Here is a 115,343-nt window from a genome sequence, read left to right as displayed (position 1 = left end):
CCGATTATTCAGATCTTTAAGAGACTCCTGGCTCCTGATCTGACACCCTGAAAAATTGGCGCTATTGTCGGAGATTTGGGAATAAAAAGCAACGGACGTCTAGCATGCTAAAAAATATTTATTGATCTTTAACATGCCAAACACAAGAAAGGTGAAACTTACGTGATTAATCGCGGAAGTTTTTAAACTGGAAAGGCTGACCAAGCTCGGCGCCTCGGATCAACTGCATGGTTTCTTGCAAATCATCACGCTTTTTACCAGTCACACGTACCGTTTCGCCTTGAATTGAAGCCTGCACTTTGATCTTCGAGTCTTTGATGGCCTTAACCACTTTCTTTGCCATATCTTTGTCGATACCTTGCTTCAGCATCACTTTACGTGACACGTACTTACCCGACTTTTCAACCGCTTTTAGCTCGAAGCTGGCAACGTCCAGACCACGTTTTGCTGCTTTCCCAACCAGCATATCGAACAATTGCATCACCTGCTGTTCTGACTCACTTTTCAGCGTGATCACTTCGTCGTTCAGCTCAAATGAGGCTTCTACACCACGGAAATCAAAACGCGTGCTCAGTTCACGATCAGCGTTGTCAACAGTGTTTCTCGCCTCAGTCATATCAATTTCAGACACAATGTCAAAAGAAGGCATATCTAGCTCCTGGATAATGTTTTTTCGGATTATAGCAACCCAAGGGCCACGGCGCGACTACCCTCTGAACACACGTTTTATAATTCGGAACGGAATTACGTAGCTTCATCCCATTTTCAGATTTCAATGATATACTGGATTTTTCACCCCTAATGATTTGGAAGTATTTGTGGCGCGTCGACTTTATCAATGCCTGTTGTTACTCTCTTTGGCCGTGTGCACCTTTTTGTTTGCCAAAGAGATCCAAACCAATCAAATTGTTAGATTTGAACACGCCGATAAAGTCGCCCACTTTGGGGTGTTTTTCATCCTGGCGTTTTTCTCTCACCATGCGTTTCGCTTTAAGATCTGGTTTCATCTCGTGCTGTTAACACTTTACGGTGCTGGCATTGAGTGGATGCAAGATTCACTCCCCTATCGCCAAGCCTCCTGGGGAGACTTTATTGCCGATCTTGCGGGCGCTGTCAGCTACTTTGTTGCCTATTGGATTTATTGTCGCAAAACAGGCAAACCCTATGGCTGAGCTATTTATTGTCGGCAAAGGGGCTGTAGGCCTGTTGCTGGCCGAAAAACTGGCGAATACCCATCAGGTTACCCTAATCACCCGAACACCTACTGAGGCGGTATTTTTCCAAACGCATCTAAAGCGCCAGCAGCTGGCCGTGAAGTGCGTGACCTGGCAAGTTCTGGCGCAACAACAACAGCCTGTTTCACTGTGTATTATTCCGGTTAAATCCTATCAGCTTACTGATGCCTTTATGTCTTTGAAGCCTCACCTTACTCAGAATGCCAATGTCATTTTGAGCCACAACGGGATCCAGGCGTTGACGCCCATTACCGAGACGCTTGACGCCCAGCAGGGATTGTTTTTTCTATCTACCAGCATGGGTGGGTGGAAGCCTGACAGTACAACCGTTGAATATACCGGCCCCGGCAAAAGCCTATTCGGTCCCTGTAATCCCGTGGCGCAGCAGCGCGCACAAAGGGTGTTTAAGCATCTCATTGAACCTACATTGCAAGGCGCAGAGCTGGCCTATGATATTCAGCTGTTGCGATGGCAAAAGCTGTGTGTCAACCTGGCCATCAATCCACTCAGTGCCCTTACCGGACTCAAAAATGGTCGCTTACGTGCGCCTTGCTATGCCAGCCTGGTATTATCGGTGTTAAATGAGGCCTGCACGATTGCCAATCTTATTGGCGTACCTCTAAAACTCAACGAAGAGCTGACGCGCGCTTACCAGGTCATGACCCTGACGGCTGACAACTTTTCTTCGATGGCTCAGGATGTCAGCAACCACAGACGCACAGAAATAGATGCTATGTGTGGTTATGTCAACGAGCTGGCAATACAATTAGGGATCACAGCCCCATACAATGCTCGCCTGCTCAAGCAGGTACAGTCACTGCACCCCATCAATAAGTCGTATTAAGCTCGTTTAAAGGGCACTATTTTCACGACTTTATTCTGTAAAAAGTAACCTGAGTGCCCCAACAGTCCCCCGGACTCATAAAATTCAAATTTTTAGATAATGATTTTTATTTAGATTATCTGCAGTTTTTACAACAATCGTCTTTCATGATGCAGTGTCACTTTATGCACACCCAGACCAACAGCGCACGTTAAGCGATAAAATGACACATTTGTCACGCTAAAGACCATGCATGAATTATTCATTGTCAAATGATGCGCGTGAATAAAAAGCATGTAAATGGTTCGATAATGGAGACTAATTTAGTATCCAGTCCAACTATAGATACGGTAAACATGAAATATTTTTTCTTATCGATTAGACAAAAGTCTATTTTGTAACGCCTGAACCTCACTGAATAATTACCCACAACAAAAGCAATATTTATTCACTAATCCAATCAACATTCGAAACAGAATGTGCAATTTAAAGGTTTATTAAATGTAAACAACAAGAAAACACGGTATAAACCGTACTTAATATTGGGAAATTTTTTTGCTACCATGCCCGCGATTTCAACAGCCTTTACTTTAATCAAGAAGGATTTAATATGAACTCAAAGGTTTGGTTGCCGCTGTGTTGTGCTGTTATTTTGAGTGGCTGTAATAGCATTTCTCAACAAGCACCTGTGCAATCTCTTGCTCAAGAGACAGGCGCTCTAAAAAAATCAGTCATATTTATTCATGGTGCGCATTCGAAAGGAACCGCCTGGTCAACAGTACAATCTCAACTGACGAAACAGGGGATCAGCAACTACGTCGTTGACTTACCTGGGCGCAAAACAACCATAGATCCTAAATCCATCACCTTGGATCACGCAGCGCAAAGTTTATGTACACATTTACGGTCGTATCCTCAACCACAGGCACTGGTCGCACATAGCCAGGGCGGTGCTATTGTCCACAAAGCCATCACGCTATGCAGTGATGTCAACATTAGCGACATCATCTACGTCAGCGCCGTTGCACCAATAGAAGGCGCAAAGCCTTTTGCCTTACTAAGCAAACAAGACGAAGAGCATTATTTTTCCGGCATCACGTATGAAGATGGCTGGATGAAGATTTCCGACAAGTCTGCCTATTTATCTGCGTTCACTGAAGCGCACAGCAAAACCCAGCAACAGTTTGTACTGGACAATTCAGTCGATGAACCAGCCATCACCGGAGATGGCAAAGTGATGCTGAGCAAAACCACTTTGGCACCCATTAACAAAGCCTATGTTTTTGCCACTCAGGACAAAATTATTTCCCTGTCCTCGCAAAAGAAAATTGCTGAATCCATCGGTATTACTCAAACCTATAGCCTGGATTCCGGCCATTTGCCGATGCTCACCAAACCACTTGAACTGGCAGAGGTCATCACTCAGGCCTTGCAACTTTAAACACACAAACAAGGATTGAAAAGTATGCAAAAAGGTATTTCAAACAGTATTCCCGATCCAATGGTTGTGCACAATAGCGTGCGGGCATTGCAAGACAATAGCCTTGCCTCGCAACCGACGGTGACTATCATTGGTGCCGGTGTCGCAGGCCTCAGCGCGGCCTATGAGCTGCTCAGACTGGGGGCCAAAGTGACCCTTTTGGAAGCCGACCCCAGTCACATTGGCGGACGTGTCAGAACACTGCGAGAGTCTGACAAATTATACGCGGAGCTGGGGGCAATGCGGATCCCGACAGAGCATCACCTGACGCGTCATTACATCCGCGAAATGGGACTGAAAATGCGCCATTTCGTGCAGGAAAATGACAAGACCTTTGCCATGATCCGAGGTCAAAAAGTCCGCCGTAGTGAAGCCGGGTTCGAGCAGTTAAAACAGCATTTTACCCTCAGTCCGGCGGAGCAAAAAATGTCTGCTGACAACATGTGGGAAATTGCGGTCACTGAGGTCCTCAATTCACTCAGCAGCGATGAAAAAAAAGCGCTTTATAACAGAACATTAGACAGTGAAAAGCTCAAAGCACTGGATGACATGTCGTTAAAAGATGCGTTCGTTGCGGCCGGGTTAAGTCTCGATGCACTGGAATACGTCAGTGCCATTTATGGCGTATCCACACTGATGCAAACGTCCTTTTCCGAGCATCTCAGAGAAGAGCTGGAGCGTGTCTGGTTTGATGGTTTCGACGAAGTCGTTGGGGGCACCGATTTACTGCCTCGCAAACTGTTCGAAAAAATCCAGCATGGCGTGCAGTTTAAAGCGGGGGCGCGGGTAATCGCCATAGACAACCAGGCCAGTGGCGTTGCTGTCACTTACCAACTCAGAGATCGCTCTAAGCACACACTGCATTCAGACTTTGCAATTTGTACATTGCCCTTTGGTGTACTCGGCAAGGTAGACTTTAAGCAGTCCATCAACCCGCTCAAGTCCCGGGCATTTGCACAGGTCAATTATGACTCGGCGACCAAAGTGCTGATCCGAACGAAAAACCGTTTCTGGGAACTCAACGAAGGCATTTATGGCGGCAGCACCATCTACGATGTGGGCCTGGGCCATACCTGGTTCCCGGCAGACAACGCGCAACGCAAAGATCCACAGGTATCGCGCTCTCCCAGTTACTTGCTGGCATCTTACACCTGGGGCCAGCATGCGCGCCGGGTCGATACACTTAATAACTTCGAGCTTAAAGAGTTTATTTACACTGAGCTGAAGAAAGTGCATCCCTATATCGAACGCGACGATATTTTGAGTGTGCTGCGCTGGAGCTGGACGAATCACACCCATTCAGCAGGCGCTTACGCCTTTTTTAACCCCAGAGATCATCAGGATTATTACGCACTGATGAGTGAGCCTGAACAGCGCTTGTGTTTCGCCGGAGAACATTGCTCCCTTTACCACTCATGGATCCAGGGTGCCCTGGTATCGGCGCTGGAAGCCGTCCAGTACATAAGTCAAAAAGCATAACTATTTAAGGAAAAAACATGTCTTATACTGTCGCTGAGTTTATTACGCTCAGACTAAAGCAACTTGGTTGTTATCACGTATTTGGGGTGCCCGGCACCTCATGCTCAGATTTTATTGATAGCCTGGTAGCCGACCCGGATATGCAGTTTGTGAATACAGTCAACGAGCTGGAAGCCGGCTATGCTGCTGATGGTTATGGCAGACAAGGGGCAATCGGTGCGGTATCGGTCGCGTATGGTGTTGGTACGCTCAGTATGGCAAACGGTATTGCCAGTGCCCTCACTGAACGCGTACCACTGGCCGTGATCAATGGCGGTCCGACAGACAAGGATTTACGCCTGGAAGCCGAATATGACGTCCTCTTCTCTCACTCAACCGGGTTTGGCAAAACAGACCTGAAAGTGTTTCGTAAGCTAACTCTGGGAGCAGCGGAGATCCGCACTCTGGAAGGCGCAGCAGACCGCATCGATCGTTTGTTGATCATGGCCATTGAACGCTCAGGTCCGGTTTACATCGAGATCCCACAAGATCTATGGAAACAACCGATTGGTCATTTTTCTCCTAATCTGGCTTACAGTCCGAAGCGCTTTAAGCGAGGAGCAAGACCCTTCACGCAGGCCGTCGCCGACAAACTTGCTCAGGCCAGTAACCCGGTCGTCCTGTTAGGTGCTGAGCTGGTGCGCTTCGGTCTGATCGATGAAGCCATGCGTTTTGTTGAAGCCCAAAACTTGCCGTTTTATACCACCTTGCTGTCCAAGTCGCTGGTCAGTGAATCCCACCCGCTGTTCTGCGGCGTTTATGATAGCGATCTGGCACCGTCCACTGTGACTCAGGGCGTTGAATCGTCAGATTGCGTCATTGCGCTTGGGTGTTTATTCGGTATTGACCATCGCTACATGGTCACCTCTCTGGGCGACAAACTGCTTCGTGTCGCATTCAATAAAGCCATGATAGGGACCGAGGTGCTGCCTAAACTGTCACTGGGCGCCTCTTTAGAGTCACTGAATCAGTTACCTGAGTTGACCCGCACAGATCGCCAAATCCCTACCGTAGCGGGACAAACGTATCAGGATCGCCGTGCGCAATGGCAATCCAAACTAGGTGATGACCCGTATAACGGCACGCTCGGTCACGACGGCATCTTTGCTGCGATTGGTGACTTCCTGACGGAGCAGCCCGACCCTTATTACATCAGCCTGGATACCTGTCTGGCCAGTTTCCCGGGAGCAGATATTCCGGTACTAGATACCCAATGCTTCCTTTCAAACCCCATCTGGTTGTCAATCGGTCAGGGCACACCCGCCGCAATCGGCGCTTACTTTGCAACTGGCAAACGGCCACTGATAGTCACAGGTGATGGCGGTTTCCAAATGGTGTCGCAAGCCTTCTCGTCATTCGTCCAGAATCAGATACCTGGCATCATAGTGATCATCGACAACGGTTCGTATGCCATTGAACAGTTCCTGATCGACGGTACTTTTTTTACTGAACCGAACAAAGCACCACTGGACTACGTGATGCTTAACGGCTGGAAGTACGAAAACATGCCCCATGTCTACAACGGCGGAATTGGCCTCAGGGTCACCAGTTATGATGATCTGCTAGGCGCGCTGCATCACGCACATGCTCGTCCGGATCAACCCTGCGTTATTGCAGCACAGATCCCAATGAAAGATCTGCCGGCCGAGAACCGCGCTTTCTTGGGTATTTAAGCCAATCAGGTATTTATTCTTTTAATCGTTTCAAGAGGCGTTTGCGCCTCTTCAGCACAAGGGTATAAGGATGACATTGTCGCGGCGTACGTTTTTAAAAAGCAGTTTAGCACTCGCAGGACTGACTGGTTGTCAGGTGGCAGCCTCTCCGTTAGTCAGGGCTTTGTTAAATCAGGAAAATAGCTATCATGCACTCTACCTGGACAAAAACCGACTGACTGAATTGCTGCCTATTCTGGCTCAGCAATTACACCTTTATCAGGATGCCGAGATCCATACACAGGCGATCCAATGTATCGCGCAACTAGAGAGTGAGCACGCCATCTACACGCGCCTTAACGAACTGGTGGCGCAGGACTCAATGAACCTGAACCTGATCAACATGCATCGCTATCAGGATCGTCAAATCCAGTGTATTGAGTCATTACAGGATCTCATCACTGCAGCCCCGGTAGATGGTTACATCAGTTTTGGCTTACCCAACAGCAGCTTTGATCCCATTGCTCAGTTGCCACAGGTGAGTGGTCGCAAATTGACTGTTACCCGGCCTATGCCGGCAAGTTATAGTCCCATCGCGCGATCTGATGTGATCAGTATTGCCACAACCACTGAAGTAGATCAACACGCACTGGCGCTGAACAAAGACACCCATTTGCAACTGGCTGCCATTTATGACGGCCCACACTGTTACAGTCAAGAGGTGTTTACCGGAATGATGTCAGGGCTGAGTCGACAAATGACCTCCGGCGGTCACCTTGCCATGCGCCTTTATGACGTACAAAAGCCAGTGCAACAACACTTTGCGGCAGTGCTGAATGACTGGACCAATCTGTTTGAAGGGCAATCCTGGCAGCAAGCTGCGGCACAACGCACACGACTACGCTCCGCAACAACATGGCACCGGGAAATGGCGCAATATGGGTTCAAACTGGTCGATATGCACACGCTGAACTCACACCAGGCGCTTCCTGAATACCTGGCTCTCTATCAAAAGGTTTCTTAATCTATGAAAAATCAGCAACACACCACTGTGTCCAGGCGTTCCTTTTTAAAAGGGACCGGACTGGGACTGGGCGCGCTGGCAACCAGCACTCCTACTTTTGCCTGGCAAAACACCATTGATGTGCATCAGGGCGTCGTCGCCACAGCCACACTGAAAAATGCTGGCTTGCAAGAACAAGCGCACATGCAGGATCAATACATGGCACTGGCAGACACGCTGGATTTGCCGATCCGGACAGGGCATCAAGTTTTGATAATCCTGGGCGTCGTGTCGGATAAACCATTTCCTTATAGTGTTGACAGTAAACTCCTGCATGCAAGCCTGATGCATCTGCTGGCACAAGGGGTGAAAGCGCAGCAAATCACCATTGCTTATCGCAGTGAACACGACCTCCAACCGACCTCGTCACTGGTGGTCTCGGCAAGCAAGGCGCTGGGCAAGGCATTTAAACCAGAGCATTTTGTTAATACCCTGGGTAATACACACTGGGAGACATTGACGCTCCCCCAGGGGTTACCGGGGTTACACGTCTTGAGCAGTGCTAAGCATGCAGATCATATTGTGTATCTGGGTCAGCTGACCGATCAACATGGTCAGCCTGTCATACCTGAGCATGCCATTGCACAAACCCTGTTGGCTGCTGATGGGCTGGCTCAGTATGCCGGGCAACTGGATGATGTCACCAAAATCTCCGTGCTCAACCGTGCGGTGTTTGCCAAAGTCAGGTTAGTGGCAAACAACGCAACGCGATTTGTCGCAACCACAGATACTGCGCAGTGCGAGGAAAAATGTGTCCATCCGGGGATCCTGAATATCTCTAATGATATGACCAGCCAGGCGGTGTTCGCGCGTCATTACCTCAGTGCGCTGCACAATAATACACAGGTCACAGCGCGCACTGCTCAATCATTAGTCTGGATGCAACATGGCAGCAGCCGCGATCCGCTGACTATCCGGCTGGTTGAATCAGCCCTGAGCCGTTCCGGTGTGGCATTAAAAAAAGTAACGCTGGGGTAAAATGTGGTGTGGCTGAGCGCCGTTGCTCAGCCACAATTTAGAGGGTAACCCTTATGGGCGGTATACTCTGACGTTGGCAAAGCCATTTTCGTGCAGGATCAGGGCCTGCAGCTGGCTCATCACGCCTTTGTTACAATAGAGGTAGTAATCTTTGTCCTGTGGTAAATCGCCAAACTTCGTCGCTAGGCGGAAAAACGGTAGGTGGATCACTTCAACTCCCTCCAGTTCAAGCGGATCGGCATCTTCCTCTTCCGGGGAACGAATATCAACCACCACGGCACCGGCAGGCAGATCGCTGACATTTTCCGCTTCTTTAACTTCTTCTTTTGCCTCTGCTTCAATCTCGCGAATGTCTTTCACGATGGCATTTTCCACCACCGTATCCAGCACATCAAAGTCAAACTTGCCTTCTTCAGCTTCGATTTTTTCCAGCTTCGCTTTAACCGTCGGCTTTTTCGAGATCACACCACAGTACTCAGGCATTGACTCCGCCATTTCACAGGTGCCAATCTGGCGTGCAATGCGAATGATCTCTTCTTTGTCATATTGGATCAGAGGGCGTAAGATCAGGGTTTCGGTGACACGATCAATCACGTTCAGGTTTGCCAGCGTTTGACTCGACACCTGACCAATACACTCACCGGTTACCAGCGCCTGAATACCAAAGCGCTCAGCAACGGCGGAACCGGCTCGCATCATCATACGTTTGAGCACGACGCCCATCTGGCTGCTTTCGATATTCTCAAGGATCTCTGCCACCACCGGCTCAAAGTCCACCGTGATAAAGCGAACCTTGTGGGTTGAGCTATATTGCTTCCACAAGTAGTGGCTCACCTGTTTTACACCGATCTCATGCGCCGCGCCACCCAGGTTGAAGAACAGGAAATGGGTTCTCGCCCCTTTACGGATCATCTGATAACTGGCCACACCGGAGTCAAAGCCACCTGACATCAGGGACAATACATCTTCTTGTGTTGGCAGTGGGAAACCACCCATGCCCAGGTGTTTAGTCGTTACGATATAAGCGCGATCGCCTTTTACTTCGATTTTAACCGTCACATCAGGTTTGCGCAGCTGCACCCGTGCGCCCGGCACATGCTGGTTCAAACCGCCGCCGACATATCTTTCTACATCACTGGAGGTAAAGTCATGATCCCCCTGACGTTTCACCCGCACACAAAACGTCTTATTCTCGATTTGCGGGCCCACCAAAGGCAGTGCGGTTTGATAAATGTCGTCCAGCGTTTCAAAAGTGGTTTCCTGCACTTCAAGAAACTGCACTATGCCAGGAATACGGCCCAAACCACTGATAAACGCTTTGCGGATCTTAGGATCGTCGCTGTGCGTTACCACTGTGATGTTGTCCCAGTTATTTTTTACCGTCACTTTTTCGTCAAAGCGGCTCAGCACCAGTTTGATGTTTCGTTCGAGTACCATAGTAAAGCGTTTGCGAACCGATTTACTTTTGATCACGATTTCGGGGTGCAATTTGACGATAAATTTAAACATAGAAGTCACTCTTGGTTTGGACATGAATGCGCAATTGGCGCGCCGACAACGGGCGCGCGATTATAGCAGACTTATTAAAGACTAGGAAATATACAGAGGATAACCAGCTTTTCTGGTCTGTGGGATCAAGCTATGCTGGGCAAAGACGCATCCGCCATTGTCTGATAATGCTGCTGCAAGTGTTGAATTTTGTCCCGGCTCAGTGAAGTCGCGTAGGGTTTAAACAGCATCAGAACCTTAACAATACCATTATAGATATCCTGCTGCTCCAGCACTCCGGTCATTCTGCGTGCTTTAACATACGGCGTCCAAAAGCTCACCACCATTTTCAGCATGTGGGCCAGCTCATTAGCATCTTCATTGCTGATCGCGATGACTTCAGCCGCTCGCAGGCCAATAACGACCGCTTTTACCTGTTCAAACAATCGCGCCTGAAACGCAATGTAGTCCTTCTTAAGGACATCGTCGCGGACCAAAATATCATTGAGGTTATCGTAGAAGAAATGGTAGCGCCACATTAGCTCAAACAGCGAGTCAAGATACTGAGTCAACTGCTCAACGGGCTCATCATGAGCTTCTAATGGTTTAAAGTGGGTACTTAGGTGCTCACTATACAGCGCAAAAATATTACGAATAATGTCTTCTTTATTTTTAAAGTGGTAATACAAATTACCAGGACTGATCCCCATATTAGAAGCGATGTGGTTAGTGGTGATTGTTCGCTCGCCATGTAAATTAAACAAGGCGATACTAGTACGAATAATTTTTTCCTTGGTATTCATATTCGGTTCTCTGATAACACGTAATTAATGAAGCGATATGACCTTTCGGTTATAACGCCCAGTGAAAATAGCACTAAATGGGAATAACATTAAATTTTCATTTTGAAATCAGACCAGTGATATTGTGCCGTAAGCTTGATAATATAGAGCGAATTTGAACTTTTATGATCCAGACATGCAAGTAACCGCTTTATATCCGGGCACCTTTGATCCGCTTACCAACGGACACGCCGATTTAATCAAACGCGCGGCCAAAATGTTCGACACTGTCATTTTAGCCATTGCACATAACCCAAACAAAAAACCCTGTTTTACGTTGGATGAACGTGTTGATCTAGCTAAAGAGGTACTAGCGGAACATGACAACGTCAAAGTCATTGGCTTTACCGGACTGTTAGTCGACCTCGCCCGTCAGCAACAAGCCAATGTGCTGATCCGTGGGATCAGAGCGGTTTCTGATTTTGATTATGAGTTTCAGCTGGCAAACATGAACCGCCGTTTGTTTCCTGAACTGGAAAGTGTATTTCTGACGCCCTCTGAGAAAAACTCTTTTATCTCTTCCACTTTGGTCAAAGAAGTGGCTTTACATCATGGTGATGTCAGTGAATTTGTCAGCCCATTAGTGGCTAAAGCTTTAGAGGAAAAGTTACACGGATGAAGCGTTCCTGTTTTATATTAAGCGGCCTGGCACTGGCCTCAGCGTCTGCATTCTCTTCACCCTGGATTGATGCCGGGGAAAGCCACCTTAAACACTCAATTGACCTGCTCGTCAGCGCTGGTGTCATTCAACGTCCAGTTAACCAATACCCCTTAATGTGGAATGGCCTGGTGGACGATCTGATTAAAGCCGACTCAGCTCAGTTACCCGAAGATGCTCAGTTTGCGCTGCAACATGTAAAGCATGCTCTGGAACAGGCAAAGCGAGACACCCACTCGGGTATCATCACACATTATAGTGATGAGCAGACCATGCCGGCAGGATTTGGTCAGCAAACCCGATCTCGCAGCGGAATTAGCAGTTATGGTCAGATCACTGGCAGTAATGTCAGTGCCCGGGTACAAGTTAACTATGCCGATAACCCGCAAGACGGTAAACAGGTCAACCATCATGGCAGCCACCTGGCAGTGTTGCTGGGTGACTGGGCGTTTAGCGCAGAACGACTTGATTACTGGTGGGGTCCGGGCAATGAAAACGCCTTATTACTCTCTAACAACGCAGCACCGATGAAAGCACTCCGCATCAGCCGCGCCAATACCAATTACAGCGGCCCACGCTTTTTATCTTTTATCGGTCCCTGGCAGATCACTGCTATCGCAGCAAAGCAACGTCCGCAGCTGGCTGTCGACAACGAAAAAGACTTTTGGGGCATCAGAGTATCAGCCTTTCCCTTACCGGGGTTGGAAGTTTCCTATGCCACCACTGCCAGTGACTTCGTATATCGGACAGATCCACAAGATGAAACTCAGCATCAACAGCGCCTGAGCAGCATCGACGTCAAATACGCCTCTCGCATTGCGGGCATGCCCGTGGCTTTTTATGGTGAAGTGAGTGGCGACAATGACCAAGGCGCATTACCAGACAATGGCGCTTTCACCTTAGGGGCTGAAACCTTCTGGGGGACATCGGAATATCGCATAAAATCTTACCTTGAATACAGTGATACTGAAACGAATTGCCAGGCACAGCAAGCCAGTTTTCAGTGTCACTTTGCGACGGCAGGCGAAGGGGCAGATTACCGTGAACGTGACCGCTGGCTGGGTGCACACATGGGCCCACAAGCAACCTCCGTTAGCTTAGGCGCAAACTACTATGGTATGGGCGGTTACGGCGGTTATGCCAAGGTAAAACGGCTACAATTTGACACCCTCAATATCGATCGGGATTTGCTTCAGGTTGGCTATCAGCAAGGCCTGTTTAACGGTTTGCTAAAACTGGATCTGGCGCACTGGCGTGATAAAGGCGCCACAGATTCAAACAATGAAACATCAGCATCCGTCAGCTGGGAGTACCGATTCTAATCCCTTACCGCCCGATCTATTCGGGCGGTACCCACTCTACCCAAATCGCTCATATTGCCTTTTGTGCCGTATACGGTTGCGGATAAAACAAACGATACAGGGCTAAAAAATCACGATTCGTTATCAGGGCCCCCACCATCACAAAGTCTGCACTGATCACTGTCCAGGAATAAATGTACCATAACAACCAAGGGTCCCTGGTACCAAGTAGATAGGAGTCCACGTACATCATGAAAAACATCGAGGCATTGATGCTTAGCGCCAGCACACAATAGAAGAAAGCAGGTTGCTGCGGTGCATGCCTGAACCATTTGTACCGGGCAATAAACAAGGCCACCACGGTCAGGACGTCATAACTCGCCCAATAAATAAAGTCGCTGGCGACCATATCGATAGACATAAAAAGATCGCTCAGGCTATAGGACAGCGACAGGATCAAAGAGGCGGACAAAACTTGCTTGTTCGTGTTTATACCCAGCATCGCCAGCCCGGCACTGAGCAAAAAAGCCATATAAAAGCCCCAGAGCACCATGGCACCAGTACTTAAGCCAAAATAGTCAAATAACATAAATATCGCTGTTTTGTGGTTTGTTCGAACATAGACCAAGCCATTTAATACCTATTTGCTTAATTTAGTGAGCTATTTTGAAGCGAGAAAATAGGGTCGATAACAAGGCAAAAATTTGTGAACCTATGTCTAAGGTATAAGGTTCTAAATGAGAAATTTTTAACGCTGTTAGCGTCCTAGTTGCTCCTTCAAATAGACTAGGTACTAAGTGAAATTGGTATAAGACTTCGTTATGTATTCAAACTCTTATTATGTGGCATTACTCTAGCAAACACTGCCACACTTTGACCAGCCTTGTGCAAATACTTTGTGCGTCATGATTAGCATGGGTCCAGAAATGACAAAAGTGCCCGACAGGGCACTTTCATTGAAGCAGGCACCAAACACCTAGGCCACAAACTGACAAGGGATGCGCGCAGGTTCCGCAGCCTGTAACATGTATTCCATGGCGACTTCATCGCAGTTGTTTTTGCGCAAGCACAACTCGCAATCTTTCATGACCTTTTCGGGCAGGCTGTCTTTGTTACACCCACTGAACCCTTGCTTGTCAAAAAAGCCTGGCACCCGAGTCAGCACAATCACCCTCTTTAACGCCAGGCGTTTGGCTTTAGCCAGCAGGTGCGCAACGAGCTGCTGTCCCTGGCCTTTCACAGGGATCGTCGGATCAACGCCCAGTGAGCGGATCTCAGCCAACCCTGTATCGTAAATATAAAGCGATGCGCAACCGGTGACCTTGCCATCGACCTCAGTCACAGCAAATTCATTGATACTGTGGATCATATCACTTTTGGCACGAGGCAGGTTTTCACCCACTTTCGCCCAGTACTGGATCAACCCCGCGATGGCCTCTACATCATTCAAAGAGGCATCACGTACCGTGATTTGCTGTTTTTTTTTCGCCGCGCCGATAGCCGCAGAAACCTGAGTGACTGACGTCCCCCCTTTCGCGCTGCGCGCTGCAATACAGGCATCGAGTTGCAATACCGGGTAAACATCCTGTTCGATGTGGGTACACACAGACTGAAATTGTGCCAGACTAAGATCTTCAAGGTTTTTTTGTTCACTCAGCGCCAGCTGTACCAGTTGCCCCACGATGTGATGGCCTTCACGGAACGGGATCCCTTTCGCAACCAGATAATCGGCCAGCTCAGTGGCATTGGCATGCCCTCCCTGTGCCGCCTGCTTGGTTTTATCAGCATTCACTTTCACACTTTCAATGCAAGACTGAGCCATATGAAGTGCTGCCAGCCAGGTTGGCATAGCGTCAAACACCCCTTCTTTGTCTTCCTGCATATCCTTGTTATAGGCCAGAGGCAGCGCTTTCAAGGTCATCATCATGGCACTGAAGGCACCAAACACGCGCCCCGTTTTGCCTCGGATAAGCTCTAGCGCATCAGGGTTTTTCTTCTGAGGCATTAAAGAAGAGCCGGATGTCACATTGTCGCCCAAATCAATAAAGCCTGCCTCGCCGGAGTTATAAAAAATCATATCCTCGGCCAGACGTGACAGGTGCAGCATGGAGATGGAGGCACAACTCAACAGCTCCAGGACAAAGTCCCTGTCTGACACGGCATCTAAGCTATTGCGGGTGGCACAGTTGAACTCCAACTCAGCAGCCAGCCGCTCTCTGTCAATAGCATAGGCTGTGCCTGCCAGCGCACCACTGCCAAGCGGACATTCATTCAGCCGTGTTATGGCATCTTGCAGACGCGACGCATCACGCTCCAGCATTTCCACGTAAGCCATGCACCAGTGACTGAACAATACGGGTTGTGCCCGTTGCAAATGAGTATAACCAGGCAGAATAGTGCCCAGCTCACGCTCTGCCAATGCAACGAAAGCCGTTTTTAACATCGTCAGTGCATCCAGTATTTTGTAGCCACTCTCTCGGCACCACAAGCGAAAGTCGGTGGCCACCTGATCATTACGGCTGCGACCCGTGTGCAACTTTTTGCCCAGGTCGCCGACTTTTTCAATCAGGCGCGCCTCTACATAAGAATGAATGTCTTCATACCCGGCCGTAGCAATGGCATGCGGATCAGCACAGGCTTCCTCGAGCAGCACCTGCAGCGCCGCAACCAGTTGGGCATGCTCGTCGTCGGTCAGGACCTGAACCTGTTTGAGTGCCCCTGCCCAGGCAATCGAGCCAACAATATCCTGCTCAGCCAGCTGATAATCGAACGGCAAGGAATCATTAAATTGTTTGAAGGCCTCATCCGGCCCAGACGAAAAGCGCCCACCCCACAATGCCATGTTACTTTACTCCTCTGATAACCTTTACTTGACCGACTTTTGTTTGTTCAGTGCCGAAATACGGCTGGACAAAGAGAACAGGCGTATAAAGCCTTCGGCATGAGACTGGTCGTACACATCATCCTCTCCAAAGGTCGCAAAGTCCTCACTGTATAAACTGTTCTCAGAACGTTTTTGCACTGCACTGACTTGCCCTTTGTATAGCTTCAGTACTACTTCACCCGTCGCCACCTGGGCCAGAGATTGTGCAGCGGCCAGCAAAGAGTCTTTCAATGGCGTAAACCAACGCCCGTCATACACCAGGTGGGCAAATTCACTGGCAACGGTTTCTTTCCACTTTCGGCTCGCCTTATCCAGCACCAGCTCATCAATGGCCTGTAATGCGGCCACCATCACTGTGCCTCCCGGCGTTTCATAACACCCGCGAGACTTCATGCCCACCAGGCGGTTTTCGACAATATCAATACGACCCACGCCATGTTTAGCGGCAATTTCATTGAGTGTGAGCAAACAGTGATAGGGGGTCAGGGCTTGACCATTCACCGCCACCACCTGTCCAGACTCAATTTGCACACTCACCAGCTCGGCTTCATTAGGTGCCTGCTCTGGCGAGGCAGTCCAGGTCCAGACCTGATCGCTCGGTTGATTCCAGGGGTCTTCCAGTTCGCCGCCTTCATGAGAAATATGCCAGGCATTGGCATCACGGCTATAAATTTTGGTTGCTGAAGCTGCACACGGTATGTTGCGTTCAGCCAGATAATCCAGCAAAGACTCACGACTAGACAAAGACCACTCACGCCATGGTGCGATCACTGCCAGATCGGGTGCCAACGCAGCAAAGCAGGACTCAAACCGCACCTGATCATTGCCTTTACCCGTGCAGCCATGAGACAGTGCATCTGCGCCCACTTTACGGGCAATTTCTACCTGCGCCTTAGCAATGATAGGTCGAGCCATCGAAGTGCCCAGTAAATAGGTGCCTTCGTACACCGCACCACTTTGCAAAGTCGGATAAATATACTCGCTGACCAGTTCAGCTTTCAGATCAACGATATGACATTCACTGGCGCCCGATGCCAGGGCTTTCTCTTCTACGCCCTGAAGCTCCTCGTCACCCTGGCCCACATCGGCCACAAACGCGACCACTTCGCAGCCATAGTTTTCTTTTAACCAGGGCACAATTGCTGAAGTATCCAAACCACCGGAGTAAGCCAGCACTACTTTTTTAATGTTTTTCATAATATTTACCTTAATACTTAATTCGATTGGTTCAGACGATCTGTTTGTTCATGAGCGCGAGTAACAGGGCGTTTTGTGCGTGCATACGGTTTTCGGCCTGTTGCAGGATCCGTGCTTTAGGCCCGTCCATCACCTCAGATGTGATCTCATAACCACGATGAGCAGGCTGACAGTGTAGTACCGTGCTAGCCCCGGTCTGATCGAGCAATGTTTGATTAAGCTGATACGGCATAAAAGTCGCTTTCGCCTGCTCCAGTGAGGTGTCACTACCCATAGATACCCAGGTATCTGTGTACAAAGCATTGGCACCTGCTGCGGCTTCGATACGATCGCTGATCAGCACTGATGCCCCGTTTACGGCCGCAATTTGCTCTGCCTGTTTAACAATCTGGGCATCAGGAGAATGTCCTTTAGGACAAACCGCAACAAAGTCGGCTCCCAGAGTCGCGGCCAGCAATAATAAAGACTGACAGACATTATTGCCTTCGCCCAGGTAGGCCAATTTGATCTGACTGACATCGCCAAATACCTCCTGCAACGTCAAAAAGTCGGCCAATGCCTGACAAGGGTGATATAAATCACAGAGGCTGTTCACCACCGGAATATCAGAATATTCAGCCAGCACCTCTAAAGTGTGGTGTGAAGAAACCCGAGCGACCAACGCATCTGCCCAGGTGGCGATATTCAATGCAAAATCCTGCACCGATTCACGGCTGCCCATGGCACCGTTTTGCTGATCCAAATAAACCGCGTGCCCTCCGAGTTTGTTGATCCCAATATCAAATGACAAACGGGTTCTGAGGCTGGGTTTTTCAAATAGCGTGACCACAGATTTACCCGCCAGTGCGTGGGCAAATTCCTGCGGTTGTTGTTTGATGTCACTTGCAAGCGCAAGCAGTTTCAGGATCTGGCTTTTATCAAACTCCAGACCAGTAATAAAGTGACTCGACATAAGGCTTCCTACGGTAGAATATGGGTTCCGACGTGCTGCCCTTCAATCAGGGCAAGCAGGTTATCTGGCTTCTGCCAGCTTGAGATATACACCCCACGTCGTAAATGTCGGGCAGCGTGAAGACTGGTCTTAACTTTGACCTCCATCCCGCCCACAATCACCTTCTGTGCAATCAGTTGTTCTATCTGGTCACTATTGAGTTGCGCTAATGGCTGACCGGCACCATCCAGCACAGCTTCGACATCCGTCATAAATATCAGCTCACCACAGAGCTGATGTGCCAGCGCGGCAGCGGCTTCGTCCGCATTAACATTAAACAGCGCACCATCTGCACCAATGCCAATCGAGCTGACTAAGGGAATTCTTCCGGCTGCCAGCAGCTCAGGGATCAGACTTTCGTGATCCGCTTCACAGGTGCCAACCTGCCCCAACGCTTTGAGTTTCTGCGTGGTTATCAGGCCTGCTTCGTATAAACTGAGCCCTACCGGCATCAGACCTGCTGTGATTGCCTGTGCCATGAGCTGTTTGTTTGCGCACCCAGCCAGCGCACCGACTATATATGGCATTTGCTCTTTAGGGCTGATCCGCAGCCCCTGATGTTTAGCGGTCGCAAACCCGGCATCACTGAGCCAACTATCCACTAGCGCCCCACCGCCATGTACCACCACAAAGTTATCTGGACGACCTTGCTGAGCCAGTGATTTAAGCGCAATAAATAAATCATGCGCGGCGTGCTCTGAATTCAGCACAGCACCACCGAGTTTGATCACCCAGGTTTTTTTATTTGTCATGAATTACCCCATCAACCCTTGTTCATGCGGATACTGACTGGCCAGATTCATACATTGCAGCGCCTGTCCTGCCGCACCTTTCAATAAATTATCAATGGCCACTGTGACAATCAGTTGTTGCCCCTGTTGCTGCCAGCCAATATCGACAAAAGCCCGGTTTGCCACGCCTTTAATTGACGGCAGTGCAGCCCCCTTAAGCCGGATCAGTGGCTCATCTGCCAGCACCTGATAAGCCTGAGCCACCTGATGGTCAGAGACTCCCGGTTTAAGCGAAACATAAATGGTTTCGAGGATCCCACGGGGGAAGTTTCCCAGGTGTGGCGTAAACAACACCGGGTGCGCAAGGTAGCGCTCGATTTCAGGCGTATGTCTGTGATTAAACAACCCATAAGGCGTCAGCGAAACTTCACAAAAATGTGTTGTGAGGCTGGCTTTACGCCCGGCACCCGTGACGCCTGACACCGCATTAATGATGATGGCGTCATCGCTCAGTAAGTCTGCCTGTTTGAGGGGTTTCAGCGCATTCAATGCAGCGGTTGGATAACAGCCGGGCACCGCCACCAGCTGTGCCTCGCTCAAAGCGTCACCGTACCACTCCACCAGACCATACTGTGCTTTATCGAGCCACTGCGAATAAGGGTGGCTAAAGCCATAATATTGTTCGTAATCAGCGCTGCTTTTAAGTCGGTAAGCCCCGGAGAGGTCAAAGACCTTTTTACCCATGGCCAGGAAAGTCTGGGCAAGCTCAACGCTCACCTTGTGATCGGTACAAAGGCAGACATAGTCGACATCGCTGTCGGCTATGTCTGCAAACGTCTCATCCGTCAAAGGGAGCAGGGAGACATCAAGTAAACCTGTGTGTTCAGGATATAACTCACTCAGATACTTCCCTTTATCCAAACTCTGTGCGGACACATAACAGCCACTGAGGTGCAAACCCGGATGACGGGCCACCAAACTGGCCAACTCTGCGCCGCTATATCCGCTGGCGCCAACAATTGCTACGTTAAACATCGATAACTCTTATAAATTAGTAAACACAAAGACCATATAAATCTGCTATTGATGATGTTATCGTCGCATTGTTGCACCCTCTATATTTATGCTAAAAAAATGAATTGATATTCACCTTACATACATATAGATTTTTATGCAACAGGTTTGAATAAATATTTTAGGATAAATAAATGCCACTTCCCGACTTTAAAACCATGTACAGCGAGCTCATCGCCCGCCCCTCTGTCAGTGCGCTCGATCCCAGTCTCAATCAAAGTAACCGCGCAGTCATTGAACTACTTGCACACTGGTGTGAACAACTGGGCTTTAGTACCGAAATCACGGAGCTACACAGCGCACCGGGTAAATTCAATCTGCTCGCCCGTAAGTGCCCACCCGGTATGGCAGAGCAATCTGGGGGTCTGATGCTGGCCGGACACACAGATACGGTGCCCTTTGACAACAGTCGCTGGAATTTTGATCCTTTCCAGCTCAGTGAAAAAGACAACCGCTTCTATGGCTTAGGCAGCATCGATATGAAGGGCTTTTTTGCTTTTGTGTTGAAAGCACTGGAGGAATTGCAAGAAGCACAACAAAGTGCCCCGGTGATGATCCTGGCCACCGCAGATGAAGAGATCACCATGGCAGGTGCACAAGAAATCGCGCGCCACAGCAACCTCAAACCTGCACGCTGTATCATTGGCGAACCAACCGATATGGTGCCGGTTTATACGCACAAAGGACACATGTCTTCAGCCATTCGGATCACTGGCCGCTCAGGTCATAGTTCCGATCCGGATCGTGGTCTCAATGCCATTGAAGTCATGCAGCAAGTAATTGCTAATCTGTTACAGTTAAAAGAAGATTTAAAGAATAAATATTCACTCTCTGATTTCGTCATTCCCTACCCGACCTTGAATTTAGGTCATATTCATGGGGGTGACAATGCCAACCGCATTTGCGGCTGTTGCGAGCTACATATCGACCTGCGTCCACTGCCCGGACTCAGCATTACCGAGCTACAGGCCTTGTTAATGCAGGCTGTTGCGCCCATCAATGAGCGCTATCCAGACAGCGTATCTGTCATAGATCTGCATGATCCCATTCCCGCGTTTCATGGCACCCGGGATTGCGCACTGGTGAAACTGGCTGAAAAAATTTCAGGTCAACAGGCCGTTGCCGTGAACTATTGTACGGAAGCCCCGTTCTTACAGCAGCTAGGATGCGAAACCATTGTTATGGGGCCTGGCTCCATTGCTCAAGCACATCAGCCAGATGAATATCTCGCGATGGAAAAAATCGAACCCAGTCAGCAGATCCTGACTGAGTTAATCCGTCAACAGTGCTTTAGCTAAGCCAATCATTGCCCGTGTAATAAGGTGTAATTTGCACAAAACTCAACCACCCACTATACCTGAACAGATGTAACACATGATCGGTAACGGCCTGTCAGTATGCGCCCCGTCAAGCGCAGCAGGTCGCCATCCGTGAAAGGTGTGCCCATTGCGCGGTGTGGTCCGCCATGGGTCGCACCAGGGCCGTTCGGGGCCATCGACTGTCAGCACAGGACGCCGCAGTATCGGTCTACTGACAAGGAAGGGGCAAAAGATGTGTGATCTACTCTCTTATTATCACCACCCAGATAGCATCTGCTGTGTGCTTAGCCGTGTTCAACTCGGCCGGCATATGGCTGCCAGTTGTGTTTGTTTCCTTCCTCTGATGCGTGCCGCTCGCAGATTTTTCTCATTACACTATCAGGGGCAAACTTATGTACAGACTGAGCGACTTTTATCGCCTCAGTGCCACACTGACTGGCTACGAAGAAGTCGAGTTACAAGGCACGGGCGTCGGTCCGGTTTACTGTCAGACACTCAGTAAATGGGTCCGCCAGGACGTCATTGAGGCACTTTACGCTCAGGCAGAGCAGATTGGTGCACTCGACAATGACGCCAGTCAGGCGCGCTTTTACGACCAGATCTGGAATTGCGCCAAACTCGGGCCTGTTGCCAGAAACATCATCAAAATGTGGTACCTCTCCATCTGGTATCAGCTGCCAGCTGATTGGAATGCCCTCTATGGGGTCGACGATTTCAGCGCCGATAAACAACCCGTTGAAGACTATGTGATCTCAAGCAATGCCTATATTCAGGGCCTGGTCTGGAATGCACTGGGCAGTCACCCTATGGGTGCTAAACAGCCTGGATATGGTACCTGGGCCTTCCCCGGTCACACAGCAAAAACACACAACCTGGATTAAGGAGCCACACATGACACATCATCATAACGACTACGACGTTGTCATCGTCGGTGCCGGTATTGCAGGTGCCATTATGGCTAAACAGCTGGGTGAACAAGGCAAACACGTGTTGGTCCTGGAAGCCGGTACAGGCACTGACGGACGTTTCTTCGATCAGGGTAAAGAGCAGGGCTATGAGTCCTACATGGAGCGCTTTTTTACTGCCATGGCTAAGATCCCCAATGCGCCCTATCCCAATAACCCCAATGCCCCGCAACCCTTAGTGACAGATATTCAGAAGCCACCGCTCGATAAACCCGTTAGCGATCATGGGTATTTTGTCCAGTATGGTCCGGATCCCTTTGCCAGCACCTATACCCGTAGCGAAGGTGGTACAACTTTGCACTGGCTTGGCACCTGTTTGCGTATGCTGCCTGAAGACTTTGAACTACAAAGCCGGTTCGGTCGGGGCCGGGATTGGCCAATCAGCTATCAGGAATTACAACCCTGGTACGAAATAGCAGAGCAGCATATCGGGGTCTCGGCGAATGCCGATGTACAAAACTACCATCAAATTGACAATCCCAGTGTGCAGCTACCATTTGAGGAAAATTACAACTACCCGATGGAGCAAATACCACAGAGTTTTCTCGATCAGTACCTCGCCAAAGGGCTGCAAGGTATGCAGGTTAACATTGAGAATCAAACCTACCCCATTGATGTGGTCGCAACACCACAAGGGCGCAACGGCATGCCACGCGGTGATTATCGCCCGGTGGGGGCTGTCGGCAATCCAGACCTTGGCCAGCGCTGCGCAGGTAATTCAAACTGTGTGCCCATTTGTCCTATTCAAGCCAAATATTCTGCCCTAAAAACACTGGAGCAAGCCAAACAGACTGGCCATGTAACCATAGAAACACAGGCAGTGGCCTATCATCTGGCCGTAGATGACAACACCCAGAACATCTCCAAAGTGCACTACAAGCGCTACCACTCTACTGATTCTGCCGCTTTCGAAGATAAAGCCGTGACAGGCAAAATCGTGGTCCTTGCCGCCCATGCCGTCGAAAATGCCAAGCTCTTATTGGCCTCCAATGTCGCTAACTCCAGTGATCAGGTCGGCCGCAATCTGATGGACCATCCGACTATGCTGACCTGGGGTCTGATGCCGTGCAAAATTGGCGCATTCAGAGGGCCTGGCTCAACATCCGGGATCCCGTCTCTGCGCGGTGGCGCATTTCGTGCCGAGCAAGCCGCATTTCGCATTGAGATAGGCAACTGGGGCTGGAGCTGGCCGGAAGGCGCCCCCATTGCCACAGTGCCTGATCTGATCGACAAACAAGGGTTGTTCGGCCCGGCACTACGTCACAAAATAGCAGAGGAATACCCGCGCATGTTCCGCTTTGGTTTTTTGGTCGAGCAGTTACCGGACCCTGATAACCGCATCACTATAGACGATCAATACCGGGATCAGCTGGGCAACTACCGACCCGTTATCCATTACAAAGTGACAGACTATACGCGCGCCGGGATGGCACAGGCAAAAGAAGTGTCAGATGCCATTTTCCAGCGGCTTGGTGTGGAACCCTTCACCCAATACAAAACCAGCGATCCGGGCTATGTGCAATATCAGGGCAAGGGCTATGTCTACAACGGTGCCGGACATCTGGTTGGCACACACCTGATGGGCGATAACCCGAAAGATTCAGTGGTTAATCGCGACCAGCGCAGCTGGGATCACCCCAACCTCTACCTGGTTGGCTGCGGCAATATGCCCACCATTGCGACCAGTAACCCGACTTTAACCATGGCAGCACTGACCTTCTGGGCTGCTGACAACGTGTTAAACGCACTCGACCAGTATTGATGAGGGACCAGTCATGTATCACAAACTGCAAAAACGCCCAATAGAAACGCTCGAACAGCTGCATCATGATCTGCAACTGGCCATTGAACTGGAGTTCTCCACACTACCGGTCTACCTCACCGCCTTATATTCCATAAAAGAAGGCACTAATCAGTGCGCCTACACAGTGATCCGCTCAGTCGTGATGGAGGAGATGTTTCACCTAACCAATGCCGCAAATCTATTGATCGCCACCGGAGGCAGCCCCGCGATTAACAGTCCGGAGTTTCTACCCACCTTTCCGACGAGACTGCCTGACGGTGAGACCTGGTTTGAAGCAGACCTGCAAAAGTTCAGCCCGGCGGCACTGCGAAACTTCCTCAAAATTGAAATGCCCGCCGATCTGGCAAAAGCGGGGGATATCACCATAGGCGAATTCTATGTCGGCATTGAAAAAGGCTTAGAAACTCTGCATAACCGCTATGGCCCAGCGCTGTTCCCCGCAGATTGCCATGACAAGCAAATCGCGCATAAGTATTACTATGGCGGCGGCGGAGAGATCACGCCGATCACCGATCTGAATTCGGCCAATTTTGCACTCAATGCCATCGTTGCCCAGGGTGAAGGTGTACCGGAAAAACACTGGAACCCAGAGCAACCTTTCCCGCTTGGTGAAACCACAGGCATAGACAGCGGCGACCATCAGCTCTTCATGCAACCCCGCGAGCTGTCTCACTATTATCGCTTTAATGAATTGCTGCTGGGTTATCGCTATGTACAAGGCAATACGCCCGACTCGGGACCAACTGGTCCCGCTATTCCCATTGACTATCGGCAGGTTTATCCGGTTCTGAAAAACCCTCAGCCAGAAAACTATCAGTCCTTCGAAGCCATCGCCCGGCTGGATACAGAATTTAACCTGACCCTGAGCCTGCTGCTGGATCAACTTCACCTCGCCTTCAATGGCCAGCCCGACATATTGGTTGCTGCGGTAGGCACTATGTTTGGACTCAAAGAAAAAGCCCAGAGTATGATGCGCGTACCACTGCCTGATGGCAGCGGTCATCACGCAGCCCCGACCTGGCGCTACATCCCCATCGATAAACGCCCGGGAGCATGCTGATATGACCACAAGACGCTTCGATCACATTATTGTGATCATGTTTGAGAACCAGTATCGCGGTTATGTGATGAATAACCCTTATATGCGCAACCTCGCCGCACAGGGCATTGAGCTGACCAACAGTTTTGGCGTGATGCATCCATCGCAAACCAATTATATCGCCTCACTCGCGGGTGAGCTGTGCAATGTGACCGACGATGAAGTGCCACCCAGATTGCCGCAACGCACCCTGGTTGACCTGATAGAAGACTCAGCGCAAAACCTCGACTGGCGTGCCTACATGGAAAGCTATGTGGCGGGCTGGACGCCCTGGAAAGCAAACAACTTCACACCCATAGACAGCTATCCGTATGTACTCAAGCACGACCCCTTTTCGTCATTTGCCCGTATTCTCGACAGCGAAGCGCGCTGGCAGAAAATTGGCAATGAGGCACAGTTCTACCAGGATTTACTCAACGATCACTTGCCCGAGTTTGCCTGGTTTACACCCAACATGTGGCACGATGGGCATTATTTGCTTGGCACCAAAGACAACGACCTCAAAGGCGAGCGTGCGCCAGTGCTGGTGGATCAGCAGGCAGACTGGCTGAAGTCATTTTTTGCCTCGATTAATTTTCCCGGCCCGGAAAGTAAGCTCCCTGACAACACCCTGGTGGTCGTCACCTACGACGAAGCCGATTTTGAGTCGGATTATGACACCAGCCAGAAATACAAATATTACTACGACGGGCCAAATCAGATTTATACGGTGTTACTGGGCGATACTCTGACGCCCTCACAGCAACACGAAGGGTACAACCATTACTCTTTGTTGCGGACCATTGAAGAGAACTTTTCACTCGGTACACTGGGCAAGAACGACCGCCATGCGAACTATTTCCGCTTTTTGTGGGATGAATCGCTGCACTGGCAACGAGCTCAGTCCGTGCCGCACCTGGAACAGATCTGCGATTTGCAAGCCGCCAGTCTGGGTACGCAACTTTACCTCTTCTATACTCGACATGATCAGCCCGGTCAGTTGCACTGTACCAGCTTTGACGGCCATAGCTGGTCAGCGCCATTACAGCTTCAGACGGACTGCAAAGATCAACTTCAGCTCAGTGCGCAGGGCAATACACTGGTGCTGGGATACCGTGATATGGACTTGCGTGTGACCCTGCACACCCTCACAACTAATCAGGGCTGGCAAACCTTGCCTGCTCCCAGCAATGAAAGCATATCAGCCCTGGCATTACAGGTGTTGCCAGAGAGTCACGATCTGTTACTGGTGTATCGCGATCAGCAGGACTGCATGCAAGCACAGCGTTATGCCCAGCAAAAGTGGCAACCTAAGCCGCAACCGCTGGTGTGCAAACCCACAGGCCCATTCACTTTAGCTTCTTTGGGCAGCAATACCCTGCTGATATATCGCGAAGGCAATGGTCAGGCGCTGGCCTGTCTGAGCTATAACAGTGCAGAATTTAATGTCACCGATGTGAGTAACAGCACCTATGCCGGACCACAAGACAATGCCGTGAGTCACCAGTGGTCGACCAATGGGTTTGGCATTGGCCATTTCTCCCAGGCACCCAGCAAACTGACGCCCGATGAGCCAGAGCCGCAGGAACACAGCTATCAAAGTGAAGGCAACCTCGCCGCAGCGACGCTCGATGGTGTGCTCCACTTGTTTCACAATGCCCCCAACAGTCAGCAGCTACTGAGCGCCTGCTTTTCTATTCCAGGCGTGCTCACCAGTCAGCAGGCTGTCTCCTATGACCCAGCCAAAGCCGATACCACCAGCAACGGCTATGGCACCATGGCCGAAGCAGGCTGGAGTGAGCAACAGATGCTCAACAACGCCCATCGCGACTCGGGCACCTCGCTGTGCGCTACGCGCTATCAAGACCAGCTTTGGTGCTTCTATCTGAGTAGTCATGACCAGCAGTTGCGGGCCCATGTAGCCGCTTACTTATCGACAGATTATCGCGCTACATAAAGGTCATGCAGCGGCACACTGACAATGACGATCGATTTAAGATGAATCAGTAAGTACAGACGAAGGCAGCCAGGGATCCCGCCGCCTTCGAGCAGTCACTGTAGGGATCAAGCCTATGGCACTTTGGGATAACCCATGGAATGCCAGTAGCAATTAATGAGGAAACCATCATGACTGACGTAACGCCCCCTGATCTTTCAAAACCTTTGCTGATCGACCCGGCACAGGAAAACCCGCCAGCGCCGACAACAGAGCTGGGCCCGCTACAACACCTGGTCGGTACCTGGACCAATCAACCTTTGGGTAACTCCGGCATGGGGGGAACGGACAAACCGTTTTCTTACTGCCTGATGCCACTACCTCAGGAAACCAGCTATATCCTGAAAAACTTTGCTTACTATGAAGAATTAACCTTTTCAGCCATTCACGGCACAGCGCCCAACCGCGGTGGCTTAGGCACGCAAGTTGCCAACACCCTGTTTTACGAGCAGCGCGTTTACTTTGCCGATGGCCCGGCAAAAGATCAGCTGGTGCATGCCGAAAATGGCTCACTGCTGTTCCTGACCGATCAGAAACAACTGCTGGGGCCCTATGGCAACGGAGAAAAGCCGGGGATCGGAACTGAAACGGTCCCAAACAGTGTGCCACCGACGCAAAACTATGACTTTATCAAGCAAATGTCGGTACCACATGGTAACTCTATTCTGGCCAGCGGGCATTTTCAGTCAGGCACAGGGGTGCCCACGATTCCGATGCTGAGCAAGAGCGACGTCTTGCCCATGGGCCTGCCCCATGATGTCAGCACCGATCAGTACAGCACCAAAAGCGTCGGTAACCTGAATCCGGATTTTACCCTGAACCCCAATCAGCCACTGAATAATGCACTGGAAGTCTCACCGCCTAAGAAGTTTATTCTGCTGGAAGTCGATACCGCGCACTCCGGCATTCCGGTCACCAACATTGGCTTTGAGCAACAACACGCCAACGTCAGCCGTTACGCCATCAGCTATTGGCTGGAATCACTCGATGGCAGTGACAACTTTACCCAGTTGCAGTACTCGCAAAATATCACCATGGAGATCCCCATTCAGAGCCAGCTCGTCACCTTCCCACACATCACGACCAACACCTTAGTCAAAAAGGCCTAAGTGTAGTGGGCATAAAAAAACCGGACTGATGTCAGTCCGGTTTTCTTTTTTGCAAGATTAGATAGGCGAGCCTGGCGGCATCGGCAGGGCTTTAAAACCTTGCGGCCATTGACCACTTTCCAGATACTGCGCCACTAAGTCTGCCAGGTAGGTGTCGAATGCATCGGCCTTGCTGCTGCCACCAAACAGAGAGTCGTCACTGTACTGTTCTACCAGCTGACTCAGATAGTAACGCAACTGGGCCTGGACTTCTGGTGCCAGCTTATCGCTGCTACCCAGCTCTGCCAGGCGGTAGGCTGTTAAAAACTGCACACGTTGCGCCAGTTTCGTCGCCATGCCCGACTCTGCTTTCGGCTGAAAAACATGCTGATACACCGTATTCAGCAGATCGTCGCTGTTCAGGTTGGCATGATTACGCGCCCCCTGCTGCGCCAATCGATTCAGCCGCTGCGGGTTCAGCAATAAGCTCAGGGTATGCTGAGCCGCCACTTCTGGCAACGCCATCGCATCCAGTGTCAGACCAGTTCGGCCTTTGATACTTTCACGGGTTTTATACTCGCCATAGGCTTTGGGCGGGATCAATGCCAGTACTGATTCCGGGATCATCAGTTGTTCAGGAGACAAGGTATCCAGCAGGGCCGAGAGCGCTGCCTGCTGCTGCGCCTTGCCTACCACTTGTGCGCCTTTGACAGTCTGCGCGCCACGCACTTCATAGTCGTAGTCTACGCCACCGATCAGTTTCACTGCCGATTCCACCTGATAACGGTGGAACAAGTACAACGGCACCAGCTTTTCTTCCAGCTGAGATAACGCCTCACCGGTTTTGATGTTATTCAGGCCAAAACGGGCCAGCGCTTTACGACGAATATCCAGCACCCGCGTCAATTCAGCAGCCGGGTCTTGCCCGTTATCCCACAAGTGGGCAGTTGGGTGTGCACCGCCTTTCGGACGGGCATCAGCATCCGAGATAAACTCCAGCCCTTTACTCTTATTCTCTGCCAGAATAGCAGCCAGCCCTTGAGCTTCATCCACTGCGGTAAAGTCACTGTAGCCATACTTGATCACTTGGGTATCCCACTCCCCCATGCCAGATGCGTAGCCTTTGCTGATGTCCAGCTCACCCTGATCGTTCATGCCCACCAGCGGATGCGGGTAGTCCATCACGGAGGCACGGTCTTTTACAGACGCCGAGAAGTTATGGGCAATCCCCAGCGTGTGACCAATCTCGTGGGCACTGAGCTGACGAATACGGTCCAGCGCCATGGCATGCAGATGCGCGGTCACTTCATCACCTTTTACAAATGGCGCAGCTAACGCTTCGGCAATCAGAATATCCTGGCGCACACGCAACGAGCCCAGGGTGACGTGACCTTTAATGATTTCACCAGTACGCGGGTCTATCACCGATGCCCCATATGACCAGCCACGGGTCGCGCGGTGGACCCACTGGATCACGTTGTAACGAATGTCCATCGGATCAGCATTTTCCGGCAGTACTTTGACCTGAAAGGCATTTTTGTAACCCGCCGCAGCAAAGGCCTGATCCCACCAGCGCGCACCATCCAGTAATGCGGTCTTCACCGGCTCCGGCACACCCGGGTCCAGGTAATACACAATCGGCTCGACCGGCTCAGAGACTTTTGCTGTCGGGTCTTTCTTATTCAAACGGTGACGCGGAATATAACGCACATACATAGACTCGCTCAGCGGCGCTGAGTAATCCTTATGCTCAATGCTCCAGTAACCCGATTGCGGATGGAATGCGCGGGGTTGATAATTGTCATCCGGCAGCTCAATCAGCGAGTGGTGCTGATGGACTGTCACCGCATAGGGGTTGGCCGTCGCCTGCTTCACATACTCACCAGGCTTGCTGCCCTTAAAGGTCAGTACTGCTTCCAGCTCGGTATTTTTCATAAAGGCCTTGGAGCGTGGCATATAAGTCGCGCTGCGGCTGGTATCGAGGCTGTAACTACCCTGCTTGCGCGCTGCCAGCGTTCGTGACACGCCGTGGACATCCGACAGCAGATAAGGGGTGTAATCGATCAAGACACTGTCATCATCTTCGGCGACCACTTTAAAGCCATTTAAAATGCTGGAGGCAAACGCCTCTTTGACGCTTTGCTGCTCCGCCGGATTATCGGCACTGGCACGAAAATAGGTATTCAGTGCGCGCAGCATCACCTTGTCACCAAAGCGCTCGAACTGCACCAGGTAAGTGCTACCCAGCTGGCCGCGATCTAAGCCAATGTCGTTGGATCCGACACCATACGGCAGACTATGCTGGAGTAAGAACGGCTGCGAAAGTTTATCCACATCCAGGTAAATTTTGCCACTGGCAGGGTCGCTGTAGAACGCATAAAACCCGGGGAAATGGTTGAGTTTGTCAGTAAATTCATCAATTGACTTAATTGCAGCGTGCGCTTGGGGTATCATAGCCAGTAGCAAAGCCGAGAGCATGTGAGGTGCAAAGCGTGTTTTTCGCATTTTCTTATCTTTGTTGTGTTAGGTTAGATGACTGGTACCTCATTTGTATATTAAATCGTATACAAAATACAGTTATTTAGGACAAAATTCAGCGCTGTTTGTGGCCTGCTCTCTCACTCTATCAGGGCTGCAACATAACCGTTATCAGGACTAAAATTTATGCGTAGACTTCCACCGGTGTTAATTGAAGACGGCTGTTCCCGTGAACTGGTTTCTCTGATCCGAACCATTCTGGCTGCCTGTAAAGAAATCTCTTTCCGCGTAGGTCAGGGCGCGCTGTCAGGCGTGCTGGGCTCAACGCTGGATGAAAACATTCAGGGCGAAACTCAGAAGAAACTCGACGTACTGTCTAACCAGCTACTCAAAGACATTCTGCTGGAATCTGGCTATGTGAAAGCCATTGCGTCAGAAGAAGAAGAAGGCACGGTTGCGGGCAGCCCGGATGCCAAATTTATTGTCGCATTCGATCCGCTGGATGGTTCGTCCAATACCGACATCAATTCTCTGGTAGGCACCATCTTCTCTATCATGGAAGCCCCGGAAGACGCGGATCCGGCTGATCCGACTATCTTTATGCAGCCGGGCCACAAGCAAATTGCCGCAGGCTACGTTCTGTATGGCCCGTGCACCACACTGGCACTGACCACAGGTAAAGGCACGCGTATCTTCACGCTGGATAAAACCCACGGCAGTTTCCTGCTGACCGAAGAGTTTGCCAAAATCCCGGAAGACACTAAAGAATTTGCCATCAACGCATCAAACCAGCGTCACTGGCAACCGGCCATGCAAAACTACATCAACGACCTGTTAGCAGGCGACACCGGCCCGCGCGGTAAAAACTTCAACATGCGTTGGATTGCTGCCATGGTAGGTGATGTACACCGCGTACTATGTCGCGGCGGCCTGTTTACTTACCCGGCCGACACCAAAAACCCGGAAAAGCCATACAAGCTGCGTCTGATGTACGAAGCCAACCCGATGGCGATGCTGGTAGAGCAAGCCGGCGGCCTGGCCCACACCGGCGAGCAACGCATTCTGGATATCGACCCGGAGCATATCCACCAGCGCGTGGCGGTGATCTTAGGCTCGAAAAACGAAGTCGAAGCGTGTCTTGGGTATCATAAGTAAGCGTTAGGATTGGTAGGCGCAATTTGTTTGCGCCTACAAGTCTACCATCTCAGTAATGACCTGTATGCCACTCTTCTCTAATCTGCGTAATACTCTTTTTGGGGGCATACAATCATTGTAAAGAGATTGAATTTCAATTTTTTTGAGTTTTTTTAATTCTAGCAATTCAAGCCAATTTGCCCCACTGCCAACTGTGCAAAAAGTAAGCCACAAAGATTGCAATTCGGGGATCTTTTTCAAGCAACTAAAGTCATTTACGACAGATAAACCTATCTCCATACTTTCTACATATTGAAATATAGGTATCCTTTTTAAATCAGCCACTTGAAATCTCAACTGCTTTAAATTTGGCAACGTAGTTAATGACTCCAATATTGCTGAACTCCCATCATACACTTCTGCATGGCTCACTTGCCTTAACGAGGATAAATCCTTTCGCTCACAGACGTTTAAACATTTTAGAGACAGGCTGTTGATTTCTGAAAATTGAGATAATGATGGCAGAGCAGTCACCTTATCAGAGCATAAAGACAGACTTTTTGTTTTATAAGCAGGTAAACGCTCAACAAAGGAAATCGTTTCATAGTTTACATACACTTCGTCGTAAAATTTGTTTGATTCAGGCCAATGCCCACTCAACATCTGTTCATCTATCAACACCTTATCCAGTCGCGTTAACAGCATCGATAATTTATGTGAATCTTTAATGTAACTACGAGTAATATTATAAAAAACAGGGCTGTGCCGAATGGAGTAGCTCAATACCTTGCCCGCTACTTCACTTTGACTACACTGTTTAACTTTGTCAGAGAGTTTAATTGCACGATTGCTAGAAATCAGTGCCTTTACCTCCGGAACGTTAAACGACTCAAATTCAGCCTCTGAAAATAACATATTAAAAAGTCTATCCAATTGCTTCCTGCTTTTCCCTTGCAGAGTAAGCTCCTCAAACACAAGTTGCCAAATTTCCTCCCATTCCTCATTACTAGCACTACTGAGTAAAGAGTTAAAAACCTCCATATACTTTTCATTTGATCCGGCTTCTTCCTTTACAAGCTCGAAATTCAAACTAATAAAGTAGGCCGAAAAATACTCCTGAAAAGACAAATGGCTAAAACCATAAAGCTCTTGGTCTGCCTCTTTTCCCTTTGGAATAATGAAACCAGTTCGATATTTCAGGTAATCTATTAGCTTCTTACATTGCTGCTCAGCGTCGTACACAGACATGACTTCGGTAAGCTGCAGTACAAGGAACTTTTCTAGTTGAGCTTGCGTTATTTGAAGAATCAAATCTTGCGAACCAATTACCGGAAGTTGTTCGCGGTATTCTTCAAGGATGCTGTCATCCTCCGAGACTATATTCAGTGGCTGCGTTGGCAAACATAAATCACCTGCCTGCATACAAAATGCAAGTTTGCCAAGCCAGTTACAAATGTCTTTATAATCATAGTGACCATTAAAGTCAGGTGTCATGTTCCGTACCTTATCCATAGATTCCAGATACGTACCGACAATACGTTTATACAACTCAGCCCGACCATCTGGCAATTGGCCACTGCGCCATTGAACAAAACAGATTAAATTCAGAAGAACAGGAATACGTGACAGTAAATTAATTTGCTTTAGGTTAATAGATACTTCTTCTAACTTTTCCTGAAACTGTATTTGCCTTTCCTGCTGAGGAGGCAGATATTTTCTGGACCAGTTCTTTAAAAAAGTGCGCCTTTGTTCAGGCAGAAACGGGACCAAATAAGAGATTGCTAGTAAACCTGTAGCAGTTACTTGACCCGCACGTCTTCTCTTAAAAAGCTCGCCTATCTTAGATTTTAAAGCTGGTTCAAGGTCTTGGACCGCTGACCTACTATGCCACAATTCACTTTGTTCAAACCCCACCACACGGCTGGTCATCAGCAGGCGCATTTTTGGATAGTCGCTCAGAAGTTGTTTTATTTGCTCAGCCAGCCAGGCTTTTACTCTGTCGGAGACCTCATCCAGGCCATCCACCATCAATAACACCTGGCCACAGGCCAGCCTGTCTTGCAGTACCTGATAAGCTTCACTGTCCTGTGCAATGCATTGAGATAAAGACTTGCCCTGCAAGCGCAGGATCAGTTGGATAAAGTCATCGTTGTCACAGGGCACAATGGTATCGGCGGTTAAATTGCGGGCCCGTAACAGCAGGGGAAATAACGGCCCAATACGACGCCGGGCATAGTTATCACTCCAGTGACTGAGTGAGCACAATAACCATTTTAACAAGGTGCTTTTGCCTACCCCGGGGTCACCGAGGATCACCGCTCTGGGATGAGTACTAAGCATCTCGGCCACACTGCGCAGGGGCAGTTTGTCCACTGCTTGCTGGTCCTCCCCCGCTTCCACCAGCTCTTCTGGTGAAATACGCTGTTCGCTGAGGTGTGGCACTACATAGAGCTCATCAATATGCACCAACACTCTATCGCCATCGCTGTCGTCCAGCTCCAGCCCCTGATTATCCAAATAAACTTCCTGATTGGTGATTTCATCCAGGTAGCGATACAAAGCCGACTTATGCAAATCTATAAATTGTTCAGTCTCTGGCGGCTGATACGCCGGCAGCGATGCATGTAAGGCGGTCGGTTTATAGGGCATAATCGTTCTCACCATGGTTATAGTGCTGAATTAACTGATGCATCATATCACTTAGCATTGCCGGTGTTATACCTGCTCTGTGGTGCAATCCATAATTTGTATCAAACAGGCAGCGAAGTTTAAAAACGCTTAAATCGCTGGGGTGCTCATAATTGGCATTGATACTGGTATCATGATGATCTTTGTTCAGCTCTTTAAATACGGAACTGTTGCTATTAAATTGCTCGTTCTTAGTTTCCTTACAGAAATTATAGATATCCATGCCCGCTTTCTCGCTGATTTCTATGCTTTCATAAATGCGCCGGTAGCTGACACTGAGGCTGGCCACAATTAACACCAGGGCAGACAACACAAATTCCCGTTTAGGCGCCTCAATGGGCTTAAATTCCCGATAAAAGTCATTGGCATCTGCCAGCTCTCCCGCCAGACCGTTATAATTACATTTACGAAAATAGGCCGCGACCCGATTAGCCAGCATTTTTAAACGCCGGGGGTTAGCTGGCAAACAATCAAACTGCGCCAATACTTTTTGCAGTTCAGCCACTAACTGAGGTGCGCCATTATCCCGATACAGCGCCTCTAAATGATGTACAAAGAAGGCTTCTTTCTGATCTTGCCTGGGGACCGGCAAACGATGGGCCTCCTGACATAACTTTTCCAGGTACTCCACGCCAAGGTAGCTGTACTGGCTTTGTGCCTCAGCCTGCTGCTCGGGCACAAGCGTCATAAACTGGCGCTGTAAAAAGCGCTCAACCTGTTGCTGATCGATGGCCATTACCACAGTGCAATTGGGGATATTCAGATAGAGTTTCAGGCCTTCCAGTAATTTGTACGCCACGTCGGGCTCACAGCGATCCAAATCGTCAATAAAGATCACCAGCTTTTTGCGCTTTTTGCCTACTAAAGTTTCTACTGCCTGAGTCAGTGCATCATTGATCTGATCGGCAGCCAGCCTGCTCAGCAGGTTATCTTTTTCGTACTTTTCACCCATTTTCTGTATTTTATCGAAACCAGACGCCCCCATAGACGCAGTTTTAATCACGCCGTCAAATACCGTCAGGGCACCCAGTACACTGATGTTTGTCAGTTTACCGACACTGTTAATGAATTTGGAGCTGGTCGAAAAATGGTTTTTAATGCAATGCAGCAAAGCAACAATAGGAGAAGCTTCATGCTGATAACGCCAGGCTTCAAACCAGATCCCAACACAGTCTGAGCCCTTTTGCTGATTTTGCCTGCCAGTTTGTAGCTCATTTGGCGCAATACCCGTCAGCTCATTAAAAATGGCCGCCAGACACGAGGTTTTACCACTGCCCCAGTAGCCCGTGATAGCAATGGTTTTAGGACTTTCTGAGTGCTTAATATCGTAGGTGACATTTTTTACAAACCCGGTCGTTCCCAGGTTGTCGCAAGGGATATGGGTAGGTTGATCGTTGTGGCTGTGGCGGGTGTTAGTCACTCAGTTTTCCTTACTAGTGGAATAGATAAAAGCTATCTTACTGAATTACCAAAATTAAAACTATAGATTAACTCAGCCTGACGCCTAGCCCGGTACATGACACAAAAAAGCCATGGCCGCTTGCGCGTGCCATGGCTTGCTCTTAATCAAACCGTACTAACGTGTCATTACTGACAATTGGCAATTTCTTTCCATGGGCCCAGTGAGGCCGGGTTGTTGCCCTGAGTCCACCACTTCGCTTCATAGGTTTTACCGCCAAAGGTCACCTGATCACCGCCGGTGTATACCTGAGTTTCATTCCATGGTGCCGGGCAAGAATTGCCAGGTTCAAAGGTCACCTGTACGCTGTGCGTCGCAGACAATGCCGGGAAAGTGTAGCTTGACTGCGCTGTCACGCTCACGCCATCAACTTTCAGTGTGGCGACACGATAACCGCTATCTGGTACAAAGGTCAGCGTAAAGTCGGTGTTGCCTTTCGCGCTGATCACACCGCTTGCATCCGGCGCTGGTGAAATGCTACCACCCGTGCCCACAACCGTTGCCGTAATATCGTAGAATACCGGCACGTCAATCACGGCATCAACAAAGTTACCCGATACGTAATCGAAGTTTGCAGCGCTGAGGCTGTTCACATCGGTGTTTTTCAGTACCAGACGTTTCTGATCGCCTTTTGATGCGGTCTCATCCAGCGTGATCACCGTATCAGCACCTTCCTGCGTTAGCACCAGCATAGAGAAGGTATAGTTGAACAGTGGCATGCTGATCACGGTTTTTGCCGGGTCAAAGCTGTTCACTGTCAGCGCCATATTCCAGCCCCAGTTCTGGCTGTTCAGAGGCACGATGAAGCCCAGGCGGTCATAACCACCAGTGACGTTATCAAACATCTCAGGCGTCAGATCAGCCACTGTCAGACCGACCAGCTCAACCGAGCTGTAAATACCGCCATCTTTAGCCTGTACGCCGACGACCAAAGCTGTGTCTGTTTCGTAGGCTTTCAGGTGCTTAAAGCCAATTCCTGCGGTGCCACGGATCTTATCCAGCTGAGGATTGAAGCCCGTCACAGTTTGCTTACCTGACCACGCAATTTCATAGATATCCGACTGGGCGATCACCGCTTCGGTATTAACGTTCACAGCCGCAGCCGATACGCCTTCGAGCACCACACGCTGACCAGCAAACGCTAACTCAACACCTGCAGGTACGTCTGACACAGACAGGTTACTCAGTGGCGCAGCAGCCTGCCAGTCACGCAGGATGATACGATCTTCGCCAACAGTGAAGTCACGAACTGTGGTCACTGAGCCGCTTTGCTCGTGCAGTTCAATGGTGTCTGCACCACCGCCTGGCAGTACTAAGTCGTTACCCCAACCAGCGGAGAGCTTTTCATCGTATTTAGAGCCTTCGATAACGTCATCTGCTGGCGTGTCGAAGATAGTGTTGTAGCCACCAAACTTATGTACATATTTGGTGATACAGGTACCCAGTTCATCACAGGTGATTTCATCCTTGGTCAGCAGGCGTGCTGTACCCCAGGCACCACGTAAGTGGGCCGCAGCCAGCAGGCCAGACATGGTTGCTTGTACTGTGATGGCGTTACCATTGTCGTCTGTGCCAGGCCAGCTCTTCGCCAGTGCCTGCTCCCAGGTCATGTTGGCATCGGTCAGCAATTGCGTCATTACGCCATAGTTAAACCGCATAGCATCACGCATCACCAGTTCCTGATTATCCGGGATCAGCAGATCTGCAAACGAGTTGACGCCATTCTTACCAACAAAGGTCCCTTCCCAGCGGTTTACATCTGTTGCCTGGATTTGGTTACCACCTGAGCCGACGATCTCAACCAGGGCTTCCGTTTTACAGCCAATCCAGGTGCTGTCTTCCACAAACACATAGAAACTGTCGTATTCCTTACCATCCACAGTCACTACTTTCGGGCTATAGTAACCGGCATCGATCAGTACCGCTTCACCCAGCTGATAACCCACGAAACCCCAGGCATTCATCGAGTTATACTGCATGGTTTTGAACATCTCAGCGCTATACGGCGTTTGTGAGTTATAGATGCCGTCAATGCCCAGCTTAGTGAAGAACTGATTAATGGTAGTATCTTCCGGGATCATGCTGCCTGTTGAGCAGTCACGTACCATACGACCAGGCGCTGACACTTTGGCATACTTGTAAACCGGGTTATTCAGGTTCTCAAGGTAAAAATCTGCCAGAGCAGGATTAATACCTGATTCGAAGTTTCTTAAGCTATCCAAAAAGTCCTGTACGCCTGTTCCCGCTGACGCAGAACAACTTAAGATTACGGCTACTGCACATCCTGTCATTTTCAATTTCATTAGGTGTTTCCTCATTATTTTTTTAATCGAAACAAATCCAGCAATATCAACCCGATCAGAGCAACAATTTTAATGAACATCCGCGACCCAACCCTAAGCCGCCTACCAATAAACCCGCATTAATTATCCACACCGGGTTTATATCGCTGAAGCAGTGAGCTAACCTATCTTGCTGAATCTACAAAACAGGCATTTCTATTTGCTCAACTAATATACAAGCTAGCGTTCGCAAAATAATAAGTCAATCGTTTTTACAAAATTTATTGCAATAAAGTTTCATGCGTAAGATCAGGTAACAACAGGTGAAATAAGGCAAGCCGGGCAAACTTGCCTTAACCGAGTAGAAGTGTGGGCACATCGCACCAGTCCGGCAAACAGTGCCAGAACATTGAGTGTATGTCCCCTTATCCGCACACCTGGGCAATCTTCCTTGCCAGGTGATGTGCGAATTGACCAGTTAAAACCGAACTGGTCTAAAGGAAGCGGGAACTTCCCTTATACTGAGGCCGCACGGCATGGGATACCGTGCACAAAGTCAGTGTTAGAAGCGAACACTGGCACCCACAAAGTAACGCGTACCAAACTCATCGACAGCATGGACGATATTGCCTGCTGTTGGCTGTCTTAGCACCAGCGCCTCATTGAGCAGGTTAATCGCTTCAAATGACACATCAACGTTGTCGGTCACATGCCACACCACCGAGGCATCAACCTGGTCGTATGCATCGTTCAGGCTATCCAGGCTGCTGCCGTTATACTGGCGTACCCAGTCATCACGGTAGTTGTAAGCGAGGCGCACACTGAACAGGTCGTTTTCGTAATAACCCGACAGGTTATATGAGTTTTGTGATACTTCTTCGATGGGCATTTCCTTACCCGTCGAGTCAGTGCGGCTGCTATCGGTATAGGTGTAGTTTGCCTGTATACCAAAGCCGTTTTCAAACGCATGCTGATACTGCAATTCAATACCACGTACATCGGCTGTACCGACGTTACGCGAACGCGTCACCAGACACCCTTCACCACATCCTGGGTAGAACTCAGCAGCAGTCGTTTGCTCAATGTAGTCACTGATGTTCTTCACAAACAAGGTCGCACCTAGCACAGAAGACGGATTAAAGTACCATTCAACACCCATGTCGTATTGGTCTGACTTATACGGGTCCAGGTCCGGGCTACCGACATTCGCTGTTTTAAAGCTCTCTGAAATAATGTCCGCGACTTTCATGTCGTCATAGTCTGGTCGTGATACCGTTGATCCCGCCGCAAATCGGAAGATCATGTCTTCGCTCAGATCGATCGCCAGGTTCAGGCTGGGAAGATAATTCGTATAACTTTTATCGACTTCTCCCTTCACCCCATTGATTTCACCTTTGGAGAGAATATCGGTTTCGACTATACGCAAGCCTAAGTTACCGCGGAAGCCTTCTCCTGAAAAGTTGGCTTTTACGTACGCAGCGGCAATGTCCTCTTCAATAGAGAAGGCATCTTTCACTGTGACAGTGCCCGGTGCATTGCTTCGCGCATAATCCCACAACCCGCGAGTACCGATTGGAAAACCTGACAAGCTACCCGCGCGCCCTTCGGCACTATGCAGACCCGACACAAAACCACCGTTAAAGTCACCAAGAGTCAGTCGTTCACCCCCTTCACGGATAGCGTCAACATTCAGATCCTGGTTATTTTCCTGGTATGAAAACACTTGTTCCTGGAACTTAATGCCTGCCTGAATTGAGGTCATCACAGGTGAATCCAGCTCAAAGGTAAAATCGGCCTGAATGTAATCTATCTCATTATCGCGTTCATAATTGATATAGGTATATTCATGGAACAGTTCAAAATTATCATGACTACTCATATAGTCCGGGTTGACCGGAATAAGCTCTAGCGGGCCGCTCACATCATAAGAAAAACCTGAATTGGCACGCTCACTGATATCACCCCACCAGGTACTTGTCTGGCCAATTCGGCCTTCAGCGGTTGACTGACCAAGAACAAAGTCGGCAGACCAGTCCTCTGCCTGATAATTTGCAGTAAAGTTAATGACATCCGTTTGCATATCTGGTGTACGCAATACCGTGTTGTTGAACAAAGGGGCGCGACCTGGACCAGAGGCAGTGACCGTCGCTGCGGTAACAATCCCTTGCTCATTCACTCTGACCGAATCACCCTGCAAGGTGCCATAATCCATAATGGTGAATAAGGCCGAGTTAATGTGGTCGTTTTCCAGTTCGAATAAATTGTAATCCAGGCCAAGTGTCAGCGCATCGCTCGGCGCATACTGAACACTGATCTGGCTACTGCTGCGTTCTCTGTCTTCATCGAACAGAATAGATGCCGCACAACAAGACGTTTTTCTGAGTACACCATTGCTGTCTTCGAGTGTCGTTGCACCAGGAGGGCCGAATGTAGATAACGTCTCGCGATATACTTTCGACTCTTCATTTGAATAGGCAACCAGGATACCAAAGTTTTCCTGCTCGTTTTTCCAGCTTGCCAGACCTGAGTAGGCTGGCGACCACTCTTTGGCGTTACCATGATAGGCATTTTCTACGGACGCAAATACAGTACCTGAGTCCATATCCAGGGGCTTACGGGTTTTAAGGTTAACCGTACCACCCATAGCGCCCTCGTTGATATCCGACTCAACCGACTTATACACATCCATACCGGAGATTTGTTCTGACGCAAGCATTTCAAAGTTAAAGCTACGGTTCACACCACCCAGGTCAAACCAACCAACACTGGCAACGTTCTGGCCATTCAGCAACACCATACTGTGCTCAGGTGCAGTACCACGCACCGTCACACCGCTGACCTCACCAAAGGTTCTGACCACAGTCACACCCGGAATACGCTGCATCGCATCACCGATGTTCTTGTCCGGGAATTTACCTATGTCTTCAGCCGAAATCGAGTCAACAACAGAGTTGGCGAAACGCTTGGTGTTCAGCGCCTCCGTGAGGCTGCGTCTGATCCCTCTTACTTCAATGGTTTCGATTGCCTGATTCGCACCACTCTGTTCCTCAGCCGCAGCACCAAACGACATACCCGACAACGCTGTTGCTACACATACTGCCACGTAACTGGATTTCAAATAGTTATTCAGATACTTGGTTTTTACCTTTGAGCCCTGATTTTTCATGCTCTTCTCCCCTTTGCCTTTTCCCAAGCCGTTCATTCCCAGTGAGTCGACTGGCTTGTGTTATTATCAAACTGTCATTTTTTATTAGTAAAATTGATATACTAAGTATTTATTAAATCATTTTGACTAATTGTCAAGCACTTATTATTTCGTTTTGCTGATCTTTTTAAAGTTGCTCTGCGATAACCCGGGCACTCACGGCCCTGCTCGAGTAAGCACAAACATAAGTTGATAAATCAGCATATTGCGATAATTCGTAGTCGGAACGCATGGCGATCACTATGACCCTGCCAGGCCACTTTTGTAGTGCCTGCTGCACACGTTGCTGCTGGTCTGCCACATCGAAGCTTTCTCCCGGTAAGGGGTAATCTTCAGTGATCAACACTAAAGGCTCAGCCAGCGGTTCGGTGGGTGCTTGCAGCGCAGCCATAAATTGCTCATGCTGCCAGAGTCGATATTCCCGCCCGCGCTCTGCAAGCGTCTCAAGGATCACATCCCGGGCTGAGTTCGGATCGTTAGGACCGATCCCCCGGCTATTAACAATGTTGTCGTACCCTTTGGGATCAGCGGCAAATGCCAGCGTAAATGCGCGGTCTTCGAGTGGCCACTGCTGGTCGTCATTGCGTAATACCCGAATGGCCGAACTTGCCGCATCGCGCGCCAGCTCATTCGCGCTTTCCAGCACACTGGCGGTTGTTTGCGATGAAGTGGCAAAGTGCTGATATTTAAATGCCAGTACCTGCTGCAAGCGGGCGTCGATAACCGATTCACTTAAACTGCCCTGTTTAACCGCAGCAATTACGCCATCAATGGTTTGTGCCTGGATCGCTTTGTAAGGGGTCGTGCTGTTTTCGTAGTGTTCTTCACTGAGCATCACCAGGTTGGCACCTGCCTGTAATGCCAGGATGGCCGCTTCTTCTGGCGCATAGTTCTTACGCATGGACCACATATTCATGCTGTCGGTGATGATAATGCCGCTAAACCCTAACTGCTGGCGCAATACGCCCTGCAAAATGGTCGACGATAAGGTCGCCGGATAGTCGGCATCGATTTGCGGGTAGCTGATATGACTGGTCATGATCAGCGGCACCCCAGACTCAATTGCCGCCTTAAAAGGCAGCAGATCCTCGCGCATCAATTGCTGCAAAGACTTATCAACCACGGGCAGTGTCTGGTGCGAGTCATTGTGGGTATCTCCGTGACCCGGGAAATGTTTGGCACAACTCAGGCTGCCACTACGCTGCACGCCACGCACCGCAGCAGCAACATGACGAGCAACATGGTGAGTCTGCTCACCAAAGGCACGCAGACCAATGATCGGGTTATCTGGGTTGGCATTCACATCCGCACAGGGTGACAGCAGAGTGTTGTAGCCAACTTCCTGCATCTGCTCGGCAAAGACCTGATACATGTCTGCCGTCAGCGCCGTGTTGTCCGCTTTACCCAGACCCAGGTTACCCGGTCCCAGATCGGTATACTGAGTCAGGATCCCCCAGGAACCTTCCTGATCAACGGCCAGTAGTAAAGGCGCATCGCAGGCTCTCAATGCCGCCTCATGCTGTAACTCACGGGCTAACTGCGCTGCACTGGTCGGGTTAGCGGCATTGTCATCGGTGATGTAAAAGCCCCCAATATGCCGTTCCTTGACCAGCGTCTTTGCGTAATCACGATCTTCTCCGGCAAATGCCAGAACAAACAGCTGTCCAACCTTTTCTTCGATAGAAAGTGTGTCGATAAGCTGTGCTACTTTCTTTTCAATATCCATACTGCCCTCTGATTTTTGGCAAAACAAAGCCCTCAGCGCCGCGGCACCGATTTATTATTCGTTCAGATAAGGAAGCGCCTGTCTGGCACCTCGCGGGTGAAACTGATCCGTTTATATACCTAGCCTGGGCAGAAGGCGGAGCAATACGCTTCCACCTTCAGCTTGTTGGCCAGGCATGAGCCCGGACAGACACTGTGTTAGGCGGCAGATTTAGCGCCCGTGATCAGCCCGACCAAGTCTTCTTTGGTCACATCGCTAACCGACACATCTGCCACTGACTGCCCCTGATACAACACCACTGCACGATCACAGGTTTCGACCACATGCTGCATGTTGTGACTGATCAGCAGGACGGCAACCCCCTGAGAGCTGATCACATTGATCAGTTCATTGACCTGCGCACTCTGCTCAACCCCCAGCGCTGCCGTCGGCTCATCCATGATCACAATGTCAGCTCCCCAGTTCACCGCACGAGCAATGGCAACAGCCTGACGCTGACCACCAGACAGACGATGGATCTGTTCCTGATAACTGGGGATACGACTGTTCAGTCGATTCAGGGCTTTCTTCGCACGCTTCTCCATGGCTTTTTTATCCAGCCAGCCAAGTCGGCGTAAGATTGGATTCTTATGACGGATCTCTCGGTTAAGAAACAGGTTTTCTGTGATATCGAACTCCGGCACCATGGCCAGATCCTGAAACACCGTCTCTATTCCCGCTTCACGTGATGCCAAAGGAGAGTCAATATGTACCGGCTGACCATTGACCAGAATGGCCCCTTCATCGGGTGGATGGATCCCAGAGATACAGCGCACCAGAGTTGATTTACCAGCACCATTGTCGCCGAGCAATCCCACAACTTCGCCTTTGTTGATGGTAAAGCTCACGCCTTTAAGCGCATGTACACCACCAAAACGCTTATGTACGTCCCTCACTTCGAGGGCGATTTGATCCAATGCACTTCTAACCATTTTTCAACTCCTTGACACCAATTGCCACAGCCACAATCAAGATGGCACCGCGCGCTATCATTTGTTCGTTTGTGGAAAAACCAGACAAGATCAGACCGTTGTTGATCATGCCCATTAACCAGGACCCCAGAATGGCGCCGATAATACACGCGCGGCCACCAAACAAGCTGGTGCCACCAATCGCAACGGCTGCAATGACGGTCAGCAGATCTGCCTCACCCAGGGTATAACGCGCGCCGTGCAAACGACCGGCATACAAGAGTCCGGCCAGCGCAGCCGCCATAGAAGAAATAACCAGGGCATAAATGCGCACCTGAGTCACTTTAATCCCCATCGCCAGGGCCGCTTTAGGGCTACCGCCCACTGCAAGTAAGTGCTTACCAAATGCAAGCTTAGTCAGGACCACATAGCCCAGTGCCGCTATCACCAGGGTCCAGATAAATAAGGAAGGAACGCCAAACACTTCACCAGCACCAAAAAACGCGGTGAAAGTTTGATCTATGATTGGCACCGACTCCAGGTTCGTCAGCTGGCGCGACAGACCGGTGATCACGCCCATAGTGCCCAGAGTGATCAACAGAGATGACACCTGCAAACGCTCAATCAGCAAACCGTTGATCAGGCCGACAATCAAACCGACACTGAGTGCCCCCAGCACGGCCAGAGGAATGCCCACATGTTGCAACAGCAGGGCGCCCACCAGGGCAGATAAAGCCACCACAGAGCCTATCGATAAGTCAATATGGCCGACTGCCAGCGCAAAGGTCAGCCCCACCGCCATCACAGTGATCGGTGCCGTTTGACGCACGATGTTCATAAAGTTAGTCAGACTAAAAAAGCCCGTATCATGCAGTGCGACTGCAAAAATCAGCATCACTGCAAGGAATATATAGTAGATAAAAAACTCTCGTTTCACAGCCAGCAACTTGAGTTGCTGCATAGGTAGTTGATTAACGCTCATGGTATTCCTTATTGTTTTAACGCTAAATTCAGGAGTCTTGGCAGGGGCGACTGAAAGGCGCGCTGCCAGATCTCAGCAATATTGTCTCGCTTGACGGTATCAAACGGCACTAAGGTAAAGTGTGGCGCCGGTAAACCCAGGGTAGAGGCAGCGCCGAGCCGGGCCATGGTTTGCCCGATGTCGAATGGCCTGTCTGCAATGGTGCCATGCACATTGCCATCCATCGCCATATCCAGCAGGTTGTTCACACCCAGGTCATGGGTGATCACTTTAATATCGCGTCGACCTAAAGAACGTAGTGCTTCCACCACCCCTTCCGCAGCGGCATCCCAGGATACATATATGGCTTCCAGCTCCGGGTGCTGCAATACCATCGCTGCTGCGACATTGCTGGTCTCATGCTCTTTGATGAACCCCCGTTCAATGACCACATTTAATCCGGGGTAAGCTTTCAGACCCTTGCGATAAGCATTATCACGATTATTGGTGATAAAGTAGCTGGCATCGTGGTAAATCATGCCGATCTTACCTTTATCACCCAACGCATCGGCCGTCAGATCAGCCGCCGCTTTACCCATCCCAAACATGTCATCCGTCACAATACCGACAAAGTCTTTGCCTTGCTCAAACCCCGGGATGGGGTTACTCAGCAATACCAGTTTGGCACCACGCTCAATGGCTTTGGCATAGCTTTGTTTGGTACTGACCCCATCGACGCTGAGTGAAAGAATAATATCGGGCTTCAATGCAGCAATGTTCTCCAGATCGGCCACTTGCTTCGCAGGGTCAAACTGCGCGTCAGTCGCAGCCACCACTTTAATGCCTAACTTTTCAAATTCGGCGCGTGCACCGCGCGATACCGCTGCCACCCAGGGGCTGGCCCCATGCCAAACAAGCGCTGCAGTCAAATCTTTTGATTTAATTTGCTCACTCTGCTGCTCTGTCAGGTGGATATCACTGGATTTTGCCGCTTTGCTCCAGTCAATACTTTGTGCCGCCCAGCTCATCGACGTTGCGCAGAGCGCAGCAGCGGCAAACATCCCGCTAAACCACGTCCGACGGCGGTGGCCATTCATCTGAGTTCCTGTAGACATAGGTAGATCCTGCTGTTGATTATTAAAATTCGCGCTTGCGAACGTCCTAACTGCCATTTTTATACTGGCATTTAGGATCAGTTTTGTTGTATTTATAGTCATATTCAGCCAACAAACCGTTTATGTCAATTAGTTTGACTAATTATTTTTTATTCGGTTTAGCCTCATGATCGAGTAAGATGATCGGCTTAGTTCAGGGAGAATGTGTTGTGTAAGCAGGTACATACGGCACATTGACTGGGGCAATATCATGATAAAGCCCCCAAATTAGATTCAAATAGTAAGGCGAACACATTGAAAGGCTCCAACGCAAAACAGAATAAATCGATAAATTTGCGTCTTGTACTCTCTCAGATTGTCACTCAGGGGCCAATCTCCCGTGTTGAGATTGCCCGCAATACCCAATTGACCAAGCAAACCATTACCAACATGGTGGAAGAACTGCTGAGCGTTCAACTTGTTGAAGAAACCGGTATAAAAAAGTCAGAAGGGGCAGGTAAACCCTCAAAGATGCTGGTTCTGAATAAAAAGGCCGCATACACACTGGCAATACGCATCGTTGACCGCGAGCTGGAAGTCGGCCTGTTTTATCTCAACGGTGAACTGCTCAACCGACTGCACACCCACCTTGACGCGGGTAATACCCTACTCGACAAGGTCAAATACCTGATTGACACCCTATTGACCGTCGCCAACCTGAGCGTCTCTCAGGTACTAGGCTGCGGCTTGTCGGTTCAACTGAGCCATCTAAAGGGCGTCGAGATTTTTGCTCACAACCGGGAACTTCAGCAACAACTGGCCGATACGCTGGGCGTACCCGTGGCACTGGAAACAACGGCCTCTGCCTGCGCCAGTTTTCAGATGCTGTTTGGCGAAGCCAGGCTGCTGGACAGCTTTGTCTATGTACACCTGGGCAATCAGGTAGAGTCAGCGGTGGTATACGATCGACGGATCCTGCTCGGTCAGAATGGTCTGACCGGCGCATTGGGTGAGCTGTTTGTGACCCCTGAAACAGATGATGACACCGCTGAGCTGGGTCGATTGAACGACTTCGCCTCGTTAAGTGCCCTAAAAAATAGCCTCGGACGCCCTGGTTGCAGCACCGAAGAGCTGCATCACCAGCTACAGGAACATCCGGTGATAGAGCGCTGGCTAGAACAGGCTGCGGAGCCGATGCGGATAGCGATCCACAGCATTGAGTCCCTGCTGAATACACAGACCATCATTTTGGGCGGTGACATCAATGACTGGCTGCTTGATAAACTCACGTCTGAGTTGCGTCCATTCATTCCATCCATTGCGCAGTTTGGTGAACGCCAGGTGGTGCGGCTAGTCAAAACTCCGGACGTTGCCAACATTGCCCTCAAGGGCATTGCGACTTTGCCGCTGCACAGTGCGCTCAGCGCCAAGAACATGCAGACTTTGTACTTTCCTGCCATTAACCAGCCCAGTGAACTTCAGGAGCTGGTTTACTAGATTAGTAAAGTCTTATGCGGGGCAAGTGGCAACAGGCAGACTTGCGTCTTGCCCCCATTCACTCCAGGATCCGTCATAGACGGATAAAGGGTAAAACCCACATTCATCCGCAATCATAGCCAAAATACAGGCTGTCACCCCGGAGCCACAGCTAAATTGTAAGGCCTGATTAGTGACCCCGGCGTCCGTTAATAATGCCCGTAACTGTGCTTTAGGTTTAATTAATCCGCTGTCATCCAGTACGCTCGCATAATGGACATTCGCACTGCCCGGAATATGGCCACTGCGCATCCCAACTCTGGGTTCTCGTTCCTGACCGCTAAACCGCGCCGGGCTGCGGGCATCCAGAAGTAACACTTCAGCGCTCTCTATCCCCGCCAGCACAGCATGCTTATCAATGAAGTAACCGCTTTGGGGGTCAACAACGAAATCTCCAGGCTCGCAGCTGTGCGCATACTCAGTCGCAACGGGGAGACCCAGCTCTAGCCACTTGACTAAGCCCCCATCCAGCACATAAACCTGCTCAAACCCCATGGCTTTAAACATCCACCAGGCCCGGGCAGCACTGAACAAAGCAAAATTGTCGTAAACTACCACAGTATCCTGCTGGTTAATTCCCAACGCCCTGACGCCATGCTGAAATTGCGCTGCACTGCACATTGTATTGGGGCACGCGCCATTGGCATCGCTAAAGGCGTGGCTGATATCAAAACGTTTTGCCCCGGCAATGATCCCCGATGGCACATAATTTCCTTTTGTTCCTGGTTTGAGCATGCCACAATCAAGCACAGTGACGCGATTGAGGTTTTTCAGTAACCAGTGACAACTTTTGATGTTTTTCATTTGTTAACACAGTGTCTTGAGTGATTCAAATTGCCATTAATACTAGATGGGAAATATCTCAGAAACAATGCAAGATTGAACAGAACCAGCCGGACTCTGGCTCTGAGACATCGGCCCTGCATACGCCTGTTGATTAGAAAGCGAACCTCAGACTCACCGTGGTCAACGTATAGTCACCTGCGTCGCGATAAACCATATTCGTCACCAGGTGACGATTAAAGCGGTCCCCTAAGCTAACCAAAAAAACGCGTTATCGTCAGCACCTTCTCCCGAAACATGCTCAAAGCCAATGCCCAGTTTAGCGTCCCGTTTTCCAACAAACACACGCTGATACTGAACGCGTGCACCCTAAATATCGGCATGCTCATGCCAAACATTGCTTGCGCTTCCCAGTAAACACTGCCTGAACTACCAATAGCAGCAAACGAGAAACCTGATGAGTCATCTGAAAAATCAAAGGTCTAATGACCAAGCGCGAGGTAGTTGTAGTCTGTCTGCTGGGTCAACACGGCAGTATTGCAGAGCAATCATGAAGCGCAACCGAGCAAGTACTTGCTCATAAATAAATCTCCCTTTCCTTATAAAAATCAAAATCCTAAATGTACCCAATTGCCATCCTGGTCGCGACTTTTTTTGCCAGCGCACCCGCTATCGCTCTGAACACTCCCCGTTGAAAACACACACACAGCTTAGCGAAGCACGGCGCATAGCTTCACTCAGAAACACACAGTGGTGATATCCCTTTTTAGACAGGTTATACTCGAAAAAATCCGTTGATTATTTATAACGTTATGTCCTCGAAAACAATCACACAAGACAAAGTACGTGGCCCGATACTGGTGGTTTTACCTAAATTTATCGGTGATGCCATCAATACTTTGCCAGCAATTGCTATGCTCAGGTCGCTATATCCGGAGCATTCGATACATCTACTGGCGCGTCCTTATATGCTTGAAGTCCTTGAACGCGCAGCACATTACAATATTGAGCTAATTGCAGATAATCGCTATTGCAAAGAACACAAGCAGGGTATGTTTTCTTTTGCACGTACGCTGAGAAAGACGAAGTATGCTATGGCGGTGTTGTTCAGAGGATCAATACGTGAAGCATTACTTGCGAAACTGGCTCACATACCGCTCATTATTGGATATGCACAGAATGGCCGTAAGCCGCTGCTCAGCCATGCTCTAAAGCTCAACGAGTGTCATCATTATATTCATCGGTACTGCCGACTAGTGAATGACGTTCATAATCGTCCTTTTTCTCACTTTGAGTTACCCTCTTTGTCACCACGCACCATAGCGCTACCGAAGCACATTCACAAAACAGCGGTCTACGTTGGTGGTAAGAACAAAGGAACCCGACACTATGACGTCGCCAAAAGTGTCGATGCCCTCACATGCATAGCAAAATCTACAGAAACTCACTTTTACATTCTGGGGGATCCATCCGAATCAGAAGACGCAGCCCGTTTATCTCAAGCGTTAACAAAGAATAAGGTGCCTGCCACGAATCTGGCCGGCAAAACTACGCTTGGGGAATTGGTTGATACGATCGCCGCGATGGATACCATGATCTCCATAGACTCAGGTCCTATGCATATTGCAGCTGCCTGTAACGTACCTTGTCTGGCCCTGGTCGGGTTAGGGACTTCTCCCTGGTCTATTGTAAGGCCATTACAAAACAACCTGATAGCTTTGGAAAGTCCATCAACCAGCATGGTCGAGCATGAGATCATCAATGATATCAGCCCCGAAATGATTGCACGTCAGTATATTGCACTGCTCGACACTCCAAAAAGTTAACAAACACACTCCGCCTTCATTGCCCATTTCAAGGGTGATGGAGGACACGCCCAAGATAAAAGATAAAAGATAAAAAACTTAAACAGCTCATTCCGAATCAAAATGAGCAATCAACGCGCTCCCCCGACACACCGAAACAAATAATTAAAATAATTCAAACATAGGTAAACTTTCATATAAAAATGTTTTTCTAAAGCAGAAGATAAAGTCGAGTACGTACTAATAAATTGCTGGAATGTCTGCATGAAAATCAAAAAGCAAGAACTTCACCCTAAACACAGCGCGGATCTTATCCGCATGGGTAACCAATTTGACGGGGGCTATGTCATCCCCAAAACTCATATCCAAGACACCGACGTGTTACTCTCACTGGGCATTAATGATGACTGGCGGTTTGACAAAGAGTTCCAGGCGCTTAACCCGGACTGCCGGGTGGTTGGCGTGGATTATACCGTTGGGCTTAGCTTCATTGTACGCAAAATCCTGCAAAATAGCGTCAAATCGCTGATTAATACGCTGCTGTTTCGCAATGACAAACGCCAGAAGTACTGGACGCGTTTATTAAACTGTGTGTTCTTTTACAGCTTCTTCCGTGGCCAGAATCGTCATTTACAACGCCGTGTCAGCGAAACATCAGGTCAGCTGGATATCAGCCTGGATGAGTTAATCGAGCACCATTGCGGCGATCACCAAGACACCGTTTTCCTGAAGATGGATATTGAGGGGGCTGAATATCAGATTATCAATGACCTGTGTAAGCATGCCAACAGGATCAATGTGGTGGCGGCAGAGTTTCATCACCTGGATACAAAAACGACGCAGTTCAATGATTTTATTACAGCGATGTCTGAGTATTTCCATGTCGTACATATTCATGGTAACAACTACGGTAAATACGTAGACGCGATTGATTTTCCTGAGACGGTGGAAATCACCTTTATCAATAAAAGTCTGATGTCAGATCCAGCGCCTTCTCAACACAGCTACCCGGTAGAGGGGCTGGACTTCCCAAACAACCCAAAAAAACCGGATTATAACATTGCCTTTGAATAGAAAATCAAAAAACACAACAATTAAAAAAGCTCAACAATAATTTATAATATTATTGTTGAGCTAATATTATCTACTTTTAAATACTCAGATCTAGCGCACTTCCAGATTTACTTCAAAACCATCAAAATCATAAGCATCGTTGTCCGTGGCCAGGCCAGTCCAGCCACCACCATACGAAGCCCAAGGTGTGTAAGTCGCATTACCCACTTCACGACCTCCACGGTCAGATACTCTCAGACCGATACGAAAATCACTGAATGAGTGGCTACCACTCCAGGTACGCGTTTCGATTCGAATACGGAATGCATCCGGGTCAAATCGGTCAGTATCAAATGCCATGCCTGACCAGCCGCCACCTTCACTCGCCCAGGGCGTATATTGCCAGTAACCAAAATCTCCACGGCCACCGCGGTCTGCAGCCTGAATAGCAATACGGAAATCTCGATCCGAGGGAAGATGATTCAGTATGGAAAGGTGAAGTTTTAACGCATCAGGATCATAGGCGTCTCTGTCAACTGCCCACTCAGATTGTACATTTGAACCAGCAGATAAATACTTGGTATATTCAACCCTGCCCGGATCTCTGCCAGCATCATCCAGTGCCTGTAAACCAATTCTAAAATTATATTTTGAGCCGTTGCTTACAGTCACAAATTCTTCAGCAGGTTGTGCTGTGGCAGTCATTGCAAATCCACATCCAATCAACAAAGACACCGCTACTTTTTTAAGATTCATATTAATATCCTTTTATTTCGTTAATGCACTAAATAGTGCAGGCCAACTCTACAAATCACAATTTACAAAGTAAAGACAATTTTAAAACAAAAATAAAACAATAAAAACACAAATAACAATAGTAGAAAAATCAAAATAAAAATAAATAAACAACAATAAAAGCCGAAACAATAACAAAAATAAAACAATTAAAATATAAGAATAAAAATCAGAAACAAGCTATCCTTTATTATTTCAAAAATCGTCATTTTCAGCTTAGTTTATTGCTTCAAACAAAAATTAAAAAATCAGTTTAAACGTCGAAACAAAGATGGAGAAAGGTGCGGTGTAAAAGCTAAAATCCACAACACACTCACGGCATACAGTTCTTAAATGGATGATGAACAGCTTTTATCTACGCTGTGCGTGTTGTAACAACGAAGTAAGACAGGGTTTGGCATAACACTTTTAGCGCAATTTTACGGAGACCCCAGATTCTGGTAAGCACAAAGAGAGGTACACTCAAATCTTTATCACCTCACCACGTAGCGGTGCCAGCCTGGCCAGGATCTGGTTTTGTGTGGTATGCGCAATGTCTGCTTCGGTCATGGCATTGATCAGCAACTCAACCACACGGTTAAAATCAGCTTCAGTGATCTGCATGCCGGTATGGATCTGTACCATAGAGTCCCCCTGATAGTCACAGGGCCCATCTAGGGTGTCGCACAAATGCGTGATAAAACCTTGGCGAAAATGGCTCACATTGGCTTTGGCAAAATAAGGCAGAATGGCTTTATCACGCCCTATCTGCTGAATGAACAAATCGACCAGGCGTTCAAGCCCGGCTTGACCGCCAATCTGCTGATACAGGGTTGGCTTTACGCTGGTCTGACAGCCCATCAGAGATAGACTGGCCAATATGATCACGAGTCCGGACAGAGAGTGACGAACGTTGCGCTTTACCCCATTCAACATCACGCCTCCTTAAAAATATCCGGTGACAGAGACATACCAGCCGGTCTGATCCGGCTGACCGGCAATGCTGCCCAGATCCAACCAGGCCGCGGTGATATTGATCTGTTTATTGATAAACCAGGCGACAAACACATCCCGCCACGCCTGCTCGCCGAGCCTCAGGTTGTCGGGCTTTTCTCGGTATTCGTAGCCAAGCGCCAGGTTTTGGCTGAGAAAAATGGCCGCACTGGCTTCGAGGTAAATACGTTCACTGCCTTGCTGAGAACCATAGCCCAGCAGACCAAGTTGGTTGGCCTCGGTATGGCGCGCCGTGATATTCCAAAATGCGTTCAAGCCACCCAGAGCCCCCAAGTGTAGCTTGCTGGCAGCCAGATAGATATCGGTGCCGCTATCGTCCTCAGCGCCCAGCAATACGGCAACAGCATCGTCTTTGAGAGATTTGTGCTGCATGCCCAGGCTCAACTGAGGCCAGACACTGTAGACGATATCCCCATACAGACGCACTTTAACGCCGCTGACCGACTGCTCGATCTCTGTATTGAGTGCTGGTACAGCAAAAGTGTGCTCGGCATAACTCAGCTCGACACGGTCAAACAGGTTGGCTTGGATACCGCACACATCCAGTCGATAATCATCGACGCTGGCGCGGCTGCAAAAGCCGCCAAGACTCCATTGCTCGTCACTGGCATACCCTGCCAGCTGTGCCCAGGGCACAATACCCCCACCTGCGCTGCCTTCTACCTGAGAAACACCGGGTGTGGCCAGTAACTTACCGGAGCCTGCCATGCAGGTGGCAGTTATTCCTAATGCGCAACCTGACAAAACCACTAAACACGGATTAACCCGCTTCATGATACTGGCCAAGCCATTGTGTCAACAGCTCCGCCTTCAGTGGTTTACTCAGATAATATCCCTGAGCATAATCACAGCCCATTTCTTTGAGCAGCTCCAAAGACGCTTTATCTTCGACCCCTTCAGCAACCACAGAGAAACCAAGTTGATGACCCAGGCTGATGGTGGAACGCACAATACACTGATCCTGATGCGTTTCGGCCAGCTTCAGAATAAACACTTTATCCAGCTTGAGTTCATCAATTGGCAGCATTTTTAAGCGACCCAGTGAGGTCTGTCCGACACCGTAATCGTCCAGAGAAATATGTACGCCAATCTCCTTGAGCACTTTAAGCGCGGCAATCCCTTTCTCTTCGTTCTCGATCATATCCCGCTCGGTCAGCTCTATGGTGATCAAAGAAGGTGATATCTGATAGCGATCCAGCATGGCTTCCAGGTGGGGCACAAAATCAGGATCCGCAATATCCTGTGCCGACACATTGATGGCCGCTTTCATGGTGATCCCCTGCTCGACCCAGTTGGCAACCTGCGCCACCACCGTTTTAAGCACCCACTGAGTCAGCTCGACGATCAGGCCAGACTGCTCTGCCAGGTCAATAAAAAATTCAGGCGAGACCCACTCGCCATTGCGCCGCTGCCAGCGGATCAATGATTCCACCTTATCTACCTGCTGACTGTGCATATTGAGCTTAGGCTGATAGGTCATAAACAGCTGGCCGTCGTCACTTTGCAGCGCGGCTTTGAGCTCATCAATGATCAACAAGCGCTCCAGGTAGGCTTCGTCTTCACCGGTTTGGTAAAAATACACCGAATTACTGCCCTGCTGCGCCGCATTATCTGCGGCAATCAAAGCACGGCGTACCAGATCTTCCGGATCGTCTGCCTGCTCGGGATAATGGACCACCCCCACACTAAAACGCAGATTGATCTCCAGTTTCTGTACCTGGTAAGGCTGATTCAACGCACTCAGAAACCCAGCGACACAGCCTTCCATTGAACTGTCTTCTTTAGCCGCCAGCACAGTTAAAAACTCATCTCCGCCGAGCCGGGCATTCAGCCCTTCAAAACTGGCACCGATTTGTTCAATCCGCTGTGCAACGGCCTGAATACAGCTGTCACCCACACGAGGGCCCAGCTTATCGTTAATGTGTCTGAGGCCTTTAATATCCACAACCAGCAGGTAATAAACACGGCCATCTTGCAACAGGCGGGTAAGCTTCTCCATGGCGGCTGCCCGATTGTAAAAGCGTGTCAGACCATCGTGGCTGGCCTGATAGCGAATTTGTTTTTCCCGCGCCTGGATGTCATCACCCATTTCATGAAAGGCATCGACCAGCTGGCAGATCTCTTTTGTCGGTCGTGACTCGTGTACGGTGGCTTCGTAGTCACCCAGGGCAAATCGACGTGCCATCACCGTTAGCTGCTGTAACGGGGTAGCCAGGTTCCGTGCTAAAAAGCCACTGGCCACAAAGCCAAACAACATAGTCACACAGGACGATAAAATAATGGTTAACACCAGCTGATCGAACTCCTGATAGTCTTTGGTCATATCAGCACTTAATACCAGACTAACCGGAGAAGAGTTTAACGCGGGCAAAGCAACCTCAGCATTAATATAAACCGGAAACTCGCTCAGCCAACGGGTAATTTTTTGCTCATGCAGATAGGCGAACAGATCCTGGGATTCGGGCAAACGCAACGAACTGGCCTTGATCTGCTCACCATGGCCAATAAAGCTCATTTCCATCCCGGTCAGTTCACGCAGCTGACCTGCCACTTCCGTATCAACGGCAAAGCCAACAATCGCGAAAGCAATGGTACGCGGTGCCTTCACGGGCAAAATAATGGCCTGATACAACTGCTTGTCCAGACTGACAAAAGCAGACTGTTCGGTATGATTTAACAACTCTCTGAGCAACGGGCGCAGATCTTCAGCCAGCTCAATTTCGGCCTGATTGGCAGAGATCAGCTGACCGCGCACGTCCAGCAGCAACATCAGATCAGCATCGATACGCTGACTGTGATTAAACAGCACGCTTTCAATGGTCGGTGCATCGCGCGTTGCAACCGCTTGTTTAAAGCCAAAGTCTTGCGTCAGTACCGTAGCGGCAGTCACCAGCAAACGCTCTTTGGCACTGAGATATTGCTGATAGACATTTTGCGCCGTCTGAATATCCTGCTGCACCTTGCGCTCATTGAACTGGCTGGTAGACCACCAGAAGCTGGCTAAGCTGGCAACCGCTGTCAGCAGCACCAACCCGACGCACAAGGCGATAATACGATTTTTAAAACTAGTGCCCATGATGATCCTTAAACATCTCCGAGAATGTGTTTCTGGGTGCCGGTGTCTGTGTTTCTACAATAACAGACCCGGATTGTTGTAATTCTGTCACCGTCACTATCCTGCGAGTGTCGATATCCTGTGTTTGTAGTGCATGCCAGATAGCCACTTGCTGCGCATAAGCAGGTAACTGCACTGTGCCCGATTGATCGCTGGTGAGCACGTCTTTTGATTGAGAAACATAGATATAGCCCACCATTGAATCATGAATATTACATCCTAGAACAACGACACCCGGTTGTTCAAATCGTATCGGTTGAATAGGTGTACCCGCATATAACTTAAGCTCAAAACGCTTGGTCTCAGAAAAAGAATAAACATGATGACGAATATCATCACTATTAGGAAAGCTCACCGCCTGACCCTGCATTATGGTCAGTAGTCTGGGGTGGAATTGTTTATTGACCTGATCCATCACAGCGACTTGCTGTACCTGACCCGCACGCACGGGGGCAACCACTTCAACCACCACATCGGATAAGGGTGCACCGTGCTGATCACGCAATTGAAGGGTGTATCCGTTATCGGACCCGTTACCTGCATCATTGTCGAGTGCTTTATCAGCCCCATAAACAGGACCACCTAAGCTGACAAGGATCCAGGCGTACACAGGCCAGGCAAAAATACGCAGGCCAACTATCTTTCGTGCACACTCCATCGTTCGCCTGATCACGATCAGGTGCCCTTGTGCGATCCTTACCAGGTTATGCCCGCTGACGTTCATGGAAATTTGCCTGAGCCACTTGCTTACCTTAAGTAAAAGTGACGCTGAAAAGAAAAGCAAGGACGAATGCACATTCACGCCTGCATCCAGCGGTTAAACAACCATAAAAAAAGCGGCTTATCGCCGCTTTTTTTATGTTTTTCAGACGGCTCAGGCGTCGATCAAGCCATACTCTTTATCCAGCACGGCAATCACTTCATCACGTGGGTTCTGAGGAATACTAAGCTGTTGGCCAACAATTTTACTGGCGATGCCCACATACGTATCTGACACCGACATCATCACCTGCTCTGGCAACTTATAACTGGCAGCCAGCTGTTCGCGCTCGCTCATGCGATCTTTGTTGAGCAAAACGTCGCTGTCCGGTACATTATTGATCAATAACTGGCGGAAGCCCTCTTTAGAGTTTTCCACAATTTTACCGTCACGGTATGCCGGGCCATCCCAGATCCGTGATGAATCCGGTGTGCCCACCTCGTCAATGTAGATCAAACGTTCGCTGCCATCTTTGTCTTCTACGTAACCAAATTCAAATTTGGTGTCCACAAAGATTTGATCCAGCTTGGCCAGCTCTTTAGAGATCAACGCAAAGCCTTCACTCAGCAGCTGCTCATAACGGGCCACATCGGCGTCTGACTTAAAGTTAAACGCATCCAGGTTATCCGTGATGTTGCGGCGTGTGATATTAACATCATCGACTTCCGGCACATCTGGCAAGCCACGAATGATCCCTTTTGTTGACGGCGTGATCAGCACATCATCAAGCTTTTGATGCGCAGTCAGGCCTTCTGGCAAACTGATCCCACAGAACTCGCGCACACCTTTGCTATAATCACGCCACATGCTGCCGGTGATATATTGGCGGGCGATGGCTTCGACGCGCACAGTGCTGGCTTTACGCACGATCCACACGTATGGATGAGGTATATCCACAATGTGATTGCCAGCGAGACCTGCTTCATCGAATAGTTTAAACCAATGGGCGGCGACACTGTTCAGTGCGATACCTTTGCCCGGTACACCATTGAGGCCATTTTCGCCCTGCCAGATGCAGTCAAAGGCCGAAATGCGATCCGAGATCACCATGATCGCCAGCTCTGTCCCGGCAGGCACATCATAGCCTTTTTCTTCGATCAAACGGGCACTGTCCTGGTCGGTTAACCAATAAACTGAACGTACTTTACCACTGTGCACAGCACCTTTGGTGCGAATGGGTAGATCGTCATTGACGTCTAGAACTTTGTAGCTACTCATTGTATCTCCATAGAGAACGGCTGCGTCTTGCTAAAGGACGCAAAATACAGAGGGGGTTAGAGCGGTGTATGATAGTCGAGCAGCCAACAAATCACAATTGCTTTACCGCACTGAACGGCGATATGCCGCAGGTGGGTTTAGCTTGCGGCACAAGTATTTTATGATGCGGGCGTGATCCGCCATTGATGTGAGACTATGTTAGAGATTAACGACCTGATTTTTCGCTGGCCCGGTGCCGCCGACGCCACCCTCAACATACCCAAACTTGAAGTCGCCGCCGGTGAGCGGGTCTTTTTACATGGCCCAAGCGGCAGTGGTAAATCAACGTTGCTGGGACTGCTGAGCGGAATTAACAAGCCAGAAGCCGGTAGCATCCGCTTGCTTAACAGTGATCTGGCACAGCTCAGCGATGCCGCCAGAGACAAATTCAGAGCCGATCACATCGGCACAATCTTTCAGAACTTCAATTTACTGCCTTACCTGAGTCCGGTTGAAAATGTCATGCTCGGCTGCCATTTTTCCCGCAGCCGTACCGACCGTATAAAGACGTCGGGCAAAACCCTGGCTCAGCAGGCCGAACTGTTGTTACAGGAACTTGGCCTGGATGCCAACATTATGTCACGTTCAGTGGCTCAGCTGAGTATTGGCCAGCAACAGCGCGTTGCCGCAGCCCGGGCCTTTATCGGTCAGCCAGAGTTGATCATTGCTGACGAGCCAACCTCCGCACTGGACGCCGACAATCGCAATACCTTTATCGAGTTGTTATTCAAAGAAGCCAGTCAATATGGCGCAACCATTTTATTCGTCAGTCATGACAACGGCCTGGCCCCTTTGTTCGACAAACATCTGAGCCTGGTTGAATTAAACGGAGCAAGCCAATGAGATTAATCAGTCTGGCGAGCAAAAGTATGCTCAACCGCAAGGCCAGCGTGCTGCTAACCCTGTTCACCATTGCCATCAGTGTGATGCTGCTGCTGACCATTGAAAGGGTGCGTCAGGAAGCGAAAAGCAGCTTCAGCAATACCGTATCAGGTACCGATCTGATCGTCGGAGCCCGCAGTGGCGACATCCAGCTGCTGCTGTCCAGTGTCTTTCGCATCGGTCATGCCAATAATAGCGTGAGCTGGGACAGCTATCAGGATATCAAGGCTCAGCGAGGTGTAAGCTGGACTATTCCCATCAGCCTGGGCGACAGCCACAAAGGTCATGCGGTACTGGGCACCGACAGCGCTTACTTTGAACACTTTCGCTATGGTAAGAAGCAAACGCTGGTATTCGCCGCAGGCCGCGCTTTTGTTAATGCACAGGAAGTAGTGCTAGGCAGTGACGTCGCCCAAAAAATGCATTACCAGCTTGGTCAGCAAATTGTGATTTCACACGGTATGGGCAATACCAGCTTCCATCACCACGATGACAACCCGATGACCATAGTTGGGATCCTGGCACCGACCGGCACACCGGTCGATAAAACCGTGCATGTGCCACTGGCAGCCATCGAGGCCATGCATAGCCAGCCTAAATCAACTCCCCGCATGATAGGTAAGCCAAAACAGCCAGCTGGACACACGCATGATCATGCAGATGACCATGCGCACCATGACAGTCATGACCACGGCCATGCAGATGAACATGAACACCATGACAGCCATAACCACGGTGATGCAGATGAACATGACCACAATGACAGTCATAACCACGACCATGCAGATGAACATGACCACCATGACAGCCATGACCACGGTCATGGACACGATAAACCCGACACCATCGCAGTTGCGGTGCCAGCCCCCGCAGATCTGCATGGCGATCTGATTGGTGAACCCAAACAGATCACAGCATTTTTAATGGGGCTGGACTCCCCGCTATACACCTTGCAGATCCGCCGTAATATCAATAATTACAAAGCAGAGCCGCTGCTGGCCATTATGCCCGGCGTTACATTGCGTGAGCTATGGCGCATGCTGGGCTTGGTAGAAAAGATCCTACTGCTGTTTTCCGCTGTGGTGGTCTTGATAAGCCTGCTGGGCATGTTGACTACCTTGTTGGCGACGCTGAACCAGCGCCGCCGCGAACTGGCCATTTTGCGCTCTGTGGGCGCGCGACCGCGGCACATTTTCACTCTAATGAGCAGCGAGGCTATCTTAATTACCGCAGCAGGCTGTACATTAGGCATTGCCTTGTTTTACGCCCTGATTGCACTGGCACAAGGCACGCTGCAAAGTCAGTTCGGGATTAGCCTGAGCATTTCCCTGCTCAGTCACTATGAACTCATGTTGATCGGCGTTATTATGGCGGCCGGCACACTGATGGGCATATTGCCTGCAACCCGGGCCTATTTCTATTCGCTCAGCGATGGCATGAGCATTAAGCTATAAGAGGTTTTGAATGACACCATTACGCACTATTTTCTGGCTTTGCACAACGCTGATGCTGTTTTGCGTGCAGGCGCAGGCAGCACCGCCTAAAGAAATTTTCTGGGATGATCTGATCCCAAAAGGCCATGTCCAAATCAGCAATCAGGACGCCGCGGCCAGTCATGATGGCGATCAGCAAAACTGGGTACAGCCTGATCTCGATGCTCCGGTCGTTAAAAGCTTAGATGGTAAGCAAGTGAGCTTACCCGGGTTTGTAGTCCCGCTTGAAGGAGACAGTGAAGTGATCACTGAATTCTTACTGGTGCCTTACTTCGGGGCCTGTATTCACGTGCCACCTCCACCGCCCAACCAGATCGTGCACGTCAAAATCAAGAATGGGGTGCCCATCGACAGCCTGTATGATGCGATTACCGTAACGGGTACTATGAAGGTCGCTACCTGGAAGGGCGATCTGGCGCAAACCGGTTATAAGATGGACGCAGTTGGCGTCGCGCAGTTTGAATTATAAACGTAGGTTATCTGTCTGAAAGTGGCTCAATGATGAGCCACAGGATAGTCAGTCTAGCCTTAGCACAGACAGCTTCTGAAGTGATAGGTATCGCATATAACGGCAACCGTGTTACACGAGTCGCGCTCAGTATACCTTACCCCACCAGCAACCTGCGGTGTTTGTGCACCATCTAGTGAACGCGCCTGACCACCCAACTGCTTTATCGATTTTTTGTTTAATTGTAATTTCATAGTGTATTTCCTTATTGTTGTTTTAACAGGTGTGCTTTTTAGCACCCCACCACCTTTGCATATATTTTAGCCAAATGCAAAGCTACCTCAGTGCCAACTGCTGACAGAGGATCTGCATCAATTTGGGGTCTTCCTGCATCAGTGTTTTCAGTTTATCAACCGGGATCCACACCACTTCACAGGGCGTTTCAGCCAGATAATCCAGGGCAGATGAGCCCGTTAATAAAGCCGTTATGCCGAGCGTCTCGCCCGGCCCCCTGACAACAACCTGGCTATTGCCCTGTCCACCTGCAACCACTTCACGCACACTGCCCCGGTAAATCACTCCCAGTTTGTTCAGCGCTTTACCTTGTCTTATCAGCACCTGGCCCACATCGTAAATACCGCGCTCCTGACAACTGCTAATTTGTTCGCGGGTACTCTGTGTGACGCCATGCAACCAGGGGATCTGCTGATCCAATTGTGCCGCCTCCGTCTGGCGAAAAATCGATGCCTGTTGCAGCGCTGCCATACGTTTTTCGACGTCTTCCAGCAACCGGCTGGCTTCGGGTTTATCGAGCACTGCCAGCTTGAGCTGCTCTTTAATCACAGCCCGCTCACGGTTCAGCAATAGCCGGGTTGCAGCCTGTGACTGAAGCGCCTGCACTATGTCCGGAAACGTTTCCTGTAGCTCATTGATGCGTGCGATGGTCTGAGCCATGTTATCCTGCACCTGCTGGCGCACCTGTGCCGCTATCCGGGCGTTCGGCGATAAGGTATCAATATGACTTTCCAGCGCTTCTTGCGCCTGAATAAAGCCTCTGGCCACATCATACCCCACCACCAGACGCTCAAAATATAATCGTAATAACGTCCGCTCCAACCAGGCGATACCCCGCATTCGCTCCAGCCAACCGGGCACTTGCCAGGTTGCCAACAAGCTATCACGCTGACCAATGCAGGGCTCGCCATCCAGCGCCAGTTCAACCGCTTCAACCAGCAAATTGGTTGCCCGTTTTCCCAATGTGCCTTGCTCAAACTGAGTCCAGTAATGTTTGCGTTCAGTTTCCAGTAAGCGACGCAAAAAAGCCGTGTCTAAATCCGCCTGGTCGATCGGCGCATCCGGATCGGTTTGCGCCATAGCTCCGAGCTTGACCTGGGCTTTCACCTGTTGCCAGTCAGCCCCGCGCAAGAATGGGCTATCCATCATAGTCGGCAGCATGGTTTGCAGGGTATTGGCCACTTGCTGATTGGCTTTGTCGACCGTGGCCTGTTTAGCCGGAGGGAGGCTGTCGAGACGCAGGAACTTCAGCAACATGCCCATCGTGCCGCCATTGATTAAAATCGTCAGGACCACAATCCCGGCACATAAAAACAACATGCGGTCACTGATCTCCTTTGGGATCGCCTCGCTCGCTGCCACCGTCAATGCCAGCGCCAGTGACACAGCCCCTCGCAACCCGCCCCAGCATAAGACACTGGCTTTTTCAAAGGTAATGCCGACTCCTATGCGACTCAACAATGGCGTAAACACAGTGATGGATGTCGCGCGGATCAACATGATCCCAACATACAAAATGCCCAGTGTCTGCCACGCTTGTAAATCATCCAGCGGCACCCGAATGGCCACCAAGATCCCCACCAGCAGAAAAATACAGGTATTGGCAATGTGCGCCATCATTTCCCAGAAGTGATGTAAAAACCCTGCCACTTCCGGGCTGATCCGGGTTCGCCCCACGCTGGCCAGCACCAGTGCCAGCGTCACCACAGCCACCACACCGGAGACATGAAACGACTCGGAGATAAAAAAGGCCGAATATGCTGCCGCGATGGTCAGCGTGATCTCTATCATAGGATCGTTAAATACCCGATCGATCCACATAATACATAACCCACCCAGCACCAGGCCTATTGCCAGTCCAACCAATACCACACCAGCAAACTGCCCGACAGCCTCCACAGGAGAGGCCATCATGGCTCCCTCTCCGCCGCTGCTGGCCAGCACCCAGACATAGAACAGACTGAAAAACACGATGGCGGTTCCATCATTGAGTAAGGACTCTCCCTCAATCAGGGTTTCGAGACGTTTACGCGAACTGACTTCCTTCAGTAAAGCCACCACAGCAACCGGATCGGTGGCGCTGATCAGGGCACCGAACATCAGGCACATGGCCCAACTCCATTGCCAGTGCTCGGGCACGCTCATATGTAATAATTCGGCCGTCAGCCAGATGGCCAGCATCAGGCCAGGCACAGCTAAAATCGCAATCTGGGTAAACATGCGCCGGAACAAGTGCACTTCCATCGCAAAAGCGCTCTCAAAGATAAGCGTGGGCAGGAATAAAAATAAAAACAGGTGCGGGTCGATGTCGGCAACCAGGGTTAAGGTATCGCCGACCATCTGAGTGTCACCACTAAAGACATCGCCACGCTGTGCCAGACCAATACAGATCCCAATCACCAGCAACGCTACGGTGTAGGGGACCTGGGTATTTTTCAGGACATGACGGGTCAGCGCCCCAATAAACAGGGCCAAAATCAAAAATACCAGGACCAGAATGCCAGACTCAAACTGCATACCAGCCACCTTAACCGATGTGCTCAGAATGCAGTAAGCTTAGTTCACTCAGACTGGCCCTGTTAGTTTATGGGCAAAAAACTCAGCCCTCAGTTTTGCCCGGGTAGTAAATCGTCACCGGCTGCGAGTAATTGGGCACGTCATCATAACTAAACACCGCATAATACTTAGCAATATCCGGCGTACCAAAATTATCCAGGGTATAGTTGTCCCGACCGCCATACAGCTTTACGCCATCAAACGGGGAACGTGGCGGGTGGAAGCGATTACGTACCACGAAAAAGCCCACCAGATCCTCATCCTCTTCATTGTCCCAGGTCAGTTTCACCACGCCATTTTCGACCTGAGTTTGCAGATTATGTGGTGCAGCTACCGGATGTTTGCGTCGCGCAATATAATCTATTTTCAGCTGAGCGGGTTGCTGATCCTGACAATTGGTCCAGTTTACCAGTGCATCCGTCGCCTGCGACTCCGCCGTAGCGCGAATAATAAAGTAAAAGGGTGTCTGTGCCTGATGCAAACGCTCCAGCTCCTGCAAACTATAGCTATCGAAAATAAAGTGATGTTCGGCGCGCTCTCTGAGTTGCTCATTACTGACCTCATAGCCGATATACTCTATTTTCTGACGCTGCTTAACATGTTGATAATCCACGTCCCGCAATTCCACCAACTCTATGGTAAAGCGCACATCCCGCGCGGATGCGATGGAATTGCACGAGCGCACAGTCAGACAGGCATTGGTGAATACCGTGCGTTCCACGGGTAAATCCACATTTAAGTCAAACGACATTTGTCCGTACACAATATCGCCTTCGGTATCGAACCCGGACGCCAGTTTGTCAGCCACCACCTTGTCTTTATAAATGGTATTACAGGCCAACGGACTCAGGACCAGTTGCTGTTCGGGCAACTGATAAACCAGCTCCAGATTGGGCCGATAATGTAAGCCGCTACCAAATGGCCCATAGCCAATATCGAACTGCATCACCTGAGAGTCTTTGCCCAGCGGCAATTTTTTAGGCCCCTGCAACCGCAGCAAAAGACGCTGCTGTTTTAAGAGTTTGGCCAGCAAGCTACGCTCAACGCCATTAAATTGCCATTTCAGCCAGATCCCCTGAGTCAGTTTGTCAGACTCAATGGTTTGCCCCAGCGTATGCAAAGGCTTAGCCTCTGCAATGGCAGCGTAGTCATAGATGTCTTCAATCTGATCAGCATCAAGGATCGCCACCGACCACTCACCATATTTTTCAATTTTGGCCGCCACCCGGTTCATGGGATAAATAAAGAACTGGGCGCTTAAGATCTGCGAGCCTGCGTTGATACTGCTGAGATCAAACTGCACCACGCCCATGCTGACACCACGCTTCTTATCAACCCCGATAAACATAGAGTTATAACCAAAGTGTTCTTTATTTTTGGCCTGGTTATTTTGCGATAAGTAGCCAACCGACTCACGGGCAGGGAACAAAGTACGGGCGCTTTCGGTGCGGGCCAGACGGGTTTTCAGCCGCAGCTCCGGGCTGAATGGCGACTTTATCTTAGTCACCTTGTCTACGGCACGAATGTTGTAAAAATAACTGTGTCCGCTGAGCAGTTGACTGTCCGTAAAGCTCAGCGTTTTAGTAATGGCGACCAGGGTTTCTTCACCACATGGGTTTTTGTTATGCTGACTGCGATAGACTTCAAAATAGATGTCATCACGGTCCTCATATTGCCATTCCAGCTCAACGCTGTCATGGGCCACGGATTTGATGGTAAAGCCTGCCACCCGCTTGGGTGCCAACGGCGAGTAATTGATCGCCTCACTCAGCGCATATTGTACAGCCGGAATATTCTCGGCCACACTCTCGGACATATTTTTCATATAATCCGGAATATTACGCGTGCCCACTTCCACCACGGTGGCAATGATCCCCTTGCGATAATAGTACTCGCGGCCACTGCCGTGGATCAGCTGAGCCGGCGGTTTGCCCCGATGGATCCCGTACTGGCGGCCCGTCACCTTTTTGATCTCGTGATTCATATTGGCACACAGCACATTCAGATCGGTCCCTTCGATTTCTACCTCATGATTGAACTTATGCGCCGGAAAAAACACATTGCCCTGGGAGTGATAATCCAGTGCGATACGAATGTTCTCGTGGCTTTCTACAAAATCACGAATAGCACACGTTTCTGGCTCAGAAAACGCGTGAGGCCCGCCATAGGTATTCGAGCCTGTGTTCTGATTACGCATAAACTTCGCATCAAAATTGCGGTTCAGGTCCACCCCAAACGTCCCATCGCCATTGTTACGTCGATTCTTGCGCCAGAATGAGAAATGGTTGCGGGAATACTCAAAGCCATCCGGATTCAGGCACGGCACCATATACAAAGTATTACGGGTCAATGCATTTTGCAGCTTCGGGTTGAAACGATAGTTATCAATTACATACTGAACAAACTTTACCGCCAGCTCATTACCAATCCACTCCCGCGCATGAATCGATCCGGTATACAGTAACGCTGGTTTATCATCGGCGTAGGTGACATCCAGCGAGATGGTCACCAGCATGATCGGTCGGCCTTCCCAGGTTTCACCTATGCTCTGTAAACGGATCAAATGAGGATGTGCGCTCATGGCGCTTTGCAGGAAGTCTATGGTGTCCTGATAGGACGCGTATTGGATTTTCATAGCGGTTGCTCAGTTGCGGAAAACGAAAAGCTATAACCCGGATCAGGCCAGCCTGATCCGGTACAGCAAGAAACACTAATGTGTGGTCATTCCAGACGGCATGACCTGTTGCCAGTGTGCGACGATCTTTTCTAATTTTTTGTCCTTAAGGTTTTTCACCACACAAAGTTGTTGCGGCTCAGTGTTCAGCGCTTCAACGACGCCGTGTGCACCAAAGGTCGACATGATCTCATCGATCATCTTGTCACCAATGCCTTTCACCTGTGCCAGGATCTCCCGGATCTGAGCATCATCGAACACCGGCGCAGGGTAACTATTCAGATCCAGGCCAGCCTGCTCATCACTGCCGGGAATAGGCTGACAGGCTTTGGCTGCGGCCGATTTAGCGTGCAACACAAAGTTGTCCTGCAAATTCCAGATCTCACTTGGCCACTCTTCAAGACGCTGATACTGGGTATCCAGGATAGGAAAGTGCTGCTCATCCATACCATGAAATACCTCGCCACAGTCCTGGCTTGGTGTATAGCTGGAAAAGCCGATATGGCGCATCGTGCGCAGCAGACGTGAATCAATTTTGCCAAGCTCTTCCCAGTTATATAGCGGGATCGTTGGCTTACGGAAGTGACCATCCGAGAGCAGCCACATCAGATACTGGCCTATCCAATCTCGAATATATGGGAACGCAGCAAATGCCGTGGCACACTCCAAAATGCGTAGCTTGCCATCTTTGCCCAGCGCAATATCACAGGCCCAGTATTCCGCGTTGGCAGCTTTTGAGGCAGCGGTCGCCAGCTTGAGTACCGACTTAGGGACTGCCTGATAATCCATGCTACCACCCTGGCTGGTGTTGGTTAACCACTCTCCCTCAGGAGGACGACGCCAGAAAGCACAGACCGGTTTATGACCCACCAGCATGACACGAATATCGGCTTCCATCGGCACAAAGTCTTGTACATAAGCCGGGTAGTATTTTTTCTCCGTCAGCAATGCCATCGCTTCGTCGTAGTTATCGACTTTATGCACAAAGTAGCCGCCATAATTTGACGGGCCATACGAGCGTTTGATGATCTTAGGGTATGTGGCCTGACTGAGATAACGTTTTGCTTTTTCAGGCACGTAAAAGATTTCAGTATGCGGTGCCGGCAGCTTGTACTTACGACAAAAATGCGTCACGTTCTCTTTTGACTTATTAGAGAACTGACTGTCCAGTGAGGGCAAAAAGCGTACATGCGGCAATGCACGGGCAATTTCGCGGAACGTTTCATAGGCTGTTGCGGGTATATTGCCAATCAGCACATCAATTTGCTTTTGTTTCACTTCGGCAATAAAACGCGCTTTGTCATTGCCCCAGTGATATACCACAGTTTCGATTTTATCTGGCCAACCTTTGAAGTTGGATTTATCAAAAAAACGTAACACGTAATCCAGATAGAGAAGTCCAATCTTTGGGAGTTTGGGTTTTGCAGTCATTGCTCGGGCCACCTTGGCAAAATTAATGGGTTAGTAAAATGGGTCAGTAATATGGCCATCAGGCCACTTTGTGCGTATGCAGGGCATGCTTTTGAGTCGCAGTGCGCTCAATCAAATCCACCATGGCGTCGATCTTGGCCTGGTTGAAGTTGATCCCCAGCGCTTCTTGCTCAGGTGTTGCGAAAGCCGGTATGGTATTCACTTCCAGCACCACATATTCTTCCCGCTCCCGATCGTAGATCAAATCAACACCCGCTATCTCCAGGCCTAATGTGTTCGCTGCACGGATAGCTAAGTCAACCACTTCGTCGTCGGGTTCACGGACAAACACAGAGCCACCACTGGTAATATTGGTTTTCCAATCATCTTTAGGCGCTTTGCGGCCATAACAGCCGACAAACTTGCCATCCACCACATCGATACGGAAATCGGTATTGTCGTAGTCAATAAACCGCTCAACATAAAAGTAACGTAAGTCGGTACGGCTCAGAAAAGGCAGCAACATGTCCAGCGCCTGCTCACTGTCGATTTTGACAATGCCGACACCACCCCAGCCATCAGTGGGCTTGTAGATCAGCTTGCCACCAAAGTCCCTGAGTGCGTGCTTCAACCCATCCATGTCGTTTTTGTGGCACAGACGATAATCCGCCGTGCAGATCCCCTGGCTGTTGAGTAGGTGCGAGGTGCGAAACTTGTCTTCGGCAAGCGCAAACGCATCATAGTTGTTTAACGTGGGAATGGCCTGGCTCAGCGCCTGATAGAGATACACCTGAAACTGGGTTTGCTGGCCGGCGTTATAACTCAAAAACGTATCCAGCTGTTCCATCACAACACCATTACAGGTTATCTGGCCATCTTTTGCCCGGGCATCTCGTAAATTGAGCCCGGTACTGGTTTGGATCCCACGCTCAGCCAGAGCGTGAACAAGGCGCTGTTCAATCTCGCGCCCTCCACCATTTTCGTACATCCAGATGCCAACGTGCGGCGCCGCAACAGAGCGTGTCATAAAGTGTCTCCTTGGTCCTTGAACAGGTGCATAAAATTTGGTCAGGAAGGCTATTCTACAGGGCACTGTGTGACAGATTTTTGATCGTTCCTCTGTACCTCTCGGGATCCAAAAACTGTTCATAATTCCGTCACCCAACTGTCATCGAAAATCGCCACGATGGGCCCAAAATTACCGCAGGGACCTGTTATGGATAGTCTTGACTTTAATGAGCTCGCGTCTTTAATTCGTTGTAATTCTTACAGTAAACACAAGCCGGGTGTCGATGCACACGGCGAACAGATGATTGAACTGGCCGCCCCTCTGGGCTACACACTGACTCGATATCAAAGGGAGCATATTGGCGATCATCTGTTATTGCGCGCCCCCAGAGGTGCAGGCAAACAGATCCTGTTACTGGGCCATCTGGACACTGTGTATCCGCCGGAGACTTTTGTTGAATTCAGCCAGGACGAAGAATGTGTTTATGGCCCTGGTGTCTGCGATATGAAAGGCGGCAACTGGGTTGCACTGAACGCATTGCGCCAGCTTAAACGCACTTATGGCAAGCTCCACAATATTGACTGGTTGCTGGTCAGCGATGAAGAAATTGGCAGCGATGACAGCAAAGCACTAACGACAAAAATCGCCAAGCAATATGATGCCTGTCTGGTCTTTGAAGCTGCTGGTAAAAATCATGAACTGGTTGTGGCCCGCAAAGGCATTGCCACTTTTACCATCACCATTACCGGCAAAGCAGCCCACGCTGGTAATCACTACCGGGATGGCATTGATGCCAACTTTGCGTTGGCAAACATGCTAATGGAAATGTCTGCCCTGACCGACCTGAAACGAGGCAGCACGGTCAATGTGGGCAAGATCCAGGGGGGGATTGGTGCCAATACCATTTCGCCTTCCGCCACTATGGTCGTCGAAGCCCGTTTCACCAAAGCTTCTGAACAACAACGCTTACTCGAAGGCATCGAGAACATTTGTCTGGCCATTGAAGTGACCGGTGTATCCGTTAAGTTAGAAGGCGGGCTGCAACGCGGTGTGATGGCGCCAACGGATGAACAATCCACTTTACTGTCTGAGATCAATGAGATCCTGGGATATGAATTGCCAGTGGAACATCGCGGTGGGGTATCCGACGCAAACACCGCAGCTGCAACCGGGACGCCAACCCTGGATGGTTTTGGGCCCTACGGCGATGGCGATCACACCATCCATGAGCGGGCACTGAAGTCCAGCTTTGCACTGCGTATTGAACAAGTAACACAGATCCTAGCAAGCCTGTGCTATCAAGCCGAGCCAGAAGCTGCACTAAGCGACAACGATTAACGCTGGCACTGTGGGCAATATACCGTGCTGCGTTGACCCAGGCGGATCTCCTTCAGGGTTGTTTCGCAGCTGACACAAGGTTCGCCCTTGCGTCCATAGACCAGTAACTCTTGCGCAAAGTAGCCCGGTTTACCGTCACTTTGCGCAAAATCCTTCAGGGTGGTGCCACCTTGTTTTATGGCACTCGCCAGGGTGTCCTTAATAATGGGAGTTAAACGCTGGTAGCGCTGCAATGACACTTTTCCGGCTTCCCGTTTAGGGTGGATCCCGGCCTTAAACAAAGATTCATTGGCATAGATATTACCCACCCCGACGACCACATGGTTATCCATAATGAACTGTTTGATTGCCACCTTTTTACCACGACTGGCTGCATACAAGTGCTCGGCGGTAAACACCTCAGTAAGCGGCTCCGGCCCCAGTTTTGCAAATACGCTGTGCTCCTCAGAGGTCCCTTGCCACAGACAGGCACCAAAACGGCGAGGATCATTCAGGCGCAACGCCAGCCCGTTGGCAAAATGAAACTCGATGTGATCGTGCTTTTTTAACGGCGTATCCTGTGCCACAACGCGCAGGTTGCCCGACATGCCGAGGTGTAAGATGGCCGTGCCCAGCGGGCTTTCCAGCAGTAAATATTTTGCCCGCCGTTTCACGGCACTGATAACTTGCCCTTCTAACAGGCTTACCTGCTCAGGGACCGGCCAGCGCAACTGACGCTGGTGCACAATAACTTTACTGACACCCTGATTCAGGATATGGGGTTCAATGCCTAAACGGCTGACTTCGACTTCTGGTAATTCTGGCATTACTTCAACTCAATTGGGGCAAATAGCTGTTGCGCCTGTGCTTTACTGATACTAAACCAACGCTGTGATTGTCTGGCAAAAAGATAATAGCTTTGTTGCTGATGATACAGCTGAAAGCTGATCGGCAGTTCACTGCCGGCCAGCCAGAACTGAGCAACACTCAGTGCAGCGCTCGCTGGCAGGCCTGGATTATCAGTGACGGTCAGTTCGCTTTCCTGCCACTGGGTGATTAACGCCTCCAATACACTCGGCTGCGCCTGCCAATCGGCCTGGGCATCAGAACTCAGTCGCCAGGACGTGCCTATGCGTTCAATCTTATAGCCAGGAAAACCCAGTGCCAGTACGAAACTTTGCTGTTCAAAAAGCGGCATGCTCCCGCGCTCTTCCGCTGGCGGATTTATTTTCTGGTGTATGCCGTTAAGGAAAAAAATCATGATCAACATAGAGAAGATCACCACATTGTTCCATGCTTTACGGCTCAAACGCATAACTACTCCACAGCTTGTTTACCCCGCAATACTGCGGGCTGATAAGGCTCTGGATCATATCCTGCACAATCTGGTAAGTACACTCAGATCCGAAAGAAGCCAATATTTTTGCTCAAGACACCAGACATTTTCGACAGTTTTCCGGTGGCCTGTTTATTGTCATTCAAAGCGCTCATCGCATCCTGAGCTGCCAGGGTGATCTCTTCCATATTCGATGCCACGTCGTTAATTGCCGATGCTTGTTGCTGTGCAACACTGGCCACTTCGCCCACCTGAGAAAGTGAATTTTGCGCCTGATTATCTATTTGTTCAAGTAGCTCGGTGGCTTCAAACGTCAGTGTGCGACCGTGCTCTACCTGAGGTTGTGTTTTTTCCATCGCAGCAACCGTCGCAGCGGTTTCGCTTTGCACTTCCCGGATCATAGTTTCTATCTGATCTGTCGCTTCAAAGGTTCTGCGTGCCAGCTGCCTGACTTCATCTGCCACCACCGCAAAGCCGCGACCAGATTCGCCGGCCCGTGCTGCTTCGATGGCAGCGTTCAGCGCCAGCAGGTTGGTTTGCTCTGAAATACCACTGATCACATTGGCGATGCCACCTATCTGCTTGGTTTGCTCTGCCAGCTTTTGGATCTGCGATACTGTGCCGTCAACCGTCTGGGCTATGGTATCCATTGCATCAGCGGTATTACGAATGGCCTGGCGCCCCTGATCAGCAAAAGTCACCGTTTGTGTTGAATTTTCTTCCGTTTGCTTGGCAATGTCACTCACCCGCATCATATTTTCCCGCAACGAATCGAGCATCTGCGCAGTGTTACTGGTGGCTTCTGCCTGATGCTGCGCGGCATCATAAATCTCACCCGATGCGCCAGTCACAGTGCTTGCCTGCACAGAAAGCTGCTCAGACACCTCTTTAATGCTGGTGACGATCCGGGTTAACTCACCAGACATTCGGCAGACAGAATCCAGCATGCTATCGGGGTAGTCGGTGTCAATCTGCATAGTCAGATCGCCCCCTGCGATCCGCGTAACCGCAGCCGCCGCATCCTGAGGCTCTCCACCCAGTGAGCGCTGAAAACTGCGCTCTATCGCCCAGCCCACCAGCACACTGATGGCCACAGCAATAAAGGTAAACCACAACATAAGCTGGGAAAATCCACCTGCGGCTTCACGCGCTGCAGGGGTCAGCGTTTGATTTTGCTGCTCCTGATAATCAATAAACTCGTTGATCACATTGAGCCAGCTGATAAAAGCCGGGCGCGCTTCATCCAGTACCAGGGCATCGACACTCTGGCCAGCTTTTTTATTGCTCAGTATGGTGCGGATAAGCGGTAATGTCCGAGCTTCAATGCGCTTTATACGAGCCAGGATCTCACGTTCCTGAGCGCTAAAGTGCCCGCCTGAATTGATCATTTGCGTCATTTTTGCGTCTGAATCCTGATAGAAGCGGGCTAGCTGATCGATTTCCCGTTCATATTCAGCGATTTCGGATGCACTTCTGGCAATCGCGACATCCCGAATGGCAATCGCCCTGTCGTGCACACTGCCTCGAAAGTTAATCGCATAACGTTGCTTCACCGAGTTGACGTCCGTGATCTCTGTGAGCGTCTGATCGATAAATGCCACGCGATTACTGCCAATAATGGTCATCACGACCAATAATGCCAACGCAATACCAAACCCGACCACCAATCGGCTTTTTACCGACAATCCCATTAACCACTGCACCATATTGTGCCTCCATGATAGCAACATACTGAAAGTTCAAAGTTAGTCGCAGGAGATGAAGCTGTAAAGCGGATAAAACGAATTACTATGATAGAAAAAACAGCTGGTTGCTTAAACCACAGACATACTACAGTCATATTCATTTGAAACCATATCAGGAACTCAGCTATGAGTTGCCCTTATCACGCACGGATGACACGTGTATAATTTTCGCTTCGCGCTTAATCGACTTATTTAGGCGTAACGCTCTGATATGGTTGTCGGAGCCAGAAATTGGAATACTCACAATGAAAAAAGCACTACTTTGCCTGATCACAGGCCTACTCTCTTCACCTGCATTCGCTAATGCGCAATTTGTGCCGGCCAAATTAATTGAAGACGGTGGCTCAATACGCCCGTCAGAAGCAATAGAGGGCAGTCGACGTGAACACTGGGCTTTTGTCGACTACATGGTAGATCCGAACGGCAACCCCGTACATGCACTGGTCGAAGCCTCAGCGACCAAGCCTGTTCACAGAGCTAAATCAGCTTTGACAATGCGCACTTATCAACCTGCCCAGCTGGGTGGAGAGACAATCTCTTCTGCCAGTCAGTTACCGATCAGATTCAATAAGGTGTTTGAGCAATACACTAACGACAATGTCTCCACTGTGTTTAGCAAGTATTTTGACGAGGCAAAGCGTTTAGTGGTCAGCAACCAAATGACCAAAGCCAAACCCGCACTCGATAACCTGGTTGAGGATCACACTAAAAATCTCACAGAGCGTGCGTATAGCGCCTGGCTACTGAGCGCCTATTTCTACAACGTGCAAGACTGGCATCAGTACGAATATCACCTGAGAGAAGCTGTGCACCTATATCACTTGCTTACGCCAGATTTGGCATTGATGTCGATGCAAAGCCTGATGAACCTGGAGGTCTATCAGAAGCAATACGGTAATGCGTTTGCCACCCTGCTCAAAATGCGAGGGATCAAAAACAAACAACTGTCTAAGCAAACTATCACTGAGTTTAGTGCGCAGCTTCAGGAACAAATTGACGCTAACCCGGTCATCACGGTCACTGCCAAACTGGCTGAATTACGCACCTGGCGCCACACACTTAACCGCAGCACCATCTCATTCAGTGCAGACAACGGCAACGTGAGCACTGCGGCTTTGTACTGTCAAAATGGCTATCAGCGCTTTAACGAGCTGCCGGTGAAAAACTATCAGGTTCCTGAAGCCTACGGCAGCTGCTACCTGGCGGTGCAAGGTGATGCAGACACCCAAATCAACTATCAAGAAAAAGGCGAAGCCCGATTTAGGCTTTATCTGTAACTTTGACAAAAAAATGAAAAATGAGTGATCCGGATATCCAGGCCGCTCGTTTTATAAGATGAAGGGTTCGCAGTACGGTGTACTAAACAATCCCCTTCGCGACGGCACTGATAAACGCGCACTTTAAGTGCGCGTTTTCTCTTTTATCAAACCGATAAAAACTTATTTGCTCACCACATCAACCAGATTACCCCGAAGCACATCTGAGCACTGAGCCGCCTGACGCAGCAAAGTAATAAACTCCTGCGCAAGAGGGGGCGGTTGCTGTACGTTGGCCCACAATGCATAGACCGGGCGCATATGTTGCCACTCGCCCACATAGCAAAACGGTTTGTCCAGTTCAGCAACTTCTGTCATTGGCAAGACGGCCGCTCCCAGGCCGGATGCAACCATTTGCCTGGCTAATGTGATGTCTCCCACGTAAGAGAAATGGTCAAAGCGGGACAATAGATCGCGCCACAGTGTAGAATCCGGAATTTGTTCCTTTTTAAATGGCATGAACAAGGTGTTTGTTTCTTTAGCCTGCTCAGGCACCACACACTTTAGTGCAATCTCGCCGATACGCGTGTGGTAGCAGTTGGAATCCTGTAATGTGCCTACCCGAATAATCACATCGAAACGCTTCTGGCTCAGCAATACATTGGTATTGTCCGGCTCAATGTGCAACACAAGGTCCGGATGGGTGCGCTGAAAAGACTCAACCACAGGATATAAAGGGCCATTGATCAAATTCTGCGGACACAATAAGTGAAATGCGCTGACTTGCGGGCTTAACAACGCGGTGCAGTCAGCTTGCAGGGCCAGCAGCGACGGGGCCATTTTTTCATAGACGGCCTGGCCATGAGATGTGGCCAACACGCCGCGCGCTGAGCGATTCAACAGACTATAACCAAGCCGAGCTTCCAGCGCGGCAATCCGTTTAGAAATGGTTGGTGCGCTGACACTTAACGCATCAGCTGCTTTCGCAAAGCTGCCCCGGCGAGCCACTTCAACAAAGAGCAGCAGATCATCGAGCATGTGGTTTTCCTTAATCTTAGCTTGCTTATTCTGACATTCCGCTTTTGCTCGCGCCCGCTATGATGGGTATGAAACGGAGGAGCGCGATGCGAAAACTGATATTCACGACTTTATTGTCATTTTGCCTGTCGACACTGGTGTCGGGCTGGGTCACCTATGTCAATCTGGGTGTAGCGCCCGGATTTTTGCAGCACTGGTTCAGGGCGTTTATTCATGCCTGGCCCGTTGCTTTAGTCACGGCTTATCTGCTCAGCGGGCCAATCCACTCCCTTACTCACTTTATTCTGGAGCGAAACCATGTCAAATGACACAAAACACACCTCGAACGACGAGGCAATCAATTTGGTTGCCTATATTAATCCAAAAGCCCATTACTACCAAAGCTGTAAGTCTGCGATAGAAGAGATCATGGAGATAACACGACAAGAGCCCGGGTGCCAGCGCTTTGAGTTGTATGAAAACACAACGCACACTCAGCTGATTTTGATAGAACGGTTTACCCGGCAAAGCGCATTTGATTTCCATCATCATCAGCCCTATACCCAGGCTGTATATCGGCTATATCAGGACGCACTAACGTGCCCTCCGGACCTGCACTTTTTGACAGTATCTTCTATATAACGAGCACTAAAATGCCCGCAAATCGCGGGCATCATAGTTAATTTACACCAATTGGCTTAATTAAGTGTGCTATTTTGAGGCGAGAAAATAGGGTCGATAACAAGGCAAAAATTTGTGAACCTATGTCTAAGGTATAAGGTTCTAAATAAGAAATTTTTAACGCTGTTAGCATCCTATTTGCTCCTTCAAATAGACCAGGTATTAAGTGAAATTGGTATTATAGCGTTTACAACTTAGTGCATTCGACAAGCTGCATAGGCCGGATGTGTCCAGCAAATATCAACACTTGCCTGATTGCCAGCGCCTGCGATAACTTGTGTCTGCTCTGTATTTAACCCTTTGCTCTGTAAGGTTTTCACTGCTTTTTTATTTAATTTCAGTTTCATATTCTGTCCTTAATCTTAATGTTGGTGCCTCAGAGGGCGATCCAGATTTAACACAGGCTTGAGAAAAATGGTACAAAAAAAGAACAACCAAAGCCTGTTACGGATGGATTTTAATTTGGCCTGAGCACCTCAATGACCTGCGCATCAACCCAGTATACATCGCCTTCTTTGTCTCCTACATCACGGTTGAAAAAGAGATATTTACCGTCCGGGGTCACGCTGGCTGATGCTTCCCGCCCTGACGTATTCACTTTGTCCCCCAGGTTAATCGCCTCACCCCAGCTACCGTCTTTTTGACGGAAACTGACATACAAATCACTCTCTCCATATCCGGATTCTCTCTGGCCATCCCAAATAATGTACGAGTCATCCGGGGCTATAAACGGGTGTGCATTGTATTTACCCGTATTCACTTCGGGACCCAGGGCCTTCGGCGGCTGACGCTTTCCGTTGACAACCTTAGAGACGCGGATCACATCACCGCTCTTATAATCATCCAGTATATACGTACCTTTGCTGGATGAGGTCAGACGCATGATCCCCCAGTCTTCCCTGTCAAACATCGGGCCCAATACCTGCAACGACCCCCAGCCACAGGCTGTGCGCGTCATATAGTATTTTCCCAAATGCATGGTTTTCCCGTCAGGCGCTAAAAATGGACGTCCCACCCGTGGACCCACCACCTGCTCATGCCACTGATTGTTACGTTGGATATAGGACATTAAAGTCCACTTACCCGTGTGATTATCTCTGCGAGTAAAATAAAACTCCGTCATATCGGGTGAAAAGAACGCGTTATAATCACGATGTTGTGTGGAGACGGCACCCGGGGCGAACACTTGTGGCGTCGTGCCTGGCTTTTTTTGGCCCAGGTAGGGGCCAGTTAGCACATCAGATACCTGCTCGGCCTGGCTGATGGTACTCGTCAGTGACGCTGAAAACAGCATCACCAGTAATCTGGTTAACTTCATAATAAAACTCCTTCGGCTAAGCCTGCCTCATGATCGGTTGCAAACACAGACCTAGCTTACCGACAGCCCCGGAGATAACTTGAAGTTTTACTGATGTTTCGCTGAAAAGTTAAAAAGCAATAAAATTAGATAGTTATTGATAAACACAGCTATATCACAGGCCAGCCACCCAACTATCAGGTGGCTGGTCCATCTATATCGAGTTCAGCAATGTCTACTGAAGCGATGGCGCTTTCTTACTCGCAGCACGCCGTGCACTTCTTCTACGCAACCAGCATACGCCACTAAGCAACCCAAACAGATGCACTAGCATTCCGCTGCTTCCATCCGGTTTTGACGTATCCGGGTCATCTGCTGAATCACCGCCTGATGAATCACCGCCTGATGAATCACCGCCTGATGAATCACCGCCTGATGAATCACCACCTGATGAATCATCGTCAGAGATTTCCACTTCAAACTGCAGTGTCAGTTGCTGGCTCAGCTGACCATCACTGACTTCAATGTTAATCGCATATTCTCCCGCACTCGCAAACTGCCCGGTCAATTTACCCCAATTCGTCAGCTCAAAGCCCTCGGGTAATTCAGGTGCAGTGAAAAAGTAGTTGTCGCCATTGTGGTCAACCACCAGCTCAATGAGCTCCATGGATATGGCGTCGCCAGGTTTAACACTGAGTGCATCTGGCTGTTGACGCCACTGCGGTGCCTGGTTAGCGACATCCAGTGCGATACGATATACGCCACGGCCATAAGTAAATGCATACAGATAGTTAACGTGCTCAATCCGCCTTAACACCATACGGTATACCGCCACATTGGGCAGACCATGAATGAAGGGCTGCCAGCTATCTCCCCCATCATCAGTGTGATATACACCATAATCGGTGCCCACAAATAAGGTGTCTGGATCTTCTCTTAACTCCACCAGGGTATGCGCCGGTAAATCCGGAAACGCTCCCTCGCCTTCACCATCGAGTGCGCGCCAGCTGCTGCCTTCGTCCTCGCTTTTCCAGATGTGCTTTTCGCCAAACGTTGACACAACCGCATACATGTCCGTGTTATCGTGCATGCTGTAGTGTAGTTCGCGTACATAGGCAGTATCGGAGAAGCTAATATCTTGTGGTGTGGTCGTGCTGTCGGAACTCAGCGCGTTGTTCAGACGTTTCAGCGCGCCATCCGTCTGAGCATAGACTACAGTATTACTGTCGCCTGGTTTCACCACTAACGCTGTGATCCCCCGACGATATTCTTCGGTAAAGCGCTCTGAAGCACGCTCGAATCTCCCGTCTGATAACTCATCCAGCCGCCACAAACTTTGCCCACCCAGCCAAACACGATCGGAGTAATTTGGGTCCACGACATAGGGCGCGATAAAGAGACCACTTTCATACTCAGCCTTTTCCAAAAAGCGATTTTCACCATTTTCACGCAGGATCACGTTTCCATTCTGACTTGATACCAGCATCCGCTCGTCATCAATAAAGAAGGCATAGCCACCATCTCCCTGAGCAACATGTTGCCACCCAGCATCTGGTGAGAAAACCCTGCTGCCGTTGTCCTGGGCACCGCCAACAATCTGGCGACCATCTTCTGACACATCACCGTGGTAAAACTGGGTCACATTGTAGCCTGAATTCAACGAGCGCCAGTCAATCTCTGGAGACTCCTCACTACAGGCACTCATGCCCGTCGCAAAAGGGTTACTGGTCAATGCGATACCACCATCATTAACATTATATAAGCGCGTTTCATTTACGCCGTCATACTCTGGGTGGAAATATAAGCCATGGTGATCGACATGCGGTGCGTCAGCGTCACGGTAATAGAAAGACATCTGTTGCCAGTTTTGGCCGCCGTCTTCGGAACGCATAACTTCAACAGCCCCCACCCAGATCACGCCAGCATCGGTTGGATCAATGGTAAGTGCGTTATCAAACCAGCCCTGACCATAAATGAAGCTTTGTTCCGGATCGGGGCAATACAAACTGTTGGGGTTTGAAAGCACATAGCGTCCAAATATATCCGGGTGTTGTGGTCCGGTCACCAGTGCCCAGTTTTCCCCACCATCCACTGATTTGTAGAGACCCTGTAACGCATGGGGTATATCTCCTTGGGCATTAAAGGCAGCCAGCGCATACACAATGGTAGGATCTGACGGTGCAAAAGCCAGCGTCGTGCGGCCCTGATTAGGCTCGGCAATGACAGGCTGCCAGCTTTGCCCGGAATCCTGACTCAGGTAAACCGCGCCCCCCTCACCAAAGTTGCCACAGCTGGCCAGGATCCGATCCTGCTCATCACTTAACGGACTCACAGCCAGTTCCAGACACCCACCCAGTACATCACTCTGATCGAGTGCCAACTGCCAGCGTTTGCCTTTGTCATCAGACAACCAGATCCCCGTATTTGTGACCGCATAGAGACGACCTTGCGCACCAAAGCGTAGCTTGTTCACATATTGAAAATTGACATTGTTATTGGTGCTCTCGAGCTGATACCAGGTCTCACCACCATCTTCAGACGTCATAATGCCATCACCGGCAAACCCGATGCTGTTAGTAAAACCGCGCCCAACATAAACACCTTCACCACTGCCTGCAAACAAGCGTTCACTGTCATCAGGGTCAAAGATCAGGGTACCTATCGCCATGCTGGGCAACTCACTGGCAACGGGTTGCCAGCTTTCACCTGCGTTCACCGACTTCCATATTCCCCCGGAAATACCTGCGGTAAATAATATGTCGGGATTTTGCGGATGGAATATCAAGGTCCGAGTACGCCCACCCACACGTTCAGGGCCCAGGCTCTCCCACTGATGTTCGGATGACTCACGCGCACGATACGCCTGAACCTGTCTGAACGCTTCATCATACTTAGCATGCATATCTAACTGACGCGCCGGATTAACCCGAATGAGGCCCTGCATCGACTTATCCGGCTCACGAATGTTTTTTTCGTGCACTTTGATTTTTGGGGTTATATCGTTGATAGATGGCTTATTACTGGCATAAAGCACGGCAACAGCAATCGCCGACAAGGCAATACCGCCGAACAAACCTACTTTTGTTTTATCACTCATATCCACTCCTTTTTATTTATTGTTTTCCTGTTATAACTACCTGACAAACAGGTCACTTGTCACCTTATCAGATACTTAACATTTCTGTATATAGATTAAACAATGGGTTACAGCCTCTGCGCCAAGATTCAGACACCACGGCTTTTTGATCCAAAACAATTCCACACAAAAAATGTAAAATAAAAGTTTAAAAAGATTCACAAAAAGTAAACAATACAATTCTGTGGGGTGTTCTGCCTCGCAGTGAAACACACTTTGTAAAAGGACAATTTTATGAACAATCTACGAAATGCAGTATTAGGGTTAGTTGCCGTCATGTCAGGCTCAGCACTGGCGGGTGATATTGAAAATGGCATTATGAAAAATGCAGATAATTACTACGGCGTCGCGCACCAGGTTGCCGATATTGCTAAACAGGCACCTGAGTATAAAACAGCACCTCAGCAATATCCGCGCTTTGATGTTCAACCTATGGCACCCGCTACAGGTATCACCTACTTTGAATTTGGCCTGGTTCGCTCACAGTTTGGTGGCGATCAGACGATTCTTGCCGGAGACTTTTCTACAGGCACCAATCATGGTGGCAGCTACTTATATGTATATGCCTGGCAAGTCGGCTACGGCAATCCAAACAACGCAACTATGAATGGCGTGTCAAAGTCTGCGGCACTCAGAGAAGCACGATGCGGCTCAGACCTACACCGTTGCCAGGCTGGTGAAACAGTCACAGGCTGGTTATACGGTTGGGACTTCACTGGCCAGTCTGCAGGTCAGGTAAAAGCTTCTGCCAACTCGGTTGCCTCTCCGTTTGGTTACTGGAGTGACTCTTTGTATATCAACTAATACAAAGTCGTACGGGTGCATTGTGCAGTTATGCACCCTTATGATTAGGCGACAGAGCCATTTCTGGTTTGACCCAGCCTTTGAATTATCTCAATGGACTTCAGATATAACTCGCTTGATTCTTTGCTATGTCCGCCCATAGCAGATGACAGCTGATAGGTATGTTTCATATCATTCAGCAGATCGTGTTTCTTGAACGGATCTTCATTCATCGAGGTCGGTGCGCCTATCACCATCATTTCACCCGTACCGATAAATCCACCATCAAATAATTCTCTGGACAAGCTGCGCATTTCACCTGCCGACATATTGTGCACGTCATACTTGGCTGCAAGTTCTTGCCACTTATTTTCCGCTTGCCGGGCTTTGTCACTGAGTGTGACCGTGTCGCTTGTTGCGCCGGCTTTGTGTGGATTGCCAGATGACTCCTCGGCAGTGTAAGTATTACGTGTTGCGTAGACCTGGCTGGCTGCGCTGGCGCCAGCGCTTGCGTTGATTGCATTCATAGATGATATCCTTCCTTTGGGGGAGATTAGGGCGGGTCATCTCTCTACGGCAAACTAAGCAGGCCCGCTATTTACATTCTGTTAATGCAATTAGAGTGCCAGGAATATCATACATTCTACCTATCAGCGTACCTCCTGATACACACCTTTTTCACGGCTCGGCGCGGTGTTTATACTGAAAGACAGACTCCAGCGGCTGATCGAAAACCTCGGCAATTTTAAATGCCACTTCCAGTGATGGTGAATACTTGGCAGCCTCAATCGCCATGATGGTTTGGCGGGTTACCCCAACGCGCTCAGCGAGTTCTTTCTGGGTCATTTCTCCGGCCATAAATCGCAACATTCTGATCTGATTAGTGATTGTACACTCAGCCATGAAGGGTTCCCATCCGATTTTGGATCAGTTGGGTGGCATAGTTAACCAATTCCGCCAGTAGAAATGCGCCCACCATAATGTGCAAAGTCAGGAACGGCAATTCCGCACGCTGCGCAGCGCCCAGGCCATTTTGCTCCAACGCATACTGGCCAATCGCAAAACACACCCCAGCCTGAAGTATCCAAAGCGCATACTTGTTGCCCACCAGCGACAGGTGTTTTTCGCGCTCATCCAGCGGTTTTTCGACATCCCCGTCGCTGACCAGCTCCAGCAACAACTGACTAATAATTGACAGGACGACAGAGACCCCCACCACCTTGATCAGCAACTGAGATATCCAGGTACCGCTGGCCAGCTGCTCAGCGCTGGCCGCCATCAGGCTGGTGGTATAGAAATACACCACAGCACCGGTCACCAGCAGATCTAACGTCAGTGTCAGGTCCCGAAAACTCAGAGAATCGAGTAATGCTTTCAGCACTTTCAGCTTTTCATTACTTGTCATGAATACCATCCTTAACTCAAAGTAAAAAATCTTTAACTCATATTGGTTGATATAGCACCAGATGTCAAATATCTTTTACCTGTAGTTAGAAATACATGACTACACCAAGTATCGGAGCGAATTTAGTACGCACGTCCAGCTGTAGCAACCCTTATAACCTTATTGAGTGGGCCTGAGCGTTTCGATGATGTTTGCATCGACCCAGAATAAGTCAGACTGCGCTTTACCCTGTTTCCCGTCAGCCTTAACCATTCTATTGAAAAACAGGTACTTGCCATCCGGTGTCACTTGCGGCCCGCCCTCCTCGGCGGCCGTGTTAACTCGCTCTCCCAGATTAATCGCCGCGCCCCATGACCCATCAGGCTGGCGAAAACTGATATACAAATCAGCACTGCCAAACCCCGCTTCCCGATGACCATCCCACATCACATAAGATTCATCTGGGGCGATAAAGGGATGCGCATTCCATTTACCGGTATTGATTGCTTTGCTGAGGGCCTTTGGCTTCTGCCACTCACCATTTTCCCATTTAGAGTACCTCAGTACACCCTTACCATCCCGGGTAAACTCGTCAAACACAATTGTGCCCTTGAGCGACATTTTCAGGCCCATCATTGGAATATCATCAAAGGCCGGGCCCAGCTTTTTCATCTCTGACCACCCGTCCGGGGTACGTGTTTTATATTGCTTGCCATAAAACACCCTTTGCCCATCCGGCGCATAATAAGGCGCTCTTCCCGTTTGCGTATTAATGACCTGCTGCCATCCACCAGCCACCCGGTTAAAGGTTACTGATGCCGTTTCACGCTGCCCATTGTTCATCCGCCAACGAAAAACATAGAGCACTTCTTTGTCAGGCGCGAAATGCACTGCATCGCCCCAGTCGGGTGTAGACACGAGTCCCGGAGCAAACACTTTTGGAGTTAATCCAGGTGGCTCCTGGCCCAGGTAAGGGCCGTTTAAATCAGAAAAGACGTGTTGTGCATAGCTGTTACTGCACAACAACAAACTCATGGCAGGCAAAATTAACGTAACTCGTTGCGGCTTCATTTTGTGTTCTCCCGGTAAATAGATAAATATCACCTATTACACTACCAATGGCAGAACCAAAAACTGGCACTGACGATGACTTCTCGCTGACTTTGTCCTTCACAAAATTAAAATAAAATTTATCAGTAACTTATAAAATTTCAGTATGATATTTCTTATGATGAGAGTTATGGTATTCAATTGCTTGTAGCACACAGGAGCAGGCTGAGAGTGGACAATTGAGGACACACTCGCACCGTGATGTCAGCGGTTTTTTATTCTACGCTTTATGTACAGTAGCCAGGGTAACTCTGTTATGAATGCGTCTATTTTCGTGCAAATTGCGGCCTATCGGGATCCTGAATTACTGGCCACCATCAGGAGCGCTGTCGATAATGCCAGTAACCCGCAGCGACTTGTTTTCGGTGTATGCTGGCAGTATATCCCGGGGCTGGATGAATACTTATTATTCCCCTCTGAACTTGACGCCAACATCAGGCTGGTTGCGGTGCCTGTTGAGCAAGCACAAGGCGTATGCTGGGCGCGCCATGTGGCGCAAAATTTATATCGTGACGAAGATTATGTGCTCTCCGTAGACAGCCACACTCGATTTGTCGCCAACTGGGACAGACTCATGATCGAGGAGTTAACACGCTGCCCGAGTGACAATCCCGTACTCACCACCTATCCGGCCCCTTTTCGGGCGCAAACATCGCTCACGTCCATGCCCATTGCCCGATTAAAAGTGGGACCTGTCATGGATGGCAGTGTCCGTTTCGAACCATTTTTTGATGCTGACACAATCCAGACCACAGCACCCATTGCCAGTCACTTATGTGCCTGTGGTTTCTATTTCGCACGAGGTCAACTCAATCACGACTTGCCGATCGACCCCATCATGTACTTTAACCAGGAAGAGTTTACCCACTCTCTGAAACTCTGGACCTTAGGATATGATTGCTTTATCCCGTCTCAGCACCTTGTATTACACCAATACGGTAATGAAAAACCCGTATTTGAGCAGAATGTACACTGGAACGACGACGCAAAATGGGTGGCACTGAATACCCGCGCACAGATCCGCCTGCGCGCACTGATTGAACACACGTTTGACCCAGCCCATGACAGTTTTCCTGTTGAACACTTCCCGCTGGGAAAGGCCCGGACAACCTCACAATACTTGTCATTGCTGGCTCTCGAATATCGGAATGGCGAGCTTTATTCCCTGGCCACAGATACTAAGGCGACGCGCTAGAGGTGCACTATGTCATTACCTAAGATTTCCTGCTTTTGCTGCACCTTTGGTCGCCCGCATTTGTTAGAAGAAGCCATTGAATCTTTCCTGCGCCAGGATTATGCAGGTGAGAAAGAGCTGATTGTTCTCAATGACTTCAGCGGGCATCGTTTACTGTTTGAACACCCGCAAGTGACCGTCATCAACTTAACAACCCGAGTTGTCCCCCTGGGTAAAAAGTTCAATCTGGCGGCAAGTTACTGCACGGGTGACATCTTAATGCCCTGGGAGGACGATGACATTTATCTGCCGTGGCGGCTCAGCGTAAGTGCCACTCAAATCCGTGATGGCGTTTTTCATACCCGTCAGGCCTGGCTGGAAAACAGCAACCATGAACTTGAATATTCTGAAAACTTATATCAGTGTAATCTGGCAATTGAACGCACTGTATGGCAGCAGATCGGCGGCTATTTAGAGCATGATGTCAGTGCAATTGATTTGGCACTGTTTCGCGCGCTGGGAGGTAATGAGCACACGCAAACCTTACCGCAAGAGGATATTTTTTATGTGTATCGCTGGCAGTCATCAGGCGCTTTTCATGCTTCAGAGGTTGGCGGAAATTGCGCCAGTATCAGTGTTCATGCCGGCTATATTGTGAATCAATTAGCTATCTCGGGAAAACTGCCACTGGGAGACGTCCAGCTTAAGCCACGCTGGCAAAGAGATTATGTTGCACTCAGTCGGTGTGCCAGTATTCCAACCCGCTCACCATCGCCGCAGAATGTACCCAGGATGCAGCCAAACATACGCCCTGTCACCCGGGGTTTTCAGATTGATGAACAGGTGTTTATTAACAGCCCACTTCACGACACCTGGTTTTTACTCGACCCCTTAGCAAGCACCATCTGGCAAGGGCTGCAAGGGAGTCAACCAGTATCAGACATCGCACTCACGTTGCATCGTCAGTATGGGACTGATGTGGCCCATGCCAAAACCGATATACAAACTATTGCTGCCAACTTCAGCCAGGAAGGCTTACTGCGAGACTGGTGTGAGCCGCTTTGGCTTGAAGCAGCAGGACAAGTCATTGTCGTGGTCATTGAACACAATAAGCTGCGCAATGACTTTAAGCGTATCTTTACCCAACTCCAGTGTGACTGGCCCGTTAACTGGGATCACCTTATAGAGCTCCGCGAGGAGCGAGAGTTTTATAGTGTGTATCTGGATGATCAACAAGATGCCGAATTGCTCTTTGCAGATCAGGCCCTGTACCGTGTAATTGAATTGCTGCAAACGCTCAAAGCCTCAACCACGCACCATACCACTTATCTTCATGGTCTGTTACTTAGGGTAAACAATCAGGTGATTGCTATCTGCCACTCGGATCTCAGCCACAACGCTGTCAGCCTTAAGACACTGTATGCACAGCAAGTCGAGATCCTAAGCTATGGGCGCTTCCAGCTAACCAGTAATGGCAATGTACAGGCCGTTCGCACCCCATGTATACTCACCGCACAACAGCGTAACACACTGGACACTCAGCCCGTTACCAGCGCCTATTTTAATGGCCAGTTACATCATATCTATGAACCCCTGCCCTGTGACGAGCAGACGCGCTATCAGGTTGATCAATGTATTATTGCCACTGAACAGCTGCATTCAGGTCAGTGCGCTGCCTCACAGGCGTTATCAATACTTTTGAACGAAGGATTGATCCGAACGACTTGTTTGAGTCAAATTCAGACAACGCAGCTGCTCAGCTGGTTAACCTCAGCCCATCCGCTTGCCATTACACCCGATGATCTGACACTCAGCATGCTGCCACTGTGCCTGGATACAGCGCAAACCAACACCTCTGCGCTTTCTCCTTTGCAAATCCCCCAGTTTAAGCGCTTTCATAAACAACACACTCAGCTTACATTGCCCGGCGCTTTACCAACAAACCAACAAAGAGAAAACAACAGACAGCGATATGCCCAGGTCAACATCACCCCCTCTATTGACTTGATTGAGTGGGTGAGCCAGAAGCTCCAGGCTGGACAAAGCAAGGCACAGGTATACAGAGATCTGATTGAATCTGGCTACTCTATGGAAATGGCCGAAAAAGCCATGTACGGATTCAAACCCAAGATAAAGACAGAACAAATAGAGAATGCTTCATTACGCGAATCTACACAGACCAAGCCTAGCCTCTATTTTGCCTTTGCCAACATCGCCATCACACAAAACCCAAAAAGCATCCGCATTGCAGATGTACGCGCACAAATTTACCGTTTTGAGGAAGCCTTTTCTAAGCAGGAATGCCTGTCTTTGATAACCCGCCTGGAAGGCCACTTTCAGCCATCAACCGTCGTTGACCAACAGGGCGACAGCAATCAGGGTTATCGCACTTCCTGCACCGCATGCTTAGAACAGATCAGTCACCAGGAAAATACCAGGGTTAAAAATAAAATCAGTGCCCTGATGGGCATTGATGCCGCGTATCTGGAGTCTCTACAGATCCAGCGCTATGGCGCTGGACAAGAGTACAAAGTGCACTGCGATTTCTTTCATGAGTCGTCCCCCAGCTACCAAAAATGCATCGACAGTGTCGGCCAGCGTACCTGGACATGCGTTGTCTATTTAAACGATGATTTTAGCGGTGGAAACACGCACTTTACTCAGCTGGATATCACGGTCGCGCCCCGTACCGGCATGGCCTTGTGCTGGAACAACTTGTCACCGCTGGGTAAGCCCAATGAATACACCTACCACTGCGGCCAGCCGGTTGAATCGGGATTCAAATACATCATTAGCGCCTGGTTTAGGGAAAAACCATTTAATAAATAGCAACAATACGAAAGCACCATTACAGCGAATGATGCTTTGCTAAGTTATACCGGTGGAGGTGGTGCCCCGCCAAAGGTTGTGGGTGGCGGAGGTGGCGGTATGCCAAAGGTGGTTGGCGGTGGCGGCGGCATGGCTGTAGGTGCAGGTGGTGGAGGGGGCGTCACCACAGGCTGGTCAGTTACATTAGGGTCTGTATCATCCAGGTCGGTATCGTTATCAACATACCCATCTACGTAGTCTACGCAGCTTTGAATACTGACATCCGCATTGCCATAACCATCATAATCACTATCCTGATAGAGTGTGTAGGGTAAAAAATCCCCATGGTTCTGAATATGCTTATTTACCGCTTTCATTGATACCGTTATCACGTGTACATCATAGCGACTGTGGTGACACACATCGATTTTTTCGCCTTTGGCGGCGACTTGCATCGATGTTGCCATCAGCACGGCCACTGCAACACGTGTTAGGTTTGAGTTCATGAGTACCTCCCAGGTAATTGGGTACTCATAGAGTATGGCCAATAATCCCCCAAGTTCAATGCAAAAAGCTGAACAATATTTTTCATGGTCTATTTACTGAGTCGCTTCCCGATTGCAGTTTGATCTGTACACCCGTAATGAGCAGCTATAGTTAGACATATCACTTATCCACCGAGCGATATTTATGGCTGAAACACGTGTCTTAATTACAGGAGGTGCCGGATTTATAGCCCATCACCTGGTGCTGGAGATCCTGCGGCGAACTGACTGGCACATTACCACACTGGACAGACTCGACTACAGCGGTAACCTCAACCGTCTGCAGGATGCACTGAACGAGCTTCCCCCGGCCGTAACACGCAGGGTAAAAATTGTGTTTCACGACTTAAAAGCAGCATTAAACCCGCAAATCATTCAGGAAATTGGCCGGGTAGATTATGTCTTTCATCTGGCTGCTGGCTCTCATGTAGACAGGAGCATTGCCTATCCAATGAGCTTTGTACTGGATAACGTCGTGGGCACCTGCAACATTTTGGACTTTGCCCGCAGCCAGGATAGCCTCAAACGGTTTTTTTACTTCAGCACAGACGAAGTGTTTGGACCGGCACCGGCCGATGTGCGCTACAAAGAGAATGATCGCTATAACAGTACTAACCCTTACTCTGCAACCAAAGCAGGCGGCGAGGAACTCGCGGTTGCCTACCACAACACGTATAAAGTACCTGTCGTGATCACCCATACCATGAATGTTTTTGGCCAGCGGCAACATCCGGAGAAGTTTATTCCGCAAAGCATCAAAAAAATACAGCAAGGAGAAACCGTCACAATCCACAGTGACAAAACCTGTACCATCCCAGGTTCTCGCTTTTATATTCATGCGCAGGATGTTGCCGATGCCCTGCTCTTTCTGGTTGATTCCAACTGGTCAGAAAATGCCGACCATGAACAACCCCTTTGCCCCAAATTTAATATCGTTGGCGCAAGGGAGCTAAATAACCTGGAGCTGGCCCAAATCATTGCACAAGTGCAAAACAAACCGCTGCGTTACGAACTCGTCGACTTTCACTCGTCACGGCCGGGACACGATCTAAGATACGCCTTATGCGGTGAAAAAATGAAGCAATTAGGCTGGACACCAAAAGTAGACTTACTCAGCCGCTTAGAACAAGTAGTACATTGGACATTACGAAACCCCAGATGGTGTTAGCTTCTGAAAAATGAGGCAGGGTAACACTGGTAATTCAACGCCGATGTTATATTCTGCTGTTGTGCACTTATTCACAACCTGAACAAATAACCGAGTTAGGGTAATGGATGAGCCAAACACACAATAAGAACAAATATAAGAAAATCCGCATTGACCAAACGTCGGTGGGTGAGTAGTAAAAGCGCCAGGCGCATTAGGGATGTTATGACACAGCAATACTGGATAGGTGAGTTTTTTGTAGACTTATCACGTAACCAAATCACCGTCGAAGAAGAGATAAAAACCTTAGCGCCCAAGGCACTGTCTGTACTCACAGTGCTGGCACAACATCAGGGGCAAGTGCTTAGTCAGGACATGCTGCTGGATCAAGTGTGGCAAGATACTGTGGTCTCGCCGAACACCCTTCAGCGTTGCATTGCGCAGTTAAGAAAAGCATTAGGTGATGATGGCAAAGAGCAGCATATCATCAAGACTCATGCTAAGAAGGGCTACAGCCTGGAATGCGAAGTACGCTGGCAAGCACAGCCACAAAACACAGCACCTGAACAACACACAGAGAACACTCAGCCCGAACCAAGCCACACACCTGCGCCCGCTCAGGTACGCTCCCGTTCTCAATTTGGTTTTGCCCTGTTTGCAGCGGCGTTTTTTATTGTTGGCCTCGCAGCCTCTGTCTTATTCGAACCAAGCTCAAGCGCACAGCTCACGATCAGCGAATTCCGGCCACTGACTGCCACAGATAACCGCGAAGTTGCCGGCATATACTCCCCAGACGGTGAATATATTGTGTTTCATCGTTACTCCACAGAAGTGTGTCGTAATAATATCTGGGCAAAACGCATCGATACCCAGCAGGAGTTTCGTCTCACGGACAACCTGGATATCAACGGACAACATCAGTTTTCGCCCGATGGCAAAACGCTGGCCTTCGTACAAACCTCTAACTGTATTCAGCCCGTAACACAAAAGCTCTGCTATCATCTGATGACGCTGGATTTCGATAAAGCACTGCAAACACCACAAACGCCGTCTCGCGTGCTGGAGTGCAAAAACTCGCAGATCAGAGAGCCGCAATGGCTGGACAGCGACCACATTGCGCTGCTGCAAAAAACCCATGAGCGCTGGAAATTAATCCGCTACTCTCTGAAAGATAACACCAGCACCCCTCTTTATGAGGTCAGCGATGGCGATATAATCAGTTATGATTACTCGCGTAAAGACGGTCTGCTGGCGGTCGTGCGCCTCGGCGAACAGTCACATCATTATCTTGATATGCTCAAACCCAATGGCGAGCAGGTATCCAGCCACCGCATTCACTACCCCAATACCATTGCCCGCTTTAAGTCTATCTACCCCAACTTTTCACCCTATGAGAATCAACTCGCCTTCAGCACTGGCCGTCAGTTATACACCCTGACCTATCAGGGGCAGGTTAACCCGGTGACCCTGCCGGTGGATGAGCCTATGGGTTCACCGGTGTTTCATCCCAGTGGCAGCCGTATGTTGGTGATCAAAGGACAATACGACAGCGATATTTATGCCATGCCTTTACACCAGGCAACACAGGCACAAGCACATCAGATTTTAGAACGCTCGAACCGGGAAGAGAGCAACGCGCTGTTTCAGCCAGGGGGTGAGCTGCTCGCCTTTAATTCTGCACGCTCCGGACAAATGCAGATCTGGCTCAGTGACGGACAAGTCCCCCGCCAGCTCAGCAATTTCCCCATGGACACCTCTTTATATGAAACCCATTGGTCCGCCGATGGGACACAGCTGCTAGCCAATACCGACAAAACGCTGGTGCGTTTCAATCTGGATGGCAGCCAACATACTGTGCCACTGGACTACCCGGTAGTGCAGCTGTTCCATTGGGACAGTCACAATCAGACAGCCTTATCTCTGATCCGGGTCAATGGCATACTCACTTTTGCAGAACTGAACCTGAGCACGGCTGAGGTGCGTATTCTCAAAGATCGCGACGTAACCTGGGCACTCAAAACCGCCGACGGGAGCCTGGTTTATACCGATCACATGGATCGTTTCTGGCGATCCGGCCCGGTTGAAGATCAGCTGATTGAGCCGTTATTGACGCAAGGCAGCGAGCGGCTGTTTACCGCGTTTGGCAATACCTTGTATGGGATCAACGAGGATGCCCAATTGTGGTCTTACGATCTGCACAGCGGTGATTTTGAGATCATCACCACTGTGGCAAACGATATTATCCGCATTTCAGCCGTTAACAATGAACAAATCCTCCTCATCAAACAACTCACATCGCGTAAAGAAGTGGTTGAGTTACTACTGGCGGATTAATTGTATTGCTCAAGGCCACTATCTGCCCTTGAGCATTACAAAGCAGATGTTAAGGTTCAGCAAGCTGTTGCTTTTCCTGCTCGCTAAGCGTGCGCTGATAATTACTGTGGCTCAGACCCAGCCACTGCGGCAACGTTGCACTGACAAAAACGGAAGACCAGGTCCCTACAGTAACCCCAATGAATAAAGCACTCGCAAACCCCTGTAAACTGGCACCACCGAGCCACCAAAGTGCGGCTATGGTGGTCAGTGTCGTCAGCGAGGTAATGGCGGTTCTGCCCAGGGTGCTACCCAACGCCGCATTAATGGTATTGCTCACAGTGCTATCCGGACGGGCACGAACCAGCTCTCTGACCTTGTCACCAATGACAATCGAATCATTCAATGAGTAGCCAATGATGGCCAGCAAGGCGGCCAGTACCGTCAGGTCAAATTCCATTCCGGTCGCAGCGAAAAAGCCCAGTGTGATAAGCACGTCATGTAGCAGGGCCAGACTTGCCGATACAGCCAGTCGCCATTCAAATCGTACTATCAGATACAGGCCCACTGCCAACAGGCTCACGAGCAACGCCAGCCCGCCCTGATCGATGAGCTCAGCGCCTATCTGCGCACCCACATAGCGGCTGTCGAGGATCTCCACCCCCAGATCGTCGGGCAACTGAGTGTGCCAGTCGAGCGGTGTCGAGCTGTTATTGTGCGGTGGCTGAAATAATTGCCAATGCAGCGCCCCTTGCTCAGATAATCGAAACTCCCCGTAAACATAGGGCGTCAGCTGGTCGTGTAACTCACTGCTGGAGATATCCTGAGCGAGCTGGAACTCACTGACATAGCCACCCGTAAAGTCCTGTCCAAGCACCAATCCATGCTGATTGATGAGCACCGCGCTGAGTATGGCCGCTATCAGACTGAGTAGTAATCCCGAGGTACGAATTGTTTGCCAGAGTTTATGCATATCAGGCTCCTTTTGCCGATTTGGTGCGATAGAACCACTGCGACAACTGGCCGGAGACCACCACGCCGCAAAACATACTGGTGATGATCCCCAGCGCCAGAGTGATGGCAAACCCCTTAACCGGGCCATAGCCAATGGACATCAACACCAGCGCGGTGATCATGGTCGTCAAATTGGCATCTATGATGCTGCTTTGCGCCTGCTGATAACCACGTTGTAGCGCCGCGCGCATGCTGCTTCCCTGTCGCCTTTCTTCTTTGATCCGCTCAAAGATAATCACATTGGTATCGACCGCCATACCTATCGTCAGGACCAGGCCGGCAATGCCGGGTAAGGTCAGCACAACGCCCGGTAGTAACGACATCAGGCCCACTAAACACACCAGATTCGCCACCAGCGCCATACAGGCAATGACACCCAGCTTGCGATACCACAACAACATGAATCCCAATGTCAGCGACAGGCCCAGTGCCAGTGCACCAAAACCACTCGCGATGTTTTGCGCACCCAGGTTAGGCCCTATGGTGCGTTCGGTTACTATGGTTAGGGGCGCATCTAAAGAACCTGCCCGCAATAACAGCGCCAGATCCTGTGCCTTTTGCCACGACCCCAGATTCGTTATGCTGAAGCGTTGTCCCAACACCTGTTGAATGGTGGCGACTGAAATCACCTGGCTGCTTTGCCGGATGTCACCCCGGCTATCGGCGATATACTCACTGTACATAGTCGCCATAGGCTCACCCACATTGGCACGGGAAAAGCGCAGCATTTTATCGCCGCCCCGGGATGATAAAAATAACTGCACCAGAGGTTTGCCATACTCGTCCCGGCCAGCCTGCGCCGAGTCAATATCAGCCCCGGTAAAAATAGCCAGCGGGTCTAACCCCACGATGCCATGCTCAGCTTTGACGCGCTTGCCACCGAACTCCTGTAACGCATGGAAAGACAATTGTGCTGTCGCACCGATGATCCGTTTTGCTGCCGCCGGATCCTGAACCCCGGGTAGTTCAATACGAATGTAATTGGCCCCCTGACGCTGGGTCACAGCTTCTGTAATGCCCAACTCTTCGATCCGCGATCTGAGTGTGGTCAGCGCCTGGGTCATGGTTTGTTTTTCAAAAGCTGCTTTGCCAGCCTCATCGTAGCTGAGTGTTGCCCGCAATAAATTACCGTGTTTATGCGTCTGGACGCTCAGGTGCTGAAACTGGGCCAGCAATGTCGTCTGTAACTGCTGCAATGCCGCCGCTCCCTGGGGGAGCGCCACCAACTCAAGACCTGCAACCGAACTGCGTTCAATACGCACGCCTTTTAATTTATCGCGGATGCGCTGAGACTTTGCCTCCAGCGCGATATTTTCCATGCGCTTTTCCAGTGCTTTGTCGGTATCGACTTTCAACACGAACAGCACCCCACCATTTAAATCCAGGCCCAGCTTAATGGGTGATAACCCCAGCCGTTGCAACCAATATGGCGCAGTGGCTTGTTCAACCACTTTTACAGTCGCCTGATCCCGCAACGCCTCGGCCAACACCGCTTGTGCTGAGGCTGAGGCAGTCTGTGACGTTAACGTCACCAACGTTGGCTCGCCCGAACCTATCTGTGCAACGCTAAAGCCGTGGCTTTGTAGCAGGTGCACGAGCGTGTCAGGACTGGGCAAGGTCTGCGCTTGTGGCAGCGCACTGATACTGAGTTGGGTTTTGTTTTGATATAAATTGGGCATGGCACACAAACCCAGTACAAGGATCACCGCAACCACCAACAGCCGTTTGAGCCGCGCCGGCCAGACCGTACGCGCAGCGTTCGTTTTTCTATTCATAATTTGACTCACTTATCGATGAGCTGCATCGCTGAGCAGCTCACACTTTGCTATTTACCTGATAAAACATGTCGCAGCCCAACCAGGGTTCTGGTCGCTGCGTATCGTGAGATCAGGCGCTCAGCTGATAAGTCAGTCTTGCACGGTAAGTTAAATTAGCAGGCTGGCAGTCATTGATAAGGCCAGTGCGCATGCGCGAGGCACACTGATGCCAGGGTCGTGTCAAAGGTTGATGAATATATTGCTGGCTCACCCGGTACAAGTCAGGATCAGCAAAAACATAGAGCAGATCATAATCTGGCTGTTGGTCCGGATGCAGAAAGTAACTGGGATGCGTTAAACGGTTCTGTGACGGCAGTTGCGCGGGATAGCTTGCCGGTTGTGAATGCGACACCTCGCTACCTGGCGCAGACAAGTGCTTTATCAGTGCTGTGTCGGTGGCTTTATGCCAGAGGTCATTGGTGTCAGGTTCGGTATCAACACTCACAGCCTGTGATAACACTGCCATTGAGACATGCTGGGTTTGCCAATCTGCGGCCACAGCATCGCGACTACCCATATTCAGTAGCGTACATAGCAGCAAAAGCGGCACTAAACACCGCAATATTTTGGCAAATGTCTCATAACTCATGGGGTGAAGATATAGACGGCAAAACGGTTTTTCAATAGCCATCACAAAAATGACCGTGATACCGGGCGGAGCATAGCAGCGTAAAATTGACGAGAAATTATGTTGCGCTTAATCTTAGTCAAAACCACCATGTACCATTCGATAGCCCCCCTGTTCTATCGCACGCATTTAGTACAAAAATATGCCCTACCAACGGCCCTAATAAATCACAGCCTTTAGCGTAACGATCTCATAAATATTATCGAAACAAAAAAGCCGCGACACTTTTTGGTATCGCGGCTTCAAACTTTTTATACGCTATTGAGCTTATTCAAACTCAATGGTGACAATCTGCTTCTGGCTTTGACCATTGCTACTAGTGTAAATGTAATAACTAAATGAGTCGCTTGCACCATTTGCACTGCCATTTGGTGTATAAATAAATTCACCAGAGTATTCACCGATGGCTACGTCGCCGAAGGCAGGCGCATCTGCCAACCCAAATGTCACCCCATTGCCACCTGGTAGCTTGCCAGCAAAAGCAGCATACTCAGTCGTAGTAAACTTAACATCAAGGCTGTTATCTACTTCAACCGCGCCAAAAATAGTACCGTTGTATCTATCAATCGCTTTATTTTTTCGGACATCTTGTTCGAAGTCGTGATACAACAGCAAATCTTGTTGACAACCTAGTTCCATTTCCTCTTTACAAGCATTTATCTCATCTTCAGATAGTGCACGAGTCCATATCGCAACATCATCAATGTGACCTTTAAAGGTGTTTGTTGTTGTATCTGTAGAACTGTAAGCGCCAATACGAAGTGGTACGTGGTTGTTCAAGTTACGTTTTGTACCTAAACCACTGCTACCAACGTTCTTGCCGTCTAGATACATTGTCACTTTAGCGGCATTTTCCCAATCAACAACAACTGCAGCATGGTACCAACGCCCGGTATTAAGTTTTTGACCCGTTGCTTCATATCCTTTTTTGCCATTGTTGTATGCATCATGGTTCCACGTTAAACGGTTTCTTGTGTTAACACTCCACGTCCAGCCTTTATAACCATTGGCACCACCAATTTTCTTATTAAGGATGATACGTGTTTGGTTGCCAGAACCTGGTTCTAAATAGATCCAAGCTTGTGCTGTGAAGTTGTCACCACCGAAGTCAAGTGAACCATCGACAGGGTCACCAAAGTCAACATAATCACCATTACCGTCAAACGTTAAATATGTATTATGCTTTTCAAGCTCAGGCCCGTTCACTAACGTCATCGTACTCTCGCCTGTTAGATCTTCTAATTCACCGTTAACCGTACTGTCAAAGTGATAGTAAGAAACTAGGTTTGAGTTACTTAATGAAGCGCCTAAGTAACGATTTGCCGCGATAGACTCTTGTGATTTTGCGTAATCCCAAATACGAATCTCGTCAATATTCGCATCTAACTTCTTGCTAATGCCATCGTTGCCAGAACCCCACACAAAGTAAACGTTACTATCTTTTGCAGCATCCACTTCAGAAATGATTAGTTCACCGTCTAAGTATACTGACAACTGCTGGGTCGGCTGATCATAACTCACAGCATAGTGCTGCCACTGACCAACAGTGATTGTCTCAGTCGACTTAAACGTGGTGTTTGTTGCTTTCACACGTAAACGACCATCAGAGAATATTCTCACCGCAGCCTTTGAAGTGTTTGCGTCTTCTGAAAAAGTGAATAAATTAGAGTTTTCTTCTGGATTCAACGAGTTCACTTTTACCCACGCTTCAATCGTGTATGAACTGTTTGGATTAAAACCAGAGTCCATAGTTTGAACCATGCTCTGATCAGTACCGTTGATTACAATAGATTGACCAAAACCGCTCATGATAGATAAGTCTTGATGATATGGGCTTTCAACAGGGCTCCACTCACTACACTCAGGGTTACCAAAATCAGTACCATCATGCGGGGTTACACAGAAAGCAACATAGCTATCAATGTCTTCCAATGCCAAGGTGTATGATTGATAGGATTCACCCTCAATTACTTGCGCATCATCATTACTGCCTGTCGCAGAACGATACCACTGATAACGTGAGCTCTCTTCAATATCACTTTCATGATCAGTATAAGTGTATGACGCTGATACTGTAGATTTACCGATGAAATCGCCAGCTAATGTTACTTCAGAAGCCACTGGAGCATTGTTACCATATGACAATACCGGTTCACCACATGCAGCGCTGTTACTACATAAATCAAATGATAACGCTGTTGTGAATGAGTTTTGCGCGATAGTGATTTCCGTTGGTCCACCAAAGTCTGTGGTGTTATATTGGATCTCTTTTTCGCTGTCTAATAATGGGCCATAAGAACCTTTTTCAAACATCAAACCTTGGTTACCCATAGTGTAAATGTTATCTGCGGTACAAACGGCCTCTTGGACATTGTATTCAAACTCAAGCAATTTAAATGGCATTCTAAAGAATGCATTCATTTTTGTGTTGTTAACAAATTTTGATGCAGCATTGACGGTTAATGTCGCGTCAATCATACCGTCGTTATTAACGTCATGCGTAAGTTCTGGCGTAAAGGTAATGTCTTCTTCCGGGTCAAAGTAAACCTCAGTGCCATCTTCAAGAACTAAAATAGCCGTAGATTCAATGTTCAACTCAAAGTCTTGGTGTAAATCTAGCGCTGCACTCACAAAAGTATCAAGTGTACTGAATTTGTATCTGCGATATAAATCTTCACCAGCAGGCGCAAAATAGTTATCAATACATTGTTCAGACGTGCCTTCCATTGACTCCATACCGGCTTGAGCATGCCACTTAGTCCAGTTAGAACCCCAGTAAATTTCTTCGGATACCCAGTCAGTTAAATCGTGACCAGCTAAGAAACGCAGTTTATCTACTTCTAAACCAATCGCTTTTTCAATCGCCTTTCTTGCGTTTGAAGGCACCTCAGCTAAAGAGTCACGTGTTAGATTCTTAATGAAATAGATGATCTGTTCATTCGTCATGTTTGCAGGAATGAAAGAGATTGTTGTGGCTGTTGGATCTGAGACATCAGTACTGATAATTTCGATACCATCAACTGCACCTTTATGAGCGTATACAACGTCAATCATATAAACACCATTAACCATGGTGGTGCCGTGAGTAATGTTATCACTCACATCTCTTGCGTGGTCTTCAGCGGTAACAACTGATAACTCGTAGAAGTTATTCTCAATTAATGAAGTTAATTTCTCATCGGTCAACTCACGCGTTAAATCGTAAACTTCAACACCATCATCTAACTTGTAACATTTAGAACGATTGAGTGCATTGGCACAGTTGTCACCGTATACACCAAACGATTCTGAACCGACCGTTTTCTCATAAGACGCGTAATCGATTTTGGTTTGACCATTTAGTTTTTCAAACAGCGCTGATTCATATTTAATTAAATAATCCTCAAAAATTAACTCAGCTGAGATTTGCACACCGGGAGACGACGCAATGAAGTTTGCGTTTTCGCCAACGGTAAACTTGGTTGCTAAATTAACCGGCTGACCTGCTGCAATTTCATCCGGGAATCGTAAATCCATCTCAAGCGGAATGTCAGCTTCAACCCATCCTCCGAATAAGTCCATACCGCCGACATAATGAATTTTCCCGTGTGATTCAATTCGAATAATCGCAGGATCATCAGGCAGATTTTCTTCTGGCACATTCCAAGTATGCTTCGTTTCAGTTGACGCCCACTGCGGAGAGCTCATACCTAATAGTTCAAGTACAGTGTTATCGCCCCAATAACTACCTTCACCACTTACATCACCTTCTAACGTAATTTCCATTGAATCCATATCTAATACGTCAACAGTAATCTGTGCGGTGTCTGTCGTATTGTATTGGTCATACACAATCACTTGTAATGTGTAAGTTGCGGTATTTTCAAAATCTAAGCGAGAGATGGCCGAGCTTATGCTTAATACACCTGTTTGTGCATCCAATACGAGATCACCATCTTCATTACCACTTAAAATTTGGAACGTAACGAAGTCACCAACATCATTTGCATCGGCTGCAAGTATGCCAATTTCCGTGCCACTGGCAGCAATTTCACTGACAGCAAACGTTTGGTCTTCAATCGTTGGAGCGTTATTAACCGTAACTGTTAAACCATCTTGCACTAACATAGTCGCTGAGCCAGACGTAAACACTTTATAAGTTACATTATCGATAACCTGTGTTGTTTCAGAGTCAACCCACTGGTTATTTGCTGCACCAACATAGTCGTCGTTGTCACCTAAAATACGTAAGTTTGAGTTACTGCTCACGCTCTTATTAAGCGTAATTGAGTTAGCACCTGAACCACGGATATCAAATACTTCAACGTTACGTACACGTGAGGCTTGAGTTGCAAGGTCTAGGTTAATGCCTGAACCGTCAAATACTAATGTATCTGTGTTACCGCCTGCATCAATACGCGTGAAGGTGTTGTCAGAAATATAAATAGTATCTTCACCAGGGCCTGCGTAAACGGCATCAGTGCCACCGTTAGTTCGAATAACGTCGTCACCTGTACCAGTGGCAATATTATCTGCAGACGCAGTACCTGTGACAGTGTCGTTACCCTCAGTCCCCCAAAGCGTTACTAACTTGCCATCACCATTTAGAACATACACAGCACCTGTGTTGTTTAAATTGTTTTTGTTCGCAGAAGGCGTACCAAATTGAATGTCTTTGATACCATCGCCATTAATATCACCAGCACTTGCAATGAATTGCCCGAGCTGCTCGCCACCATTACCTTCGGAGTAAAAACCTTGTTGGGTTTCAATGATCTCACTAAGATAAACAGGCTCTGTACCTGCGCGGCCATAAACAGCGTAAACGCGACCTTTGTTGTCCTCTGCAAACGGATCACCGATGATGATGTCGTCAAAGCCGTCGCCATTTAAGTCACCTGCACCACCGATTGAACCTAAAATAACTTGTAAGTCATTGTGGTCGATATTTGACGCGTCATTGTGAATTACAAAACCACCATTGCCATTGGCAATATCCGCTAGATTGATTTCATCAGCAACGTCAACACCGCCAAATAAGATGTATGCACGAGGGTGATCAATACCAGAGCAACAACCAGTGTCTGTCAACAATAACGCGATATCGTCAACACCGTCTGCGTTCACATCACCTACGTGCGAAGTGGTAAAAGAAGGAAGTGCATCAAGAGTTGCATCACCAAAATCGAAACCATAATTGCCGCTGCCTTGTGGCGTGATCTTGATGCCGTTGCCTGCAGATTTAATGCTGTTATATTTCACAGCCTCTCCGCCGATGCGGCCATGAACAACGTAACTTGTACCAGAGGTATCAACAAATAAACCGTGGCTAACAATAAAGTCTGTTAAGCCATCGCTATTAAAGTCACCCGTTGGTAAAACTTGTGCGCCATAATACCAGTCGCTAAATAACTTTCTGCTTGGACGAGTAATCGCAAAACCTTGCTCGTTGTAGTCAGTCGCAACGTTAGCTAACTGAACAACATTGTTGTCTTTTTTACCGTAAACAACATACGCTAGGTTTGGATCAGCTGTACCATCTTCAAGTAAATCTCTTAATGCAAAAGAGCCTGTGCCCGCTAAGAAACGAGTAACCGTTTCACCAATAACAATATCACCCAGACCGTCACCGTTAACGTCACCAACAACTAACGTACCACCTGCATAATCTTCTGTGTATGCACCGTGAATAGCAAAACCATAGTCGCTCCCGCCAGCATTCATATCAGATAATGGCACATAGTTAGTACCAGCTTTACCAAATACAACATATACTGAGCCAGAGTAATCGCCATTAGTTCCCGCATAAGGAGCACCAACTACTACGTCTGATAATCCGTCGCCGTTAATATCAACACCACCAGCAACAGCGAAACCTGCGTTGTCGCCAGATTCAGCTCCCATGATACCAAAACCGCGAGTACCACCGATCACTTCTGTTAGTGATGGGAATGTGCCCGTTGCATCACTGAACAGAACGTAAGCAGCACCATTATCTTCGTACATAAAGGTGCCATCATTTCTATAAACATCTGCTTGAGGAGAGCCAACAATGATATCGTCGAAACCGTCACCATTTACGTCTCCAGCAGGAGCTACTGACCAACCAGCCCAATCATCCGCTGCCAGACCATCAATGGATTGCGCATTGTTGTTTAGTGAATCGTTTATGTCAGTAACATTAATCGTAACTGGCGTGTCATAATGATTACCCGCGCCATCTGTAGCTCGAACAGTCAATGAATACTGGTTATTACCTAGTTCAAAGTCTAATTGCGTTTGGTCAGCAACTTTAATTTCGCCTTTAATCGGATCAACTGAGAATACCCCGGCGTCGTTACCAGACACGATAGAATATGTATAATGCTCAAGTGGAATATCCCAACGACCGGCTTCAAAAATTTGATAATGAAGTTCAAACTCACCAAAACGATTTGGTACAAGGTTTTCATTATTTGAATGCAAATAACCTTCTAGCATCATAGGGGCAACGAAGTTTAAGCGTACGGCTGCATCGAAAATCTCTTTGTCTTTGCCAACGGCTTGTACAAAAACAACCGGATTGTTATACGATTTTGAGAAAGTAATTGAGAATGGATTTTCGATGTCAGTATCATCAACCGTGATAACACCTGTTTCACCAACAATAGCCATCGTCTCAGTAAACAATAAACCTGTACCTTGTAATGCAAATACGTTTACGTTTTCCGCAGCGTGTGAAGCATCATCAAGATTATCAATATGAACTTTTACTTTATTTGCAGACAATTCATCAACTGCCACGCCACTTTGCGAAGTGCCGTTGTACGTCGATAAAGAAGTTAAAATATTCGGAGTGTCTGTCATCGGCACACTGAACGCGTGACCGTGAGTATTGTGTGTTACCGAAATGCCTGTGCTTGACACGTCGATAGGCTTGTCGTTCCAAAAAGCTGAAATAGGCTCAGCAAATGCAATCCAACCTAGCGTTTCACCTTCGCCAGTATCAAGGAAGCTTTGGATAACGCTAGTGCCTTTTTTGTCTAACTCTGACTCTAATACCGCTTCAAAACCTAGGGCTGTTACATTGTCTAGACGATGACGCATTAACAAGCGATTATTGTTCTTGCTTGTTACGCCAGAATAAGAATAAGTACTTACTTCGTACTCTACCTGATAGTCACTGTTTGACTGTATTTGCCCAAACACGATTGGTGCTTGTGTAAAGGTTGAAGCAAATGAAATAGGTTCAAACGCTTCACCATTTGTTACCCAGTTTTTTATCTCAGTTTTACCAACTTCTAAACGTACCTTTTTGTCTGATTCGCCATCAAGGAAGCTAACAGTACCAATGATCGTGTTCGCTTTAGTATTTTCATCAACATTTATTGTCAATGGGGCCGGCGTTGCCTGAACAAAGTTGGGAAAACTAGTCCCCACAGTCAGTAATGCCAAGTACAGTTTGTTCCGCATTATAGTATTCATACCCCTCTACCTGGTCGGTAAATACAGCTTAAGATATGAATTTATCTCACAAGAATGAGATTTAAATATGTATACAATAAGGAAGTTTAGACATTTCTCATTAGTTTTCTGGGCCTTGAGCATGCCCAAAAACCCAAACTAACTGGACTAAAACAATGAGATATATACAAGCATATTTGTCATGTAACATTTTGCGTAGCTAAGGCGTGAAAATACGAGATAGGTTTTAAAAGTAGGTTAGCAAACGCTTGCATGCACAAGCGTTTGCTAATGTAAAAAGGGTGAGTCAGCCTGTAAGCCGGGTTCTGTTCTCTCCCGAGGGAGATCGATAATCATTCGTCTAGGCTTGGGATCGCTCCCAAGCTCGAGCAACCTACCCGGTTCCGATGCGGGCCACACCATAAGGAACCCTATTTGGTCTTGCTCCGGGTGGAGTTTACCTTGCAACCAACTGTTACCAGTGGCCCGGTGCGCTCTTACCGCACCCTTTCACCCTTACCGGTTCCGAAGAACTTAGGCGGTCTTCTCTCTGCTGCACTTGTCGTAGGCTCACGCCCCCCAGCCGTTAGCTGGCACCCTGCCCAATGGAGCCCGGACTTTCCTCCCCCTGATCATTTTCGTCACAGGCAGCGATTATCCGGCTGACTCAGGCGGGCGATTATACGCACCTTTGCCATAAAACGCAGCATTAATTTGCGTTACTTACCATTATTCCCCTTCGCGCTCGGCGATGATGGCTTTATACAGGGCGTTTTTCTTCAATCCGAAGTACTCAGCGGCAATGCCGCAGGCTTTTTTCAGCGGCATTTCCCCTTCCAGCAAGCCAATCAGTTGTTTGGCTTCCGGCGACATTTCGCTGCTCACCTGGGTTTTACCCGGCAGCATCAGTACCAGCTCGCCCCGCTGACGCTCAGGTTCGTTTTCGAGAAACGCGATCAGCTCACACACTGGCCCACTGAAAAAGGTTTCATAGGTTTTAGTCAGCTCTTTGGCGAACACTACCTGCTGCTGCTCACCCAGTGCTGTTTGCAAGTCAGCCAGACTGGCCATGATACGGTGAGTGCTTTCATACATAATGCTGGTGATGCCGGACTCATGTGCCTCTGCAAAGAAGCTCTGGCGAGCCTGGCTTTTAGCGGGCGTAAAACCAATAAACTGGAAGCGATCCGTTGGCAAACCAGAGCAGCTCACTGCTGCAATTGCAGCACAGGCGCCAGGCACAGGGGTAACCTGAGCGCCGGCTTCACGACATAAGTTCACCACCGCATAACCAGGGTCGCTGATCAGCGGCGTGCCAGCGTCAGATACCAGCGCGATGTCCATGCCCTGCTCCAGCCAATCCAGAACCTGCTGCGCCTTTTGTTTCTCGTTGTGGTCGTGCAAAGCAAAGGTTTTTGCTTTTATGCTGAAATGACTCAATAATTTACCTGTGTGACGCGTGTCCTCGGCAGCCACTAAGTCGACGTCTGACAGCACTTTCAGCGCACGTTCACTGATGTCTTCTAAATTGCCTATGGGCGTGGCAACGATATACAGGGTGCCAATTTTGTCTGAGATTTCGGCATTTGTCATTGAGCTCTCCAGGGTCAGTCAGTAAGATATCCACAAACAAAAGGTATGAGTATAGGTTTGCGAGTGAGACTGAAAAATATAAGTCTAGTGATTGCGGTATTGTCAGGGTTATCGGCCTGTGGCACAACCCCTAAAACGGCATCAACGCAAGACAATCAGACATTGGCCACAGCCTCTACCGCACCAGCTGAACAACTGGATGCGCAAGGTCTGTTCGATAAGGCCAGCAGCAAACAAGGCGCAAGTAAAATCCAGTTGCTCTATCTGGCAAGGCAAGCCGCCATTGACGAACAAAACTGGCCCATTCTGGAACAGGCTTGTAGCGAGCTTGAAAGCAAAGCCAGTGTCGATCATGTACAAAACAAACTGTATACCGCGTTGGCCAGACAACAACAGCAGAAATTCAGCAGCGCGCTGGCCTTACTGCAAACGTTGGAGAGCAAATTAAAACTGCCAGAGCATCAGGCCTGGCATCAGTATTTAATGGGCAGCGTGTATGCCGCCCAGCAGTTGCCCAAAAAAGCACTGGTTCATTATTTTAAAAGTGCCGACCTGGCCAACAAACACCAAGTGTCGATTTCTGGTCTGAACCGGGACATCTGGCAGGCATTGCAGCAGTTGTCCTCCTATGCGCTGGAGCGCTTCGATCGCGGTACGGTTATCCAGCAAGGCTGGGTTAAACTGGCCAAATATCATCAGATCTACCTCGGGTCGACGGTACAACTTCATCAGGCGTTAAATAACTGGCAACGTCGATATACCAGTCATCCGGGCAGTGAGATCATACCCACAGAGGTAAAAACCACGCTGGATCTCGCGCCCTATAATGTGACCCGCATCGCGGTCTTATTACCAACCTCTGGCAGCAGTGAACGCCTGGGCAGAGCCCTCAAAAATGGCTTCCTGGCCGCAATGGACAACAACCGGGTTGAAGAAATTTTCTTTATTGATGAAACGCTGGATGTTGCACAAATTGATAAAGAGCTGCAGCAAAGTCAGGCCGAATTTGTCATTGGTCCGTTACTCAAAAGCAATGTAGAAAAGCTCACCGCCAGTACATATTTAACAACCACACCTGCCCTGTTTTTAAATACCCTGGATACCGCTTCACAGGCCGGGAATCCAGACCATTATTACTTTGCGCTGGACCCTGAGCATGAGGTTGAGCAGGCCATGGTGCACTTTCTCGCCAAAGGCTATCAAAAGCCGATGCTATTGGCGCCCGATACCGCATCCGGTAAACGCCTGATCAGCCACTTTGAAACCCAGTGGCAGCGTTATAGTGAAACTCAGCCGGAAGTCGGCTTTTACTCAGACAGTGAAAACATGGCCGAAGTAGTTGGCCAATTGCTTGAAGTAGACAGCTCAAAACAGCGGATCAGCACCATTAAGCGTATGTTTCGCAAAGAGCTGGAAAGTGAGACCCGTTCACGTCGTGATATAGATGCCATCTATATCTTAGGGGATGCCATTGAAACTCGTTTACTCAAACCTTATCTGGACGTCAATGTTAGTACCTTTGCCGATCGTATCCCCCTCTATGCCAGCTCACGAAGTTACAGCAAGCAGATAGACAAAACAGACAAAGGGGACCTTGAAGGGCTGTTTTTCACCGAAGTACCCTGGATGCTACCCGGCGCGGTCAAATTGCAAAACTTGCGCGAACAACACTCGGTCTTATGGCCGGAACAATCAGACATTGAGCAACGTCTGTTTGCCATGGCCTATGACGCCCTGAACCTGCTCCCTGAAATTAAGCAGCTGAGTAAAATACCAGGCAAAGAATTTGACGGCCTGACTGGTGCGCTCACCATCAAAGAGGCTAACCGAATTGATCGTCAGCTGAGCTGGGCACAATATCACAAAAAGCAGATCAGACTGGTGAGCCTGGACCAGCGCCCACCTACGCCGCTGTTTATGAAACAGCTGTATGACAATTACCAGGTACAGCAGTAAACGATGTTTGGCAACCTGTTCAGTCATAGCCGAGAAAAAGGCCAACATTATGAAGAGGTTGCTGAAACTTATCTTAAACAACAGGGTCTTAAAGCCATAACGCGTAATTATTTATGCCGCTATGGTGAAATCGACCTGATCATGAAAGAAGGCGATACCTGGGTGTTCGTCGAAGTAAAATTCCGCCGTGGCGGAGGCTTTGGTGGTGCAATCCAGGCGCTGAGTCAAAGTAAGTTACAAAAATTGCGTCGCAGTATATATAATTACCTGCAACAATCTGCTTTGCACAATGTCCCTGTCCGAATCGACTTTGTAGCAATTCAAGGCGATAAAAACCCAGATATCCAATGGATTAGAAATATAACTTAGTATGCAAGAATCAATTAAAGAGATCTTTACCGAAAGTATTCAAGCACAAATTGCCGCAGGTGAAGCGCTCCCTGAGGTACTTGAATCAACGGCTTATGCAATTGCACAGTGCCTCATCAACGGCAATAAACTGATCTGTTGTGGCGTACCAAGCTGCCACATGATGGCGGAGCACTTCAGCAATCTGTTGGTGAATTACTTTGAGACTGAACGCCCGTGTCTGCCTGCACTGACCCTGAGCCAGACTCAGATCAACCTGAGTAACAACGACGAGAACCAGGGGTCGGACTATTTTGCCCGCCAGGTTCGCGCTATTTCAAACGAAAATGATCTGCTGTTTGTTGTGGCCATCGACGGGCATGAAAAAAGCGTGATCAGTGCCGTAGAGGCGGCGCTGACCAATGATCTCAATGTCATTGCGCTGATCGGCGATGATGGTGGCGAGCTAACGGGACTGCTGGGACCCAATGACGTAGAAATACGCGTGCCCAGTAAACGTGCCAGCCGCATTCTCGAGACCCATTTGTTTACCGTACACTGCCTGAGCCAGTTAATCGACAATATTCTCTTCCCACAGGACGCATAAAAGATGTTAAAACGACCTGCACTGATACTTTGCTCTGTGTTATTGATCCAGGGCTGCGCAGCCGCAGTTGTGGCCGGTACCGCTGGCGCTGTCACGTCAGCCAATGACAGACGAACACTGGGCTCACAAATTGATGATAACAATATTGAGATCAAAGGAACCCTGGCACTTAAGCGCATTCCCGCACTGGCTAACCACGCAAATATTAGCCTGGTGAGTGTCAACGGCCACGTACTGATGGTGGGCCAGGTGAGCACCATAGAAATGAAACAACAAGCTCACAGCACCCTGCAAGGCGTTCAGGGCATTAAGCAAATATACAATCAGCTGCGGATCGGCAGCAACATTGGTATCACCACCCAGACAAATGACAGCTGGTTAACCACCAAAGTAAAAACCAAATTGATTGCCGACGACCACATAGATGGCAGCAATATTAAGGTCGTCACCGAAAACAGCGAAGTCTTTCTGATGGGTCTGGTCAATCACACAGAAGCCGAGCGAGCCGTTGATATTGCACGCAATGTGCACGGAGTGCTGAAAGTCGTGAAGGCTTTTGAAATCTTATAGTAAATAAGTTAGAGATAAAAAAACCTGCCCTATGGCAGGTTTTTTTATGATTTGACGTGCTACTTTATCACTCTCAGATGCGAGGTTTTCTTCGCCTTTTCAGGTGTTTCTTTATCGGTTGAAGTGGCTTCAACTGATCCCTCACGTTCTTCTGCTTGAGTCTGAGCATCGTCTTCTGAGAGCATATCATCCTGCGGATGTTCCGGCTCAGAGAAGATCGTACCTTCGCCATTTTCACGCGCATAGATAGCCAGTACAGCACCAATTGGCACATAAACCTGCATGGGCTGGCCAGAGAAACGCGCGTTGAAGCTCAATGCATCATTGTCCATTAAAAAGTTAGCAGCTGCTGAAGGGCTAACATTCAGCACTATCTGCCCCTGCTGAACAAACTGACGTGGTACCTCAACCGCCGGAAACTCAGCATCAACCACAATATGGGGTGTACACTGGTTATCGACAATCCAGTCGTAGAAAGCACGCAATAGATAGGGGCGATTTGAAGTCATTAGCTGCGGATCTCACGCTCAGCTTCAGTTAATGAAGCCTGGAATGAATCGCGTTCGAATAAACGCAGCATGTACTCTTTCAGCTCTTTTGCACCAGCACCTGACAGGTCAATGCCAAGCTGTGGCAAACGCCATAATAGAGGTGCTAGGTAACAATCAACCAGGCTGAACTCTTCACTCATGAAGTAAGGTGCTTCACTGAAGATAGGTGCGATCGCAAGTAATGCCTCTGTCAGCTCTTTGCGTGCCTGTTCTGCATCTGCACCACCGTGCGCAATCTTTTCTGCAAGGCTATACCAGTCTGTTTCGATACGGTGCATCATTAGACGGCTGCGACCACGCATAACAGGGTAGACAGGCATTAATGGAGGATGAGGGAAACGCTCATCTAGGTATTCCATTATGATATTTGCCTGATACAGACCTAATTCTCTGTCGATCAGAGTGGGAACTGTACCATAAGGGTTAATCTCATGCAGTGCCTCTGGCAAGTTGTCCTTTTCGGCCAGATGAATATCGACACTTACCCCTTTCTCGGCCAATACGATACGAACCTGATGGCTGTACATACAGTTTGCACCGGAGAAAAGAGTCATAACAGGGCGCTTATTGGCAGCAACGGCCATGCCTACCTCCATAAATTAATGACAAAGTAATAAAATCACTTTAATACCAATTTTATGTAATAAAATCGATAAAAACAGCAATAGGGGCTTAAGCCCCTATTGCATCAATTGCTGGAAAATGTCCAGATTAATGGACATCTCTCCAGTATTCTTTCTTCAGCAGGAATGCCAGAATGAAGAAGATAACCAGGAAGCCAAGTACTTTAATACCCATTGCTTCTGATTGAAGACGTGAAGGCTCACCAACATAGGCCATGAAGTTAGTCAGGTCACGAACTGCCTGATCATATTCATCTGAGCTTAGCTCACCTGAACCATCTGTTGAGATGCTTTTCACTTTCTGAACGACTACGCCGTTCTCTTCTACTTCTTCAAATTCCGCAGTAGGCACACCTTGTAACTCTTGCAGTACGTGTGGCATACCAACCAGTGGGAACACTGAGTTGTTCACACCAAACGGACGGCTTTCGTCAACGTAGAATGACTTCAGATAAGTATAGATCCAGTCAGCACCACGTACACGAGCAACCAAAGTGAGATCTGGTGGCGCAGCACCAAACCATTTTGCTGCGTCATCTGTATCCATGGCATTCAGAATGTGACCACCCACTTTTGAACCATCAAAAATTAGGGTCTCTTTACCAATATCAACCGGGATACCGATGTCACGGAAAGTACGCTCATAACGCTGATACTGCATCTGGTGACAACCCAGGCAGTAGTTCATGAACAACTTAGCGCCGCGTTGTAAAGACGCATTATCAGTCAGGTCATGGTTCGACTCCAGTAAAGGAACCGACGGACCGGCTGCCATTGCAAAGGTAGGCAGCAATGCGAATAAACCAATTAGTAGCTTTTTCATCATTTCGTCAACCTCGTAGGCAATGGCTTAGTCGTTTCATTCTTCGAGTACACAAACAGCAGTACGAAGAACATGAAGTAAGTTACGGTACAAATTTGCGACAGAATCGTTGAAGTCACTGTCTGCGGTGTTGCACCAGCCCAACCCAGGATGAAGAAGGTAACAACGAACTGAGCAATGTTCAGCTTGTGGATACCACTACGGTAGCGGATTGAACGAACCTTACCACGGTCTAACCAAGGCAGTAATGCCAACATCACGATAGATACACCCATCGCAATAACACCCAGCAGCTTGTCAGGGATTGCACGCAGGATGGCGTAGAATGGTGTGAAGTACCAAACAGGGAAAATATGCTCTGGTGTTTTCAGCGGGTTAGCCGCTTCAAAGTTAGGCGCTTCTAAGAAGAAACCGTTCATCTCTGGCATGAAGAATACCACCCAGCAGAACAGAATTAAGAAACCAGCCACACCCAGAATATCTTTAACGGTGTAATACGGGTGGAAAGGGATCGCATCAACGATATCTTTCTTACTTGTATAGTACTCGTGGAACTTGAATTTAGGCTTGTCTTCTTCAGCAACCGTGCCTTTTTTACGCTTGATGTCGATACCGTCAGGGTTATTTGAACCCACTTCGTGTAGCGCAACAATGTGCAGGAATACCAGAATAACCAGTACCAGTGGCAGTGCAATCACGTGTAATGCAAAGAAGCGGTTCAGAGTCGCACCTGAGATTACGTAGTCACCACGGATCCACAATGTCAGGTCTTCACCAATAACCGGGATCGCACCAAACAGTGAAATAATTACCTGAGCACCCCAGAATGACATCTGGCCCCAAGGTAACAGGTAACCCATGAATGCTTCAGCCATCAACGCCAGGAAGATAAGCATACCGAAGACCCACAGCAACTCACGCGGCTTCTGATAAGAGCCGTAGATCATGCCACGGAACATGTGCAAATAGACAACGACGAAGAATGCCGACGCCCCTGTCGAGTGCAAGTAACGAAGTAACCAACCGTACTCTACATCACGCATGATGTATTCAATTGAAGCAAACGCGCCTTCGCCTGAAGGAACATAGTTCATAGTCAACCAGATACCCGTCAGGATCTGGTTTACCAGTACCAGGATAGCCAGTGAGCCAAACAGATACCAGAAGTTAAAGTTCTTAGGTGCTGGATATTGCGCGATATGCATATTCCAGACACGGGTCATTGGAATACGATCGTCAATCCAGTTCATCACAGCGCCGATTGCGCCTGGCTTATCAACCTTCGCAGTCATTATGCAACCCCTTCTTCTTCACCTACCAAAATGGTAGTGTCGTCAATAAAGGTATAAGGTGGGATCTCCAGGTTCAGAGGAGCTGGTACAGCCTGGAATACCCGGCCGGCCATATCGAACTTAGAACCGTGACAAGGACAGAAGAAGCCGTGCTCCGTTCCTTCAACCTTCTCACCAAAACCACCATTGAGGAACGACGGAGAACAACCTAAGTGAGTACAAATACCGACTGCGACAAAAATCTCAGGGCGCTTAGAACGATGAGGGTTTTTGGCAGAGTCGAGCTGTTGTGGCTCTTCTGAGTTAGGATCACGAAGGTTTCCTTCGTGTTTTTTCATTTCATCCAACATCGTAGGCGTACGATACACAACCCATACAGGTTTGCCTCGCCACTCAACACGAATCAATTGTCCAGGCTCAAGCTTGCTGATATCTACTTCTACAGGCGCACCTGCAGATTTAGCTCGCTCACTCGGATTCCAAGACGCAATAAAAGGAACAGCAGCTCCAACCGCACCAACGCCACCTACGACAGAGGTAGCGATAGTTAAGAAGCGACGTCGGCTGTTGTCTACAGGCGCATTGCTCATCCACTTATCTCCACTATGAATCTCAACACTTGCTATATTGAGAACATCAGTTACAGCAGGTTAATTTTAAGAAACTACAAAATAGACGCGATCATAAATAAATCCCTTGATTAAAACAAGGTTATTCCAGCACCATGCCCGAATAAACCCACGAATATTAGGGGATTGGTTACTTCGAGCATGAAGCCGATTTACTATGGTAAAACGTCATACGCGACCTTTCACTGACTAAGATCAAGCTCAGCAGACGAGCTATCAAAATTTAACCAGTGTTTTCGCGACTCATTACTTGCCCCGCAATTGTAGCAAAAAAATGCGCTGAGATATCGTCCGAACTCGACTAATTATTATAATTATTGAACTTTTTTGACCATAAATCTGGCCGAAGGATTAAACATGCCATTGAGAAGGAAAATGGACGGCAAAAATTGCGAAGATTTATGACTGCAAAAAACAAAAAACCCAGCACGAGGCTGGGTTTTTGCAATTCTGAAACGTAATAAATTAACGTTTTGAGAACTGAGTCTTCTTACGTGCTTTCTTAAGACCAACTTTCTTACGCTCAACTTGACGAGCATCGCGAGTAACAAAGCCAGCTTTACGTAGAGAAGGACGTAGTGACTCGTCAAACTCCATTAGTGCACGAGTGATACCGTGACGGATAGCACCAGCTTGACCAGTCATACCACCACCTGCAACAGTGATGTATAGGTCAAACTTTTCTGTCATTTCAACTAGCTCTAGAGGCTGACGAACAACCATGCGAGAAGTTTCACGACCGAAGTACTCTTCGATAGAACGCTGATTAATTACGATGTTGCCAGTGCCTGGGCGTAGGAATACGCGAGCACTTGAACTTTTACGACGACCTGTACCGTAGTATTGATTTGCCATGAGTAGTGCTCCTTAAATGTCTAGAACCTGAGGCTGTTGAGCCGCGTGGTTATGCTCGTTACCAGCGTAAACTTTCAGTTTACGGAACATTTCACGACCCAGAGGACCGCGAGGTAACATGCCTTTAACTGCTTTTTCGATGATCATTTCAGGCTTTTTAGCTTGAAGTTTTTCGAAGTTTACAGATTTAAGGCCACCTGGGTAACCAGAGTGTGCATAGTACATTTTGTCCTGAGCTTTGTTACCAGTTACAGTAACTTTCTCAGCGTTGATAACGATGATGTAATCACCAGTGTCAACATGTGGAGTGTACTCAGCTTTATGCTTACCGCGTAGGCGAGAAGCGATTTCAGTAGCAATGCGACCTAAAGTTTTACCTTCAGCGTCAACTACGTACCAGTCACGTTTTACAGTTTCTGGTTTAGCAACAAACGTTTTCATTATAAAAATCCAAAGTTTTCAGTTAAAACCACAGGTAGTCCGAATGACTACCGCTCTACTTTTTGGTGCTTTAACCCCTTCGAGTTTAAGACTTTTTTGCCGCTCAAGTCAGTGGCTAAGCCGACGAGGGCAATAGTAACGCAACGTGGCAGGCCGCGGATTATAGCAAGGGTTTTGCCACGATGCTAGGGGATGGCTGTTTTTTCCACAAAAAACATGCCATTCTCTGAAATATGTGTGAATTGCCAGTTTTAAGGCATTATGCACGCATTATGCAAGGTGCTCGCGGGCGAGATACTCCAGCGACTGCATTTCCTGTAAGCGACTAATGCAGCGCTTAAACTCAAAGTTCAGTGTACCGTCGGTGTAAAGCTCTGTGATCGGTGCTTCTGCGGAAATGATCAAAGTCACGTTGCGCTCATAGAATTCATCCACCAGTGCAATAAAGCGCCTTGCCGCGTCATCGTTGTTCTGCCCCATCTGTTTAACATCAGATAAGATAACGGTGTTATACAGGCGACTGATCTCCATATAATCCACCTGAGAGCGCGCCGTTTCGCACAGCGCACTAAAATCGAACATCACAATGCAGTCAGACACTTTACGGGTCTGGATCAGACGCCCTTCAATCTCAATTGGCTCGTCCAGTTTGCCTGGTTCAGGCGACAGTTTATCAAAGTACTCAAACAGGTTATCGTCGGCTTCTTTGCCTAGCGGACTGTGAAAGATCTCGGCTTGCTCCAGCGTTCGCAAGCGATAATCGATCCCCGAATCCACATTAACCACTTCCGTATTTTCATTCACCAGTGCGATTGCAGGTAAAAAGCGTGCGCGTTGCAAGCCATTACGGTACAGCTCATCAGGAATGATATTGGACGTTGCAACCAGCACAATACCGCGCTCAAACAGCGCTTCCATTAAGCCACCGAGCAGCATGGCATCGGTAATGTCCTGCACAAAGAACTCATCGAAACAGATGATATCCGTTTCGGCTTTAAAAATGTCTGCCACCACTTCCAGTGGGTTTTTCACTTCTTTCAGTTTTTTGAGCTCATCATGAACGCGATGCATAAAACGGTGAAAATGGACCCGCATTTTGCGCTCAGTCGGTAAAGCCTCATAAAACGTATCAACCAGATAAGTTTTTCCACGCCCTACGCCGCCCCAGAAATATAGCCCTTTGACTTTAGGCTGTTGTGTCTTTTTCAGTCCAAACAGGCTGCCCAGCAGGCTTTTTTTGACCGGCACCTGATTGACCAGATCATCATAAAGTCTTTGCAGGTGCCGGACGGCATTTTCCTGTGCGCTGTCGTGGTGAAAATCATCACGCTGTAAGTCTTGTTGGTACTTTTCCCAGGGCGTCATCATCTTTTTTATTGTCGAAGAGCAGTTTTATTTGCCCGCTATATTAACACGCATCGAAACTCAGCGTATATTTAAGCTATCTAAGTCGATTATTTTTTTGCATTCGGTGCGCCACTTAGTCGCATCATCAACAGGAGTATTTTATGACGACAATCGCCTGGTTCGGGATCCTTGTACTCGTTGCAGTGGCCGCATTTATTGCTGGTACGCAATTGACTAAAAAACGCTTTAAGCATGATGAGCTGGAGCAAAAAGCGCAAGAAGCACAGCATGCACTGGAACAATATCGCCAGGATGTCAGCGATCACCTTGCAGACAGCAAAAAGCTGATGGCTAAACTGGAAGAAAACTACACCCTTTTGAACCGTCACTTTGAAGACGGCAAACAGCTCCTTAGTCAGGAAAAGTCCACGCCAAGCGAGCCTTTCTTCTCAAAAGAGACCACCGAGCAATTACACGCTTCATTACATATGCGAGGCGAAAAACGTCGTGCCAATGAGCAAACACACGATGCCCCACCAAGTGATTATGTCGAAGGAGAAAGCGGCCTGTTCAAAGGAGAAGGGTCACAAAGTGAGCAATTAAAAGCCTCTTGATGAACTTTTTTTTGACCCCATAGTCAGTAGAAATAGCAATTGAATAATGGGTGATGCGCGAATGTGCGTCGCCCAACGGACTAACGCTGTTTCCAGGAGAATTCCACGACTATGAAACTGAAATTATCATTACTTACCGCAGCGCTACTTTCTTCAAGC

At 48.9% G+C, this 115,343-nt stretch carries 92 protein-coding genes, 1 other RNA gene and 1 riboswitch (2 of these 94 cut by a window edge); of the genes, 37 read left to right on the top strand and 56 right to left on the bottom strand.

The features are described 5' to 3' along the window. Positions 1 to 60, bottom strand: a riboswitch (cobalamin riboswitch); it reaches 122 nt to the left of the window's first position. A 106-nt stretch (positions 61 to 166) separates the two neighbouring features. Continuing rightward, positions 167 to 649, bottom strand: coding sequence for a YajQ family cyclic di-GMP-binding protein (locus QNM19_RS11525; RefSeq protein WP_049863200.1), 483 nt, complete (start codon positions 647 to 649; stop codon positions 167 to 169). Between the two features lie 169 nt (positions 650 to 818). On the opposite strand from QNM19_RS11525, the gene QNM19_RS11520 reads away from it, so the two are divergent. The 7 genes from QNM19_RS11520 (at position 819) to QNM19_RS11490 (ending at position 8,749) form a co-directional block, all read left to right on the top strand. After that, on the top strand, positions 819 to 1,172 hold the full coding sequence (locus QNM19_RS11520) for a VanZ family protein (RefSeq protein ID WP_197094223.1): 354 nt from the start codon (positions 819 to 821) through the stop codon (positions 1,170 to 1,172). After that, positions 1,165 to 2,079 (top strand): ketopantoate reductase family protein, encoded by a 915-nt coding sequence (locus QNM19_RS11515; RefSeq protein WP_049863199.1) that lies wholly within the window; start codon positions 1,165 to 1,167, stop codon positions 2,077 to 2,079. The genes QNM19_RS11520 and QNM19_RS11515 overlap by 8 nt, the downstream gene beginning before the upstream one ends. Positions 2,080 to 2,668: 589 nt before the next feature. Continuing rightward, a complete protein-coding gene (locus QNM19_RS11510; protein WP_049863198.1) occupies positions 2,669 to 3,499 on the top strand; it encodes an alpha/beta hydrolase in 831 nt (276 codons plus the stop codon). A gap of 24 nt (positions 3,500 to 3,523) precedes the next feature. After that, positions 3,524 to 5,017, top strand: a complete 1,494-nt coding sequence (locus QNM19_RS11505) for a flavin monoamine oxidase family protein (protein WP_049863197.1) — start codon at positions 3,524 to 3,526, stop codon at positions 5,015 to 5,017. Between the two features lie 17 nt (positions 5,018 to 5,034). Then, positions 5,035 to 6,729, top strand: a complete 1,695-nt coding sequence (locus QNM19_RS11500; protein WP_049863196.1) for a thiamine pyrophosphate-binding protein — start codon at positions 5,035 to 5,037, stop codon at positions 6,727 to 6,729. A gap of 70 nt (positions 6,730 to 6,799) precedes the next feature. Then, positions 6,800 to 7,732: a hypothetical protein gene (locus tag QNM19_RS11495; RefSeq protein ID WP_049863195.1), complete on the top strand. Its 933-nt coding sequence runs from the start codon at positions 6,800 to 6,802 to the stop codon at positions 7,730 to 7,732. A 3-nt stretch (positions 7,733 to 7,735) separates the two neighbouring features. Then, positions 7,736 to 8,749, top strand: a complete 1,014-nt coding sequence (locus QNM19_RS11490) for a twin-arginine translocation signal domain-containing protein (RefSeq protein ID WP_049863194.1) — start codon at positions 7,736 to 7,738, stop codon at positions 8,747 to 8,749. Positions 8,750 to 8,800: 51 nt separating this feature from the next. Here the strand turns inward: QNM19_RS11490 and thiI are convergent, their stop codons facing one another. Together thiI and QNM19_RS11480 are read right to left on the bottom strand one after the other, a co-directional pair. Further along, on the bottom strand, positions 8,801 to 10,258 hold the full coding sequence (gene thiI, locus QNM19_RS11485; RefSeq protein WP_049863193.1) for a tRNA uracil 4-sulfurtransferase ThiI: 1,458 nt from the start codon (positions 10,256 to 10,258) through the stop codon (positions 8,801 to 8,803). Positions 10,259 to 10,383: 125 nt separating this feature from the next. Beyond that, entirely contained in the window at positions 10,384 to 11,040 is a 657-nt protein-coding gene (locus QNM19_RS11480; protein WP_049863192.1) for a TetR/AcrR family transcriptional regulator, read from the bottom strand. A gap of 175 nt (positions 11,041 to 11,215) precedes the next feature. On the opposite strand from QNM19_RS11480, the gene coaD reads away from it, so the two are divergent. Both coaD and QNM19_RS11470 read left to right on the top strand, forming a co-directional pair. Beyond that, positions 11,216 to 11,698, top strand: coding sequence for a pantetheine-phosphate adenylyltransferase (coaD, locus tag QNM19_RS11475; protein WP_049863221.1), 483 nt, complete (start codon positions 11,216 to 11,218; stop codon positions 11,696 to 11,698). After that, on the top strand, positions 11,695 to 13,059 hold the full coding sequence (locus QNM19_RS11470) for a capsule assembly Wzi family protein (protein ID WP_049863191.1): 1,365 nt from the start codon (positions 11,695 to 11,697) through the stop codon (positions 13,057 to 13,059). Before coaD ends, QNM19_RS11470 begins: the two co-directional genes overlap by 4 nt. A 49-nt stretch (positions 13,060 to 13,108) precedes the next feature. On the opposite strand, the gene QNM19_RS11465 is transcribed toward QNM19_RS11470, so the two are convergent. The 6 genes from QNM19_RS11465 to argC form a co-directional block, all read right to left on the bottom strand. Then, complete coding sequence (locus QNM19_RS11465; protein ID WP_049863190.1) at positions 13,109 to 13,627, bottom strand: hypothetical protein; 519 nt, start codon at positions 13,625 to 13,627, stop codon at positions 13,109 to 13,111. 387 nt (positions 13,628 to 14,014) lie between these two features. Next, the gene (argH, locus tag QNM19_RS11460) at positions 14,015 to 15,880 is read right to left on the bottom strand and encodes an argininosuccinate lyase (protein ID WP_284026721.1); all 1,866 of its coding nucleotides are present in this window, start codon (positions 15,878 to 15,880) and stop codon (positions 14,015 to 14,017) included. Positions 15,881 to 15,904: 24 nt separating this feature from the next. Continuing rightward, positions 15,905 to 17,119 (bottom strand): argininosuccinate synthase, encoded by a 1,215-nt coding sequence (locus QNM19_RS11455; RefSeq protein ID WP_284026720.1) that lies wholly within the window; start codon positions 17,117 to 17,119, stop codon positions 15,905 to 15,907. Positions 17,120 to 17,150: 31 nt separating this feature from the next. Continuing rightward, entirely contained in the window at positions 17,151 to 18,071 is a 921-nt protein-coding gene (locus tag QNM19_RS11450; protein ID WP_284026719.1) for an ornithine carbamoyltransferase, read from the bottom strand. Between the two features lie 8 nt (positions 18,072 to 18,079). Then, entirely contained in the window at positions 18,080 to 18,862 is a 783-nt protein-coding gene (gene argB, locus QNM19_RS11445) for an acetylglutamate kinase (RefSeq protein WP_284026718.1), read from the bottom strand. Between the two features lie 3 nt (positions 18,863 to 18,865). Further along, a complete protein-coding gene (gene argC, locus QNM19_RS11440; RefSeq protein WP_284026717.1) occupies positions 18,866 to 19,876 on the bottom strand; it encodes an N-acetyl-gamma-glutamyl-phosphate reductase in 1,011 nt (336 codons plus the stop codon). Between the two features lie 173 nt (positions 19,877 to 20,049). Between argC and argE the strand changes: the two genes are divergently transcribed. From argE to QNM19_RS11410, 6 genes are all read left to right on the top strand, one after another. Further along, a complete protein-coding gene (gene argE / locus QNM19_RS11435; RefSeq protein ID WP_049864713.1) occupies positions 20,050 to 21,213 on the top strand; it encodes an acetylornithine deacetylase in 1,164 nt (387 codons plus the stop codon). A gap of 413 nt (positions 21,214 to 21,626) precedes the next feature. After that, positions 21,627 to 22,115, top strand: coding sequence for a hypothetical protein (locus QNM19_RS11430; protein ID WP_049864712.1), 489 nt, complete (start codon positions 21,627 to 21,629; stop codon positions 22,113 to 22,115). Between the two features lie 10 nt (positions 22,116 to 22,125). After that, positions 22,126 to 23,961 (top strand): GMC family oxidoreductase, encoded by a 1,836-nt coding sequence (locus tag QNM19_RS11425; RefSeq protein WP_284026716.1) that lies wholly within the window; start codon positions 22,126 to 22,128, stop codon positions 23,959 to 23,961. Positions 23,962 to 23,974: 13 nt separating this feature from the next. Then, positions 23,975 to 25,063 (top strand): ferritin-like domain-containing protein, encoded by a 1,089-nt coding sequence (locus tag QNM19_RS11420; protein ID WP_049864711.1) that lies wholly within the window; start codon positions 23,975 to 23,977, stop codon positions 25,061 to 25,063. Between the two features lies 1 nt (position 25,064). Next, positions 25,065 to 27,038 carry an alkaline phosphatase family protein gene (locus tag QNM19_RS11415; RefSeq protein WP_284026715.1) on the top strand — a complete coding sequence of 658 codons (1,974 nt, stop codon included), beginning with the start codon at positions 25,065 to 25,067 and terminating at the stop codon, positions 27,036 to 27,038. A gap of 170 nt (positions 27,039 to 27,208) precedes the next feature. Then, entirely contained in the window at positions 27,209 to 28,186 is a 978-nt protein-coding gene (locus QNM19_RS11410; RefSeq protein WP_284026714.1) for a heme-binding protein, read from the top strand. Positions 28,187 to 28,243: 57 nt separating this feature from the next. Here QNM19_RS11410 and QNM19_RS11405 read toward each other — a convergent pair whose 3' ends face one another. Next, positions 28,244 to 30,670: a zinc-dependent metalloprotease gene (locus QNM19_RS11405; protein ID WP_049864708.1), complete on the bottom strand. Its 2,427-nt coding sequence runs from the start codon at positions 30,668 to 30,670 to the stop codon at positions 28,244 to 28,246. Positions 30,671 to 30,829: 159 nt separating this feature from the next. On the opposite strand from QNM19_RS11405, the gene QNM19_RS11400 reads away from it, so the two are divergent. Then, positions 30,830 to 31,798, top strand: coding sequence for a class 1 fructose-bisphosphatase (locus tag QNM19_RS11400; RefSeq protein WP_049864707.1), 969 nt, complete (start codon positions 30,830 to 30,832; stop codon positions 31,796 to 31,798). Positions 31,799 to 31,831: 33 nt separating this feature from the next. Here the strand turns inward: QNM19_RS11400 and QNM19_RS11395 are convergent, their stop codons facing one another. From QNM19_RS11395 to QNM19_RS11360, 8 genes are all read right to left on the bottom strand, one after another. Then, the gene (locus tag QNM19_RS11395; protein WP_049864706.1) at positions 31,832 to 34,426 is read right to left on the bottom strand and encodes an NACHT domain-containing protein; all 2,595 of its coding nucleotides are present in this window, start codon (positions 34,424 to 34,426) and stop codon (positions 31,832 to 31,834) included. Beyond that, positions 34,416 to 35,885 carry a KAP family P-loop NTPase fold protein gene (locus QNM19_RS11390; protein ID WP_049864705.1) on the bottom strand — a complete coding sequence of 490 codons (1,470 nt, stop codon included), beginning with the start codon at positions 35,883 to 35,885 and terminating at the stop codon, positions 34,416 to 34,418. The genes QNM19_RS11395 and QNM19_RS11390 overlap by 11 nt, the downstream gene beginning before the upstream one ends. A 167-nt stretch (positions 35,886 to 36,052) precedes the next feature. Beyond that, on the bottom strand, positions 36,053 to 38,227 hold the full coding sequence (locus QNM19_RS11385; RefSeq protein WP_049864704.1) for a carbohydrate-binding protein: 2,175 nt from the start codon (positions 38,225 to 38,227) through the stop codon (positions 36,053 to 36,055). A 541-nt stretch (positions 38,228 to 38,768) separates the two neighbouring features. Further along, on the bottom strand, positions 38,769 to 41,372 hold the full coding sequence (locus tag QNM19_RS11380; RefSeq protein ID WP_284026713.1) for a TonB-dependent receptor: 2,604 nt from the start codon (positions 41,370 to 41,372) through the stop codon (positions 38,769 to 38,771). Positions 41,373 to 41,538: 166 nt separating this feature from the next. Further along, the gene (locus QNM19_RS11375; protein WP_284026712.1) at positions 41,539 to 43,137 is read right to left on the bottom strand and encodes a glycoside hydrolase family 3 protein; all 1,599 of its coding nucleotides are present in this window, start codon (positions 43,135 to 43,137) and stop codon (positions 41,539 to 41,541) included. Between the two features lie 197 nt (positions 43,138 to 43,334). Next, entirely contained in the window at positions 43,335 to 44,108 is a 774-nt protein-coding gene (locus QNM19_RS11370; RefSeq protein ID WP_010383357.1) for an ATP-binding cassette domain-containing protein, read from the bottom strand. Continuing rightward, complete coding sequence (locus QNM19_RS11365) at positions 44,101 to 45,069, bottom strand: ABC transporter permease (protein ID WP_284026711.1); 969 nt, start codon at positions 45,067 to 45,069, stop codon at positions 44,101 to 44,103. The genes QNM19_RS11370 and QNM19_RS11365 overlap by 8 nt, the downstream gene beginning before the upstream one ends. 8 nt (positions 45,070 to 45,077) lie before the next feature. Continuing rightward, positions 45,078 to 46,163: a substrate-binding domain-containing protein gene (locus tag QNM19_RS11360; protein WP_284026710.1), complete on the bottom strand. Its 1,086-nt coding sequence runs from the start codon at positions 46,161 to 46,163 to the stop codon at positions 45,078 to 45,080. A 294-nt stretch (positions 46,164 to 46,457) separates the two neighbouring features. Here QNM19_RS11360 and QNM19_RS11355 point away from each other — a divergent pair, with 294 nt between their 5' ends. Then, complete coding sequence (locus tag QNM19_RS11355; RefSeq protein ID WP_284026709.1) at positions 46,458 to 47,639, top strand: ROK family transcriptional regulator; 1,182 nt, start codon at positions 46,458 to 46,460, stop codon at positions 47,637 to 47,639. Between the two features lie 12 nt (positions 47,640 to 47,651). On the opposite strand, the gene QNM19_RS11350 is transcribed toward QNM19_RS11355, so the two are convergent. After that, positions 47,652 to 48,482 (bottom strand): sulfurtransferase, encoded by an 831-nt coding sequence (locus QNM19_RS11350; RefSeq protein WP_049866182.1) that lies wholly within the window; start codon positions 48,480 to 48,482, stop codon positions 47,652 to 47,654. Positions 48,483 to 49,273: 791 nt separating this feature from the next. Here QNM19_RS11350 and QNM19_RS11345 point away from each other — a divergent pair. After that, positions 49,274 to 50,287 (top strand): glycosyltransferase family 9 protein, encoded by a 1,014-nt coding sequence (locus QNM19_RS11345; protein ID WP_049866187.1) that lies wholly within the window; start codon positions 49,274 to 49,276, stop codon positions 50,285 to 50,287. Between the two features lie 243 nt (positions 50,288 to 50,530). Continuing rightward, positions 50,531 to 51,340: an FkbM family methyltransferase gene (locus QNM19_RS11340; protein ID WP_049866184.1), complete on the top strand. Its 810-nt coding sequence runs from the start codon at positions 50,531 to 50,533 to the stop codon at positions 51,338 to 51,340. Positions 51,341 to 51,430: 90 nt separating this feature from the next. Here the strand turns inward: QNM19_RS11340 and QNM19_RS11335 are convergent, their stop codons facing one another. The 6 genes from QNM19_RS11335 to QNM19_RS11310 form a co-directional block, all read right to left on the bottom strand. Then, the gene (locus tag QNM19_RS11335; RefSeq protein WP_010383366.1) at positions 51,431 to 52,075 is read right to left on the bottom strand and encodes a hypothetical protein; all 645 of its coding nucleotides are present in this window, start codon (positions 52,073 to 52,075) and stop codon (positions 51,431 to 51,433) included. A 501-nt stretch (positions 52,076 to 52,576) separates the two neighbouring features. Next, the gene (locus tag QNM19_RS11330) at positions 52,577 to 52,954 is read right to left on the bottom strand and encodes a group I truncated hemoglobin (protein WP_049866189.1); all 378 of its coding nucleotides are present in this window, start codon (positions 52,952 to 52,954) and stop codon (positions 52,577 to 52,579) included. Between the two features lie 84 nt (positions 52,955 to 53,038). Next, positions 53,039 to 53,881: a DUF3034 family protein gene (locus tag QNM19_RS11325; RefSeq protein WP_417712210.1), complete on the bottom strand. Its 843-nt coding sequence runs from the start codon at positions 53,879 to 53,881 to the stop codon at positions 53,039 to 53,041. After that, on the bottom strand, positions 53,868 to 56,183 hold the full coding sequence (locus QNM19_RS11320) for a putative bifunctional diguanylate cyclase/phosphodiesterase (protein WP_125558452.1): 2,316 nt from the start codon (positions 56,181 to 56,183) through the stop codon (positions 53,868 to 53,870). The genes QNM19_RS11325 and QNM19_RS11320 overlap by 14 nt, the downstream gene beginning before the upstream one ends. Continuing rightward, positions 56,173 to 56,946 (bottom strand): methylamine utilization protein, encoded by a 774-nt coding sequence (locus QNM19_RS11315; protein WP_284026707.1) that lies wholly within the window; start codon positions 56,944 to 56,946, stop codon positions 56,173 to 56,175. The genes QNM19_RS11320 and QNM19_RS11315 overlap by 11 nt, the downstream gene beginning before the upstream one ends. 150 nt (positions 56,947 to 57,096) lie before the next feature. After that, entirely contained in the window at positions 57,097 to 58,200 is a 1,104-nt protein-coding gene (locus QNM19_RS11310; protein ID WP_010383373.1) for a phosphoribosylaminoimidazolesuccinocarboxamide synthase, read from the bottom strand. A gap of 195 nt (positions 58,201 to 58,395) precedes the next feature. Between QNM19_RS11310 and QNM19_RS11305 the strand changes: the two genes are divergently transcribed. The 3 genes from QNM19_RS11305 to QNM19_RS11295 are packed head-to-tail and all read left to right on the top strand — an operon-like array spanning position 58,396 to position 61,083. Next, positions 58,396 to 59,082, top strand: coding sequence for an ABC transporter ATP-binding protein (locus tag QNM19_RS11305; RefSeq protein WP_284026706.1), 687 nt, complete (start codon positions 58,396 to 58,398; stop codon positions 59,080 to 59,082). Then, complete coding sequence (locus QNM19_RS11300; RefSeq protein ID WP_049862831.1) at positions 59,079 to 60,575, top strand: ABC transporter permease; 1,497 nt, start codon at positions 59,079 to 59,081, stop codon at positions 60,573 to 60,575. The genes QNM19_RS11305 and QNM19_RS11300 overlap by 4 nt, the downstream gene beginning before the upstream one ends. Positions 60,576 to 60,627: 52 nt before the next feature. Beyond that, entirely contained in the window at positions 60,628 to 61,083 is a 456-nt protein-coding gene (locus tag QNM19_RS11295; RefSeq protein ID WP_417712359.1) for a DUF3299 domain-containing protein, read from the top strand. A gap of 59 nt (positions 61,084 to 61,142) precedes the next feature. Here the strand turns inward: QNM19_RS11295 and QNM19_RS11290 are convergent, their stop codons facing one another. The 5 genes from QNM19_RS11290 to QNM19_RS11270 all read right to left on the bottom strand — a co-directional run bounded on the left by QNM19_RS11290 (position 61,143) and on the right by QNM19_RS11270 (position 69,023). After that, entirely contained in the window at positions 61,143 to 61,316 is a 174-nt protein-coding gene (locus QNM19_RS11290) for a hypothetical protein (protein ID WP_156202127.1), read from the bottom strand. Positions 61,317 to 61,398: 82 nt separating this feature from the next. Then, complete coding sequence (locus tag QNM19_RS11285) at positions 61,399 to 63,873, bottom strand: cation:proton antiporter (RefSeq protein WP_049862833.1); 2,475 nt, start codon at positions 63,871 to 63,873, stop codon at positions 61,399 to 61,401. Between the two features lie 82 nt (positions 63,874 to 63,955). Next, positions 63,956 to 66,547 (bottom strand): M14 family zinc carboxypeptidase, encoded by a 2,592-nt coding sequence (locus QNM19_RS11280; RefSeq protein WP_049862834.1) that lies wholly within the window; start codon positions 66,545 to 66,547, stop codon positions 63,956 to 63,958. A 75-nt stretch (positions 66,548 to 66,622) separates the two neighbouring features. After that, positions 66,623 to 68,017 (bottom strand): ATP-grasp domain-containing protein, encoded by a 1,395-nt coding sequence (locus tag QNM19_RS11275; protein ID WP_049862835.1) that lies wholly within the window; start codon positions 68,015 to 68,017, stop codon positions 66,623 to 66,625. Between the two features lie 58 nt (positions 68,018 to 68,075). Beyond that, positions 68,076 to 69,023 (bottom strand): ATP-grasp domain-containing protein, encoded by a 948-nt coding sequence (locus QNM19_RS11270; protein WP_010383382.1) that lies wholly within the window; start codon positions 69,021 to 69,023, stop codon positions 68,076 to 68,078. 189 nt (positions 69,024 to 69,212) lie between these two features. On the opposite strand from QNM19_RS11270, the gene QNM19_RS11265 reads away from it, so the two are divergent. Continuing rightward, positions 69,213 to 70,343: a M20 family metallopeptidase gene (locus QNM19_RS11265; protein ID WP_284026705.1), complete on the top strand. Its 1,131-nt coding sequence runs from the start codon at positions 69,213 to 69,215 to the stop codon at positions 70,341 to 70,343. Here QNM19_RS11265 and mutM read toward each other — a convergent pair. From mutM to QNM19_RS11250, 3 genes are all read right to left on the bottom strand, one after another. Further along, positions 70,340 to 71,149 (bottom strand): bifunctional DNA-formamidopyrimidine glycosylase/DNA-(apurinic or apyrimidinic site) lyase, encoded by an 810-nt coding sequence (gene mutM / locus QNM19_RS11260; RefSeq protein ID WP_284026704.1) that lies wholly within the window; start codon positions 71,147 to 71,149, stop codon positions 70,340 to 70,342. The two genes, QNM19_RS11265 and mutM, sit on opposite strands and share 4 nt — an antisense overlap. Beyond that, the gene (locus tag QNM19_RS11255; protein ID WP_049862836.1) at positions 71,149 to 71,637 is read right to left on the bottom strand and encodes a hypothetical protein; all 489 of its coding nucleotides are present in this window, start codon (positions 71,635 to 71,637) and stop codon (positions 71,149 to 71,151) included. Before QNM19_RS11255 ends, mutM begins: the two co-directional genes overlap by 1 nt. Positions 71,638 to 71,720: 83 nt before the next feature. Continuing rightward, entirely contained in the window at positions 71,721 to 73,364 is a 1,644-nt protein-coding gene (locus QNM19_RS11250) for a methyl-accepting chemotaxis protein (RefSeq protein WP_082225294.1), read from the bottom strand. A 284-nt stretch (positions 73,365 to 73,648) separates the two neighbouring features. On the opposite strand from QNM19_RS11250, the gene QNM19_RS11245 reads away from it, so the two are divergent. After that, positions 73,649 to 74,680, top strand: a complete 1,032-nt coding sequence (locus tag QNM19_RS11245) for an energy transducer TonB (protein WP_049862837.1) — start codon at positions 73,649 to 73,651, stop codon at positions 74,678 to 74,680. Positions 74,681 to 74,842: 162 nt separating this feature from the next. Here the strand turns inward: QNM19_RS11245 and QNM19_RS11240 are convergent, their stop codons facing one another. Beyond that, positions 74,843 to 75,697 (bottom strand): LysR family transcriptional regulator, encoded by an 855-nt coding sequence (locus tag QNM19_RS11240; RefSeq protein ID WP_049862838.1) that lies wholly within the window; start codon positions 75,695 to 75,697, stop codon positions 74,843 to 74,845. A gap of 86 nt (positions 75,698 to 75,783) precedes the next feature. Here QNM19_RS11240 and QNM19_RS11235 point away from each other — a divergent pair, with 86 nt between their 5' ends. Both QNM19_RS11235 and QNM19_RS11230 read left to right on the top strand, forming a co-directional pair. Next, entirely contained in the window at positions 75,784 to 76,005 is a 222-nt protein-coding gene (locus QNM19_RS11235) for a DUF2798 domain-containing protein (RefSeq protein WP_049862839.1), read from the top strand. Further along, on the top strand, positions 75,995 to 76,318 hold the full coding sequence (locus tag QNM19_RS11230) for a putative quinol monooxygenase (RefSeq protein WP_049862840.1): 324 nt from the start codon (positions 75,995 to 75,997) through the stop codon (positions 76,316 to 76,318). Before QNM19_RS11235 ends, QNM19_RS11230 begins: the two co-directional genes overlap by 11 nt. A 233-nt stretch (positions 76,319 to 76,551) precedes the next feature. On the opposite strand, the gene QNM19_RS11225 is transcribed toward QNM19_RS11230, so the two are convergent. The 3 genes from QNM19_RS11225 to QNM19_RS11215 form a co-directional block, all read right to left on the bottom strand. Then, positions 76,552 to 76,704, bottom strand: a complete 153-nt coding sequence (locus QNM19_RS11225; RefSeq protein WP_156202128.1) for a hypothetical protein — start codon at positions 76,702 to 76,704, stop codon at positions 76,552 to 76,554. Between the two features lie 110 nt (positions 76,705 to 76,814). Further along, on the bottom strand, positions 76,815 to 77,675 hold the full coding sequence (locus QNM19_RS11220; RefSeq protein ID WP_049862841.1) for a TolB-like translocation protein: 861 nt from the start codon (positions 77,673 to 77,675) through the stop codon (positions 76,815 to 76,817). A 214-nt stretch (positions 77,676 to 77,889) separates the two neighbouring features. Beyond that, the gene (locus tag QNM19_RS11215) at positions 77,890 to 80,751 is read right to left on the bottom strand and encodes a WD40/YVTN/BNR-like repeat-containing protein (RefSeq protein ID WP_049862842.1); all 2,862 of its coding nucleotides are present in this window, start codon (positions 80,749 to 80,751) and stop codon (positions 77,890 to 77,892) included. Between the two features lie 273 nt (positions 80,752 to 81,024). Here QNM19_RS11215 and QNM19_RS11210 point away from each other — a divergent pair, with 273 nt between their 5' ends. Continuing rightward, entirely contained in the window at positions 81,025 to 81,594 is a 570-nt protein-coding gene (locus tag QNM19_RS11210) for a DUF4879 domain-containing protein (protein WP_284026703.1), read from the top strand. A 44-nt stretch (positions 81,595 to 81,638) separates the two neighbouring features. Here QNM19_RS11210 and QNM19_RS11205 read toward each other — a convergent pair whose 3' ends face one another. From QNM19_RS11205 to QNM19_RS11190, 4 genes are all read right to left on the bottom strand, one after another. Beyond that, positions 81,639 to 82,100: a hypothetical protein gene (locus tag QNM19_RS11205; RefSeq protein ID WP_049862843.1), complete on the bottom strand. Its 462-nt coding sequence runs from the start codon at positions 82,098 to 82,100 to the stop codon at positions 81,639 to 81,641. 151 nt (positions 82,101 to 82,251) lie between these two features. Further along, entirely contained in the window at positions 82,252 to 82,476 is a 225-nt protein-coding gene (locus QNM19_RS11200) for a helix-turn-helix transcriptional regulator (RefSeq protein WP_010383398.1), read from the bottom strand. Beyond that, positions 82,469 to 82,978 carry a hypothetical protein gene (locus QNM19_RS11195; RefSeq protein ID WP_049862844.1) on the bottom strand — a complete coding sequence of 170 codons (510 nt, stop codon included), beginning with the start codon at positions 82,976 to 82,978 and terminating at the stop codon, positions 82,469 to 82,471. The genes QNM19_RS11200 and QNM19_RS11195 overlap by 8 nt, the downstream gene beginning before the upstream one ends. A 159-nt stretch (positions 82,979 to 83,137) precedes the next feature. After that, a complete protein-coding gene (locus tag QNM19_RS11190; RefSeq protein WP_049862845.1) occupies positions 83,138 to 84,028 on the bottom strand; it encodes a TolB-like translocation protein in 891 nt (296 codons plus the stop codon). 295 nt (positions 84,029 to 84,323) lie between these two features. On the opposite strand from QNM19_RS11190, the gene QNM19_RS11185 reads away from it, so the two are divergent. Both QNM19_RS11185 and QNM19_RS11180 read left to right on the top strand, forming a co-directional pair. After that, entirely contained in the window at positions 84,324 to 85,262 is a 939-nt protein-coding gene (locus QNM19_RS11185) for a GlcNAc-transferase family protein (RefSeq protein ID WP_049862846.1), read from the top strand. Positions 85,263 to 85,271: 9 nt separating this feature from the next. After that, a complete protein-coding gene (locus tag QNM19_RS11180) occupies positions 85,272 to 88,070 on the top strand; it encodes a PqqD family peptide modification chaperone (RefSeq protein WP_284026702.1) in 2,799 nt (932 codons plus the stop codon). Between the two features lie 44 nt (positions 88,071 to 88,114). On the opposite strand, the gene QNM19_RS11175 is transcribed toward QNM19_RS11180, so the two are convergent. After that, positions 88,115 to 88,555: a hypothetical protein gene (locus QNM19_RS11175; protein ID WP_049862849.1), complete on the bottom strand. Its 441-nt coding sequence runs from the start codon at positions 88,553 to 88,555 to the stop codon at positions 88,115 to 88,117. A gap of 184 nt (positions 88,556 to 88,739) precedes the next feature. On the opposite strand from QNM19_RS11175, the gene QNM19_RS11170 reads away from it, so the two are divergent. Beyond that, positions 88,740 to 89,762: a dTDP-glucose 4,6-dehydratase gene (locus QNM19_RS11170; RefSeq protein ID WP_049862850.1), complete on the top strand. Its 1,023-nt coding sequence runs from the start codon at positions 88,740 to 88,742 to the stop codon at positions 89,760 to 89,762. A gap of 204 nt (positions 89,763 to 89,966) precedes the next feature. Further along, entirely contained in the window at positions 89,967 to 92,075 is a 2,109-nt protein-coding gene (locus QNM19_RS11165; protein WP_049862851.1) for a winged helix-turn-helix domain-containing protein, read from the top strand. 49 nt (positions 92,076 to 92,124) lie between these two features. Here the strand turns inward: QNM19_RS11165 and secF are convergent, their stop codons facing one another. The 6 genes from secF to rsmI all read right to left on the bottom strand — a co-directional run bounded on the left by secF (position 92,125) and on the right by rsmI (position 104,528). Continuing rightward, on the bottom strand, positions 92,125 to 93,027 hold the full coding sequence (gene secF, locus QNM19_RS11160; RefSeq protein WP_049862852.1) for a protein translocase subunit SecF: 903 nt from the start codon (positions 93,025 to 93,027) through the stop codon (positions 92,125 to 92,127). 1 nt (position 93,028) lies between these two features. Beyond that, positions 93,029 to 94,843, bottom strand: coding sequence for a protein translocase subunit SecD (gene secD / locus QNM19_RS11155; protein WP_049862853.1), 1,815 nt, complete (start codon positions 94,841 to 94,843; stop codon positions 93,029 to 93,031). A 112-nt stretch (positions 94,844 to 94,955) separates the two neighbouring features. After that, positions 94,956 to 95,516, bottom strand: a complete 561-nt coding sequence (locus tag QNM19_RS11150; RefSeq protein ID WP_156202130.1) for a hypothetical protein — start codon at positions 95,514 to 95,516, stop codon at positions 94,956 to 94,958. Positions 95,517 to 95,780: 264 nt separating this feature from the next. Further along, complete coding sequence (locus QNM19_RS11145) at positions 95,781 to 102,956, bottom strand: LamG-like jellyroll fold domain-containing protein (RefSeq protein ID WP_284026701.1); 7,176 nt, start codon at positions 102,954 to 102,956, stop codon at positions 95,781 to 95,783. 278 nt (positions 102,957 to 103,234) lie between these two features. Next, an RNA gene (gene rnpB / locus QNM19_RS11140) (RNase P RNA component class A) lies at positions 103,235 to 103,605 on the bottom strand. Positions 103,606 to 103,664: 59 nt separating this feature from the next. After that, on the bottom strand, positions 103,665 to 104,528 hold the full coding sequence (gene rsmI / locus QNM19_RS11135; protein ID WP_049862858.1) for a 16S rRNA (cytidine(1402)-2'-O)-methyltransferase: 864 nt from the start codon (positions 104,526 to 104,528) through the stop codon (positions 103,665 to 103,667). Between the two features lie 63 nt (positions 104,529 to 104,591). On the opposite strand from rsmI, the gene QNM19_RS11130 reads away from it, so the two are divergent. Genes QNM19_RS11130 through dolP form a run of 4 tightly spaced genes read left to right on the top strand, consistent with a single transcriptional unit; the run spans position 104,592 to position 108,009 of the window. Continuing rightward, complete coding sequence (locus QNM19_RS11130; protein WP_049862891.1) at positions 104,592 to 106,484, top strand: penicillin-binding protein activator; 1,893 nt, start codon at positions 104,592 to 104,594, stop codon at positions 106,482 to 106,484. Between the two features lie 3 nt (positions 106,485 to 106,487). Beyond that, the gene (locus tag QNM19_RS11125; protein WP_049862859.1) at positions 106,488 to 106,853 is read left to right on the top strand and encodes a YraN family protein; all 366 of its coding nucleotides are present in this window, start codon (positions 106,488 to 106,490) and stop codon (positions 106,851 to 106,853) included. A 1-nt stretch (position 106,854) separates the two neighbouring features. Continuing rightward, positions 106,855 to 107,439: an SIS domain-containing protein gene (locus tag QNM19_RS11120; RefSeq protein ID WP_010386593.1), complete on the top strand. Its 585-nt coding sequence runs from the start codon at positions 106,855 to 106,857 to the stop codon at positions 107,437 to 107,439. A gap of 3 nt (positions 107,440 to 107,442) precedes the next feature. After that, the gene (dolP, locus tag QNM19_RS11115) at positions 107,443 to 108,009 is read left to right on the top strand and encodes a division/outer membrane stress-associated lipid-binding lipoprotein (RefSeq protein WP_049862860.1); all 567 of its coding nucleotides are present in this window, start codon (positions 107,443 to 107,445) and stop codon (positions 108,007 to 108,009) included. A gap of 59 nt (positions 108,010 to 108,068) precedes the next feature. Here dolP and QNM19_RS11110 read toward each other — a convergent pair whose 3' ends face one another. The 8 genes from QNM19_RS11110 to zapE form a co-directional block, all read right to left on the bottom strand. Continuing rightward, positions 108,069 to 108,518, bottom strand: a complete 450-nt coding sequence (locus QNM19_RS11110) for a ClpXP protease specificity-enhancing factor (RefSeq protein ID WP_049862861.1) — start codon at positions 108,516 to 108,518, stop codon at positions 108,069 to 108,071. Next, a complete protein-coding gene (gene sspA / locus QNM19_RS11105; protein WP_049862862.1) occupies positions 108,518 to 109,144 on the bottom strand; it encodes a stringent starvation protein SspA in 627 nt (208 codons plus the stop codon). Before sspA ends, QNM19_RS11110 begins: the two co-directional genes overlap by 1 nt. Before the next feature lie 127 nt (positions 109,145 to 109,271). Continuing rightward, complete coding sequence (locus tag QNM19_RS11100) at positions 109,272 to 110,009, bottom strand: cytochrome c1 (RefSeq protein ID WP_040644677.1); 738 nt, start codon at positions 110,007 to 110,009, stop codon at positions 109,272 to 109,274. Continuing rightward, positions 110,006 to 111,298: a cytochrome b gene (locus QNM19_RS11095; RefSeq protein ID WP_049862863.1), complete on the bottom strand. Its 1,293-nt coding sequence runs from the start codon at positions 111,296 to 111,298 to the stop codon at positions 110,006 to 110,008. The genes QNM19_RS11100 and QNM19_RS11095 overlap by 4 nt, the downstream gene beginning before the upstream one ends. Then, entirely contained in the window at positions 111,298 to 111,888 is a 591-nt protein-coding gene (petA, locus tag QNM19_RS11090) for a ubiquinol-cytochrome c reductase iron-sulfur subunit (protein ID WP_010386601.1), read from the bottom strand. Before petA ends, QNM19_RS11095 begins: the two co-directional genes overlap by 1 nt. A 504-nt stretch (positions 111,889 to 112,392) precedes the next feature. Next, a complete protein-coding gene (gene rpsI / locus QNM19_RS11085) occupies positions 112,393 to 112,782 on the bottom strand; it encodes a 30S ribosomal protein S9 (protein WP_049862864.1) in 390 nt (129 codons plus the stop codon). Positions 112,783 to 112,794: 12 nt separating this feature from the next. Further along, positions 112,795 to 113,223 (bottom strand): 50S ribosomal protein L13, encoded by a 429-nt coding sequence (gene rplM, locus QNM19_RS11080; protein WP_010386604.1) that lies wholly within the window; start codon positions 113,221 to 113,223, stop codon positions 112,795 to 112,797. Between the two features lie 270 nt (positions 113,224 to 113,493). After that, positions 113,494 to 114,588, bottom strand: coding sequence for a cell division protein ZapE (gene zapE, locus QNM19_RS11075; protein WP_125558647.1), 1,095 nt, complete (start codon positions 114,586 to 114,588; stop codon positions 113,494 to 113,496). Positions 114,589 to 114,731: 143 nt separating this feature from the next. Between zapE and QNM19_RS11070 the strand changes: the two genes are divergently transcribed. Beyond that, on the top strand, positions 114,732 to 115,184 hold the full coding sequence (locus QNM19_RS11070) for a Z-ring associated ZapG family protein (RefSeq protein ID WP_049862865.1): 453 nt from the start codon (positions 114,732 to 114,734) through the stop codon (positions 115,182 to 115,184). Positions 115,185 to 115,295: 111 nt separating this feature from the next. Continuing rightward, positions 115,296 to 115,343, top strand: partial view of a DegQ family serine endoprotease gene (locus QNM19_RS11065; protein WP_010386607.1) — the 5' portion only. It continues 1,305 nt past the right edge of the window; the window shows 48 of its 1,353 coding nt (coding positions 1-48); it begins with the start codon at positions 115,296 to 115,298; its stop codon lies off the right edge, out of view.

This window comes from Pseudoalteromonas ardens (assembly GCF_030125445.1).
GTDB classification, from domain to species: Bacteria; Pseudomonadota; Gammaproteobacteria; order Enterobacterales; family Alteromonadaceae; genus Pseudoalteromonas; species Pseudoalteromonas ardens.
This window is presented reverse-complemented; position numbering and strand designations above follow the sequence as displayed.

Excerpts from the sequence above, each read along its gene's own strand:
- QNM19_RS11455 (WP_284026720.1), bottom strand. The coding sequence starts at position 17,119 with ATGAAAAACATTAAAAAAGTAGTGCTGGCTTACTCCGGTGGTTTGGAT.
- rpsI (WP_049862864.1), bottom strand. The coding sequence starts at position 112,782 with ATGGCAAATCAATACTACGGTACAGGTCGTCGTAAAAGTTCAAGTGCT.
- QNM19_RS11310 (WP_010383373.1), bottom strand. The coding sequence starts at position 58,200 with ATGAGTAGCTACAAAGTTCTAGACGTCAATGACGATCTACCCATTCGC.
- QNM19_RS11205 (WP_049862843.1), bottom strand. The coding sequence starts at position 82,100 with ATGAATGCAATCAACGCAAGCGCTGGCGCCAGCGCAGCCAGCCAGGTC.
- thiI (WP_049863193.1), bottom strand. The coding sequence starts at position 10,258 with ATGTTTAAATTTATCGTCAAATTGCACCCCGAAATCGTGATCAAAAGT.
- sspA (WP_049862862.1), bottom strand. The coding sequence starts at position 109,144 with ATGGCCGTTGCTGCCAATAAGCGCCCTGTTATGACTCTTTTCTCCGGT.
- QNM19_RS11265 (WP_284026705.1), top strand. The coding sequence starts at position 69,213 with ATGGATAGTCTTGACTTTAATGAGCTCGCGTCTTTAATTCGTTGTAAT.
- QNM19_RS11430 (WP_049864712.1), top strand. The coding sequence starts at position 21,627 with ATGTACAGACTGAGCGACTTTTATCGCCTCAGTGCCACACTGACTGGC.
- QNM19_RS11290 (WP_156202127.1), bottom strand. The coding sequence starts at position 61,316 with ATGAAATTACAATTAAACAAAAAATCGATAAAGCAGTTGGGTGGTCAG.
- QNM19_RS11335 (WP_010383366.1), bottom strand. The coding sequence starts at position 52,075 with ATGAATCTTAAAAAAGTAGCGGTGTCTTTGTTGATTGGATGTGGATTT.
- QNM19_RS11400 (WP_049864707.1), top strand. The coding sequence starts at position 30,830 with ATGCGTAGACTTCCACCGGTGTTAATTGAAGACGGCTGTTCCCGTGAA.
- argC (WP_284026717.1), bottom strand. The coding sequence starts at position 19,876 with ATGTTTAACGTAGCAATTGTTGGCGCCAGCGGATATAGCGGCGCAGAG.
- QNM19_RS11320 (WP_125558452.1), bottom strand. The coding sequence starts at position 56,183 with ATGGGCACTAGTTTTAAAAATCGTATTATCGCCTTGTGCGTCGGGTTG.
- QNM19_RS11100 (WP_040644677.1), bottom strand. The coding sequence starts at position 110,009 with ATGATGAAAAAGCTACTAATTGGTTTATTCGCATTGCTGCCTACCTTT.
- QNM19_RS11470 (WP_049863191.1), top strand. The coding sequence starts at position 11,695 with ATGAAGCGTTCCTGTTTTATATTAAGCGGCCTGGCACTGGCCTCAGCG.
- QNM19_RS11425 (WP_284026716.1), top strand. The coding sequence starts at position 22,126 with ATGACACATCATCATAACGACTACGACGTTGTCATCGTCGGTGCCGGT.
- QNM19_RS11255 (WP_049862836.1), bottom strand. The coding sequence starts at position 71,637 with ATGCGTTTGAGCCGTAAAGCATGGAACAATGTGGTGATCTTCTCTATG.
- QNM19_RS11405 (WP_049864708.1), bottom strand. The coding sequence starts at position 30,670 with ATGCGAAAAACACGCTTTGCACCTCACATGCTCTCGGCTTTGCTACTG.
- secF (WP_049862852.1), bottom strand. The coding sequence starts at position 93,027 with ATGCATAAACTCTGGCAAACAATTCGTACCTCGGGATTACTACTCAGT.
- QNM19_RS11415 (WP_284026715.1), top strand. The coding sequence starts at position 25,065 with ATGACCACAAGACGCTTCGATCACATTATTGTGATCATGTTTGAGAAC.
- dolP (WP_049862860.1), top strand. The coding sequence starts at position 107,443 with ATGTTAAAACGACCTGCACTGATACTTTGCTCTGTGTTATTGATCCAG.
- secD (WP_049862853.1), bottom strand. The coding sequence starts at position 94,843 with ATGAATAGAAAAACGAACGCTGCGCGTACGGTCTGGCCGGCGCGGCTC.
- QNM19_RS11420 (WP_049864711.1), top strand. The coding sequence starts at position 23,975 with ATGTATCACAAACTGCAAAAACGCCCAATAGAAACGCTCGAACAGCTG.
- QNM19_RS11465 (WP_049863190.1), bottom strand. The coding sequence starts at position 13,627 with ATGTTATTTGACTATTTTGGCTTAAGTACTGGTGCCATGGTGCTCTGG.
- QNM19_RS11180 (WP_284026702.1), top strand. The coding sequence starts at position 85,272 with ATGTCATTACCTAAGATTTCCTGCTTTTGCTGCACCTTTGGTCGCCCG.
- QNM19_RS11170 (WP_049862850.1), top strand. The coding sequence starts at position 88,740 with ATGGCTGAAACACGTGTCTTAATTACAGGAGGTGCCGGATTTATAGCC.
- QNM19_RS11350 (WP_049866182.1), bottom strand. The coding sequence starts at position 48,482 with ATGAAAAACATCAAAAGTTGTCACTGGTTACTGAAAAACCTCAATCGC.
- QNM19_RS11480 (WP_049863192.1), bottom strand. The coding sequence starts at position 11,040 with ATGAATACCAAGGAAAAAATTATTCGTACTAGTATCGCCTTGTTTAAT.
- QNM19_RS11515 (WP_049863199.1), top strand. The coding sequence starts at position 1,165 with ATGGCTGAGCTATTTATTGTCGGCAAAGGGGCTGTAGGCCTGTTGCTG.
- QNM19_RS11120 (WP_010386593.1), top strand. The coding sequence starts at position 106,855 with ATGCAAGAATCAATTAAAGAGATCTTTACCGAAAGTATTCAAGCACAA.
- coaD (WP_049863221.1), top strand. The coding sequence starts at position 11,216 with ATGCAAGTAACCGCTTTATATCCGGGCACCTTTGATCCGCTTACCAAC.
- QNM19_RS11270 (WP_010383382.1), bottom strand. The coding sequence starts at position 69,023 with ATGACACGCTCTGTTGCGGCGCCGCACGTTGGCATCTGGATGTACGAA.
- QNM19_RS11490 (WP_049863194.1), top strand. The coding sequence starts at position 7,736 with ATGAAAAATCAGCAACACACCACTGTGTCCAGGCGTTCCTTTTTAAAA.
- QNM19_RS11450 (WP_284026719.1), bottom strand. The coding sequence starts at position 18,071 with ATGTCGAGTCACTTTATTACTGGTCTGGAGTTTGATAAAAGCCAGATC.
- QNM19_RS11305 (WP_284026706.1), top strand. The coding sequence starts at position 58,396 with ATGTTAGAGATTAACGACCTGATTTTTCGCTGGCCCGGTGCCGCCGAC.
- QNM19_RS11525 (WP_049863200.1), bottom strand. The coding sequence starts at position 649 with ATGCCTTCTTTTGACATTGTGTCTGAAATTGATATGACTGAGGCGAGA.
- QNM19_RS11410 (WP_284026714.1), top strand. The coding sequence starts at position 27,209 with ATGACTGACGTAACGCCCCCTGATCTTTCAAAACCTTTGCTGATCGAC.
- QNM19_RS11360 (WP_284026710.1), bottom strand. The coding sequence starts at position 46,163 with ATGTCTACAGGAACTCAGATGAATGGCCACCGCCGTCGGACGTGGTTT.
- QNM19_RS11340 (WP_049866184.1), top strand. The coding sequence starts at position 50,531 with ATGAAAATCAAAAAGCAAGAACTTCACCCTAAACACAGCGCGGATCTT.
- QNM19_RS11330 (WP_049866189.1), bottom strand. The coding sequence starts at position 52,954 with ATGGGCTGTCAGACCAGCGTAAAGCCAACCCTGTATCAGCAGATTGGC.
- QNM19_RS11095 (WP_049862863.1), bottom strand. The coding sequence starts at position 111,298 with ATGACTGCGAAGGTTGATAAGCCAGGCGCAATCGGCGCTGTGATGAAC.
- QNM19_RS11215 (WP_049862842.1), bottom strand. The coding sequence starts at position 80,751 with ATGAGTGATAAAACAAAAGTAGGTTTGTTCGGCGGTATTGCCTTGTCG.
- QNM19_RS11505 (WP_049863197.1), top strand. The coding sequence starts at position 3,524 with ATGCAAAAAGGTATTTCAAACAGTATTCCCGATCCAATGGTTGTGCAC.
- QNM19_RS11380 (WP_284026713.1), bottom strand. The coding sequence starts at position 41,372 with ATGAAAAATCAGGGCTCAAAGGTAAAAACCAAGTATCTGAATAACTAT.
- QNM19_RS11395 (WP_049864706.1), bottom strand. The coding sequence starts at position 34,426 with ATGCCCTATAAACCGACCGCCTTACATGCATCGCTGCCGGCGTATCAG.
- zapE (WP_125558647.1), bottom strand. The coding sequence starts at position 114,588 with ATGACGCCCTGGGAAAAGTACCAACAAGACTTACAGCGTGATGATTTT.
- QNM19_RS11240 (WP_049862838.1), bottom strand. The coding sequence starts at position 75,697 with ATGCTCGATGATCTGCTGCTCTTTGTTGAAGTGGCTCGCCGGGGCAGC.
- QNM19_RS11185 (WP_049862846.1), top strand. The coding sequence starts at position 84,324 with ATGAATGCGTCTATTTTCGTGCAAATTGCGGCCTATCGGGATCCTGAA.
- QNM19_RS11200 (WP_010383398.1), bottom strand. The coding sequence starts at position 82,476 with ATGGCTGAGTGTACAATCACTAATCAGATCAGAATGTTGCGATTTATG.
- QNM19_RS11070 (WP_049862865.1), top strand. The coding sequence starts at position 114,732 with ATGACGACAATCGCCTGGTTCGGGATCCTTGTACTCGTTGCAGTGGCC.
- petA (WP_010386601.1), bottom strand. The coding sequence starts at position 111,888 with ATGAGCAATGCGCCTGTAGACAACAGCCGACGTCGCTTCTTAACTATC.
- argE (WP_049864713.1), top strand. The coding sequence starts at position 20,050 with ATGCCACTTCCCGACTTTAAAACCATGTACAGCGAGCTCATCGCCCGC.
- rsmI (WP_049862858.1), bottom strand. The coding sequence starts at position 104,528 with ATGACAAATGCCGAAATCTCAGACAAAATTGGCACCCTGTATATCGTT.
- QNM19_RS11385 (WP_049864704.1), bottom strand. The coding sequence starts at position 38,227 with ATGAAATTGAAAATGACAGGATGTGCAGTAGCCGTAATCTTAAGTTGT.
- QNM19_RS11370 (WP_010383357.1), bottom strand. The coding sequence starts at position 44,108 with ATGGTTAGAAGTGCATTGGATCAAATCGCCCTCGAAGTGAGGGACGTA.
- QNM19_RS11110 (WP_049862861.1), bottom strand. The coding sequence starts at position 108,518 with ATGACTTCAAATCGCCCCTATCTATTGCGTGCTTTCTACGACTGGATT.
- QNM19_RS11295 (WP_417712359.1), top strand. The coding sequence starts at position 60,628 with ATGCTGTTTTGCGTGCAGGCGCAGGCAGCACCGCCTAAAGAAATTTTC.
- QNM19_RS11250 (WP_082225294.1), bottom strand. The coding sequence starts at position 73,364 with ATGGTGCAGTGGTTAATGGGATTGTCGGTAAAAAGCCGATTGGTGGTC.
- QNM19_RS11375 (WP_284026712.1), bottom strand. The coding sequence starts at position 43,137 with ATGGATATTGAAAAGAAAGTAGCACAGCTTATCGACACACTTTCTATC.
- QNM19_RS11150 (WP_156202130.1), bottom strand. The coding sequence starts at position 95,516 with ATGGCTATTGAAAAACCGTTTTGCCGTCTATATCTTCACCCCATGAGT.
- QNM19_RS11210 (WP_284026703.1), top strand. The coding sequence starts at position 81,025 with ATGAACAATCTACGAAATGCAGTATTAGGGTTAGTTGCCGTCATGTCA.
- QNM19_RS11245 (WP_049862837.1), top strand. The coding sequence starts at position 73,649 with ATGAAAAAAGCACTACTTTGCCTGATCACAGGCCTACTCTCTTCACCT.
- QNM19_RS11280 (WP_049862834.1), bottom strand. The coding sequence starts at position 66,547 with ATGAAAATCCAATACGCGTCCTATCAGGACACCATAGACTTCCTGCAA.
- QNM19_RS11225 (WP_156202128.1), bottom strand. The coding sequence starts at position 76,704 with ATGAAACTGAAATTAAATAAAAAAGCAGTGAAAACCTTACAGAGCAAA.
- QNM19_RS11195 (WP_049862844.1), bottom strand. The coding sequence starts at position 82,978 with ATGACAAGTAATGAAAAGCTGAAAGTGCTGAAAGCATTACTCGATTCT.
- QNM19_RS11315 (WP_284026707.1), bottom strand. The coding sequence starts at position 56,946 with ATGAACGTCAGCGGGCATAACCTGGTAAGGATCGCACAAGGGCACCTG.
- QNM19_RS11125 (WP_049862859.1), top strand. The coding sequence starts at position 106,488 with ATGTTTGGCAACCTGTTCAGTCATAGCCGAGAAAAAGGCCAACATTAT.
- QNM19_RS11495 (WP_049863195.1), top strand. The coding sequence starts at position 6,800 with ATGACATTGTCGCGGCGTACGTTTTTAAAAAGCAGTTTAGCACTCGCA.
- mutM (WP_284026704.1), bottom strand. The coding sequence starts at position 71,149 with ATGCCAGAATTACCAGAAGTCGAAGTCAGCCGTTTAGGCATTGAACCC.
- QNM19_RS11275 (WP_049862835.1), bottom strand. The coding sequence starts at position 68,017 with ATGACTGCAAAACCCAAACTCCCAAAGATTGGACTTCTCTATCTGGAT.
- QNM19_RS11325 (WP_417712210.1), bottom strand. The coding sequence starts at position 53,881 with ATGAAGCGGGTTAATCCGTGTTTAGTGGTTTTGTCAGGTTGCGCATTA.
- QNM19_RS11300 (WP_049862831.1), top strand. The coding sequence starts at position 59,079 with ATGAGATTAATCAGTCTGGCGAGCAAAAGTATGCTCAACCGCAAGGCC.
- QNM19_RS11285 (WP_049862833.1), bottom strand. The coding sequence starts at position 63,873 with ATGCAGTTTGAGTCTGGCATTCTGGTCCTGGTATTTTTGATTTTGGCC.
- rplM (WP_010386604.1), bottom strand. The coding sequence starts at position 113,223 with ATGAAAACGTTTGTTGCTAAACCAGAAACTGTAAAACGTGACTGGTAC.
- QNM19_RS11500 (WP_049863196.1), top strand. The coding sequence starts at position 5,035 with ATGTCTTATACTGTCGCTGAGTTTATTACGCTCAGACTAAAGCAACTT.
- QNM19_RS11230 (WP_049862840.1), top strand. The coding sequence starts at position 75,995 with ATGTCAAATGACACAAAACACACCTCGAACGACGAGGCAATCAATTTG.
- QNM19_RS11345 (WP_049866187.1), top strand. The coding sequence starts at position 49,274 with ATGTCCTCGAAAACAATCACACAAGACAAAGTACGTGGCCCGATACTG.
- QNM19_RS11365 (WP_284026711.1), bottom strand. The coding sequence starts at position 45,069 with ATGAGCGTTAATCAACTACCTATGCAGCAACTCAAGTTGCTGGCTGTG.
- argH (WP_284026721.1), bottom strand. The coding sequence starts at position 15,880 with ATGGCATTGTGGGGTGGGCGCTTTTCGTCTGGGCCGGATGAGGCCTTC.
- QNM19_RS11510 (WP_049863198.1), top strand. The coding sequence starts at position 2,669 with ATGAACTCAAAGGTTTGGTTGCCGCTGTGTTGTGCTGTTATTTTGAGT.
- argB (WP_284026718.1), bottom strand. The coding sequence starts at position 18,862 with ATGACAAATAAAAAAACCTGGGTGATCAAACTCGGTGGTGCTGTGCTG.
- QNM19_RS11235 (WP_049862839.1), top strand. The coding sequence starts at position 75,784 with ATGCGAAAACTGATATTCACGACTTTATTGTCATTTTGCCTGTCGACA.
- QNM19_RS11165 (WP_049862851.1), top strand. The coding sequence starts at position 89,967 with ATGACACAGCAATACTGGATAGGTGAGTTTTTTGTAGACTTATCACGT.
- QNM19_RS11220 (WP_049862841.1), bottom strand. The coding sequence starts at position 77,675 with ATGAAGTTAACCAGATTACTGGTGATGCTGTTTTCAGCGTCACTGACG.
- QNM19_RS11175 (WP_049862849.1), bottom strand. The coding sequence starts at position 88,555 with ATGAACTCAAACCTAACACGTGTTGCAGTGGCCGTGCTGATGGCAACA.
- QNM19_RS11145 (WP_284026701.1), bottom strand. The coding sequence starts at position 102,956 with ATGAATACTATAATGCGGAACAAACTGTACTTGGCATTACTGACTGTG.
- QNM19_RS11190 (WP_049862845.1), bottom strand. The coding sequence starts at position 84,028 with ATGAAGCCGCAACGAGTTACGTTAATTTTGCCTGCCATGAGTTTGTTG.